The 97,782-nt window shown below is 70.3% G+C and carries 90 protein-coding genes and 1 pseudogene (1 of these 91 cut by a window edge); 37 read left to right on the forward strand and 54 right to left on the reverse strand.

Annotated elements, in window-relative coordinates; translation table 11 throughout:
* Both AB0I10_RS11495 and AB0I10_RS11500 read left to right on the forward strand, forming a co-directional pair.
* Nucleotides 1-180 carry the final stretch of a peroxiredoxin gene (locus tag AB0I10_RS11495; RefSeq protein WP_363152168.1) on the forward strand. It extends 375 nt beyond the left edge of the window, so 180 of the gene's 555 nt are visible here — the last part of the coding sequence; its start codon lies beyond the left edge, outside the window; the stop codon is at nt 178-180.
* A gap of 11 nt (nt 181-191) precedes the next feature.
* Nucleotides 192-725, forward strand: a complete 534-nt coding sequence (locus AB0I10_RS11500; RefSeq protein ID WP_363152169.1) for an alkyl hydroperoxide reductase — start codon at nt 192-194, stop codon at nt 723-725.
* A 173-nt stretch (nt 726-898) separates the two neighbouring features.
* Here the strand turns inward: AB0I10_RS11500 and AB0I10_RS11505 are convergent, their stop codons facing one another.
* The 4 genes from AB0I10_RS11505 to AB0I10_RS11520 form a co-directional block, all read right to left on the reverse strand.
* The gene (locus AB0I10_RS11505) at nt 899-2,383 is read right to left on the reverse strand and encodes an AI-2E family transporter (RefSeq protein WP_363152170.1); all 1,485 of its coding nucleotides are present in this window, start codon (nt 2,381-2,383) and stop codon (nt 899-901) included.
* A gap of 126 nt (nt 2,384-2,509) precedes the next feature.
* On the reverse strand, nt 2,510-3,208 hold the full coding sequence (locus AB0I10_RS11510; RefSeq protein ID WP_363152171.1) for a transglycosylase SLT domain-containing protein: 699 nt from the start codon (nt 3,206-3,208) through the stop codon (nt 2,510-2,512).
* A gap of 427 nt (nt 3,209-3,635) precedes the next feature.
* Complete coding sequence (locus AB0I10_RS11515; protein WP_363152172.1) at nt 3,636-4,958, reverse strand: PhoH family protein; 1,323 nt, start codon at nt 4,956-4,958, stop codon at nt 3,636-3,638.
* Between the two features lie 546 nt (nt 4,959-5,504).
* Nucleotides 5,505-6,302 (reverse strand): isoprenyl transferase, encoded by a 798-nt coding sequence (locus AB0I10_RS11520; RefSeq protein ID WP_363152173.1) that lies wholly within the window; start codon nt 6,300-6,302, stop codon nt 5,505-5,507.
* 124 nt (nt 6,303-6,426) lie between these two features.
* On the opposite strand from AB0I10_RS11520, the gene mgrA reads away from it, so the two are divergent.
* Complete coding sequence (mgrA, locus tag AB0I10_RS11525; RefSeq protein WP_363152174.1) at nt 6,427-7,464, forward strand: L-glyceraldehyde 3-phosphate reductase; 1,038 nt, start codon at nt 6,427-6,429, stop codon at nt 7,462-7,464.
* 227 nt (nt 7,465-7,691) lie between these two features.
* On the opposite strand, the gene AB0I10_RS11530 is transcribed toward mgrA, so the two are convergent.
* Nucleotides 7,692-8,429 (reverse strand): A24 family peptidase, encoded by a 738-nt coding sequence (locus AB0I10_RS11530; protein ID WP_363152175.1) that lies wholly within the window; start codon nt 8,427-8,429, stop codon nt 7,692-7,694.
* A 40-nt stretch (nt 8,430-8,469) separates the two neighbouring features.
* Here AB0I10_RS11530 and AB0I10_RS11535 point away from each other — a divergent pair, with 40 nt between their 5' ends.
* Entirely contained in the window at nt 8,470-8,832 is a 363-nt protein-coding gene (locus AB0I10_RS11535) for a DUF192 domain-containing protein (RefSeq protein WP_363152176.1), read from the forward strand.
* Nucleotides 8,833-9,219: 387 nt separating this feature from the next.
* Here the strand turns inward: AB0I10_RS11535 and AB0I10_RS11540 are convergent, their stop codons facing one another.
* On the reverse strand, nt 9,220-9,801 hold the full coding sequence (locus AB0I10_RS11540; RefSeq protein ID WP_363152177.1) for a TetR/AcrR family transcriptional regulator: 582 nt from the start codon (nt 9,799-9,801) through the stop codon (nt 9,220-9,222).
* Nucleotides 9,802-9,959: 158 nt separating this feature from the next.
* Here AB0I10_RS11540 and AB0I10_RS11545 point away from each other — a divergent pair, with 158 nt between their 5' ends.
* Together AB0I10_RS11545 and AB0I10_RS11550 are read left to right on the forward strand one after the other, a co-directional pair.
* Nucleotides 9,960-10,661 carry a triacylglycerol lipase gene (locus tag AB0I10_RS11545; RefSeq protein ID WP_363152178.1) on the forward strand — a complete coding sequence of 234 codons (702 nt, stop codon included), beginning with the start codon at nt 9,960-9,962 and terminating at the stop codon, nt 10,659-10,661.
* A gap of 110 nt (nt 10,662-10,771) precedes the next feature.
* Nucleotides 10,772-11,644 (forward strand): D-alanyl-D-alanine carboxypeptidase, encoded by an 873-nt coding sequence (locus tag AB0I10_RS11550; protein ID WP_363152179.1) that lies wholly within the window; start codon nt 10,772-10,774, stop codon nt 11,642-11,644.
* A gap of 91 nt (nt 11,645-11,735) precedes the next feature.
* Here the strand turns inward: AB0I10_RS11550 and AB0I10_RS11555 are convergent, their stop codons facing one another.
* The 13 genes from AB0I10_RS11555 to AB0I10_RS11615 form a co-directional block, all read right to left on the reverse strand.
* Nucleotides 11,736-12,380 (reverse strand): OmpA family protein, encoded by a 645-nt coding sequence (locus AB0I10_RS11555; protein ID WP_363152180.1) that lies wholly within the window; start codon nt 12,378-12,380, stop codon nt 11,736-11,738.
* Between the two features lie 8 nt (nt 12,381-12,388).
* Nucleotides 12,389-12,976 carry a hypothetical protein gene (locus AB0I10_RS11560; protein ID WP_363152181.1) on the reverse strand — a complete coding sequence of 196 codons (588 nt, stop codon included), beginning with the start codon at nt 12,974-12,976 and terminating at the stop codon, nt 12,389-12,391.
* A 58-nt stretch (nt 12,977-13,034) separates the two neighbouring features.
* Entirely contained in the window at nt 13,035-13,724 is a 690-nt protein-coding gene (locus AB0I10_RS11565) for a pilus assembly protein TadG-related protein (protein ID WP_363152182.1), read from the reverse strand.
* A 14-nt stretch (nt 13,725-13,738) separates the two neighbouring features.
* Nucleotides 13,739-13,921 (reverse strand): hypothetical protein, encoded by a 183-nt coding sequence (locus AB0I10_RS11570; RefSeq protein WP_169314265.1) that lies wholly within the window; start codon nt 13,919-13,921, stop codon nt 13,739-13,741.
* A 346-nt stretch (nt 13,922-14,267) separates the two neighbouring features.
* The gene (locus tag AB0I10_RS11575; RefSeq protein WP_363152183.1) at nt 14,268-14,684 is read right to left on the reverse strand and encodes a hypothetical protein; all 417 of its coding nucleotides are present in this window, start codon (nt 14,682-14,684) and stop codon (nt 14,268-14,270) included.
* A gap of 27 nt (nt 14,685-14,711) precedes the next feature.
* On the reverse strand, nt 14,712-15,605 hold the full coding sequence (locus AB0I10_RS11580; protein ID WP_363152184.1) for a DUF5936 domain-containing protein: 894 nt from the start codon (nt 15,603-15,605) through the stop codon (nt 14,712-14,714).
* A gap of 21 nt (nt 15,606-15,626) precedes the next feature.
* Nucleotides 15,627-16,616, reverse strand: coding sequence for a type II secretion system F family protein (locus AB0I10_RS11585; RefSeq protein ID WP_363152185.1), 990 nt, complete (start codon nt 16,614-16,616; stop codon nt 15,627-15,629).
* Nucleotides 16,613-17,953, reverse strand: coding sequence for a CpaF family protein (locus AB0I10_RS11590; RefSeq protein WP_363152186.1), 1,341 nt, complete (start codon nt 17,951-17,953; stop codon nt 16,613-16,615). The genes AB0I10_RS11585 and AB0I10_RS11590 overlap by 4 nt, the downstream gene beginning before the upstream one ends.
* Nucleotides 17,950-18,522 carry a TadE family protein gene (locus AB0I10_RS11595; protein ID WP_363152187.1) on the reverse strand — a complete coding sequence of 191 codons (573 nt, stop codon included), beginning with the start codon at nt 18,520-18,522 and terminating at the stop codon, nt 17,950-17,952. Before AB0I10_RS11595 ends, AB0I10_RS11590 begins: the two co-directional genes overlap by 4 nt.
* Nucleotides 18,522-18,926 (reverse strand): TadE family protein, encoded by a 405-nt coding sequence (locus AB0I10_RS11600; RefSeq protein ID WP_363152188.1) that lies wholly within the window; start codon nt 18,924-18,926, stop codon nt 18,522-18,524. The genes AB0I10_RS11595 and AB0I10_RS11600 overlap by 1 nt, the downstream gene beginning before the upstream one ends.
* Nucleotides 18,927-20,438 (reverse strand): AAA family ATPase, encoded by a 1,512-nt coding sequence (locus AB0I10_RS11605; RefSeq protein WP_363152189.1) that lies wholly within the window; start codon nt 20,436-20,438, stop codon nt 18,927-18,929.
* Between the two features lie 13 nt (nt 20,439-20,451).
* Nucleotides 20,452-21,168 carry a Flp pilus assembly protein CpaB gene (gene cpaB / locus AB0I10_RS11610; protein ID WP_363152190.1) on the reverse strand — a complete coding sequence of 239 codons (717 nt, stop codon included), beginning with the start codon at nt 21,166-21,168 and terminating at the stop codon, nt 20,452-20,454.
* A gap of 81 nt (nt 21,169-21,249) precedes the next feature.
* Entirely contained in the window at nt 21,250-22,575 is a 1,326-nt protein-coding gene (locus tag AB0I10_RS11615; RefSeq protein WP_363152191.1) for a hypothetical protein, read from the reverse strand.
* A 360-nt stretch (nt 22,576-22,935) separates the two neighbouring features.
* Between AB0I10_RS11615 and AB0I10_RS11620 the strand changes: the two genes are divergently transcribed.
* Entirely contained in the window at nt 22,936-23,937 is a 1,002-nt protein-coding gene (locus tag AB0I10_RS11620; protein ID WP_363152192.1) for a chitinase, read from the forward strand.
* Between the two features lie 137 nt (nt 23,938-24,074).
* Here the strand turns inward: AB0I10_RS11620 and AB0I10_RS11625 are convergent, their stop codons facing one another.
* A complete protein-coding gene (locus AB0I10_RS11625) occupies nt 24,075-24,998 on the reverse strand; it encodes a trypsin-like peptidase domain-containing protein (protein WP_363152193.1) in 924 nt (307 codons plus the stop codon).
* A 254-nt stretch (nt 24,999-25,252) separates the two neighbouring features.
* Between AB0I10_RS11625 and AB0I10_RS11630 the strand changes: the two genes are divergently transcribed.
* On the forward strand, nt 25,253-26,602 hold the full coding sequence (locus tag AB0I10_RS11630; RefSeq protein WP_363152194.1) for a M14 family metallopeptidase: 1,350 nt from the start codon (nt 25,253-25,255) through the stop codon (nt 26,600-26,602).
* A 94-nt stretch (nt 26,603-26,696) separates the two neighbouring features.
* Here AB0I10_RS11630 and AB0I10_RS11635 read toward each other — a convergent pair whose 3' ends face one another.
* The 4 genes from AB0I10_RS11635 to AB0I10_RS11650 form a co-directional block, all read right to left on the reverse strand.
* Nucleotides 26,697-28,217: a gluconate:H+ symporter gene (locus tag AB0I10_RS11635; RefSeq protein WP_363152195.1), complete on the reverse strand. Its 1,521-nt coding sequence runs from the start codon at nt 28,215-28,217 to the stop codon at nt 26,697-26,699.
* 136 nt (nt 28,218-28,353) lie between these two features.
* On the reverse strand, nt 28,354-28,764 hold the full coding sequence (locus tag AB0I10_RS11640; RefSeq protein WP_363152196.1) for a RidA family protein: 411 nt from the start codon (nt 28,762-28,764) through the stop codon (nt 28,354-28,356).
* An 8-nt stretch (nt 28,765-28,772) separates the two neighbouring features.
* Complete coding sequence (locus AB0I10_RS11645; RefSeq protein ID WP_363152197.1) at nt 28,773-29,552, reverse strand: IclR family transcriptional regulator; 780 nt, start codon at nt 29,550-29,552, stop codon at nt 28,773-28,775.
* On the reverse strand, nt 29,549-30,655 hold the full coding sequence (locus AB0I10_RS11650) for a sugar kinase (RefSeq protein ID WP_363152198.1): 1,107 nt from the start codon (nt 30,653-30,655) through the stop codon (nt 29,549-29,551). Before AB0I10_RS11650 ends, AB0I10_RS11645 begins: the two co-directional genes overlap by 4 nt.
* Before the next feature lie 207 nt (nt 30,656-30,862).
* Here AB0I10_RS11650 and AB0I10_RS11655 point away from each other — a divergent pair, with 207 nt between their 5' ends.
* Nucleotides 30,863-32,152, forward strand: coding sequence for an amino acid deaminase (locus AB0I10_RS11655; RefSeq protein WP_363152199.1), 1,290 nt, complete (start codon nt 30,863-30,865; stop codon nt 32,150-32,152).
* A 9-nt stretch (nt 32,153-32,161) separates the two neighbouring features.
* Entirely contained in the window at nt 32,162-33,790 is a 1,629-nt protein-coding gene (locus AB0I10_RS11660) for a D-aminoacylase (protein WP_363152200.1), read from the forward strand.
* On the opposite strand, the gene AB0I10_RS11665 is transcribed toward AB0I10_RS11660, so the two are convergent.
* The gene (locus tag AB0I10_RS11665; protein WP_363152202.1) at nt 33,791-36,376 is read right to left on the reverse strand and encodes a P-loop NTPase fold protein; all 2,586 of its coding nucleotides are present in this window, start codon (nt 36,374-36,376) and stop codon (nt 33,791-33,793) included.
* A gap of 308 nt (nt 36,377-36,684) precedes the next feature.
* On the opposite strand from AB0I10_RS11665, the gene AB0I10_RS11670 reads away from it, so the two are divergent.
* Together AB0I10_RS11670 and AB0I10_RS11675 are read left to right on the forward strand one after the other, a co-directional pair.
* Nucleotides 36,685-37,896 (forward strand): pyridoxal phosphate-dependent aminotransferase, encoded by a 1,212-nt coding sequence (locus AB0I10_RS11670; protein ID WP_363152203.1) that lies wholly within the window; start codon nt 36,685-36,687, stop codon nt 37,894-37,896.
* An 85-nt stretch (nt 37,897-37,981) separates the two neighbouring features.
* A complete protein-coding gene (locus tag AB0I10_RS11675; RefSeq protein WP_363152204.1) occupies nt 37,982-38,425 on the forward strand; it encodes a hypothetical protein in 444 nt (147 codons plus the stop codon).
* A 145-nt stretch (nt 38,426-38,570) separates the two neighbouring features.
* Here the strand turns inward: AB0I10_RS11675 and AB0I10_RS11680 are convergent, their stop codons facing one another.
* A complete protein-coding gene (locus AB0I10_RS11680; protein ID WP_363152205.1) occupies nt 38,571-40,388 on the reverse strand; it encodes a phosphoenolpyruvate carboxykinase (GTP) in 1,818 nt (605 codons plus the stop codon).
* Between the two features lie 240 nt (nt 40,389-40,628).
* On the opposite strand from AB0I10_RS11680, the gene AB0I10_RS11685 reads away from it, so the two are divergent.
* Both AB0I10_RS11685 and AB0I10_RS11690 read left to right on the forward strand, forming a co-directional pair.
* Entirely contained in the window at nt 40,629-41,345 is a 717-nt protein-coding gene (locus AB0I10_RS11685) for a hemolysin III family protein (protein WP_363152206.1), read from the forward strand.
* Nucleotides 41,346-41,718: 373 nt separating this feature from the next.
* Nucleotides 41,719-42,345 carry a TetR family transcriptional regulator gene (locus AB0I10_RS11690; RefSeq protein ID WP_363152207.1) on the forward strand — a complete coding sequence of 209 codons (627 nt, stop codon included), beginning with the start codon at nt 41,719-41,721 and terminating at the stop codon, nt 42,343-42,345.
* Between the two features lie 16 nt (nt 42,346-42,361).
* Here AB0I10_RS11690 and AB0I10_RS11695 read toward each other — a convergent pair whose 3' ends face one another.
* The 3 genes from AB0I10_RS11695 to AB0I10_RS11705 form a co-directional block, all read right to left on the reverse strand.
* Entirely contained in the window at nt 42,362-43,723 is a 1,362-nt protein-coding gene (locus AB0I10_RS11695; RefSeq protein ID WP_363152209.1) for an amidase, read from the reverse strand.
* Between the two features lie 73 nt (nt 43,724-43,796).
* Nucleotides 43,797-44,801: an NADP-dependent oxidoreductase gene (locus AB0I10_RS11700; RefSeq protein ID WP_363152210.1), complete on the reverse strand. Its 1,005-nt coding sequence runs from the start codon at nt 44,799-44,801 to the stop codon at nt 43,797-43,799.
* A gap of 134 nt (nt 44,802-44,935) precedes the next feature.
* Nucleotides 44,936-46,990 carry a thioredoxin domain-containing protein gene (locus AB0I10_RS11705; RefSeq protein ID WP_363152211.1) on the reverse strand — a complete coding sequence of 685 codons (2,055 nt, stop codon included), beginning with the start codon at nt 46,988-46,990 and terminating at the stop codon, nt 44,936-44,938.
* 147 nt (nt 46,991-47,137) lie between these two features.
* Here AB0I10_RS11705 and AB0I10_RS11710 point away from each other — a divergent pair, with 147 nt between their 5' ends.
* Nucleotides 47,138-50,419 carry a tetratricopeptide repeat protein gene (locus AB0I10_RS11710; RefSeq protein ID WP_363152212.1) on the forward strand — a complete coding sequence of 1,094 codons (3,282 nt, stop codon included), beginning with the start codon at nt 47,138-47,140 and terminating at the stop codon, nt 50,417-50,419.
* 515 nt (nt 50,420-50,934) lie between these two features.
* Here AB0I10_RS11710 and AB0I10_RS11715 read toward each other — a convergent pair.
* Nucleotides 50,935-51,177, reverse strand: a complete 243-nt coding sequence (locus AB0I10_RS11715) for a hypothetical protein (RefSeq protein ID WP_363152213.1) — start codon at nt 51,175-51,177, stop codon at nt 50,935-50,937.
* A 4-nt stretch (nt 51,178-51,181) separates the two neighbouring features.
* Nucleotides 51,182-52,054, reverse strand: a complete 873-nt coding sequence (mca, locus tag AB0I10_RS11720; RefSeq protein ID WP_363152214.1) for a mycothiol conjugate amidase Mca — start codon at nt 52,052-52,054, stop codon at nt 51,182-51,184.
* Between the two features lie 143 nt (nt 52,055-52,197).
* Here mca and AB0I10_RS11725 point away from each other — a divergent pair, with 143 nt between their 5' ends.
* A complete protein-coding gene (locus AB0I10_RS11725) occupies nt 52,198-52,608 on the forward strand; it encodes a DUF4307 domain-containing protein (RefSeq protein ID WP_363152215.1) in 411 nt (136 codons plus the stop codon).
* 286 nt (nt 52,609-52,894) lie between these two features.
* Nucleotides 52,895-53,392: a transcription elongation factor GreA gene (greA, locus tag AB0I10_RS11730; protein WP_363152216.1), complete on the forward strand. Its 498-nt coding sequence runs from the start codon at nt 52,895-52,897 to the stop codon at nt 53,390-53,392.
* 164 nt (nt 53,393-53,556) lie between these two features.
* On the opposite strand, the gene AB0I10_RS11735 is transcribed toward greA, so the two are convergent.
* The 3 genes from AB0I10_RS11735 to ilvA form a co-directional block, all read right to left on the reverse strand.
* Nucleotides 53,557-54,426 carry an ABC transporter permease gene (locus tag AB0I10_RS11735; protein ID WP_363152266.1) on the reverse strand — a complete coding sequence of 290 codons (870 nt, stop codon included), beginning with the start codon at nt 54,424-54,426 and terminating at the stop codon, nt 53,557-53,559.
* A 5-nt stretch (nt 54,427-54,431) separates the two neighbouring features.
* On the reverse strand, nt 54,432-55,457 hold the full coding sequence (locus AB0I10_RS11740; RefSeq protein WP_363152217.1) for an ATP-binding cassette domain-containing protein: 1,026 nt from the start codon (nt 55,455-55,457) through the stop codon (nt 54,432-54,434).
* Between the two features lie 256 nt (nt 55,458-55,713).
* The gene (gene ilvA / locus AB0I10_RS11745; protein ID WP_363152218.1) at nt 55,714-56,967 is read right to left on the reverse strand and encodes a threonine ammonia-lyase; all 1,254 of its coding nucleotides are present in this window, start codon (nt 56,965-56,967) and stop codon (nt 55,714-55,716) included.
* Between the two features lie 190 nt (nt 56,968-57,157).
* Between ilvA and AB0I10_RS11750 the strand changes: the two genes are divergently transcribed.
* Both AB0I10_RS11750 and AB0I10_RS11755 read left to right on the forward strand, forming a co-directional pair.
* The gene (locus AB0I10_RS11750; RefSeq protein WP_363152219.1) at nt 57,158-57,658 is read left to right on the forward strand and encodes a MarR family transcriptional regulator; all 501 of its coding nucleotides are present in this window, start codon (nt 57,158-57,160) and stop codon (nt 57,656-57,658) included.
* Between the two features lie 50 nt (nt 57,659-57,708).
* Nucleotides 57,709-57,976 (forward strand): annotated as a pseudogene (locus tag AB0I10_RS11755) (sigma factor-like helix-turn-helix DNA-binding protein); the annotation flags it as partial.
* 144 nt (nt 57,977-58,120) lie between these two features.
* Here AB0I10_RS11755 and AB0I10_RS11760 read toward each other — a convergent pair.
* Nucleotides 58,121-59,284 (reverse strand): cystathionine gamma-synthase, encoded by a 1,164-nt coding sequence (locus AB0I10_RS11760; protein WP_363152220.1) that lies wholly within the window; start codon nt 59,282-59,284, stop codon nt 58,121-58,123.
* A gap of 154 nt (nt 59,285-59,438) precedes the next feature.
* Between AB0I10_RS11760 and AB0I10_RS11765 the strand changes: the two genes are divergently transcribed.
* The 3 genes from AB0I10_RS11765 to AB0I10_RS11775 all read left to right on the forward strand — a co-directional run bounded on the left by AB0I10_RS11765 (nt 59,439) and on the right by AB0I10_RS11775 (nt 61,566).
* On the forward strand, nt 59,439-60,599 hold the full coding sequence (locus AB0I10_RS11765) for a hypothetical protein (protein WP_363152221.1): 1,161 nt from the start codon (nt 59,439-59,441) through the stop codon (nt 60,597-60,599).
* Between the two features lie 180 nt (nt 60,600-60,779).
* On the forward strand, nt 60,780-61,448 hold the full coding sequence (msrA, locus tag AB0I10_RS11770; protein ID WP_363152222.1) for a peptide-methionine (S)-S-oxide reductase MsrA: 669 nt from the start codon (nt 60,780-60,782) through the stop codon (nt 61,446-61,448).
* Nucleotides 61,441-61,566 carry a hypothetical protein gene (locus AB0I10_RS11775; protein ID WP_363152268.1) on the forward strand — a complete coding sequence of 42 codons (126 nt, stop codon included), beginning with the start codon at nt 61,441-61,443 and terminating at the stop codon, nt 61,564-61,566. The genes msrA and AB0I10_RS11775 overlap by 8 nt, the downstream gene beginning before the upstream one ends.
* Before the next feature lie 451 nt (nt 61,567-62,017).
* Here the strand turns inward: AB0I10_RS11775 and AB0I10_RS11780 are convergent, their stop codons facing one another.
* Nucleotides 62,018-62,314, reverse strand: a complete 297-nt coding sequence (locus AB0I10_RS11780) for a hypothetical protein (RefSeq protein WP_363152223.1) — start codon at nt 62,312-62,314, stop codon at nt 62,018-62,020.
* Between the two features lie 375 nt (nt 62,315-62,689).
* On the opposite strand from AB0I10_RS11780, the gene AB0I10_RS11785 reads away from it, so the two are divergent.
* A complete protein-coding gene (locus AB0I10_RS11785) occupies nt 62,690-63,787 on the forward strand; it encodes a hypothetical protein (RefSeq protein WP_363152224.1) in 1,098 nt (365 codons plus the stop codon).
* A 268-nt stretch (nt 63,788-64,055) separates the two neighbouring features.
* Nucleotides 64,056-65,273, forward strand: coding sequence for a macrolide-inactivating glycosyltransferase (gene mgt, locus AB0I10_RS11790; protein WP_363152225.1), 1,218 nt, complete (start codon nt 64,056-64,058; stop codon nt 65,271-65,273).
* Here mgt and AB0I10_RS11795 read toward each other — a convergent pair.
* The gene (locus AB0I10_RS11795) at nt 65,266-65,460 is read right to left on the reverse strand and encodes a DUF5958 family protein (protein WP_363152226.1); all 195 of its coding nucleotides are present in this window, start codon (nt 65,458-65,460) and stop codon (nt 65,266-65,268) included. The genes mgt and AB0I10_RS11795 overlap by 8 nt on opposite strands.
* 95 nt (nt 65,461-65,555) lie before the next feature.
* Here AB0I10_RS11795 and AB0I10_RS11800 point away from each other — a divergent pair, with 95 nt between their 5' ends.
* Entirely contained in the window at nt 65,556-66,623 is a 1,068-nt protein-coding gene (locus AB0I10_RS11800) for an LPXTG cell wall anchor domain-containing protein (RefSeq protein ID WP_363152227.1), read from the forward strand.
* A gap of 327 nt (nt 66,624-66,950) precedes the next feature.
* On the opposite strand, the gene AB0I10_RS11805 is transcribed toward AB0I10_RS11800, so the two are convergent.
* From AB0I10_RS11805 to AB0I10_RS11825, 5 genes are read right to left on the reverse strand one after another with little or no spacing between them, the layout of a single operon-like run.
* Nucleotides 66,951-67,199: a hypothetical protein gene (locus tag AB0I10_RS11805; RefSeq protein ID WP_363152228.1), complete on the reverse strand. Its 249-nt coding sequence runs from the start codon at nt 67,197-67,199 to the stop codon at nt 66,951-66,953.
* Nucleotides 67,196-67,441, reverse strand: a complete 246-nt coding sequence (locus AB0I10_RS11810) for a hypothetical protein (RefSeq protein WP_363152229.1) — start codon at nt 67,439-67,441, stop codon at nt 67,196-67,198. The genes AB0I10_RS11805 and AB0I10_RS11810 overlap by 4 nt, the downstream gene beginning before the upstream one ends.
* Complete coding sequence (locus AB0I10_RS11815; protein WP_363152230.1) at nt 67,438-67,641, reverse strand: hypothetical protein; 204 nt, start codon at nt 67,639-67,641, stop codon at nt 67,438-67,440. The genes AB0I10_RS11810 and AB0I10_RS11815 overlap by 4 nt, the downstream gene beginning before the upstream one ends.
* Nucleotides 67,641-67,841, reverse strand: coding sequence for a hypothetical protein (locus AB0I10_RS11820; protein WP_363152231.1), 201 nt, complete (start codon nt 67,839-67,841; stop codon nt 67,641-67,643). The genes AB0I10_RS11815 and AB0I10_RS11820 overlap by 1 nt, the downstream gene beginning before the upstream one ends.
* Nucleotides 67,841-68,158, reverse strand: a complete 318-nt coding sequence (locus tag AB0I10_RS11825; RefSeq protein ID WP_363152232.1) for a hypothetical protein — start codon at nt 68,156-68,158, stop codon at nt 67,841-67,843. Before AB0I10_RS11825 ends, AB0I10_RS11820 begins: the two co-directional genes overlap by 1 nt.
* A gap of 176 nt (nt 68,159-68,334) precedes the next feature.
* Between AB0I10_RS11825 and AB0I10_RS11830 the strand changes: the two genes are divergently transcribed.
* The 4 genes from AB0I10_RS11830 (at nt 68,335) to AB0I10_RS11845 (ending at nt 74,151) form a co-directional block, all read left to right on the forward strand.
* Complete coding sequence (locus AB0I10_RS11830; protein ID WP_363152233.1) at nt 68,335-69,078, forward strand: helix-turn-helix transcriptional regulator; 744 nt, start codon at nt 68,335-68,337, stop codon at nt 69,076-69,078.
* 3 nt (nt 69,079-69,081) lie between these two features.
* Nucleotides 69,082-69,552 carry an NUDIX domain-containing protein gene (locus tag AB0I10_RS11835; RefSeq protein WP_363152234.1) on the forward strand — a complete coding sequence of 157 codons (471 nt, stop codon included), beginning with the start codon at nt 69,082-69,084 and terminating at the stop codon, nt 69,550-69,552.
* A gap of 494 nt (nt 69,553-70,046) precedes the next feature.
* The gene (locus AB0I10_RS11840) at nt 70,047-73,589 is read left to right on the forward strand and encodes a glycosyltransferase (protein ID WP_363152235.1); all 3,543 of its coding nucleotides are present in this window, start codon (nt 70,047-70,049) and stop codon (nt 73,587-73,589) included.
* Nucleotides 73,590-73,611: 22 nt separating this feature from the next.
* Entirely contained in the window at nt 73,612-74,151 is a 540-nt protein-coding gene (locus tag AB0I10_RS11845) for a hypothetical protein (RefSeq protein WP_363152236.1), read from the forward strand.
* Nucleotides 74,152-74,223: 72 nt separating this feature from the next.
* On the opposite strand, the gene AB0I10_RS11850 is transcribed toward AB0I10_RS11845, so the two are convergent.
* The 3 genes from AB0I10_RS11850 to AB0I10_RS11860 form a co-directional block, all read right to left on the reverse strand.
* A complete protein-coding gene (locus tag AB0I10_RS11850; RefSeq protein ID WP_363152237.1) occupies nt 74,224-75,507 on the reverse strand; it encodes a DUF2786 domain-containing protein in 1,284 nt (427 codons plus the stop codon).
* A 151-nt stretch (nt 75,508-75,658) separates the two neighbouring features.
* The gene (locus tag AB0I10_RS11855; protein ID WP_363152238.1) at nt 75,659-76,951 is read right to left on the reverse strand and encodes an Ig-like domain-containing protein; all 1,293 of its coding nucleotides are present in this window, start codon (nt 76,949-76,951) and stop codon (nt 75,659-75,661) included.
* A gap of 280 nt (nt 76,952-77,231) precedes the next feature.
* On the reverse strand, nt 77,232-77,519 hold the full coding sequence (locus AB0I10_RS11860) for a hypothetical protein (RefSeq protein ID WP_363152239.1): 288 nt from the start codon (nt 77,517-77,519) through the stop codon (nt 77,232-77,234).
* 155 nt (nt 77,520-77,674) lie between these two features.
* Between AB0I10_RS11860 and AB0I10_RS11865 the strand changes: the two genes are divergently transcribed.
* Entirely contained in the window at nt 77,675-78,028 is a 354-nt protein-coding gene (locus AB0I10_RS11865) for a hypothetical protein (RefSeq protein WP_363152240.1), read from the forward strand.
* Between the two features lie 107 nt (nt 78,029-78,135).
* Here the strand turns inward: AB0I10_RS11865 and hutH are convergent, their stop codons facing one another.
* The 5 genes from hutH to AB0I10_RS11890 all read right to left on the reverse strand — a co-directional run bounded on the left by hutH (nt 78,136) and on the right by AB0I10_RS11890 (nt 84,348).
* A complete protein-coding gene (gene hutH / locus AB0I10_RS11870) occupies nt 78,136-79,680 on the reverse strand; it encodes a histidine ammonia-lyase (protein WP_363152241.1) in 1,545 nt (514 codons plus the stop codon).
* Nucleotides 79,681-79,768: 88 nt separating this feature from the next.
* Complete coding sequence (locus AB0I10_RS11875) at nt 79,769-80,860, reverse strand: GGDEF domain-containing protein (RefSeq protein WP_363152267.1); 1,092 nt, start codon at nt 80,858-80,860, stop codon at nt 79,769-79,771.
* A 221-nt stretch (nt 80,861-81,081) separates the two neighbouring features.
* A complete protein-coding gene (locus tag AB0I10_RS11880; RefSeq protein WP_363152242.1) occupies nt 81,082-81,870 on the reverse strand; it encodes an enoyl-CoA hydratase-related protein in 789 nt (262 codons plus the stop codon).
* A 124-nt stretch (nt 81,871-81,994) separates the two neighbouring features.
* On the reverse strand, nt 81,995-83,152 hold the full coding sequence (locus AB0I10_RS11885; RefSeq protein ID WP_363152243.1) for an adenylate/guanylate cyclase domain-containing protein: 1,158 nt from the start codon (nt 83,150-83,152) through the stop codon (nt 81,995-81,997).
* A gap of 257 nt (nt 83,153-83,409) precedes the next feature.
* The gene (locus AB0I10_RS11890) at nt 83,410-84,348 is read right to left on the reverse strand and encodes a biotin--[acetyl-CoA-carboxylase] ligase (RefSeq protein ID WP_363152244.1); all 939 of its coding nucleotides are present in this window, start codon (nt 84,346-84,348) and stop codon (nt 83,410-83,412) included.
* 130 nt (nt 84,349-84,478) lie between these two features.
* Between AB0I10_RS11890 and AB0I10_RS11895 the strand changes: the two genes are divergently transcribed.
* The 6 genes from AB0I10_RS11895 (at nt 84,479) to AB0I10_RS11920 (ending at nt 89,907) form a co-directional block, all read left to right on the forward strand.
* Nucleotides 84,479-86,062 carry an acyl-CoA carboxylase subunit beta gene (locus tag AB0I10_RS11895; protein ID WP_363152245.1) on the forward strand — a complete coding sequence of 528 codons (1,584 nt, stop codon included), beginning with the start codon at nt 84,479-84,481 and terminating at the stop codon, nt 86,060-86,062.
* 56 nt (nt 86,063-86,118) lie between these two features.
* The gene (locus tag AB0I10_RS11900) at nt 86,119-86,331 is read left to right on the forward strand and encodes an acyl-CoA carboxylase epsilon subunit (RefSeq protein WP_363152247.1); all 213 of its coding nucleotides are present in this window, start codon (nt 86,119-86,121) and stop codon (nt 86,329-86,331) included.
* A 254-nt stretch (nt 86,332-86,585) separates the two neighbouring features.
* Nucleotides 86,586-86,714, forward strand: coding sequence for a hypothetical protein (locus AB0I10_RS11905; RefSeq protein WP_363152248.1), 129 nt, complete (start codon nt 86,586-86,588; stop codon nt 86,712-86,714).
* Nucleotides 86,715-86,809: 95 nt separating this feature from the next.
* On the forward strand, nt 86,810-88,294 hold the full coding sequence (locus AB0I10_RS11910) for a penicillin-binding protein 2 (protein WP_363152249.1): 1,485 nt from the start codon (nt 86,810-86,812) through the stop codon (nt 88,292-88,294).
* Nucleotides 88,295-88,321: 27 nt separating this feature from the next.
* The gene (locus AB0I10_RS11915) at nt 88,322-88,933 is read left to right on the forward strand and encodes a nucleoside triphosphate pyrophosphatase (RefSeq protein WP_363152250.1); all 612 of its coding nucleotides are present in this window, start codon (nt 88,322-88,324) and stop codon (nt 88,931-88,933) included.
* 155 nt (nt 88,934-89,088) lie between these two features.
* On the forward strand, nt 89,089-89,907 hold the full coding sequence (locus AB0I10_RS11920) for an MOSC N-terminal beta barrel domain-containing protein (RefSeq protein ID WP_363152251.1): 819 nt from the start codon (nt 89,089-89,091) through the stop codon (nt 89,905-89,907).
* 48 nt (nt 89,908-89,955) lie between these two features.
* Here the strand turns inward: AB0I10_RS11920 and AB0I10_RS11925 are convergent, their stop codons facing one another.
* The 4 genes from AB0I10_RS11925 to AB0I10_RS11940 form a co-directional block, all read right to left on the reverse strand.
* Nucleotides 89,956-92,052 (reverse strand): PQQ-binding-like beta-propeller repeat protein, encoded by a 2,097-nt coding sequence (locus AB0I10_RS11925; RefSeq protein ID WP_363152252.1) that lies wholly within the window; start codon nt 92,050-92,052, stop codon nt 89,956-89,958.
* 94 nt (nt 92,053-92,146) lie between these two features.
* Nucleotides 92,147-94,375: a PQQ-binding-like beta-propeller repeat protein gene (locus tag AB0I10_RS11930; protein ID WP_363152253.1), complete on the reverse strand. Its 2,229-nt coding sequence runs from the start codon at nt 94,373-94,375 to the stop codon at nt 92,147-92,149.
* A 7-nt stretch (nt 94,376-94,382) separates the two neighbouring features.
* Nucleotides 94,383-95,279 (reverse strand): serine/threonine protein kinase, encoded by an 897-nt coding sequence (locus AB0I10_RS11935; protein ID WP_363152254.1) that lies wholly within the window; start codon nt 95,277-95,279, stop codon nt 94,383-94,385.
* 118 nt (nt 95,280-95,397) lie between these two features.
* Nucleotides 95,398-95,892, reverse strand: coding sequence for a hypothetical protein (locus AB0I10_RS11940; RefSeq protein WP_363152255.1), 495 nt, complete (start codon nt 95,890-95,892; stop codon nt 95,398-95,400).
* Between the two features lie 472 nt (nt 95,893-96,364).
* On the opposite strand from AB0I10_RS11940, the gene AB0I10_RS11945 reads away from it, so the two are divergent.
* A partial coding sequence (locus AB0I10_RS11945; RefSeq protein ID WP_363152257.1) for a biotin carboxylase N-terminal domain-containing protein occupies nt 96,365-97,782 on the forward strand: 1,418 nt, incomplete at its 3' end.

Below are 97,782 nucleotides of genomic sequence, written 5' to 3' on the forward strand. Positions count from 1 at the left end.
TTCATCGTCGACCAGAACAACGAGATCCAGTTCACCATGGTGACCGCCGGCTCCGTCGGCCGTAACCCCAAGGAGGTCCTGCGGGTTCTGGACGCCCTGCAGACCGACGAGCTGTGCCCCTGCAACTGGTCCAAGGGCGACGAGACCCTCGACCCGGTCTCGCTCCTCTCGGGCGAGTGAGCTGATCCGACATGGCTCTCAATGAACTGAAGTCCGCCGTCCCGGACTACGCCAAGGACCTGAAGCTGAACCTCGGTTCGGTCATCGGCAACAGCGAGCTGCCGCAGCAGCAGCTGTGGGGCACCGTCCTGGCCTGCGCGATCGCCTCGCGTTCGCCGAAGGTGCTGCGCGAGCTGGAGCCGGAGGCCAAGGCCAACCTCTCCGCCGAGGCGTACACCGCCGCCAAGTCCGCCGCCGCCATCATGGCGATGAACAACGTGTTCTACCGGACCCGGCACCTGCTGTCGGACCCGGAGTACGGCACCCTGCGCGCCGGTCTGCGGATGAACGTCATCGGCAACCCGGGTGTGGACAAGGTCGACTTCGAGCTGTGGTCGCTGGCCGTCTCGGCCATCAACGGCTGCGGTATGTGCCTGGACTCGCACGAGCAGGTGCTCCGCAAGGCCGGTGTGGACCGCGAGACGATCCAGGAGGCCATCAAGATCGCGGCCGTCCTGCAGGCCGTCGGCGCCACTCTCGACGCCGAGGCCGCGCTCGCCGAGTAGTCGAACAGCCGCGTCATCGAGCAGCCGGGCCATCGGCAGCTCAGCAGCACACGCAGAACCCCGCAGACGCTTCGTCTGCGGGGTTCTGTGCGTTCTGTGCGTTCTGCGCGTTCTGCGCGTTCTGCGCGTGAGGGAGTCAGGGAGGCGGCGCGGGCAGCACGGGCCCTACTCCCCTATTCCTCAGGTCGTTCGGTCCGCTTCCGGGGCCGCGTCGGCGCCACCCCGATCGCCGTGGCGCCGCGCGGCTCCGGTGCCATCCGCAGCGCCTGCTCCCTGGAGTACGAGCGCAGATAGCCGACGACGGTGTTGGTGACGGCCACCAGCGGGACCGCGACGACCGCACCGCCGATGCCCGCGATCAGCCCGCCCGCGGCGACCGACAGGATCACTGCGAGCGGGTGGACGCGGACCGCGCGGCCCAGGATGAACGGCTGCAGGATGTGGCCCTCGATCTGCTGCACGGCCAGCACGATCGCCAGCACCATCAGGGCCGTGAAGACGCCCTGGGTGACCAGCGAGACCACACACGCCAGTGCGCCCGAGACCACCGCGCCCACCAGCGGGATGAAGGCGAACAGGAAGATGAAGACGGCCAGCGGGACGGCCAGCGGCACGTCGAGGAACCAGAGCCCGATGCCGATGAAGATGGCGTCGATCAGGGCGACGATGACCGTGCCGCGCACATAGGCGGTCAGCGTCCGCCAGGCCCGCGGCCCGGCGCCCGCCACACCCTCGCGGGCCGCGCCCGGCACCAGCTTGAGCACCCAGGTCCAGATGCGGCGGCCGTCGTAGAGCAGGAACAGCGTGGTGAACATCGCCAGCAGGATGCCGGTGAGCACCTCAAGGATGACGGTGACGCCCTCCAGGCCGGCCGAGGTGATCGCCTCGGTGTTGGCGCCGATCGCGTCCTGCAGGTTCTTGGCGATGTGGTTGATCTGACTCTCGGTCACATGGAACGGGCTCTTCAGCAGCCAGCCCTTGAGCTCGGTGATGCCCTCCTGGATACGGCTGGAGACCGAGTCGATGTTGTCCTGGACCTGCCACACCACAAACCAGCCGACCAGGCCCATGATGACGAACCCGCCGATGAAGGTCAGCGCGGTCGCCAGCCCGCGCGCCAGCCCGCGATTGCGCAGCCATGCCACGGTGGGCTGCAGCAGCGCGGTGATCAGCATCGCCGCGATGAAGGCGAGCACCACCAGCTCGATGGTGGTGATGACCCGCGCCAGCACCCACAGCGTCCCGGCCAGCACCAGCAGCCGCCAGCCGACCTCGGCGGCGACCCGTACGCCCCACGGCACCGCGTCGACGGGGTCCGGGCGGGCCGCGACGGCCGGCGCGTACGCCGGCGGCGCGGGCACCGAATCCGGCGGGCGGGGGACCTCGTCCTCCGTACCCGCGCGCGGCACGCCGTCCACGGCGTCCGGAACCTGCTTCCGGGTGAGGGTGGCTGCTCCGGCCGGACCATCGGCCGACGCCGCGCCGGACGCCGTCCGGGAGCCGTACGGCGCGCCCGAGGTCCCGGCACGCCTCAGCTCTTCCGGGTCTCCGGCCTCCCCCAACGCGGCTTCCGCACGGCGGCGCTGATCCTCCAGCCGCTGCGAGAGCCGCGTCAGACCGGCGCCAACGCCACCGACCCACTGCGGCAATCTGGACATTTCTCTTCCTCTTCCCCTCCCGCACACCGCAACTGACGACACGACGTTACCTGTGCCGGATATGCGAAACCCCCGACCCTGGCGCGGTCGGGGGTTTCGGAAAATCCGCGGTGCTGGCCGCTGGACCTAGTACCAGTTGTTGGCCTGCCAGAACGACCAAGCGCCACACGGGCTGCCGTAGCGCTCGTTCATGTAGTTCAGGCCCCACTTGATCTGCGTGGCCGGGTTGGTCTGCCAGTCGGAGCCGGCCGAGGCCATCTTGGAGCCGGGCAGCGCCTGGACGAGTCCGTACGCGCCGGAGGACGCGTTGGTGGCCCGGTAATTCCAGCTCGACTCGTGGTCCACTATGTTGCTGAAGCACTGGAACTGGTCGCCCGCCACCATCTGGCGGGCCATGGCCTGCGTCTCGGCGATGGTGTAGGAGCCCTTGACCTCGAAGTCGTCGGCGTCGCGCTCGGCGGAGCGGGACGCGGCCAGCGCCTTCTCCTCGCGCGCCTCGGCGTCCTTCTTCGCCTTCGCCTCGTCCGCCGCGTCCTTCTTGTCCTGCGCGGTCTGTGCGGCGGCCTTGCGTGCCGACTCCTGCGCGGACTTGAGGGCCGCGGCGTCGGCGGCGGTCGACTGCTCGTCCGCCTGCTGCGTCAGGGACGCCGTCTGCACCTGGGCCTGCTGGCCCGCGGGGATGTCAGCGATCGTCGCGCCGGCGGCTGCGGCCTCGGTGCTGTCGCCCGATACCTGGCTGCCCGATGCGACGCCGACAACGGCGCCGACGGTGGTGACCGCGGTGGCGGAGGCCACGGCGAATCCCCGGACCGAAATCCGGCTCACACGTTTTCCTTCCAGCATCGCCCGCATAGGTGACCTCGCGGACGCAATCGTGCCCCTGGCGCTGGTCTCCCCTTGTTCCGGGCCCTGTTGAGCGGTAGGGACCGGCTGGTCACGGGAGGCACTGGCCCGGTACGTCCCCCTCGGGGGTCCGCGTGGTGCTCGGGCGGCATACGGCGACTCGCTATGAAGTTCGGGTGTTCCAACGCCCCCGGATGTTGTCCGGGAGCACCCCTAAGGGTGTTGGTGCCGTATGCGGGGCCTGACAGGACCCAGACTCTGCCCGAACGAGAGGCCGGGAATCAATTCTCCGTTGCGTGTGAAAGCTCACACCTTGTTTGCGCCTCGGGATTTTCGGATATCCCCGCGCACACCAGCGCCGCCCAGCTAAGCTCCTTCGCTTTCCGGGCGGCGCGGGGTTCACAACGGGTCAGATCCTGCCGTCCTCCAGCATTTCGGTCACCAGCGCCGCGATCGGCGACCGCTCCGAGCGGTTGAGCGTGACATGCGCGAACAGCGGATGCCCCTTGAGCTTCTCGACGACCGCGACCACGCCGTCGTACCGCCCGACCCGGAGGTTGTCGCGCTGCGCGACGTCATGCGTCAGCACCACCCGGGAGTTGGCGCCAATACGGGACAGAACCGTCAAAAGGACGTTCCGTTCCAGCGACTGGGCCTCATCGACGATGACGAACGCGTCATGCAGCGACCGGCCGCGGATATGCGTGAGCGGCAGCACCTCCAGCATGCCGCGCTCCACCACCTCTTCGATGACGTCCTTGGTGGTCACCGCGGACAGGGTGTCGAAGACGGCCTGCGCCCAGGGGCTCATCTTCTCCGACTCGCTGCCCGGCAGATAGCCCAGCTCCTGCCCGCCGACGGCGTACAGCGGCCGGAAGACCATCACCTTGCGGTGCTGCTGACGCTCCAGCACCGCCTCCAGGCCCGCACACAGCGCCAGCGCCGACTTGCCCGTGCCGGCCCGGCCGCCCATCGAGACGATCCCGACGTCGGGGTCCAGCAGCAGATCCAGCGCGATCCGCTGCTCCGCGCTGCGGCCGTGGATCCCGAACGCCTCCCGGTCGCCTCGCACCAGCCGGACCGCGCCCTCGGCGGTGACCCGGCCCAGCGCCTTGCCGCGCTCCGACTGGAGCACCAGTCCGGTATGTACCGGAAGTTCGGCGGCGTCCGGTACGTGCACGGTCTCGGCGGCGAACAGATCGTCCACCTCTTCCGGGGTGACGGTCAGCTCCGCCATCCCCGTCCAGCCGGAGTCGGTGATCGCCAGCTCGGCCCGGTACTCCTCGGCCAGCAAGCCGACCGAGGACGCCTTGATGCGCAGCGGCAGGTCCTTGGAGACGACCGTGACGTCATACCCCTCGGCCTGCAGATTGCGCGCCACCGCGAGAATCCGCGAGTCGTTGTCACCGAGCCGGAAGCCGGCCGGCAGGATCCCCGGGTCGGAGTGGTTCAGTTCGACCCTGAGTGTCCCGCCGAGCCCCCCGATGGGGATGGGCGCGTCCAGCCTCCCGTTCTGCACGCGGTACTCGTCCAGCAGGCGCAGCGCCTGCCGGGCGAAGTAGCCGAGCTCCGGATGATGCCGCTTGGCCTCCAGCTCCGTGACCACGACGACCGGCAGCACGACTTCGTGCTCGTCGAAACGGGCCATGGCGCCTGGATCCGCCAGCAGGACGCTGGTGTCAAGGACATAGGTGCGCCGGCCGTTCTCACGGCGCTTGTTGCTGTTCACCACGGGTGGACGAACCCCCTCTGATGAGGTCGGGGTGCGACGGCGTCGCGGGGCGGTGTTCTCCCGGGGACCGTGACATCCGCGGCTTCCGCCGCCGGTCCCGGGACCCCCGGCCATAGAGAGACCGGACCGGGTTCTGGCCACGATGCGCGGGCCGAACGCCGGCCCTCCGCGTCCTCCGTGCGGTACGCACGGTCGTCCGTGATGTGCAAAGGGCCTCCCGGGCGGACGGCCCGATGCCGTCCGCTGAGATACGGCGCCCGATGTCTGATTCCGGACGCCGACCTGGAAGGGATATTCCCTCGAACCCCCGCACCCATGCCACGGCATATGACGCACGCCCGGTGAACCTTGGGTTACACGTGATCGCCACGGGCCGAACCGGCCAAAGGTGATGGTGCGTCAGGCCAAATAGCGCGGCCCCGTGGCCCCCGCCGCGTCAGCCGCCGTACCGCCGATGCCGCGCCGCGTAGTCACGGAGCGCTCGCAGACCGCCCTCACCCGGGGGACGACCCCCGGACCCCCGGCCCGGACACCCGCCCCGCCGCGTCAGCCGCCGTACCGCCGATGCCGCGCCGCATAGTCACGGAGCGCTCGCAGGAAGTCGACCTTGCGGAAGGCCGGCCAGAAGACCTCGCAGAAGTAGTACTCCGAGTGGGCGCTCTGCCAGAGCATGAAGCCCGAGAGCCGCTGCTCGCCGCTCGTACGGATCACCAGGTCGGGGTCGGGCTGGCCGCGCGTGTAGAGGTGCTCGGAGATGTGCTCGACGTCGACGATCTCGGCGAGCTCCTCGAAGGAGGTGCCGCGCTCGGCGTGCTCCAGCAGCAGCGAGCGCACCGCGTCCGCGATCTCCTGCCGGCCGCCGTAGCCGACGGCGACGTTCACCAGGATGCCGGTGTTGTCGACGGTGTCCTGCTCGGCTTCCTTCAGGACCTGCTGCGTGTGGGTGGGCAGCAGGTCGCGGTTGCCGACGTGGTGCACCCGCCAGCGGCCGTCGGCCGCCAGACCGCGCACGGTGTTCTCGATGATGCCCAGCAGCGGGGTCAGCTCGCCCTCGGGCCGGTCGAGGTTATCCGTCGACAGCAGCCAGAGCGTGACGACCTCGACGTCGGTCTCGCCGCACCAGCCCAGCAGCTCGGTGATCTTGTCCGCACCGGCCTGGTGGCCCTGCTCGGTCGTCCGCCCGTCGGCCCGCGCCCAACGCCGGTTGCCGTCCAGGATCACGCCGATGTGCTTGGGCACCTGGGTGTGATCCAGGCGGCCCTCCACCCGGCGCGCATACAGCCGGTAGGCCAGATTGCGCAGTGCGGGCGGATACGGGATGCGCACCCCGGAAGATCGCAGCATGTGTGGTCCAGCCCCTCCGTGCCTGATGGCGGTCAGCCCCGTCGCCTCAAGTCGGCAACTTTACTTCTCGGGTGTATCAACAGCCCAATCAGGAGTGTCACAGGTACGTGATAGGGAGATGAGCATGACTGGTACATCTGACTACCGCGCCGCGGATTCGCGCTATGACTCCATGGAGTACCGGCGCACCGGCCGCAGCGGTCTGAAACTCCCCGCCATCTCCCTGGGCCTGTGGCACAACTTCGGGGACGACCGCACCCTGGCCTCCCAGCGGGCCATTCTCCGCCGGGCCTTCGACCTGGGCGTCACCCACTTCGACCTGGCGAACAACTACGGTCCGCCGCCCGGGTCCGCCGAGCTGAACTTCGGAAAGATCTTCGCGCAGGACTTCCGCCCCTACCGCGACGAGATCATTCTCTCGACGAAGGCCGGATATCTGATGCACCCCGGCCCCTACGGCGAATGGGGTTCACGGAAATATCTGCTCTCGTCACTGAATGCGTCGCTGAAGCGGATGGGCGTCGATTACGTCGATATTTTCTACTCACACCGATTCGACCCGGACACCCCTCTCGAAGAGACGATGGGCGCGCTGGCGTCCGCCGTCCAGCAGGGCAAGGCGCTGTACGCCGGCGTCTCGTCCTACAACTCCGAGCAGACCCGCGAGGCGGCCCGCATCCTGCGCGGGATGGGCGTCCCGGCGCTGATCCACCAGCCCTCGTACTCGATGATCAACCGCTGGACCGAGGACGACGGGCTGCTGGACACCCTCGAAACGGAGGGCATGGGCTGCATCTCCTTCGCGCCGCTGGCGCAGGGGCTGCTGACCGACAGGTACCTGAAGGGCATTCCCGAGGGCTCGCGCGCCTCGCAGGGCAAGTCGCTGGACCCGAACCTGCTGTCGGACGAGGTGGTGCGCCGGCTCCGCGGCCTCAACGAGATCGCCGCCCGGCGCGGGCAGTCGCTGGCGCAGCTGGCCCTGGGCTGGGTCCTCCGCGACGAGCGGATGACCTCCGCCCTGATCGGCGCCAGCAGCGTCGCCCAGCTGGAGGCCAATATCGCGGCCCTCGACGCCCCCAAGATCACGGACACCGAGCTGACCGAGATCGACGAGTTCGCGAAGTCGACGGAGGGCGTGAACATCTGGGCCCGGCGGGGCTAGGGGTATCTCCGGGGGGACACCCCCTGGCTCCCCGGCCGCAGACGTCTCACCTGGCGGTACAAAAAACGGGCCGGTCCGTGGGGGGGATACGGACCGGCCCGAGGGGGGGTTTCCACCATAACCCCGTCGGAGGTGTGCTGCGTGCATCAGTCGGGAACACGGCGTGGCTCGGCCTCCGCTCCGGGAGCGTGCGGGCGGTCTTGTGGATCACGTCGGCCCAGGGCGGGTCAGGCCGCGGCGCCCAGGAGGAGCCCGCAGAACGCCCCAATGATCATGAATGGTCCGAGCGGCATGGCGGTGTTCCGGTCTTCTCGCCGTACCCGCCGGACGAGCAGCAGCCCGGCTCCGTACAGGGCGCCGATCAGCACCCCCGCCGCGCCGCCCGCGACGACCGTGCGCCAGCCGTACCACCCAAGGGCGACCCCGAGACCGACCGCCAGCTTGACGTCCCCCAGACCGATCCCCGCCGGGTTGACGACGAACAGCAGCAGGTAGAAGGCGCCGAGGACCAGGCCGCCCAGCAGCGCCCGGCGCCACGCTCCGGACTCCCCCGTAAGCCATCCGACGAGACCCAGTGCGCCCGCCGCCACGGCCGCGAGGGGCAGCGTCAGCTCGTCCGGGAGGCGCTTCACCCGCCAGTCGACGGCCACCAGCAGCACCGCGACCGGCGCCATCACCAGCCAGGCGGCGAGCTCCGGCCGCGCCCCGGTCGCCGCCGCCAGGGTCGCGCAGACCAGCGCGGTGGCCGTCGCCGCCGGCAGCGCGCGCGGGCCGTAGGCCCCGCAGTCCGGGCAGCGCCCGCGTCCCAGCCAGCCCCGCGCCACCCCAGTGATCGTGTGCCCTCCGGGACAGACGCTGCGCCACTCCTCCTCGGGCTCGACGGCCATCCGGTGGGCGGGCCGCGGTATGAGCAGCCCGGCCGCGGCCCCGTAGGCGGCGGCGAGAACGATCAGCATCAGTGACACGTGTCGACCCTAGAGCGAGGAAGCTGATAGAACGCTGCGCATGGCGCGTTGGGAGAACGGCCCGGGAATCCTGCACGGCGCGGATGTCGAGATTCCGGTGGAGATCGCGGCGTCATACCGGGCGCGCACCCGCGGCCTGCTGGGCCGCGACGGTATTGAGGGGGCGCTGCTGCTGACCCCGGCGAGCGGCGTACACACCTTCCGGATGCGGTTTGCCATCGATGTGGCCTATTTGAGCCGGAACTTCACCGTGCTCGCCGTACGCACCATGCGCCCGGGACGGATGGGACTCCCCCTCCTGCGCGCGCGGCACGTCGTGGAGGCGGAGGCGGGGGCGATGGCGCGCTGGGGCCTGCATCCGGGCTTGCGGGTCGCGGTGACTCCGGACGCCAACACGCCCTGAACGCACGCCTGTTGGCGGCAACGGGTGTTTCCCGCCGACGCGTTGGCGCGGCTCACTCCTCGCGGTGCACGTCGGTCGGTCTACGAGCGGCCCGGCTGCGCCGCCGGACGTCCGGGTGACTCATAGGCGAACGTCCAACGATCACGATCGGTGGGTTCATACCTCTTCCAGCAGACCGTGCACGTCCACCTCCAGCGCTCAGGCCCCCGCCCCGTGCCGGAGGTGTCCTTCCACAACACACGCGGATTGCATGAGGGGTTGGGGCATACGGGTGGCAGCGACATGGCGACAGCCTGGTGCGCCCGCCATCTCCGGGCGCCGCGACTCAGCGCTCGCCATCCCATCGAGTGATGAGGAGAAAGTGAGGAAATGCCGGGGGTGCCGCCCTCAGAACGCGGCGAGGGCGGCGTCCGCGACCGCTTCCAGCGCCGCCCGGTCCACCCCGGCCCGCGCGGAGACCCGCAGACCGCCGACGGACGTGATGACGAGGTGCGCGAGGGTGCGGGCGTCCTTGCCGACGGCGATATCGCCGTCCCGCTGCCCGGACTCGATCACCGCGCGGAGCGCCTCCAGCCGGATTCCGTAATCCCGTGCCAGCGCCGCCGCAACCGGCTCGTCATGGGCCGACACCTCGACGCAGGTGTTGACGACCAGGCAGCCCCGGCCGTCGGCATACTCCACGAACTCTTCGTCGATCACCCGCTGGAGCAGAGCGCGGACCTTCTGCCGCGCGGGCAGATCGCCCTCCAGCAGCTCGATCAACTCGGCGTTCTTGCACTCCATATAGCGGGCCAGCGCCCGCTCGAAGAGGTCGTGCTTGCTCTTGAAGGTGTTGTAGATACTGCTGCGGCCCAGGCCGGTGGCCTCGCACAGATCCTGGGTGGACGTCGCTTCATAGCCGGCGGCCCAGAACGCTTCCATCGCGGCGTCGACCGCCCGCCCCTCGTCGAACTTCCTGGGCCGAGCCATACCGGAACGCTAACACCTATTGGATCAATCGGTCCATTACGGCCGACCCGCCCGCCCCGGACACACACTCCACACTCACAGGCCTCAACCCCTTACCCCCGGTTACACCCAGCCGCTACGGTCACCCCATCCGCGCCACGATGACCAGGGGGACGCTCATGACACGTACGGCACGCCTGGCGCTCGCCGCCCTCGCCCTGGCCCTCGGCCCGGCCGTCGCCACCCCGGCCGCCGCGCGCGCCGCCGCCCCCCACACTCCGGTGATCTTCGTGCACGGCTACAACGCCGACCCCGGCGTCTGGGGCGGCCTGACCGACGACTTCAAAGCCGACGGCTACACCGACGCCGAGCTGTTCACCTGGTCCTACGACACCCACGCCTCGGTGAACGAGACGCTCTCCGGCCGGTTCGCGGCGTACGTCGACGAGGTGCGGCAGAAGACCGGGGCGCAGCGGGTCGACATCGTGGCCCACTCCTTCGGCAGCCTGCCGACCCGCTGGTACCTCAAGAACGGCGGCGGCACCGCGACCGTCGACCACTGGGTGTCGCTGGGCGGCCCCAACCACGGCACCCGGCTCGCCTGGGCATGCGCCGCCTGGGATCAGGCCTGCCGCGATATGACGCCCGGCTCCTACGTCCAGAACGGCCTGGCCGAGGGCGACGAGACGCCCGGCGAAGTCCGGTACGCGACCTTCTGGTCCGACTGCGATGAGTTCATCGATCCCGGCGACAGCGTCCCGCTCACCGGCGCCACGAACACCCCCGCCGGCTGCCTCAAGCACAACGACCTGCTCGGCGACGACGGCGTCTCTGCGGGGGTACGCAGGTTCCTCGTCTCCGGCCAGGAAAATATCCGCTGAACACACACATCCATCCGGCCGTCTCATGCGTCTCATGAGCAAGCGGCACACGCATGTGGCCGCAATGCAGGGGCGTTTGGAGTATTCATTTGAAAACCGGCATTACAGGTATGCGTCGTGCATCCGCGGTCGTCGTCACCGCGGGAGCCGTTCTGGCGGCCGGAGCGTTCGCCGCTCCGGCACAGGCCGCCACGGTCAAGGCGCCCACGATCGTCGCCAAGGGCGGCTTCGTGATGAACAACGGCACCGGGAAGACCCTCTTCACCAAGGCCGCGGACACCCGTCGTTCCACCGGCTCCACCACCAAGATCATGACGGCCCGGGTGGTGCTCGGCCAGAAGAACCTCAACCTGGATTCCAAGGTCACGGTCCAGAAGGCGTACAGCGACTACATCGTCGACAACGACTGGGCCTCGTCGGCCCGTCTGATCGTCGGCGACAAGGTCACGGTCCGTCAGCTTCTGTACGGGCTGATGCTGCCGTCGGGCTGCGACGCGGCGTACGCGCTGGCGGACAAGTTCGGCAGCGGGTCCACGCGGGACGCGCGGGTGAAGTCGTTCATCGGCCAGATGAACACCACCGCCAAGAGCCTCGGACTGAAGAACACGCACTTCGACTCGTTCGACGGCATAGGGCATGGCGCGAACTACTCGACACCGCGCGATCTGACCAAGCTCGCCAGCAGCGCGATGAAGTACTCCACGTTCCGTACGGTCGTGAAGACGAAGTCGACGAAGCAGAAGGTCACCACGAAGAGCGGTGGCTACCGCTACATGGAGTGGAACAACACCAACAACCTGCTCGGCAGCTACTCCGGCACCATCGGCGTCAAGACCGGCTCCGGCCCGGAGGCCAAGTACTGCCTGGTCTTCGCCGCCACCCGGGGCACCAAGACGGTCATCGGCACGGTCCTCACCTCCTCCTCGGTGGCCGACCGCACGGCCGACGCGAAGAAGCTGATGGACTACGGCTTCAAGCAGTAGCCCGGCCCGGCTCGGGCCAGACGTGGGGCCCGCTCGCGACATCCGGTCGCGGGCGGGCCCTTCGCCTTTCGCGGGATACGGCCGGCCGCTGTCATGACGCGCGCGGGAAGCTGACCTCGACCCGGCGGTTCTTCTTGCGGCCGGCTTCGCTGGAGTTGTCGGCGATCGGGTACTGCTCGCCGTATCCGCGGATCTCGAACGTGACCGATGAGCCCAGGTCCTTGGCCAGCTCCCGCTGGACGGCGTTGGCCCGGTCCTTGGACAGTACGAGCCCGTGCCCGGCCGAGCCGAGATTGTCGGTGAAGCCGAAGACCCGCAGGCTGCTCGCGTTCTGCTTCTTGATCTCCGCGGCGATGGTGCCGATACGCGACAGCGCGTCCGGAGAGAGCTTGGCGCTGTCCTTGTCGAAGAGCACCTCGGCCTGGAGCGCGAAGGTCACGTTGTCGTTGGTGTCCTGCCGCCGCTCGGAACCGTCGTCGGTCTCGACGATGGACTTGATGTTGAGCACCTTGGACGGGGCGAGCTTGGCGCCCTGCACCATCTTGAGGTCGGGGTCGTGCGCGTCGATACGGACCGGCGGAGTGGAGTCCTCGGTGAGACCGGGCGGGTCGGCCCGGGCCGTGGGGGCCGTCAGCGCCGCGGTCAGCAGCAGCGCGACGGCGACGGTGACGGCCGTACGGGACGCGCGGGTGGCGCGGGCCGCCCGGGGGGCATGGGTGATCTGGGTCGCGGTCATCAGCCGGCTCAATCCGTGATCTGCACGCTGGCCGGCGGCATGGTCGGCAGCTGGAAGTCGACCTCGGTCACCTTGGTCGGGGGCGCCGGGAACTGCGCGAAGATCGGGCTGCTGGCACCCGGCCGCAGTCCGCTCAGGCCGGTGGTGCACAGGCATTCGCCGTTGGTGTCGCGCAGCACCAAGTACCGCTTCTTACCGGCCTTGTCGACGAGTGTGGCCCCGGAGATGGAGGAACGGGACTGCATCTCCGTCTCATTGGAGCGCCAGTCGATGGCGTTGAAGACGCGGGTGCCACGGTTGGTCACGGTGCCGTTGACGGTGACGAAGCCGCCGGTATCACGGACGACGGAGTGCAGCGTGACGACGATCCCGTCCGGTCCCTTCATCTCGCCGATCACCTGCTCCGAGTCGGCTGCCGGGGTGCCGGGACCGCTCTCCTTCGGGACGGAGCTCCGGGTGGCCGTCGGCTTCTTGTCGTCCGTCGTCCGCGACCCGCCGTCGCCGCCACCACAGCCGGCCACGACGAGAGCCAGGCCGACAGCGCTCGCCATGGCGACCGCTCCCCTGGCGGCCTTCGTGGTGCGCCGAATGTTCATGGATGCGATTCCTTTGATCGTCGACTGCTCGGGTGGGGGGAGTGGGACGTGGGGCCGGTCAATGGGCGAGACGTACGGCGAACAGGTCGGATGCGTCGGGAAGATCGTGGACGTCGTCGGGGTCGAGCGTCCAGCGCTTGCCGTCGCAGGTGATCGCGACGGGCGCCGGCTTGTCGTCCTTGCCCTTGCCCCCCTTGCCGTCCTGCCCGGCCTTGCCCTCGCCCGCCGGGGCGGGATCGATGGTGCAGCGGGGCGCGACGACGGCCTTGGCCTCGGCCGATGCATGCTTGTTCTCGGTGCCCGGGATCACCGAGTCGCCGACGGTGTTACTGGTCTTGATCGTGACGGCGAACGATGTGGGCCAGGAGTCCGGGGTGCATGTCGTGACGGAGGCGTTGTTGCGCCCGGCGAACCAGTCCGCGTTGTCGCACGCCGCTTCGGAGGGCATGCCACGCCCGTTCAACAGGTCTTCCCAGCCCGTTCCGGCACCGCCCTCGCTTCCGTCACGTCCGTCGATTCCGTCGCCGATCGCGTCCAGGAAGCCCTTGCTCAGCAGATCGCGGTACTTCTGGCCGGCGGCGAGCGCGGCCGCGTCGGCCGCCGTCTGCGCGCCGTTGCGGGTCGCCGCCGCCTGCCCGACGGCGAAGAATGCGAACGCAAGAAAGAGCAGGCCCCCGACCGCCACGATGTAGAGCGGAAAGGCCTGCCCGGCGTCGCGCCGTCGGCGGCGCGGATTCGTGGCCGTCACAGCCGTGGCGGCAGCTAGATACCGACGACTTCGGAAATCTTGTCCGAGATGGCGTGCGCGATCTGGCTGCCGAAGTCCGTCGTCGACAGAACCAGGACGATCGCCACGACCACCGCGATGATGCCGAGGTATTCGATCGAGGTCTGTCCCCGGTCGTTCCCCAAAATCCGCCGCTTCGCCATCATCTTCCCCTTCATGGGCGGCCGTCCCGCTCTGGTCCGGCTGGTCTGCCCCCGTGACGTCCGCGCGCACATCTGCGCTCGTGACACGAGAAAAGTACGCCGGAACAGGGTTCCCGGAACAGGGATTCCGAACCCAATCCTCTTTCGGGAAAACGAATTGGAGGACCAACGGTACGTTTCGGCCACTCAACCGCACCCCGACCACCCCCCGTTCCCCCTCCGGGACCACCCGACACTCCGACACCTTGCGGACCGGCCGGTCCACTCGCACCGAGGCACGAGGGGAGCCGCCGGCCAACCACTGTGGCACAACTCGTTGCTCTTGCGAAGGCGTTGGCGAGAAGCGGGGGGCACAGCGTCCTCATCCGGCCGGGTACGGCGGCGCGGCGGCGCGGGCGTATGACAGGCCCGAGCAGTCGTTGCCGCCGGCCGGGTCGGGGGCGTGGACGACCCAGACTCCGAATGCCTCGAAGAGCAGTGGCAGCAAGCCCAGGACCAGGCATGCAAGGGCGATTCCGGAGGCCCGCGAGGCGTCCGGCGACCAGCCGCGGCGGACCGCGCCGCGGCGCAGTGCGACATACAGCAGGGGCGCCGCGAGACCGCAGGCCAGACCGGCCCATGCGGCGATGTGCATCCGCAAGGACGGGCCGAAATAGTGGCAGTCGTGGAAGGTGTCGGAGGCGAACGCGGTGCCGAGGAGGAGGCTGAGTCCGAAACCGAGGAGGACCAGGGCGGGAACGCCGAAGCCGGTCCAGCGGCTCCAGGAGAGCGAGGGCATGACTGCGGGATCGGGTGGTGCCATCGGTCAATCACCCATGAAGGAGCCGAAGTTGGTGCCCGAGCCCAGGAAGAACCCGGCGATCAGCAGGATCATCGTGGCCGGAACCATGAAGGTGGTGATCACCATCGTGGCCTTGGGGACCGCGCGGGCGGCGCGCCGGCGGGCGTTCTGGGCGTCGGTGCGGCGCATGTCGTTGGCGATCTGGATGAGGGTCTCGACGATCGGTGCGCCCAGCTCCTCGCCCTGCTGGAGGGCCGTTACGAACTGGGCGACCTGTTCGGAGTCGTTGCGTTTGCGCAGTTCCTCGAAGGCGACGCGGCGGCTGACGCCCATGTCCATCTGACGGAGGGTGATCCGGAGTTCGTCGGCCCACGGGCCCTCGTACTTCTCCGCCACCCGGTCCAGCGCCTGCCGGAAGCCAAGGCCCGCGCTGACGACGACGGCCAGCACGTCCAGGAAGTCCGGGAGGGTGCGTTCGATGGTGTCCTTGCGCTGGCGGATCGCTGCCCAGATGCCGACCTCGGTCCAGAAGAGGCCGAACAGCACCATGAGAACGCCGAGTACCGGCTGATCGCGCAGGAACATCACCAGTGCGCCGAAGAAGCCGAGGGCTCCGTAGACGGCGCGGCGGGCGGCGTAGCGGTCGACGGTCAGGCCGCCGGGGTTGCCGGCCAGGTCGATACGCCGGCGTACCCGGGCTACGCGCTTGTCGCCCATCAGCCGTAGTACGAGCGGCGCGTAGCGCATACCGGTGCGGTCCACCGCCGAGCCGACGGCCGTCGTACGCGTCGAGCCGACCTCCAGGGACAGCGCGAGGTCGGGCGGGAGTCTGGCCTCGCGGCGGTAGAGCGCGACACCGCAGAAGACGCCGACGACCGAGAGGGCGAAGGCGAGGCCCAGGAGGACCCCAATTCCCATTCCCATACCTGTACCTGACACCTAGACGTCGATTTTGGCGAGGCGGCGGATGAAGAAGAAGCCGAGCCCGTAGAGGACGAAGGCTACGACGACGGCGAGCTGGCCGAGGAAGGAGGAGGTCATCCGGTCGATGGCGCCCGGTGCGATCCGGTTCATCAGCAGCAGCGTGCCGATCCCGAGCAGCGGGACGACGTAGGCGGTGACGACGACCTGGGAGAGCTGGGTGCGGACCTCGCGTCGGGTCTCCTTGCGCTCCTCCAGGGTCTTGGTGAGATTGCGGAGGGAGCCGACGACGGTGCCACCGGCTCGGTTGGCGAGCACCAAGGTGGTGACCAGGACGACGAGTTCGCGGGAGGGGAGGCGTTCGGCGAGTTCGCCGAGGGCCTCGTCGATGGAGTGGCCGACGGCGAGCTTGTCGGAGACCTTGGCCAGTTCCTCGCCCGCCGGGGCCTCCAGTTCCTCGGCGGCCATGCCGAGGGCGGTACGCAGCGCCAGCCCGGCCTGGGTGGCGTTGGCGAGGATCCGGGAGAGTTCGGGGAGCTGGTTGATGAACTTCTCGATGCGCTTCTGGCGCTGCCAGTTGAGGAAGGCGAACGCGGCCCAGATGGTGACCAGTGCGGCGATCGGGCCGAAGAACGGGGCGAGAGTGGCCTGCGCGATCAGCCAGAGCGCGAGGACCGTGCCGAGCATGTAGACGAAGAACTCGCCGGGCGTGACGTCCAGGCCGGTGGCCGCCAGCCGCAGTTCGAGGCGGCGGCCGAAGCGGGTGCCGCGCAGCGTGCGGTCGACGGACGGGAAGCGGCGGCCCCGGCCCGTCGGCGGCAGCCCCCGCTCGTCGGCGAGCCGGTCGACGACGGCCTGCCGCTGGGCGCGCCCTGCCGCGTAGGTCCGTACGCCGATGACCGCGAGCACCCCGCACAGCAGGGTGGCGCCGATGGCGAGGAGGGGAAGGGCGTTCCCGGTTGCCGTGGTCGGCCCCCCGGCGGCGGTGGTCAGGGCCCAGCCGGTCATGAGGTGGCCTTCCGGGTGGCGAGTAGGTCGTCGGTGGCCGCGACGCCGAAGGCGGGCGGGGTGGGTTCGCTCGCCATGAAGAGGCGTTCGGCGACCCGGCGCGGCAGCGGGAAGTAGCGGAACCGGCCGTGCACGATGCGGTCGGCGCCCATCGGCTCGGCGTCGAAGCGGCAGACCGTGGCGATCCGGTAGTCCTCGTGGCCGCGCGAGTCGAGGATCGCGATCTCGCTGATCCGCCGGGAGCCGTCGGCGTTCCGGCCCAGCTGGACGATGCAGTCGACGGCACTGTTGATCTGGTCCCGCAGCGCCTCGAACGGGATCTTGACGTCCGACATGGAGGCGAGGGTCTGCAGCCGCATCAGGGCGTCCTCGGCGCTGTTGGCGTGGACGGTGGCGAGCGAGCCGTCGTGGCCGGTGGACATCGCCTGGAGCATGTCGAGGGTCTCGCCGCCGCGCACCTCGCCGACGATGATGCGGTCGGGCCGCATGCGCAGCGAGTTGCGTACGAGGTCGCGGATGGTGATCCGGCCCTTGCCCTCCACATTGGGCGGCCGCGATTCCAGCCGGATGACATGCGTCTGCTGGAGCTGGAGTTCGGCGGCGTCCTCGACGGTGATGATGCGTTCGCCGTCGGGGATCAGGCCGGACAGGGCGTTGAGCAGGGTCGTCTTCCCGGCACCCGTCGCGCCGGAGACCACGACATTGAACTTGGCGCGCACCAGCCCCGCCAGCAGCATCAGCATCTGCTCGTCGAGCGTGCCCATGCCGATGAGTTCGGCGAGGGTGTAGGCGCGCGGGAAGCGGCGGATGGTGAGGGTGGCGCCGTTCAGGGCGAGCGGCGGGATGATGACGTTGACCCGCTCGCCGGACGGCAGCCGCGCGTCGACCATCGGGTTGGACTCGTCGACGCGCCGGTTGACGGTGGAGACGATGCGTTCGATGGTCTGCATCAGCTGCTCGTGCGAGGCGAAGCGGACGGGCACCAGCTCGACCCGGCCGCACCGCTCGACGTACACCTGGTCCGGGCCGTTGACCATGATCTCGGTGATCGAGGCGTCTTCGAGGAGCGGCTCCAGGACGCCCAGGCCGAGCGCCTCGTCCACCACCCGCCGGATGAGCTGGGAGCGCTCGGCGGTGGAGAGCACCGGGCCCTCGCGGCTGATGATGTGGCCCAGTACGCGCTCCAGGCGGGAGCGGCGTTCGTCGGCGGCCAGCGAGGACATCTCGGCGAGGTCGATCTCTTCGAGCAGCTTGGCGCGGTAGACGGCGACCAGGTGGTTGTCCTGGCGCGCCTCTCCGGCCGGCTCGGGTGCGACGATCCGGGCTTTCAGGCTCATCGCGGGGGTGCTCCTGGTGCTCCTTGTGGTTCTTGCGCCGGCACTCCGGGTGCTCCTGGTGCTCCTTGTGTTCCTTGCGCTGGCACTCCGGGAGCTCCTTCGTACGTCCGCGGGCCGCCGTCCAGGGCGTTCGCGGAGCGGGGCATGGTGGCGCTGCGGTGGGCGGAGCCGAAGTCGACGCCGGGGATGATGGACGGGATGCGGACGGTCGCGGTCGCACGGACCGAACCGCCCCCGCCGGCCACCGAGATCGTCGCGTCGTCCCCGATCCAGCCGCTCATCGCGGCCCGGCCGGCGGCCTGCGGATCGACCGCGCGGTCGGCCTCGTCCATCGAGGCGGTACGGGCCGCGGCGCGCGCTCCCGTACCGGCCTGCTGGACGGCGTACGCGCCCAGGCCCAGCTGGATCACGCCCAGGGCGACGACGAGCAGGATCGGCAGAAAGCCGAGGAATTCGATGGACGCCTGGCCCCGGTCCCGACCGCGGCCGCGCAGGCGGGCAAGCACACCGGAACCCGGCCCGCGGCCCGCCGGGCTGCCGTGTCGTTCGCTGGTCGTCGGCACCGTCATCACCCGCTGTCCTCCTCCGCGGCGCCGGCCGTGCCGGTGACCGTCCAAGGGAAGTCGCCCGCGCCGGGGAAGAGCACCGGGACCTTGAGCCGGACCGTGGCCTTCCACAGTCCGGCCTCGGTGTGGCAGGCGGTCGAGGCGCCGCCGCGCCAGGAGTCGGGCAGATCGTCCTCGGCGGCGGAGCGGCAGGCGCCGGTGCCGCCGCCCTGCGTCGCGGTGGCGGCCCGCGCCCCCCGGTCCGCGGAGTTGGCGGCGAGCGAATACGTGTAGCCGACCAGCACGAACTGCCAGACCAGGATGAGGACCAGTGCGATCAGCGGGAGCAGCCCGAGGAATTCCACGGAGACCTGGCCCCGGTCGTCACCGCCCAGTGGCCGCCGCGTTGCTGGATGGGTGAGTCCCATCTAGCGCTCCTCGTACGGGCCGGCCGGATCGAACGGCCCCGGGCTCTTGGCCGCCGCCGCGGAACCGCGCCGGGAGCCGAACCGCGGACCGGCCCCGGCGACGCTGCCGGACCCGGATGCCGGCCCGGAGACCGGCCCCGATGCCGCCCCTGACCCCGACCCGGAAACCGCCCCGGAACCGGGAGCCGCCCCCACCGTTATCGCCTTGCGCTTACGCCCCGTCAGCGACGGACGCGCCCGGTGGCCGCCCCGTCCCTGGCGCGCGGCCGGCGACTCGACCAGGCCCAGCTCCCCGGCCAGCGCCCACAGTGCCTGCTTGACCGTCGACCGGGTGTCGAGGTCCTGCATCCTGCCCGCGTCGACACACGGCTGAAGCTCCTTGAAGGCGGCCGGGACGGTCGTCCTGGCCACCTGGGTGCCGGTGGCCTTCGCGACCAGCGGCGGCTGGATCTCGGTGTTGCGGGTAAGGCGGTTGACGACCGTCGTGGTGTCCGCCGCCTTACGGATCTGGAGCCGGTCCCACAGCCGTACCTGCCGTTTTGCGGCGCGTACGGACACCACGTCCGGAGTGGTCACCAGCAGTGCCACATCGGCGAGTTCGACGGCCGCGGCGTTCGCGGACTGCATCTGGGAGCCGCAGTCGACGATCACCACTTCATAGCGGGAGCGGAGCGCGGTGACGATCTGGCGGGCGGCCCGGTCGTCGACCTCCTCGCCGCGCTCGCCCTCCTCCGGGCCCAACAGCAGGCCGAGACCGGTGTGGTGGTCGTGCACCGCGTCCTGGAGAACCCGTGCGGAGATGTCCTGGATACCCGCCAGGTCGACGATGGAGCGGCGGAACTGGACGTCCAGATAGGAGGCGACATCGCCGGACTGGAGGTCCATGTCGACCAGCGCGACGCTACGGCCCGCGGCGCGCGAGGCCAGCGCCAGCTGGACGGCGGCGACCGTGGTGCCGACGCCGCCCTTCGCACCGGTCACGGTCACCAGCGTGCCCGTCGGCCCGGGGGGCGTATCCGGGCTGCCCCCTAGGTGCAGCCGTACGCCCGCCGACCACTGGGCGGCGGCCTGCACCCGGGCGGCCAGCTCGTCGTAGCCCAGCGGCAGGCCGACGATGCCGCGGGCCCCCGCGTCCATCGCCGCGGAGAACAGCGCCGGGCCCGCGTCGGTGGTGATCAGGACGACGCCGACGGCCGGGAAGCGCAGGGCCACCTCGCGGATCAGCTCCAGCGCCGGGACCGGCCCGATCCGTTCGTGGACGAGGACGACCTCGGGGAGCCCTTCCACGGCGGACGGAGGGCCGCCGGCGGGGCTCGTGGGCGGCGCGGCGGCTCCCGGTCCGGCTGCCTGCCCGGTGGCTCCTTGTGCGGTGGCCGCCGCCAGGGTGTTGAGCAGCGCGGTGGAGTCGGCGACGGCGGCGGCGGGCTCGGCGTCCGGCAACTGGCTGAGCAGCGCGGACACGGCGCGCGCGGCGTCGGGGTCGCCGACCGCCGGGAGGATACGGATGGTCACCTGTGTCTCCAGGTCACTTGTCGCCGTCGAGGGTGTAAGTGCGCTCGCCGGGCGGGATGGCGGCCTCGCTGCCGGGGGCGAGCAGGGCAAGCCGTACATGGGAGGCGAAGGACTCGGCGTACGCGACCCGTTGGGCGTCCCGGGTGTCCAGCGCGAAGGTGATCGGAACGGCCTCGCCGCCCTGGCGGTTGGCGGTGGTGTCGCCGGGGTCCTTGGCCTCCAGCGGCGTCAGCTTGCCGACGTCGATGACCTGGGCGCCGGCGACGATGACCTTGGAGACCGGCCGGTCTTCCGGGCGCTTGCCCTCGAACGTGGCGTAGATGTTCACCCGGGCACCGGGGTTGATCTTGCCGGCCACACCCGTGGCGGCGTCGATCATGATGGCGATCTCCTGCTGCCCGGCCTTCAGCGCCGGCCGCTCGACGATCATGTCGTCCTGGAGCAGCGACCCCCTCTTCAGCGGGGTCACCGCTATCTTGCCGCTGACCTTGTCCAGGTCGGTCACGGCGGTGGGCGGCAGCCACCGCTCCGGCATGCTCACCTTTTCGAACTGCCCAGGATTCAGCGCTTTATAGGCCGCGACATCCGCCTTCAACCGATACGCCGTCTTCTCCGGCCCGACCTTGGACTCGACGTTCTTGATCACCGACAGCACGCCGACGAACGCGCCGACCGCACAGAGAACCGACAGGAGTAGCAGGATCACTCCGCGGCGCTGGCGAGAGTTCATAGGGGAGGGACCTCGATCGGGACGGGGAGCGGAGGGCGGTCGGGAGGAGGGTGGACGGGAGGTTGTCGGGGACGGTCGTTCTCAGCGCACGCGAGCCACCGTCCGCGGGTCGACGGAGACTTCGGCGGCACCGTGGACACCCTGTCCACCGGGAACACCGGCAGCACCGGGGCCGTCCGGCCCTCCGTAGACACCTGGGCCGCCAGGCGCATACGGCTGCCCCGCCCCCGCCACGTACGGGCCGCCCGACATATCGGGGCCTCGTACGTCCAGCCGCCCCGCCCCGCCGCGCGCACCCCGCCCGCCCGGAACGCCCGACGGCGCCACCGGGGACAGTCCACGCTGCCGCAGCGCCTCGGGGGGCGCATCGGGCACGGGGGACGACGGCGCCGGAGCGGGAGACGACGCCGGAGCGGGCGGCGTCAGGGAAGCGGCTGCCGTCCCAGAAGACGCAGAAGTCGCAGAAGACGTAGAAGACGTAGAGGTCGCAGCGGTCGTACGGGAAGTATCCGCCGCCCCCTGGCCCTCAAGGGCCGCCGGGCCGCCGGCCCCCCGTCGCCCCTGGCCGCTCGCCGCCCCGTCCCTCGCCACCGGAGCCGCGCAGAACGCGCACCGGTCGCCGATGAGTTCCAGGCCGCACCAGCGGCAGTCCTCGCGCCGTACGGACGACACGAGTTGGTAGAGCACCGACAGGTCCGGGATGGCCGCCGCGAACTCGATCAGCTTCTGGGTGCCCCACCACCGGGCGGACTCGGCGGGCAGTCGCTCCTCGCACACCCCCTGTGTCCGCCAGGCCGGGGCCAGCACACCGCGCACCCACTCCCCGGCGAGCTGCCCGCGGGCGACGGCGAGCCGGGTGGCGAACCCGGGTGCCGGCAGCCCGGCTTCGGAGCTGTGCCGGTCCACGTGCAGCAGCTGCGGCTCGGGGGTGGCGAGCACCGCGAAATGCGTGCCCGGCAGCCAGGACTTCATATGGGAACGCAGATCCACCTCGACCCGGTCCAGGCCGCTGACACTGCCCAGCAGCGCGCCCGCGTGGACGTAATGAGCCAGCAGCCGCGCCGCACAGGCCAGCACCCCCGGGCTGAAGTCGCACAGCGACAACTGCCGCAGCTGGCGGGCGACCACGGCCACCCCCAGCGGCGGCAGGTCCAGCGGCAGGATGGCGATCCGGCCGCTCTCCAGCAACCCGCGCAGGATGTGCAGCCGGCGGATGTGCTCCGGCGGGCAGGCGGAGGAGTACAGGACGACGAGATGGCCGTGGTGCTCCAGTACGGCGCCGGTCTCCGTCAGGGCGTCGTCCAACGACTGGAGATGCGGGGCCTGGAGGACGACGGCGGCCGGGGTCTGCCGGTCGGCGGCCGGCAGCGCGAGGTCAGGGCTGGTGACTGCAATCGCGGTCGGCACGTCGCTCCCCCACTTCCTCCGGCCGCCGGAGGTCCCGGGACCGCGGATCGGCACAGCTCTGCGCCAACGGCGCCGTACGTTCAGCACTTTATCCACGAGATACGCCCCAAGAGAACACGTTCTGGGCTACTCGTCATGACCGTCTCCCCCCTGGGATTTGGCATATACACGTCGGGGAAATGGCACATACCGCCCAGGCGAATGACTCGCGAACAACAGCTTCCGGCAAGGCCCTTGACAGGATTAATGGTCTGGACCACCTTGTACCGCAAGCACAGGGGCCCCTGAGCGCGCACCCGCATCACTCCCCCAACTACCCCCCACCCGGAGGCAGTCGTGGTTCGCGCAGGATCAGGAAAAGTGAAGAGCAGGCTGCTGGCAGGGCTGGCCGCCGCGGCGCTGACGTCGGCCGGCATCGTCGCCGCGGGTACCGCCAGCGCGTCCGAGGAACGCCCGGCCACTCCGGCCGCGAAAACCGCCGCGGTCCCCAAGCACGCGGTCACCGGTTATTGGCAGAACTTCAACAACGGCGCCACGGTGCAGAAGCTGAAGGATGTCGACGACGCGTACGACATCATCGCGGTGTCCTTCGCCGACGCGACCGGCGAGCCCGGCGCCGTCACCTTCAACCTCGACCCGGCCGTCGGGTACGGCTCCGCCGACGATTTCAAGGCCGACATCAAGGCCAAGCAGGCGGCGGGCAAGTCGGTGATCATCTCCGTCGGCGGCGAGAAGGGCGCGGTGTCCGTGAGCGACGACGCCTCCGCCAAGAACTTCGCCGACTCCATCAACAAGCTGATGGACGAATACGGCTTCGACGGTGTCGACATCGACCTCGAAAATGGCCTCAACTCGACCTACATGACGCAGGCGCTCAAGGCCATCCACGCCGCACACAGCGACGTCGTGGTGACCATGGCCCCGCAGACCATCGACATGCAGTCACCGCAGAACGAGTACTTCAAGACGGCCCTCGGCATCAAGGACTTCCTGACCGTCGTCAACATGCAGTACTACAACAGCGGTTCCATGAACGGCTGTGACGGCAAGGTCTACGCATCGGGCTCGGTCGACTTCCTGACCTCGCTCGCCTGTATCCAGCTGGAGGGCGGCCTCGACCCGTCCCAGGTCGGCATCGGCGTACCGGCGTCCTCCAAGGCCGCCGGCAGCGGCTATGTCGCCCCGTCCGTCGTCAACGCCGCCCTGGACTGCCTCACCCAGGGCAGCAACTGCGGCTCCTTCAAGCCGTCCAAGACCTACCCGGGCCTGCGCGGCGTGATGACCTGGTCCACGAACTGGGACGCCTCGAACGGCAATGAATTCGCGAGCCAGGTGGGCGCGCACGTCCACGGCCTCCCGTAAAGCCCCCGCTCCCCCGGCCCCAGGCGCCACCCCCCACCGCCAGGTCCCGTGCACGGCATGCACGGGACCTGGCGTCCTTGCGTGTTCCTTACGCTTCCCTGCGTGTTTCTTACGCTTTCTTTCCTGCCTACGCGCCCTTACGGCTTGGGCAGCTCACAGCCCTCGGCGCTCAGGTCCAGCTTGTTGCCGACACCGAAGCACTTCGGTATCCCGTACGTCTGCTGCGCGTAGTTGATGCCCTTGCGCACGGTGACCTTGCCGTTCTCGTCCACCTCGCACGGGTTGTTGACGGTGCACTCCTCACCGCTCTCATTGCCCGTGTTGTTGATGGCCGCGACCTTGCCGGTGGCGGTGTCGACCACCGGCGAACCGGACGTCCCGCCGATGGTCTTGCACTCCGGGGTGTAACGGACCGAGTCCTTCCAGGTCCAGTCACCCTCCTTGAGGTTGTGCACAAACCCGTCGATGTTGCAGGAGTAGATCTTCTTCCAGTAGCCGGACACCACGCTGATACCCGCACCCTGGGTGGGGTGCTCGGTGGCCAGCTCCAGCGGCTTGATCTTGTACTTCTGCTCGATCTCGGCGTACGTGGAGCCGGTCTCGTACAGCGACACATCGGTGTCGGTCATCGTGGCGTACGCGATCTTGGTGGCCTTGATCGTGCCCAGCTCACCGGCCGACGCGTCGAGCACGGTGAAGCTGCGGCTGGACGGCTGGTCGACGATGACCTCGCCCGCGCCGGGCATGCCGTCTTCCAGACAGTGGCCGTTGGACATCACCAGGGCCGGGTCGTTCTCCTGCGACGTGGGCATCTTGACGATCGAGCCCGAGCAGTTGCTCAACGCGACGGTCCCCGCGAAGTCCACCGCCTTGACCTTGGACTTCGCCTTGGACTTGGACTTGGCCGTGATCACAGGCGCCTTCGCCTGCTTCTGTGCCTGCTCCTGCGCCTGTGCCGCCTTGCCGGGATGAGGTGTCGCACCGGCCGGTCCGGCGGTGCCCACCAGGGCCGCGGCGCCCAGAACGGCCGTGGCCAGGGCGCCGACGAGAGGTCGATTCATGTGGGGGGGGTCCTCTCAGCATCTGTCACCGAAGGTCCTTCATGTCCCTTCGGATTTGTCGTGCGCATTGTTAGCGCAGGAGCGCCGCCAGGCAATGAATTTCCGGGAATCGATGGCAAGTTGCCGGATTCCGGGGCCATCGACGGCCAACTTGTCCGCACCCCGGCATCTTTGGCCACCAAGCATCTTGACCCGCCCATGCCAACACCCAAAACTGGCGCCGTCGCTTCCTCTCACCCCCCACAGGAGACCGCATGCGACCACGAATACGCGGCGGACGCACGACCGTCCTCGCCGCACTCCTCTCCCTCGCGCTCGCCGCACCCCTCACCGCGCAAGCGCAGGGCTCCCCGCCGGCCGAGCCCACGGCCCCCGGCGCCTCCCTCGCCACCGAACGGCCGCACCAGTACGAGGTGACCGGCGCCGCGACCAGCGCCGCACGCACGGCACTCGCCGCGACCGGCGTCAGCATCGACGAAGTACACAAGCGCGCCGTCGTCGTCACCGCGGACCGCGCCCAGGCCGCCGCCGTACGCCAACTCGGCTACACGCTACGGAAGTTGCCTGATCCCCCGGGCTCCGCCAAGGGCTCGCCGTCCTCCCGCGTCAAGGACTTCCCCGAGGGCTACACGGGCTACCACAACTACGACGAGGCGACGAAGGAGATCGACGGCCTCGTAGCCAAGTACCCGGACATCCTCAGCAAGCAGGTCATCGGCAAGTCCCACGAGGGCCGCGACATCCTCGGCCTCAAACTCAGCAAGAACGTCACCAAGGACGAGAACGAACCCGAGGTCCTCTTCACCCACCACCAGCACGCCCGGGAACATCTCACCGTCGAGATGGCCCTCTACCTCCTCAACGAGTTCACCTCGAAGTACGGCAGCGACGACCGCGTCACCAAGATGCTGGACTCCCGCGAGATCTGGATCCTCCCGGACCTGAACCCGGACGGCGGGGAGTACGACATCGCCTCCGGGGACTTCGCCATGTGGCGCAAGAACCGTCAGCCCAACGCCGGATCCAACGAGGTCGGCACCGACCTCAACCGCAACTGGGACTTCAAGTGGGGCTGCTGCGGCGGCTCTTCCGACGACCCCGCCGACGAGACCTACCGCGGCGCGTCCGCCGAATCAGGCCCCGAGGTGAAGGTCGTCTCGGACTTCGTCCGCAGCCGGAACGTCGGTGGCAAGCAGCAGATCAAGACCGCCATCGACTTCCACACCTACAGCGAACTGGTCCTCTGGCCCTTCGGCTACACGGAGGCCGACACCGGCGAAGGCATGACCCAGGACGACCACGACGCCTTCGCCACCATCGGCAAGGACATGGCCGCCAGCAACAACTACACGCCCGAGCAGTCCAGCGACCTCTACGTCACCGACGGCTCGATCGACGACTGGCTGTGGGGCGACCAGAAGATCTTCGCCTATACCTTCGAGATGTTCCCGTCATCGGCCGGCGAGGGCGGCTTCTATCCCCGGGACTCGGTGATCTCGAAGGAGACGTCGCGCAACCGGGACTCGGTGCTGAAGCTGCTGGAGATCAGCGACTGCGTCTACCGCTCGATCGGCAAGGAACAGGAGTACTGCAAGGAGAGTTGAGCGCGTGAAGTGAGTCCGCGCAGTGTGCGCGTGAACTGAGCACGTGGAGGCGCCCGGTCCGTCGGCGATGGACCGGGCGCCTTTGCGTCTGCCGCTAGACGGCCAGACTCACCAGCGCCGCCACCGCGAATCCCGCGACCGAAAGCACCGACTCCAAAACCGTCCAGGACTTCAGCGTGTCCGTCTCAGAGATACCGAAATAGCGACTGACCATCCAGAACCCCCCGTCATTCACATGCGACGCGAAGATCGACCCCGCCGAGATCGCCATGATGATCAGGGCCAGATGAGCCTGCGACATCCCCTGCCCCTCGACCAACGGGAGCACGATGCCCGCCGTCGTCACGATGGCGACCGTCGCCGAGCCCTGGGCCACCCGTAGGACGAGGGACAGGAGATAGGCGAGGACGATGACCGGGAGGCCGACGTTGTGGAAGGTGTCGGAGAGGGCGTCGGCCACGCCGCTGCCCTTGAGGACGGCGCCGAAGATGCCTCCCGCGCCGACCACCAGGAGGATGTTGCCCACCGGCTTGAGGGACGCGGTGGAGACGGTTTCCAGGGACCTGCGGGACCAGCCCCTGCGGATGCCCAGCAGGTAGTAGGAGAGCAGCAGCGCGATCGTCAGCGCCACAAAGGGGTTGCCGAAGAACTCGACCACCGAGCGGAGGGTGGAGGGTTCCAGGGCGACGGATGAGAAGGTCGCCAGGAGGATGAGGGCCAGCGGGGTGCCGATGATGGTGAGGACGGTGCCGAGGGCGACCGGCTTCTCGTGCGGGGTGACGCCTTCCCCCAAGCTCTCGGCTTCGCTTGAGCAGGGGGTGCCCCCATCCCGCTGTTCGGCGGCGACGGCCGCCTTGGCCTCCTCGGCGGCCTCGACCATGTCCTGCGGGACCTCGACGAAGATGCGCTTGCCGATCCAGGCGCCGTAACCCCAGGCGGCCAGTACGGCGGGGATCCCGCAGACGATGCCCATGAGGATGACCCAGCCGAGGTCGACCTTGAAGAGGCCGGCGGCGGCGACGGGCCCGGGATGCGGGGGCAGGAAGGCGTGAGTCATGGAGAGACCCGCGAGCAGCGGCATGCAGTAGAGGAGGATGGATTTTCCACTGCGCTTGGCTGCCGCGTAGACGATCGGTGCGAGGACGAAGATGCCGACGTCGAAGAAGACCGGGATGCCGAAGATCAGGCCGGTCAGGCCCATGGCGAGCGGCGCGCGCTTCTCTCCGAAGAGGCCCAGCAGGCGGCCGCTCAACACCTCGGCGCCGCCGGAGACTTCGAGGATCGCTCCCAGCATGGTGCCCAGGCCGATGATGATGGCGACATGGCCGAGGATGCCGCCCATACCGGTCTCGATGAGGGACGTCGCGGTGGACTTCTGGACGGTGCCGAAGAGTTCGGTGACCGAGAGGCCGGCGGCCAGGCCGACGGCGATGGAGACGCCGAGCAGCGCCACGAAGGGTTGCAGCCGGACCTTGATGATCAGGATCAGGAGCAGGGCGATGCCGAGGGCGGCGACCGTCAGGAGGCCCGCGGTGCCGGGTATCAGGGCGAGCAGGCCGCCGGTGTGCGGCGCTGGTGGTGGCGGTGGGGCGGGGGCCGCGGCAGCGAGGAACATAGGGGGACTCCGTGGGCAGGCAGAGGTTTCGTCCAGGCAGGGGGGACCGCGGCACGGCGCCCCGTCGGTACGGGGCGCCGTGCCGTGCGGCATGTGGTGCAGGGTCAAGTGCGGTAACGGCAAGGGGGTGGGTGCCTCAGCTCAGGACCGCGAGGGCGTCGATCTCGATGAGCAGCCCCTTGGGCAGCCCGACGTAGACCGTGGTGCGGGCGGAGGGTGCCTCCTTGAGGCCCTCGGCCTCGAAGTAGGCGTTGTAGATCGCGTTCATCTCGGCGAAGTGGTCGACGTCGGTGAGGTAGACGCGCATCATCATCACGTCGTCCCAGGTCGCGCCGCCCTCTTCGAGGATGGCCTTGACGTTGGCGAAGGTCTGGAGGGTCTGCTCGCGCAGCGTGGGACCGGCCGGGGTGGGGGCCTGGCCCTCGACGGCGGGGAGGAAGCCGACCTGGCCGGCGACCTGAAGGATGTTGCCCTTCTTGACGCCGTGCGAGAACTTCGCGGGCGGGGTGGTGTGGGTGGCCGGGGTGAGGGCGATCTTCTCGCTCATGGGTTCCTTCAGGTTTCCTTCGTAGGGCCAGCCGGTGACTGGGGGCTTGCGGTGCCGGAGTACTCCCGGCTGATGGCGTCGGCGGTGCGGCGTACCAGGGGGAGCAGCTTGAGGAGTTCATCGGCGGTGACGACGACGTTCGGCGCGGAGACCGACATGGCGGCGACCAGGCGTCCGTCCGCGCCGCGGATGGGGGCACCGACGCAGTTGATGGACTCCTCGTGGCCACCGAGGTCGGTGGCCCAGCCCTGTGCGCGGACCTTGGCCAGTTCGGCCAGGAAGGCCGTGGCGTTGGGCGTCGAACGGGGCGTGTAGAGGGGGTAGTCGAGCTTTTCCGCGAGGGCGCGGCGCTCGGCCTCGGGCAGGTCGGCGAGCAGCAGTTTGGCGACCGCGGCGACGGTTATCGCGACGGGTTTGCCGATCCGGGAGTACATCCGGACCGGGTAGCGGCTCTCGACCTTGTCGATGTAGAGGACCTCGTTCTCCTCGTAGACCGCGAGGTGGACGGTGTGTCCGCATTTCTCGTTGAGCTCGACGAGGTGGGGGTGGGCGATCTCGCGGACGTCGAGGTTTTCGACGGCTTGCTGGGCGAGCGCGAAGAGCCGGGCGCCGAGGCGGTAGCGCTGGTCGGCCTGGCGGTAGACGATGCCGTGCTCGTGGAGCGTGCGCAGCAGGCGCAGGGCGGTGGATTTGTGTACGCCGAGCCGGACCGAGACCTGTTCGAGGTTGGCCGGGCCTTCCGCGAGCAGCGGAAGGATGCTCAGTGCGCGATCGACTGTTTGGCTCATGATGTACGGACCTCCACCCGTGCGGCGTTGTGCACCCCGTCGCTCGTCGTCCAGCCGGGGCCGAGTCGCAGTGTGCCCCAGTCGGCGGGGTCGAGCGCGGCGAGACGGTCGGCGAGGGGGCGGGAGGGGGGCGTGCCGAGGTCTCCGGGGACGGTGAGGGAGGCGGCGGCCATGAGGTGTCCGTGCCGGATGCGGGCGAAGACGGGCAGGTCGCGAAGGGTGGCGGAGAGGAATCCGGCGGCGAAGGCGTCGCCGGCGCCGACCTCGGCGACGACGTCGACGGTGAGGGCGGGGGCGAAGGTGACGGTGTCGATTCCGGTGCCGGTGCCGTCGGCCTGGCGGTCGTAGACGGTGGCGCCCTCGGGCCCGTGCTTGACGACGAGGGTCGCGGGCTCGGGGAGAGCGTCGCGAATGGCGTCGGGACCGTGCAGGTGCCAGGCGGCGTCGGCCTCGTCCTCGCCGACGAACACCAGGTCGCAGCCGCGCGCGAGGTCGAGGAGGGTCTCGGGGCCGTGGGCGGGGTCGCGCCAGAGGTCGACGCGGTGGTTGACGTCGAAGGAGACGAGGGGGCGACCGGGACTCCGCGCGGCGAGCGCCCGCATCAGGCCGAGGCAGTCCTCGGACAGCGCCGCCGTGATCCCCGACAGATGCAGCAGACGGCCGGAGCGGATCGCGCCCAGGTCCATGGTGGTCACGGCCATCGCGGAGGCGGCGGATCCGGCCCGGTAGTACGCGACTTCGTGGGCGTCGGTGGCGCGGTCGCCGGCGGTGCGGAAGTAGATGCCGGTGGGGCGGGAGGTGTCACGTCGTACGGCGCGGGTGTCGACGCCGTACGCGGTGATCGCCTGGACAAGATGGTCGCCGAACCCGTCGGCGCCGACCCGGCTGATCCACTTCGCGGAGTGCCCGGCGGCGGCGAGCAGGCACGCCACATTGGACTCCGCGCCGCCGATGCCGCGGTCGAAGGACGGTACGTCGGCGAGTCGCCCGGGCAGGCCGGGAAGGAAGGTGACCATGGACTCGCCGAGGCAGACGACATCGACGTCCGGGGCGGCGCTGCCGTCCGGGCCGGTGGTGTCGCTGACGTTCGAGGACCTGGTCACGATCGGTTGCGCTCCTTCGCTGCGGGGCTCTGCGGGATTCCGCGGGGCCGGCCCGGGTCGCGTTCCGGCCGTTTCGCGCCGTGTTTCTTACATGAGCGGGCGATGATTCCCACCATTGACCGTGCGATGGCTCGGATGTTAGACAGCAGCAAGCGATATGCGCAATGAGTGTTGCAAGTAATGCAACAAGATCTTTGAGGAGGCCCCATGGCCGGCGAGCGGCTCGCGCAGGGACTCAAGGGACTCGCGGACGAACGGGTCGATCACCGCTTCAAGGCGCTTCCCCCGGACGCCGAGGGCCTTACCGTCGGCGAGCTGGCGGCCCAGCGCCGCAACCTCTTCCACGGCGGCTTCACCACCCCCGTCCTGGCCCTCTCCGCCGAATCGGTCGAGCACAACCTGGCCGTCATGGAGACCTACGCGACCCGGCACGGTCTGGCCTTCGCCCCGCACGGCAAGACCTGCATGGCACCGCAGCTCTTCGCCCGCCAGCTGGAGCACGGCGCATGGGGCATCACCGCCGCCGTCCCCCACCAGGTCCGTGTCTACCGCGCCTACGGCATCCAGCGGATCTTCCTCGCCAACGAGGTGGTGGACCCGGCCGCGCTGCGCTGGCTCGCCCGCGAGCTGGACGCCGACCCGGACTTCCATCTCATCTGTTACGTCGACTCGCTGCGCGGCATCGAGCTGATGGACACGGCGCTGCGCGAGGCCGGCGCCACCCGTCCCGTGGACGTCGTCGTCGAACTCGGCGCCGGTGAGGGCGCGCGCACCGGCGTCCGTACCGGGACCGAATGCCTGGAACTCGCCGATGCCATCGCGGGCGTGGACACCCTCCGGCTGGTCGGCATCGCCGGCTACGAGGGCGAGGTCCCGGACCCCACACCCGAGCGGGTCGCCGCCTGGCTGCGCCGGCTGGTGGCGCTGACCGTGGAGTTCGACAAGGCCGGCCGGTTCGCCGACCTCGACCGGATCGTCATCAGCGCCGGCGGCAGCGCGTGGTTCGACACGGTCTCCGAGGTGTTCGCCGAGATCCCGGAGCTGTCCGCCCCGGCCCTCAAGCTGCTGCGCTCGGGCGCGTACGTATCGCACGACGACGGCCACTACCGCCGTATCACCCCCTTCAACCGCGTGCCGGAGGAGGGCGCCCTGGAGCCCGCCTTCCGCCTGTGGGCGCAGGTCGTCTCCCGTCCCACCCCCCAGCAGGCGTTCCTCAACGCGGGCAAGCGCGATGCGGCGTACGACCTCGATCTGCCGCAGGCCCAGGTCGTACGGTCCGGCCGGGACGGCACCGTACGGCCGGCGGACGGCATCACCGTCACCGGCCTGTCCGACCAGCACGCCTGGATCGCCACGGAGAGCGCGGGCGCCCTGGAGGTCGGCGACTGGGTCGGGCTGGGTCTCTCCCACCCCTGCACGTCCTTCGACAAGTGGCAGCTGATCCCGCTGGCCGAGGCGGACGGCACGGTCACCGACTTCGTCCGCACGTTCTTCTGAGGACCCGCCATGGACGTGGTCATCCGTGATGTACGTGTGATCGACGGCACCGGCGGCGCCTCCTACCGGGCCGATGTGGCCCTCGACAGGGGCCGGATCGCCGCCGTCGTGCGCGAGGGCGAGGGCCGGCGCCCCACCGCCCGCCGTGTGCTGGACGCCCGCGGTCTGGCCCTCTCCCCCGGCTTCATCGACATGCACGCCCACAGCGACCTCGCCCTGCTGAGCGACCCGTCGCACGAGGCCAAGGCCGCCCAGGGCGTCACCCTCGAAGTCATCGGCCAGGACGGCCTGTCGTACGCGCCGGTCGACGACCCCACCCTCGCCCAGGTCCGCGCCCAGATCACCGGCTGGAACGGAGGAGCGCCCGGGGACACTTCCATCGACTTCTCCTGGCGCACGGTCGGCGAGTACCTCGACCGCCTGGACCACGGCTTCGACGGGCAGGGCATCGCCGTCAACGCCGCCTATCTCATCCCCCAGGGCACGGTCCGTATGCTCGCGGTCGGCTACGAGGACCGCGCCGCCACCGGCGACGAACTCGCGCGGATGAGGCAGCTGGTCGCCGAGGGCATGGAACAGGGCGCGGTGGGCCTGTCCTCCGGCCTGACCTACACCCCCGGCATGTACGCCTCCAACGCCGAACTGACCGAACTGTGCCGGGTGGTGGCCCGGTACGACGGCTACTACTGCCCGCACCACCGCTCCTACGGGGCGGGCGCTCTCCAGGCGTACGAGGAGGTGGTGACCCTCACCCGCGAGGCCGGCTGCGCCCTCCATCTCGCCCACGCCACCATGAACTTCGGCGTCAACAAGGGCCGCGCGCCCGAGCTGCTCGCCCTCCTGGACAAGGCCCTCGACTCCGGCGCCGACATCTCCCTCGACACCTATCCGTACACCCCCGGCTGTACGACCCTGGTCGCGATGCTGCCGAGCTGGGCCGCGGAGGGCGGCCCCGAGGCGATCCTGGCCCGCCTCCAGGACGAGGAGAGTGCCGCCCGGATACGTCATGACCTGGAGGTCACCGGCTCCGACGGCTGCCACGGCGTGCCCATCGAGTGGGACACCATCGAGATCTCGGGCGTGAGCGACCCCGGACTCGCGGGCTGCGTCGGCAAGACCCTCGCCCGCAGCGCCGCCGAACGCGGCGAGGAGCCCTGGATCACCGCCCGCCGCCTCCTGGTCGACGACCGGCTCGGCTCGACGATCCTCCAGCACGTCGGCCACGAGGAGAACGTCCGGCAGATCATGCGGCACCGTGTGCACACCGGCGGCAGCGACGGCATCCTCCAGGGCGACAAGCCGCACCCGCGCGCCTACGGCACCTTCCCGCAGTATCTCGGCCGCTACGTAAGGGAGTTGGGCGTCCTTTCCCTGGAGGAGTGCGTCGCGCATCTGACATCCCGCCCCGCCGCCCGGCTGCGACTGCCCGACCGCGGCCTGATCCGCGAGGGCTACCGCGCCGACGTGGTGTTGTTCGACCCGGACACGGTCGCCGCGGGGTCGACGTTCGACGCTCCGCGCACCCTTCCGACCGGCATCCCGCATGTCCTCATCGACGGCCGCTTCGTGGTGGAGGACGGCCGGCGGACGGATGTGCTGGCGGGGCGGGCGGTGCGGCGGGCAGGCTGGACGCGCTAGTCAGCTGCGGCCGGGCCAGCGGGGCCGCTCCCGGAGCCCCCACGCGACCTCGTCGGCCCATTCCCGCACCACGACCGGGTCATCTGTCACACCGAGGGCACCCAGCTCCCGCGCGCGTTCCTCACGAGCGGGTGTGACCAAGGAGGTGAAGAACCCCAGCGGGCCGCGATAGCCCGCCTCGTCACGCAGCCGCTCGGCGAAGGCGAACCCGCCGTCGCCGTCCTCGTACTTGTCCGCGAACCGGGCGACCTCGGAAAGCACCAGATCCACTGGGTGCGCGGCCAGCCATTCGAGCGCATCTCGGTCGTTGTTGACCAGGTCGATGGCCGCGCCTTCCCCGCGCAGCTCCGTGACCAGCCCGAAGAGGCTGTCCCCAGGGCACTCGTCCACCCAGAGAACGGACAGCTCACGCACGGGCGGCGCCAGGGGCGGGGGCGACGAGCCGGCTTGCGGGGCAGCGGGAGCGGGGTAAGCGGCGGGACGGGCCTGCTCCTGCAGCGCGGCCACCACCAGATCGCGCAGCCTCTGCTCGTTGTTGGTGAGATGGGCCCCCAACTCGGCTGCCCTCTCCTCCCGTTCGGGGCTCTGCCTGATGGTGTAGAAGATCACCGGTCCGTCGTAGGCCCCGTCCCTCTTGAGCCGCGCCACCATGTCGAAGCCCGCGGTACGGTCCGAGCCCCGGCTGATGTCGGAGATCAGCAGGTCGGGCCGGCGGTCGCGGATGGCCCGGGCAGCGGCGCGACTGGTGGACTCGTGCCGCACCTGCGCGCCGAGGGTCTCCAGCACCTCCCGCACCACGGTCTTGCGGTCCGGCTGGTCGTCCACCCATAGGACGTCCAGCGGCGGACGGTACGGGGCCGGGGCCTGCGGGGGCTGCGCGTATGGCTGCGGCTGCCCGTACGGCTGCCCCTGCCCATACGGCTGCTGTTCCGGGTACGGCTGCGACTGCCCATACGGCGACTGCGTCACCTCGGCCGCCGGCCACGCGTACTGCGGCGGTGCGGCCTGACCCGGCGGCGGTGTCGGCGCCTGCTGCGGCGGAGCCCCCTGCGCCGGGTATCCCCACGGCGTCCCGTCCCCCCGCCACGCCAGCGGCGGGCCGAACCCCGACGCGGAACCGTCCGGGAACGGCAACGGCAGCCCTCGCCACAGCGGCTCCCACTCCCGGGACATCGGGGTCGGCTCGCCGCCGGAGCCCAGCGGCCCCTCGCGCAGTCGCAGGAGCAGCTGGGCCGCGTCCGGGAGGGCGGTCAACTCGTCGACGAGTGAGGTGAACGCCGGATTGACCACCAAGTTCGGGAATTCGTTGGGGAGTTGGCGCTCCAGCGCGGCCAGCGCCACATCACCGCCCGCGCCGAGCGGCTCCGGCGGCACCAGGTCGTACGGCGCGAGGAAGCCCCGTACCACCGCCAGCTCCTCGGGGGACGCGCCGCCCGCGGCCGACAGCAGCGTCCGCCGCACCTCGCGGTACGTCCGGAATTCGGTCACCACATCGCCGTCCACCGTGCCGGAAGGACCGGTCATCATCCGGTAGAAGTCGGGATAGAAGTACTGGAGCAGCAGCGTCCGGATCACCGCGCCGGGCCCGAAGTCGCGCCAGACGGGGTTCAGCGTGGCCTCCAGGACGAAGCCGTTCATCAGGCGCTTGATGCGCCGCGGATTGCGGCCCGAGCGCTCGGCCAGCAGGTCCACCAGCGCCTCGTCGAGCAGTGCCTCCACCCCCGCGGTCCGCGCGCACCAGCGGATGTAGTCCTTGACGCCCTGGCCGTCGGGGGCCGGAATCCGGTAGCTGGTCTGGAAGATCTTCTCCATGAAGGCGGAGCCGGCCGGCGACAGATCGCGCAGCAGCCCGTTCGGGCCCAGCGCCGACCGGTCGCAGCCGACGACGAACGCCAGCCCCGGCACGTCCAGATAGACCTTCACCGCCTCACAGACCGCCAGCACGGTCTCCTCCGAGCAGCGGTCGAGGTCGTCGATGAAGACCACCAGGAGCCGGCGTGGCCGGAACTCGGTGGTCTCGGACCACTCCTGTACGAGTTCGCCGATGGCGCCACGCATCTCGTTGCGGGCCTGGGAGTTGATGGACAGGCTCTTCCACAGTTCGTCGACCAGCCCGGCCACGCCCAGCGGTCCGGCGGCGACCGTCGTCAGGGCGCGGGCGAACCGGAGCAGCGCGCGCCGTTCGGAGACCCGCTGGAGGCCGCGTCGCAGCACCCGCCGGTCGAACCGCATCAGTACGGACTTGATCAGGCCTTCCAGCGCGTCGGCGCCGGTCGAGGTCCAGGCGTTGTACCAGACGGTGTGCACCTCGGGGGCCTGCGCCAGCTCCGCGTCGACGAGCCGCATCAGACTGCTCTTGCCCATGCCCCAGCCGGCGTCGACGGCGAGGGTGAACGGGGTGGACTGCCGGGAGGCGACCAGCAGCCCGGCGAGCTGGCAGGCGGCCCGGCCGGCGCCGAGCAGGTCCGCGCCCGGTTCGGCCACCGGCTCGTCGTTGAGCAGCGCGAACGGCGAGTACGGGGTTCGGGCGGCCCCGGCCCCGTCGGGAGAAGCCAAAGACGTCGGCTCGGTCGGAGAAGTCGCCATCCTGGCCCCCGTGTCAGGTCGTCGGCGTACTGAGGTCGTCCGCGTGGTGAAGTCGTCGGCGTGCTGAATCCGTGGTCGCATCCGGCCGCGATGTGGTCACCTGTGGCCACTCTCCATCGCAGGTGATCTTGGCGGCCCGGCCCGGAGCGTACCGCCGTGGCACCCCGGTCCGCCGGTTTCCCGCGAAATCAGCAGCGGGGCGGCCAGGGCGCGCACCGTCACCGTCCGTGAGGAAACACACACCAAAGGTTGATCAAGTGGGGAAAAACACCGGGCGTCCACGGTTACGCGGCCGTAAGGTGGCGGACATGCAGGTGATCCAGTCAACCAAGCTCGCCAACGTCTGCTACGAAATCCGTGGCCCGGTCCTTGAGGAGGCCATGCGGCTTGAGGCGGCGGGTCATCGCATCCTCAAGCTCAATACGGGCAACCCGGCGGCGTTCGGCTTCGAGTGCCCGCCCGAAATACTGGAGGACATCCTCCGGTCGGTCGGCACCGCCCACGGCTACGGCGACGCGAAGGGCCTGCTCTCCGCCCGCCGCGCGGTGATGCAGCACTACCAGACCAAGGGCATCGAGCTCTCCGTCGACGACATCTACCTGGGCAACGGCGTCTCCGAGCTGATCCAGATGTCGATGCAGGCACTGCTGGACGACGGCGACGAGGTCCTCGTGCCGGCCCCGGACTATCCGCTGTGGACGGCCTCGGTCTCGCTCTCCGGCGGCACGGCCGTGCACTACCGCTGCGACGAGCAGGCGGACTGGATGCCGGACCTCGCCGACATCGAGCGCAAGGTCACCGACCGCACCAAGGCCATCGTCGTCATCAACCCCAACAACCCCACGGGCGCCGTATACGACGACGAGCTGCTGCGCGGCATCGCGGAGATCGCCCGCCGGCACAATCTGATCGTCTGCGCCGACGAGATCTACGACAAGATCCTCTACGACGGCGTCACCCACACCCCGTTCGCCTCGCTCGCCCCGGACCTGCTGACGCTGACCTTCAACGGCCTGTCGAAGTCGTACCGGGTCGCCGGCTACCGCAGCGGCTGGCTCGCGGTCTGCGGCCCGAAGGCGCATGCCAGCTCGTACATCGAGGGCCTGACGATCCTCGCCAATATGCGGCTGTGCGCCAATATGCCGGCCCAGCACGCGGTCGCGACCGCGCTCGGCGGCCGTCAGTCGATCAACGATCTGGTGCTCCCCGGCGGCCGGCTGCTGGAGCAGCGCGATACGGCGCACGAGCTGCTCACGCAGATCCCGGGTGTCAGCTGCGTCAAGCCGAAGGGCGCGCTGTACGCCTTCCCGCGGCTCGACCCCAAGGTCTACAAGATCAAGGACGACCGGCAGATGGTGCTCGATCTGCTGCGCGCCGAGAAGATCATGATCGTGCACGGCACCGGCTTCAACTGGCCGGAGCCGGACCACTTCCGCCTGGTCACGCTCCCCAACAAGGACGATCTGACGGACGCCGTCACCCGTATCGGCTCCTTCCTCGACGGCTACGGACAGTACTGAACCGGACCCGGGTTTTATACGCCTCTCAACTTTAGACAGAGTCTAAGCTAGGATGGCCTCCTAGACGTTTTCAGGAGGCCGTCCCATGTACGAACCGATCCGCACCAAGTCGGTCCACACCATGGCCGCCGCCCCGGAGATCCCGCACCGCTCCCGCGAGGAGGAGCTGGACATCCGGCTCGCCGGACATCTGACCGCACTGCTCACCGTGACCGATGAGCTGCACGCCCTGGCGGTGCAGGCCGGCGACACCGCGGAAGGCGCCGCACTGGACGGTGCCGCGCTGGCGACCGCCGCCGATCACATCGCCGAGCAGGTCGCGCGGCTGACCGGCGGCCGCTATCCGCTGCGCGCCGAGCCCACCGGCGGCGACCCGTCCCGCATCCCGGCCCTGCAGCAGCGCGCCCACACCCTGGCCGGGAACGCCCTGGCGGTTGCCACTTCCCGTAACGACGCCGCGGCGACGGCCCTGACGTCGGAGCGCCTGGCGGCGCACCACACACCCCTTCCGGATCTCGCTACGGCCTGACCCGCCCGCTACGGCGTACCGGCGGCGGGGGAACCGGACGCGGGGCCCCACATCAAATGCGGGGCCCCGGACGGGAGTAGAGCGTGACGCCGCACCGTACTCGGGTGTGGCACCCGGCGGGAGCGGAGCGTCGCGGGCCTACGGACTAGCCGAGACGCTGGACCAGCGCGCGGTACTCGTCCCACAGCTCCTTCGGCGTGTGGTCACCGAAGGTGTTGAGGTGCTCGGGGATCAGCGCCGCCTCCTCGCGCCACACGTCCTTGTCGACGGTGAGCAGGAAGTCGAGGTCGGCGTCGTCGAGGCCGAGGCCCTCGGTGTCCAGCGCGGCCTTCGTGGGCAGCACCCCGATGGGGGTCTCGACGCCCTCGGCCTTGCCCTCCAGCCGCTCGACGATCCACTTGAGCACCCGGCTGTTCTCGCCGAAGCCCGGCCACACGAAGCGGCCCTTGTCGTCCTTGCGGAACCAGTTGACGTAGTAGATCTTCGGCAGCTTGGACTGGTCCTTGTCGGCACCGACCTTGACCCAGTGCGCCATGTAGTCGCCCATGTTGTAGCCGCAGAACGGCAGCATGGCGAACGGGTCGCGGCGCAGCTCGCCGACCTTGCCCTCGGCCGCGGCGGTCTTCTCGCTGGCGACGTTTGCGCCGAGGAAGACACCGTGCTGCCAGGTCAGCGACTCGGTCACCAGCGGTACGGCGCTGGCGCGGCGGCCACCGAAGAGGATCGCCGAGATCGGCACGCCCTTGGGGTCCTCCCACTCGGGCGCGATGATCGGGCACTGGCCGGCCGGGACGGTGAAGCGGGCGTTGGGGTGGGCCGCCGGGGTCCCGGACTCCGGCGTCCAGTCGTTGCCCTTCCAGTCCGTCAGATGGGCGGGCTTCTCCTCGGTCATGCCCTCCCACCAGACGTCGCCGTCGTCGGTGAGCGCGACATTGGTGAAGACGGAGTTGCCCCACATCGTCTTCATGGCGTTGGCGTTGGTGTGCTCGCCGGTGCCGGGCGCGACGCCGAAGAAGCCGGCCTCGGGGTTGATGGCGTGCAGGCGGCCGTCCTCACCGAAGCGCATCCAGGCGATGTCGTCGCCGATGGTCTCGACCGTCCAGCCGGAGATCGTGGGCTCCAGCATGGCCAGGTTGGTCTTGCCGCAGGCGGACGGGAAGGCGGCGGCCACGTACTTCGACTCACCCTGCGGCGGGGTGAGCTTGAGGATCAGCATGTGCTCGGCCAGCCAGCCCTCGTCGCGCGCCATCACCGACGCGATACGCAGCGCGTAGCACTTCTTGCCGAGCAGGGCGTTGCCGCCGTAGCCGGAACCGTAGGACCAGATCTCGCGGGCCTCGGGGAAGTGCGAGATGTACTTGGTGGAGTTGCACGGCCAGGGGACGTCCGCCTCGCCTTCGGCCAGGGGGGCGCCGAGGGTGTGCACCGCCTTGACGAAGAAGCCGTCCTCGCCGAGCTCGTCGAGCACCGGCTGGCCCATACGGGTCATGGTGCGCATCGAGACGGCGACGTAGGCGGAGTCGGTGATCTCCACACCGATGGCGGAGAGGTCGGAGCCGAGCGGGCCCATGCAGAACGGGACGACGTACATCGTCCGGCCGCGCATCGAGCCGCGGAAGACGCCCTTCTCGCCGGCGAAGACCTCCCGCATCTCGGCGGGCGCCTTCCAGTGGTTCGTCGGGCCGGCGTCCTCCTCCTTCTCGGAGCAGATGAAGGTGCGGTCCTCGACACGCGCCACGTCGGTGGGGTCGGACGCGGCGTAGTACGAGTTGGGGCGCTTGATCGGGTCGAGCTTCTTGAACGTGCCCTTGTAGACGAGCTCCTCGCACAGTCGCTCGTACTCCGCCTCCGAGCCGTCACACCAGACGACCCGGTCGGGCTGGGTGATCGCTGCGATCTCATCGACCCACGCGATGAGGTCCTGGTGACGGGTAAGGGTGGGAGCCGCGTTGTCGCGCGCCACGATCGCTCCTAGATGAGGGTATGGACGGATCCTTGCCCGATTCGCCGGGAAGATCCGCTTCTCTTGGATTCCTGCCCCTTGGGGGCTGCGACCCGGATGCTTCGTGACCGCTCATCCGGTGCCGACCGCACTCATTTGATCATCCGACCCCGATCGGTTTCTGTCCAGAGGGCACTTTGGTGACCGTCACCACTTCCGGACGAATCCGTAACTTACGGTGGCGTAGATAGCATTGCCGCCATGACTTCCGCGCCAGACGCCGCCGAGAGCGACCCCTCCCCTACAGATCCCGCGGCCGGCGCTGTCTCCGCGGGCTCCGCGGTGACGACGCCGCTCAAGCCGAAACTCCGCGGCTGGCTGCACGCCGGGATGTTCCCCGCCGTCCTCCTCTCCGGAGTCGTCCTCACCGCACTCGCCGACAGCCCCCGCGGGCGACTGGCCTGCGCCGTCTACACGCTCACCGCCTGCCTGCTCTTCGGAGTCAGCGCGCTCTACCACCGCGGCAATTGGGGCCCGCGGGCCGACGGGATCCTGCGCCGGCTCGACCACGCCAACATCTTCTTGATCATCGCGGGCACCTATACGCCGCTGACGATGCTGCTGATGCCCGGCTCCCGCGGCGAAATACTGCTCTGGGCCGTCTGGGTGGCCGCGCTGGCCGGCATCATCTTCCGCGTCTTCTGGGTCGGCGCACCACGCTGGCTCTACACCCCCTGCTATATCGCCATGGGCTGGGCAGCCGTCTTCTTCCTCCCTGACTTCCTGCGCACGGGCGGCATCGCCGTACTGGTGCTCGTCATCGTCGGCGGGCTGCTCTACAGCGCGGGCGGCGTGATCTACGGCATCAAGCGCCCCAACCCCTCACCCCGGTGGTTCGGCTTCCATGAGGTCTTCCACTCCTTCACACTGGCGGCCTTCGTGGTGCACTACGTCGGCATCTCGCTGGTGGCCTATTAGCACCCCCGAGACGGGCCGGCCCCGGACCGGCCCACCCGATCTCGCGCGCCACCGTGGCCGCGGCCGAGAGGCCGCGGCCACGTGCCATGTCAGGACCGCCAGCCCCGTGGGAACGATGGCGAGAACCAGCGCACGGCCGCCGATCAGGAAGCCGGCGACACACAGCACGGCGGCAAGCGCGGCGTACACATCACTCGCAGGTCGCATCCACACCACCCCTCTGAACATCACTGACAGTAATCATTCCCACGCCTCAGCGTGACACACGCCACCGACAGTCGCGGTTTCGCCGACGATCGACGCCGCTCGGCACCCCGGTCGACCGCCCCGAACTCGTCGCCTCTGGGACACCCGATGCCCGACAATGAGGCCCATGGCATTCGCACGTACGTCCGCCACCACGCCATCCGGGACCCCGAAGGCCGGGCTGCGGGAGCGGAAGAAGATCCAGACCCGGCAGGCGATCCGCCGGGCCGCGTACCGGCTCTTCGAAGAGCAGGGGTACGACGCGACCCCCGTCGACCAGATCGCCGAGGCCGCGGATGTCTCACCCAGCACGGTCTTCCGCTACTTCCCCACCAAGGAAGACATCGTGCTGACGGACGAGTACGACACCCTGTTGGAGGCCGGGATCCGCGCCCGTCCCGTTGACGAGCCGATGGTCGAGTCGATGCGGCAGGTCACCGTCGAGGCACTGCGCCAGATCGCCGCGGAGGACCGTACCGAACTCGTCCAGCGCACCCGGCTGATCCGCGAGGTGCCCGCCATCCGGGGCCGTACGGCGGAGAACACCGCCCGGGACGCCGCGATGCTCAGCGCCGTCCTGGCAGAGCGCACCGGCCGGCCGGTCGGCGATCTGGAGGTGCGCGTCATCGCCGCGGCGATCCTGGCGGCCCTTCAGGAAGCACTGCTGAGCTGGGTCGAGGACAGCCGGACGGCGGACCTGGAGGACCTGGTCAACCAGGCGATGGATGTGCTGGCGCGGGGGCTCACGCTCTGAGGGCGGAGGCGGCGGCTCAGCCGCCTCGCCCGGCCCGCCCGGCTTCGTGTGCCCCATTCGCCTCGTTCAGCACGCTCTCGACACCTGTCGCCCCGTGCAGCAGCTCTTCGTCCGCGCCGAAGCCGCCGACGAGTTGGAGCCCCAGCGGCAGTCCGTCGGCGGCGCGGCCGGCGGGCAGACTGACGGACGGCAGCCCGGCGTTGCTCCACGGCAGGCACATGATGGACTTTCCGGTGCTGGTGAGGCCCGCGGGCGCGGGACCGGTGGCCGACGGAGCGATCCACAGATCGATTCCGGCCACGGCCGCGTCCGCCGCAAGCCGTTCACGGAACGCGGCGCGGCGGATCCGGGCCGCTTCGTAGTCCGCGTCCCCGATCGTGTGGCCTTGCCGGATCGCCGCCGTCGTCTCCTCCCGATAGCGGTCGCCGAAGCGCGCGAACCATGTGGAGTGGGCGCGCGCCACCTCATAGCGATTCATCGTGAAGAGCTGCTCGACGATCTGCTCGAAGTCGGCCATGACAGGCACTTCGTGCACCATGTACCCGCCCTCCCGCAGCAGCGCCCACTGCTCCTTGAAGGCGCGCACGGCCTCGTCGCCGGCACGCTCCAGATACGGGCCGACCGGCACACCCAGCACCGGGCGCCGCGCTCCCGGCGCCTGGCCGGCCGCCCCGTCCCGCCATCCGTCACACAGCGCCGACGCGGCCAGCGTGACGCCGGCGACGTCCGTGGCATAGCACCCGACGGTGTCGAAACTGGCGGCGTTGGGGATCACCCCGTCGGCCGGGATCCGTCCGTGGCTCGGCTTGAAACCGACCACACCGCAGTACGCGGCGGGCCGGATCATCGAGCCGACCGTCTGTGTCCCGATGGCCAGCGGCACCATTCCCGCCGCGACCGCTGCCGCGGACCCGCTGCTCGAACCGCCGGGCGTATGGGCGAGGTTGTGCGGATTACGGGTCGGGCCCGGCGCCGTGACGGCGAACTCGGCCGTCACGGTCTTGCCTGCGACCAGGGCACCGGCGGCCCGCAACCGGTTGACGACGGTGGCCTGGGCGCCGCCGAGCACCTCGGGCGGCAGCGCGGACCCGGCCCGGGTGGGCAGTCCGTCGACATGCACGATGTCCTTGATCCCGACGAGAACGCCGTACAGGGCGGGCCGTTCGGCGGGGCTCCGCAGACTGGACGCGGACAGCTCGGACGCCGCATCCAGGAGCCGCGCGCGCCGCCCCGGCTCGGGTACGAAGGCCCATACCCGCGGATCGATGGCGTCGATACGGTCACAGGAACGGTTCACCGCATCGACGGGATCGTCCGAGCCGGCCCGCAGCGCCGCGGCTTCCCGGACAAGCGACCGGTACCCGAGCGAAGTCGTCACTCCGGCAGGCTACAACCGCCGGAAACGGGACGCGGGTGACCGGCCTCAGCCAGGCACAACTACAGCCGGCGGCTCACAACTCCACTACCACGGCGCCGAGATGGCGCCCCTCGGTCAGCTCGCGGAGCGCCCGCGGCGCCTGCTCGATGCCCTGGAGCCGGGCGTGCGGGAAGGTGAGTGTGCCGTCGCGCAGGCCCTGGCCGAACTGTGTGTACCACTCCGGGATCAGGTCCAGGTTGTCGTAGAGCGCGAGGCCGCGCAGGGTGATGCTGCGGGCGAGCAGCGACAGGGTGTCGATCTCCGTGGTGGACGGGCCGTCCTCGGAAAGCTGGCTGGACAGCGCGCCGATGAGGGCGAGCCGGGCGCCCCTGTTGGCGACGGCAATGGCGGCCTGGAGCTGCTCGCCGCCCACGTTGTCGAAGAGCGCGTCGATGCCCTCCGGGGCGGCCTTGCGCAGCTGCTCCTCTATGGGGCCCGCACCGCGGATCACCACCGCGTCATAGCCGAATTCCTTGATCAGCCGGTCGGCCTTGGCCTGCGATCCCGTACTGCCGATGACCCGGGTCGCGCCCCGCAGCCGGGCGATCTGGCCCGCCAGCGAGCCCACGCCGCCCGCCGCCCCGGTGACGAACACGGTGTCCCCGGGGCGCACTTCGGCGCCGCGCACCATGCCCATCCAGGCGGTGGGGCCCTGGGAGAGATAGCCGGCCGGGTCGGGCAGCACATCGGGGTCGAGACGGTGCACCTGCGCGGCGTCGAGCAGCGCGTACTCACGCCAGCCGAGGCGGTGTTGCACCAGGTCACCGGGGTTGAGGTCGGTCCCCGGGGCGGCCATCACCTCCCCGATGGCCGCCCCGTTCAGCGGCTCGCCGAGCTGGAAGGAGGGCATCGGCACAGCGGTGGTCTCGTCCATCAGCGTGCGCATCACGGCGGCGACGTTCATCAGGGTGTTGCGTACGAGCACCTCTCCGGGCCCCGGTTCCGGAACCGGCACCTCCACGATCTCGAAGAGGTCATCGGTGATCGGCCCCTGGGGGCGGGCGGCCAGGCGGACTTCGCGGTGCATGCGGTTCGTCATACCTTGAGGCTAAAACCTGACGCGTGTAGGTCATGGTCAATCCGGTCACTTGTCCCAGGACTTGGGGCGGGGCACCACGGGGCCCGGGGCCGGCTCCACGGGGCCCGGGGCCGGCTCCACGGGCCCCGTGGCGGTCACACCTCCGCCCGCAGTCGCTCCGCCAGCTCCTCCGGGTCCGTCGTAGGCCGCTCACAGGTGAAGTTGCGGCAGACGTACGCGGCGGGCCGGCCGTCGACCAGGGGCCGCTCCATGAGGAGCGGCAGCTCCTCGCTGTCGTCCGACCCCGGTGCGCCGAGCGCGACGACCGTCCCCGGGGCGGTTCCGAGCAGCGCGGCACGGTGCAGAGCGCGGGTGGCCGGGTCGTCCTGCGGGCCGACGACGGCGATCTCGCGCGGCCCGTCCAGCGCGGCCTCGGCGACGGCGAGCCCCCATCCGATGAAGCGCGGGACCCGGCCGCCGAGCGCCGTGACGATCCCCAGAGCGCGCTCCGCGGCATCCCGGTGGAGGCCGCTGCCGGTGAGTGCCGCATATGAGAGCAGGGCGCCGGCCGCCGCGGTCCATCCGGAGGGCGTGGCGTTGTCGGTCGGGTCCTGGGGGCGGCGGATCAGCGTCTCCGCGTCGGCGGCGGTGTCGTAGAGCGCTCCGTCCGCGGCGGTGAACTGGATCAGAACGGTGTCCAGGAAGAAGCCGGCGAACTCCACCCAGACGCCCTCCCCGGTGACCGAGGCCAGCGTCAGAAAGCCCTCGGCGACGTTGGCGTAGTCCTCCAGGACACCGGAATTGGCGCCGGGCGCGCCGTCACGGGACGTGCGGTGCAGCCGGGCCTGCCAGTCCATGTGGACGCGGACCAGAAGGTCGGCGGCGTCGGTGGCGGCCTGGATCAGGTCCGGGCGGTCGAAATAGGCGCCGGTCTCGGCGAGCGCGGCGATGGCCAGCCCGTTCCAGGAAGCGACGATCTTGTCGTCCCGCCCCGGGCGCGGCCGCTCCTCACGCGCCGCGATCAGCCGCCGCTTGACGGACACGACCCGCTCCGCATCGGCCAGGCCGCCGATATCCGGGAGCTGAAGGACCGACGCCCCCTCCTCGAAGGTCCCCTCCTCCGTGACGCCGAAGTACTGGGCGGCGAATTCCGCGTCCTTCTCGCCGAGCACCGTACGCAGCTGCTCCGGCGTCCATACGTAGTACGCCCCCTCGACGTGCTTCCCGGTGCCGTCGTCGCTGTCCGCGTCCAGCGCGGAGGCGAATCCGCCCTCGTCGGTGCGCAGTTCGCGGACCATGAAGTCGGCGGTCTCGACGGCGATACGGCGGGCCAGGTCGGAGCCGGTGGTCCGCCACAGGTGCGCGTAGGTGCGGCACAGCAGGGCGTTGTCGTAGAGCATCTTCTCGAAGTGCGGCACGGTCCAGTTCGCATCCACCGCATAGCGCGCGAAACCGCCGCCGAGCTGGTCGTAGATGCCGCCGCGGGCCATCGCCGCGCAGGTCGCCTGCACCATCTCCAGGGCCGCCCCAGAACCCGTCCGCGCATGATGGCGGAGCAGGAACTCCAGCACCATGGACGGCGGGAACTTGGGCGCGCCGCTGAATCCGCCGCGCACCGCGTCGAATTCGCGGGTCAGCGCCATCAGCGCGGTGTGCAGCTCCTCGGGGCGCGGCGGCCGCTGGTCCGCCGCGGTCAGCGACTCGGGCATCGAGCGCCCCGCCAGGTCGGCGACGATCCTGCCGGCCACTTCGCCGACCTCGTCGCGCCGGTCCGTCCAGGCGCTGCGGACGCCCTCCAGGACCTGCCCGAAGGACGGCATGCCGTGCCGGGGCTCGGGCGGGAAGTACGTGCCGAAGTAGAACGGCTCGGCGTCCGGGGTGAGGAAGACGGTCATCGGCCAGCCGCCCTGGCCGGTGGCGGCCTGTACGGCCTCCATGTAGACGGCGTCGACGTCCGGGCGCTCCTCGCGGTCGACCTTGACGGACACGAAGTGGTCGTTGAGCAGGGCGGCGGTGGCCGGGTCCTCGAAGCTCTCATGGGCCATGACATGGCACCAGTGGCACGAGCTGTAGCCGACGCTGAGCAGTACGGGCACGCCGCGCCGCCGCGCTTCCTCGAACGCGTCGGCGGACCACGGCCACCAGTCGACGGGGTTGTCGGCGTGCTGGAGCAGATACGGGGAAGTCTCATGAGCCAGGCGGTTCGGCATGGGTCCATCCTCTCCCAACGGGGCGTGGCGAGGCGGGAGCGGAGGGAGTTATCCACAGGCCTGCCGGAATTCACGCGGACGCGGAACACTGTGCGTACGGCGATGATCACCGCTGGAGACTGCTGGAACTGCTGGAGGGGGATGGGCATGGCGGGCTCACTGGCTGTGCTGCGCGACGGTCACCGGGCAGAAGCCGAGGGGCTGTTGGCGCGGGCCGTCGACGAGGAGGTGCGGCGCTCGGGCGGGCGGCTCGACCGGGAGACGCTGCTGACCAGAGCGCGGGCCGCGCTGGAGGAGCTGGCGGGCTCCGCGTCCGAGGAGTACGCCGCGTATGTCCAGGCGCTGGACGAGGCGGCGGCGGGGCATCGCCCGCTGACGGAGCGGTTGTCCCGCAGGGAGCTGGGCACCCCCGCGGTGGCCACGGCCGTGGCGGCGGTGGCGGCCTTCGGTACGGACCTCGCGTACGGCACGGGCGCGGGCGCGGCGCTGGGCGTGGGGGCCGCCGTGGTGGTGGCGGGCGCCGCGGCGACGGTCCTGAAGCTGACGGCGGGGCACTTGCCGGCGGCGCACCGGCAGGCGGGGATGCGGGGCCAGCCCGGCGGCCCGGAGCAGCTGCGGCTCCAGTGGCTGACCGCCCTGGAGGTGCGCGGCATCCGGCCGTTCCTGGACCAGCAGCGGATGCTGACGGCGGCGACCCGCGGAAGCAGCACGTCACCCGTAGGGGTCTCCCCCGCTCATGGGGGTCCCCCCGCTTCGACCACCGCCCGGGGGCCGCAGCTGCGCGGCACGGACCGTAGCGCGGCGGCCAAGCAGCGTTCCGTACTGGAGCATTCCTTCTCTCAACTCCCCCGTTCGGACGGTCCGTTCGCCGGGCGGCGGGCGGAGCTGACCCAGATCGCGCAGTGGGTGCACGCGGCCCGTGCGAGCATCGAGACCAAGCCGACGGTGGTGGTGCTGCACGGCGAGCCGGGCTCGGGGCGTACGGCGCTGGCGGTGCGCGCCACGCACGAGCTGCGCGATCAGTTCCGCGGCGTGTGTGTGGTGGATCTGCGCGGCGACACCCCCGGTGAGGTGCCGCTGCCGACCCGGGACGCGCTGCTGCATCTGCTCAACCGGCTCGGCGCACCCCGCGAGCAGCTGCTCTTCCGGGAGCGGCCGTCCCAGGAACAGCACGTCAAGCGGCTCACCGACCTGTATCACCAGCATCTGACGGGCCTCCCGGTGACGGTCCTGCTGGACGACGCCTCCGATCCGGAGCAGGTGCGGACGCTGGTGCCGGACCGCTCCGACAGCCTGGTGCTGGTCACCTCCCGTGAGCCGTTGGAGTTGCCCGGGGACCTCCAGGCGTGGGTGCATCACCTCCCAGTGGGGTCGCTGGACGCGGTGGGCACGGAGGAACTGCTGCGGGCGTCGGCCGCGGCGGACGGGTCGGCGGACGCCACGGGCCCGTACGACGCGCAGGCCATCGACGAGATCTCCGGGCTGTGCGGCGGACTACCCCTGGCGCTGCGGGTGGCGGGCTCCTCGCTCGGGTCGCGCTCCCCCGCCGCGCTGGCCACCGGCCTCGCGGGCTACGGCCCGGTGACGCCGGTGGAGCGTGCGCTGTGGCTGCGCTACTCCGACCAGCCGGAGCCGGCCCGCCAGTTGCTTCGGCGGCTGGCGCTGGTGGGCCGGGCGTCGCTGGGTGCGGCGGCCGCGGCGGCGCTGCTGGGCGTCGAGAACCAGGAGGCGGAGCGACAGCTGACGACGCTGGCCGAGGCCGGGCTGATCGAGCTTGTCCGCGGCGAGCGCTACCGGCTGCATGCCCTGGTGCACAGCTTCGCGCACGACCGGCTGGTGGACGAGGAGGAACCCGGCGAGCGCAGCGCGGCCCAGGAGCGGCTGATCCGCGGCTATGCGGAGCTGGCCGACTCGGTCATCCGCCTGGTCGACGGCCGCACGTCCACCCGCGCCGACCGCTTCGGCTCGCACGGCTTCACGTCCCTGGACGCGGCCCTGCAGTGGCTGGACGACGAGACCAGCTTCATCACGGCCGCGCTGCGGCACGCCGATCAGGACGTCGACCAGGCGACGGTCTCGCATCTGCTGGGCGCGCTGGCCGACTACTGCCTGCTGCGCGGTGACCTCTACCGGCTGGGCGAGCTGACCGAGCTGACCCGGGCCGCGGGTCAGGGACGGCTGGTCCGCTCGGTGCAGTGGCGTACCGGCGTCGCGGCCCGGCAGCTCGGCGAGCTGGACAAGGCGCGCACCACCCTGTCGTCGGTGGTCGATCTGTACTTCGAGGCGCAGCATCCGGCAGGCGCCGCCCGTGCCCTGCGCGATCTGGGCATCACGCTCCAGCAGCAGGGCAACCTCACCGAGGCCGCCGCGAAGCTGCGCGAGGCGCTCGACATGCAGTCCGGCCCTGACCTGCACGGTGACCGGGCCTGGACGCTGCACGCCCTGGCGGCGGTGGAGCGGGACCGGGCGGGGATAGCCGAGGCGCAGGAGCTGCTGCGCGAGGCGCTGGAGCTGCACGAGGAGAGCGAGAGCGTGCACGGGCAGGCGTGGGCGCACTTTCAGCTCGGCCAGGTGTACCTGCGGTTGGGCGATGTGCCGCGGGCGGAGGAGGCCCTGCACTCCGCGATGGAGCTCTACGGCCGGACACACGACGAGCGCGGCGAGGCCTGGGCGATGACGCAGCTGGCGCGCGCCCGGCTGGTGGGCGGCGACCCGGACCCCGCCGTGGACGGGCTGCGCCAGGCGCTGCTGCTGCACCACGAGCACGAGGACGCCCGTGGTGAGGCCTGGACGATGTACTACCTCGGCCAGGCGCTGGAGGAGCGTGGCGAGCGCGACGCGGCACTGCGGCAGCTGGAGCGGTCGCGGACGATGTTCAGCCGGATGCAGGACGGCTACGGCCTGGCGTGTGCCCGGCATCATTCGGGGCGGGTCACCCGCGATCTGCGGGCGGAGCAGACCGGCTCGCTGCGCAACAGCGGCTTCGCCCGGCAGCTGCTGCAGGACGCCCGCAAGGACTTCCAACGGATAGGGGTGCCGCACGGCGAGGCATGGTCGTGCCTGGAGCTGGTGATCATCGACGCCGGAAACGGCCGGGCGGCGCAGGCGCTGGAACTGGCCGACGAGGCGGCGCGGATATTCGCCGGCTACGGCGACCGGCGCGGCGAGGACTGGGCCCACTTCCTGCGCTGCACGCTGCTGCCGTTCGCGTCACCCGGCGGCTCGGTGGTCGGCACGGCCGTGGCCCAGGAGGAGCTGGCGCAGCTGGTCCGGGAGGGACATCCGTCACGCGATTCGAAGCTGGAGGACTGCGCGGAGACGTTCGCGCTGCTGCTGGACCGCGGCATGGAGCCGGAAACGGGGTGGCAGGCCTGGCGCCTCGGCATGGTGCCGAACCGCCATGCGCGCGAGGTCATGGGCGTCCGCTAGGCACTGCGTTTTGCCTGTGCCGTCTTGGTTACTCACCGTCGTCGGCCGTCCCGCCGTTGTGGCTGCGGTGAGCTGTTGCCGCTGCGCGGGGCTGTTCGGCCGCGGCGCCGGACCTCCGGACTCCGTCCTGCGGCCCGGCCCCTCCCGTGGGTGGGTGGTGGAAAGACGGCGGGGGCGTGCGCCGTCCTGAAAGCTTTCGCTGAACGGGTGCTCCGGACGGCGGGCAGCCGGGGGCAAAGGCACGGTCCCACTCACCGTCCCCTCCCCACCACAACGGGAGGGGACGGGCCGCAGGACGAAGTCCGGAGGCCCGTCACCGCACCCGACAGCCCCGCGCAGCGGCAACGCCCGCCGCAGGCGCAACGGCGCCGCACCCGGCAACGGATGGATCCCACACCGGCCCAGCCCGCCGCAGGCGACCCGCACCCGACAAAAGTCGGATCCCACGTCGACCCGGCCCGCCGCAGGCGACCCGCACCGGCCCAGGCCAAGCGCAGCGGACCGGCAGCGGACCGTCAGCCGGCCTGCGGTTTGCCTGCAGCGGAGGCGGGGGCGGTGGCCGCCTCCGCGTCCGGCTGCTCCTCGAAGTCCACCTTCTTCATGTGCCTGTTCATGGACTTCATCAGCAGCCACACGGCGCCGCCGATGACCGCGAAGACGATGAAGCCGAGGACGCCGGGGGTCACCTTGTTCTTGTCGAAGCTGTCGGCAAGGGTGACGAAGTGCGTCATGGCGAGGGTGCTGGTCGCGCTCATCATGGGGTCAATTGTTGCGGACGCCCGCGAAGAGGTCGTCCTCGGGGAGGGAAGTTTCCACCCGCGACTTCGCGAGCTCGTACTCCTCCGTCGGCCAGACCTCCCGCTGGATGTCCATCGGGACCCGGAACCACCCGCCGTCCGGGTCGATCTGGGTGGCGTGCGCGATCAGGGCCTTGTCGCGGATCTCGAAGAACTCGTCGCACGGGACGTACGTGGTCAGCGTGCGCTCACGCTGCTCGAACTGCTTCCAGCGCTCCAGCCACTCGCCGTACGGCGAATCCATGCCGCGCTCCAGCAGCGCTTCGTGCAGCGCGATCGTGCGCGGCTTGTTGAAGCCCTGGTTGTAGTAGAGCTTCTGGGGCTGCCAGGGCTCACCGGCCTCCGGGTACTTCTCCGGGTCGCCGGCCGCCTCGAAGGCCACCATCGTGATCTTGTGGGTCATGATGTGGTCCGGGTGCGGGTAGCCGCCGTTCTCGTCGTAGGTCGTGATGACCTGCGGCTTGAACTCCCGGATCAGCTTCACCAGAGGCTCGGCGGCCTCTTCCACGTCCTGCAGCGCGAAGCAGCCCTCCGGCAGCGGCGGCAGCGGGTCGCCCTCGGGCAGCCCGGAGTCGACAAAGCCCAGCCACTCCTGCTTGACGCCCAGGATGTCCCGGGCCTCGTCCATTTCCTTCTTCCGCACCTCGTGGATGTTCTCCTCGATGTACGGGTCGCCCTGGAGTTTGGGGTTGAGGATGGAACCTCGCTCGCCTCCTGTGCAGGTGGCGACCAGCACGTCCACCCCCTCGGACACGTACTTGGCCATGGTGGCCGCACCCTTGCTCGACTCGTCGTCGGGGTGGGCATGGACCGCCATCAATCGCAGCTGCTCAGTCAAGACTCGATCCTCAGTGAAAGGCTGGAGAAGATGCCTCCTATAGTGACCGAAGCGAGGGGGCGCTGTATTCCCGGTTTCCTGAGGGAGGGAACGCCAGGGATTCCCGTGTTCCAGGTCCCGTGGCCGTGCCAGGAGGAATGATCATGACCGCCGTGCGCGAAGGGCTCCCGGACGGACGCTACGGCCGCTCCGCGGATCAGCGCGCGGACCGCAAGCTCAAGATCATCGGTGTGGTGCTCGGCGTCGCACTGCTCGGTGTGATCGGCTGGGCGGGCACCTCGTATATCTCCGGGCAGGACCTCAGCGGACGCGTGATCACCTGGGACACGGTGTCCGACAGCGCCGTGAAGGTGCACCTGGAGGTCGTCAAGGGCAAGGACGACACGGGCGTGTGCACCCTCCGCTCACAGTCCGAGGACGGCGCCGAGGTGGGCCGTAAGGACGTGACCGTCGACCAGCGCGCGGAGCAGGTGGACACCGAGGTCACGGTGCGGACGACGAAGCGGGCGACCAACGCCACGCTGGTCGGCTGTACGGTGTCCGGCGGCGGCTGAGCCGACGGCGCCAGACACGGTGGCGCGCGCCCCCCGGCGCCCCGCACCCCGTGTCAGCGCCCCGGCACCCCGCGTAGGACATCCGGCATGCCCGGCGCACGGGGCCGCGTGAAGGGCCAGGGGACCGCCGCTGACCAGCGGCGATGCATTCCTGCGCGTTGCATGCGGATTTCCTCTTCCCCGTTTTGTGCCGGAATTGTTAGGCTCGTGGTTTCGCCCACCTGTGAAGGCGCAACCCTTCCTGGTAGGGCGTTTGATTTATCCCCAGTACCGACGAGGAGCACCTGTGACCCAGACCAGCGAGAACGTCACCTGGCTGACCCAGGAGGCGTATGACCAGCTCAAGGCCGAGCTGGAGTACCTGTCTGGTCCCGCACGCGCCGAGATCACCGAGAAGATCCAGGCGGCCCGCGAGGAAGGTGACCTGAAGGAGAACGCCGGGTACCACGCGGCCAAGGAAGAGCAGGGCAAGCAGGAGCTTCGTGTCCGCCAGCTCACTCAGCTGCTGCAGAGCGCGAAGGTCGGCGAGGCCCCTGCCGCCAACGGCGTCGTCGCCCCCGGCATGGTCGTCACCATCGCGTTCGACGGAGACCCGGACGACACCCTCTCGTTCCTGTTGGCCTCGCGCGAATACGCGAGCTCGGACATCGAGACCTACTCCCCGCAGTCCCCGCTGGGCACCGGCGTGAACGGCAAGAAGGTCGGCGCCGAGGCGGCGTACGAGCTGCCGAACGGCAAGACGGCGACGGTGAAGATCCTCGACGCCAAGCCGTACGTGGCCTGACCCGCGAGGCGTCCGGAAGACGCAGCGGAAAGCGGCCCGGAGCCTGACGCTCCGGGCCGCTTCGCTGTGTCGGATCCGCTGCCTCAGATCCGCCGTGTCAGATCCGCTGCGTCAGATCTGCAGCGCCAGTTCCGCAGTGTCACGTCCTCCGTGTCACCCCTCGCTCACGCCGTCGCCGACCGGTACTTGCGCACCGCCAGCGTCCGGAAGGCCGCGATGATCACGATGGACCAGATGATCGACGCCACCACCGGGTGCTCCATCGGCCAGGCGCCGGTCACCGACTTGGGAACCCCCGGGATGGTGTTGCCGAACAGTTCCCGGGCCGCGGCCACCGTCGCGCTGAACGGGTTCCACTCCGCGACATGCTGCAGAAACGCCGGCATGCCGTTGACCGGCACAAAGGCGTTGGAGATGAACGTCAGCGGGAAGAGCCAGATCAACCCGCCCGAGGTGGCCGCCTCCGGCGTGCGCACCGTGAGGCCGATCAGGGCGCCGATCCAGGAGAAGGCGTAACCGAGCAGGAGCAGCAGGCAGAAGCCGCTCAGCACCTCGGCGATGTTCGCGTGGGTGCGCCAGCCGATCAGCAGCGCCACGATGGCCAGCACCACCAGGGTCAGCGCGGTCTGCACCAGGTCGGCGAGGGTACGGCCGGTGAGCACCGCGCCCCGGGCCATCGGCAGCGACCGGAACCGGTCGATCAGGCCCTTGTGCATATCGTCCGCGATACCCGCGCCGGCGCCCGCCGTGGCGAAGGTGACGGTCTGCGCGAAGATGCCGGCCATCAGGAACTCGCGGTACGCCTGGGCATCGCCCACCGGGGCGCCGGGGATGGTGATGGAACCGCCGAAGACGTACGTGAACAGCACCACGAACATGATCGGCTGGATCAGCCCGAAGATCACCACTTCGGGGATGCGCACCATCCGGATCAGATTGCGCTTCGCGACGACCAAAGAGTCTCGTACGGACCGGCTGATGCCGCCGCGCGGCTGCGGGGTCCGGACCGGGGGGTCACCGGCCGCTTCGGTCACCGTGGTCACTTCACCGCCTCCTTCTGCCGGCCGCCGGCGGCGCCCCGGCCACTCGCACCGTTCGCGCCGCCCTCGCCGTTCTCGTCCTCGATCTCGGCGGCGTGGCCGGTCAGCGAGATGAACACATCGTCCAGCGTCGGGCGGCGCAGCCCGATGTCGTCGATCTCCACGCCGCGGGTGTCCAGCTCGCGGATGACCTCGGCGAGCAGCTTGGCGCCACCGGTCACCGGGACCGTCAGCTTGCGGGTGTGCGGGTCGATCGTGCCCTCGCCCTTGCCGAAGCCGCGCAGGACCTCCTCGGCGACGGAGATGTCCTCGGGGGCGTGCACCACGACCTCGACGCGCTCGCCGCCGGTCCGCGCCTTGAGCTGGTCGGAGGTGCCGCGGGCGATGACCTTGCCGTGGTCGACGACGCAGATGTCGTGCGCGAGGCGGTCGGCCTCTTCCAGATACTGCGTGGTGAGCAGCAGGGTCGTGCCGCCGGCGACCAGCTCGTGGATGACGTCCCAGAGCGCCTGGCGGTTGCGCGGGTCCAGGCCGGTGGTCGGCTCGTCCATGAACATCACGGGCGGGCTGACGACCAGCGCCGCCGCGAGGTCGAGGCGGCGGCGCATACCGCCGGAGTAGGTCTTGGCGGTGCGGTCGGCGGCGTCGGAGAGGCTGAAGCGCTCCAGCAGCTCACCCGCCCGGCGCTTCGCGTCCCGCCCGCTCATCTGGTAGAGCTGGCCGACCATCATCAGGTTCTCGCGGCCGGTCAAGTACTCGTCCACGGCGGCGAACTGGCCGGAGAGGCCGATCGAGCGGCGCACTTTGTCGGGGTGCGCGAGGACGTCGATACCGGCGACCACCGCCCTGCCGCGGTCCGGCTGGAGCAGGGTCGTCAGGACCCGTACGGCGGTGGTCTTGCCGGCACCGTTCGGGCCGAGCATTCCCAGGACGGTTCCTTCGGGAACGTCGAGATCGACACCGTCCAGTGCCCTCACATCCCCGAAGGTCTTCACCAGACCTTCGGCGTAAATGGCGCCTGGCATGTGGGTACTCCCATGACTTGGGTGAATTCCAGGTCGAATCTTACGTTTGGCGGCCTATACCCGCCCTATGGGCATTTGTCCAAAACGGAACGCCACAGCCAGCCCGGCAGCAGCCCGCAACCGGGAGAGTACTCCGGACGCGATACATCGCGATACTGATTTTCTCGGTTCCGGCGGGCCGAGGAAGAGTCCCGGCGGGCGGAGGAAGAGTCCCGGCGGGCGGAGGAAGAGCAAAGGCACACGAAGCCGAACCGGCTCACTCCGTGAAGAAGTACCCCGCCTCGCGCAGCGCCGCGCTCACCTCGGCGCAGTGCTCGGGACCCTTGGTCTCCAGGTGCAGCTCCACCTCCACCTCGGTCAGTCCGAGGCGCGGATCGGTGCGCACATGCCCGACGTCGAGGACGTTCGCGTCGACGACGGACAGCACGGCCAGCAGGTTCGCCAGCGCCCCCGGCCGGTCCGTCAGCCGCAGCCGCAGGGAGAGGTAGCGGCCCGCGGCGGCCATGCCGTGCCGCAGGATGCGCTGCATCAGCAACGGGTCGACGTTCCCACCGGACAGCACCGCGACCACCGGCCCCTCGAAGGACTTCGGGTCGGACAGCAGCGCCGCCACTGGGCTCGCCCCGGCCGGTTCCACCACCAGCTTCGCCCGCTCCAGGCACAGCAGCAGCGCGCTGGAGAGCTCGTCCTCGGAGACCGTGCGGACGTCGTCCACCAGCTTCTCGATGATCCCGAACGGCACATCGCCGGGCCGCCCCACCTTGATGCCGTCCGCCATCGTCGACAGACCGTCGATCGCCACCGGACGCCCGGCCGCCAACGAGGGCGGATAGCAGGCCGCGCCCGCCGCCTGCACCCCGATGACCTGCACATCCGGGCGCAGCGCCTTCACCGCCAGCGCGACGCCCGCCGCCAGCCCGCCGCCGCCGATCCCGACGGCGATGGTGCGCACCTCCGGGCACTGTTCGAGGATCTCCAGGCCGACCGTGCCCTGGCCAGCGATGATGTCGCGGTGGTCGAAGGGGTGGATGAAGACCGCGCCGGTCTCCCGCGCGTACTCCTCGGCGGCCGCCAGCGTCTCGTCCACGACCTGGCCGTGCAGCCGCACCTCGGCGCCGTACTCGCGGGTCGCGGAGACCTTCGGCAGCGGCGCACCGACCGGCATGAACACCGTCGAGTGCACGCCGAGCAGGGACGCCGCCAGCGCCACGCCCTGCGCGTGGTTGCCCGCGCTCGCCGCCACCACACCGGCCGCCCGCTCCTGAGGGGTGAGCCCGGCGATCCGTACGTAGGCGCCGCGGATCTTGAAGGAGCCGGTGCGCTGGAGGTTCTCGCACTTGAGGTGTACCGGCGCGCCGACCAGCCCGGACAGATAGCGGCTGCCCTCCAGGGCGGTGGTCCGGGCGACGGCGGAGAGCATCTTGTGCGCCTCGCGTACGTCGTCGACCGTGATCGCGGGGAGCGCGACGGCGGCCGGTTCGTGTGGCGCATGAGGCGTGTGGTCTGCCATGCCGCCAGTCTCGCAGTTCGTCCGCGTACGAGCCTTTCCGTCCCGACGTGCGGACACCCAGGCGAGTGGAGGCCCGGTCTCGGGTCCCTCACGGCGCGTTATCGGATTGCGCAGCGCCGGTACGGCCCGCGCCGGGTCCGCGTACTCTGTCCTCCAATCCGTACGCACCCCATGAAGCGAGCACCCGGCCATGCCCACCTCTTCGGACATGACGACCCACACCGACCCCGCTCTTCTCGACGCACTGCAGCACCAAGTGGCCGTCTTCGCCCGCCGCGCAGAACAGAGCCGGCTCGGCGGCGTCGGGCAGGCGCGCAACTCCATGGACCGCGCCGCATACCTGCTGCTCAACCGCCTGGACCAGGAAGGCCCGATGGGCGTCAAGGCCCTCGCCGCCGGTATGGGCATCGACTCCTCGACGGTCACCCGGCAGGTCGCCCCGCTGGTCGACTCCGGGCTGGTCAGTCGTGCCACGCACCCCGAGGACGGCCGGGCCGTGGTCCTTCAGCTGTCCGAGCGCGGCCACTCCCGCCTGGAAGAGGTGCGCGCCTCGCGCCGTGCGCTGATGGCCCTGGTGACGGAGGGCTGGTCCGAGGAGGAGCGGGACGCGTTCTGCGCCCTGCTGACGCGCTTCAACACATCGCTCGCCACGCTCACCGCGTCCCTGGGGCCGGCGGGCCCGACGTCCTGACGTCGGCCTTCCCTGCACCATGACTCCGCCGAGTCCCGCCTGTCACGCCCGTGGCAGGCGCGGCGGGCCGGCTGCTGCACGCCGCCACCCTGCTGACCGGCGAGCCGGACTCCCAACCCGCCCCGGCCGCCGAGGAGTTGCTCACCACCGCGCTGTCACGGACGTATGCCGTCCGGGACCGGCCGCGCCCGGTAGGAGCGCTTGGTCCTCGTGCTGCGGCTCTGCGAGGGCATGACCGAGAAGCAGACCGCGGCCCAACTCGGCCTGCCCACCGAGCGCGTGCACGCACGGTGCCTGCGCGCCATCGCCGAAATGCGCAGCCGCCCGGAGCCGGCGGCCCGCAACAGGGTGCCGCCAACTCCCCTCGGGCCGGCAACCCGTGAGCCTCCCCGACCGCAAGGAGACCCGCCGGCCCACACCACCCCTCCCGTGGAGGGGTGGTGGACCGTCCGGGCCGGGCCGTCAGCCCAGCGCCTGCGTGAGGTCGGCCAGCAGGTCGTCGGCGGACTCGATGCCGACCGACAGCCGAACGAGGTCGCCGGGGACCTCCAGCGCGGAACCGGCCGTCGAGGCGTGCGTCATCCGCCCCGGGTGCTCGATCAGCGACTCGACGCCGCCCAGCGACTCACCGAGGGTGAACAGCTGCGCCCGGTTGCAGACCTCCACGGCCGCCTGCTCGCCGCCCGCGACCTGGAACGACACCATGCCGCCGAAGGACCGCATCTGCTTGGCGGCGACCTCGTGGCCGGGGTGCTCGGCCAGTCCGGGCCAGTAGACGCGGGTCACCTTGTTGTGCGAGACCAGCAGCTCCGCGATGCGGGCCGCGTTGGCGCTGTGCCGGTCCATCCGTACGGCCAGCGTCTTGATGCCGCGCATCACCAGCCAGGCGTCGAACGGCCCGGCGACCGCGCCCATCGCGTTCTGGTGGTAGGCAAGCTCCTCCCCGAGCGCATCGTCGTTGACGACCAGGGCGCCGCCGACCACATCCGAATGCCCGCCCATGTACTTGGTCGTGGAGTAGACCACCACATCGGCGCCGAGGGCCAGCGGCTGCTGGAGGTAGGGGCTGGCGAAGGTGTTGTCGACGACGAGCCGGACGCCGGCGTCCCGGGCGATGCCGGCCAGCGCCGAGATGTCGCTGATGCCGAGCAGCGGGTTGCTGGGCGTCTCCACCCAGATCGCCTTCGTACGGGGCCGCAGCGCGGCGCGGACCGCCTGCGGGTCGGAGGTGTCGGCGACCGACCACTCCACGCCCCACCGCTCGACGACCTTCGAGAACAGCCGGAACGTGCCGCCGTAGGCGTCGTTCGGGATGATCACATGGTCGCCGGGGGCGAGCAGGGTACGCAGCAGGCAGTCCTCGGCCGCGAGGCCGGAGGCAAAGGCCAGGCCGCGCCGGCCGCCGTCCAGGGCGGCAAGGTTTTCTTCCAGGGCGGTACGGGTCGGGTTGGCGCTGCGGCTGTACTCATAGCCGCCGCGCAGCCCGCCGACACCGTCCTGCTTGTACGTGGAGACCTGGTAGATGGGCGGAACCACCGCACCAGTGGCCGGGTCGGCTTCCTGGCCCGCGTGGATCGCGAGGGTTTCGAAATGCTGGTGGTGGCGCTCGTCGCGCTGTTCGCTCATGCCTGCCGAGGGTAGCCGCCCCCGGCGTCTCCGGAACTTTCTGGTTCGCTGGATAGTGGATACATACGAGGGAACCACCGCACGACGGTTCCCTCGCCGCGCCACCGCCCGCCCACCACTACAGCCGCCCGGCCCTCCGACAGGGACACACCACATGGACGCTCTGCTGGTTCTCTTCGCCGCGATCACGATCGGCGGCTTCGTCTTCCTGCCCTGGATGCGGCGCCGACGGGCCGCCCAGCATGCCCAGCAGGGCCTGGTGGTGGCCTCCGACCCGATGGCCGGCTACGGCTTTGTGCCGCTCAACGAGCTCGACGTACGCCTGCCGGGCCCCGACCAGGAGCTCGACGACGCGCTGGCCGAGATGCGCCGTACGCATGACTGGCGCCCGGCGGCCGCGCTGCTGAAGTCCACCGGCGACAACTGGGAGCTGCGCTGGCAGCGGGTCCAGACGCTGGCCGGAGCCGCCGCGTTCGAGCTGGCCCAGGAGTCGGCGGAGCCGGAGCGGCCGGCGGCCCCGGCGCACGGCGACGGCGGGCACCGGTCCGGCGGCATCTGGCTGCGGACCTGGCGCAACGAGGCCCCCAAGGACCCCGGTGGCGCCCAGACCCATGCCCAGTTCCTCGTCGTCCAGGCCCTGCGCGACCCGGGCTCCCAGGACTTCCGCATGATCCTCGAAGAGGCCCGTACGGTCTGCCGGGAAGCGACACTGCTGGCCCCCGGCAGCCCCATCCCGTACATCACCGAGCTGGCCGTCGCCCGTGGCCTGGACGAGCGGAAGGCCGATTACGAAGCCCTCTGGTCCAAGGTCGTGCAACGCGCCCCGCACCACATGGGCGCGCACCTCGCTGCGCTCCCGTACTGGTCGGAGAAGTGGCACGGCTCCCGCCAGGAGGCCGAAGCGTTCGCCGAACGCGCGGCCGCCGACGCCTCCGCCAAGACCCTGCTGCCGGCCCTCCCCCTCTTCGCGGTCTACGAGCACCTCCCCGAGGCCAACATGGTCCGCAGCCTCTACCAGAGCGCGGTGGTGGAGCGCGCCATCGAGGGCGCCCACTTCGCGCTCCGCGAGGCCCCCGCCGACCACCCCATGGCGCCCCACGTCCGCCATCTCCTCGTCTGGTTCCTGGTCCGCGCGGAGCGCTACGCCGAGGCCATGGAGCAGCTCCGCCTGGTCGACGGCCACGTAGGCGCCGTCCCGTGGTCGTACGGCCGCAGCCCCGCCGCCGAGTACGCCGCGTACCGCGCCCTGGCCATCGCCGGCTGGGAACAGCTGGGCGGCACCTCAGCGGGCTTCCCGCCGGCTCCGGGCCACTAGGGCCGGTCCGATGGGTCAGGGTCGGAGAGACCCTGGCCAGCCAGAGCGAACACCGGGCCCCGGCCGTCGGAATGCCGGCCCGGACACCACCGAAGGCCCGCCGCCGGAATGCCACCCACTCCCCCGGCGTTCCCCGGACAACCCGCCCGCTTTCCCCGCTGCCCCTGGAGCTTGATCCCGATGCTGTTCTCCCGCTTCAAGTCCCATCTCCCCACCCCCGAGGAAGCACTGAAGGGCCGCCCCGAGCGGGACTTCACCGTCCCCGGCCGGCACACCGTCCTCGGCAACCCGCTGCTCGGCCCGTACCCCGAGGGCCTGGAGATCGCCGACTTCGGCCTGGGCTGCTTCTGGGGCGCCGAGCGGAAGTTCTGGCAGACGGACGGCGTCTGGACCACCCTCGTCGGCTACCAGGGCGGCCACACCCCGAACCCCACCTACGACGAGGTCTGCAGCGGCCACACCGGCCACACGGAGGCCGTCCGCGTCGTGCACGACCCCGCCGTCGTCCCGTACACCGCCCTCCTCAAGCTCTTCTGGGAGTCCCACGACCCCACCCAGGGCTTCCGCCAGGGCAACGACGTCGGCACCCAGTACCGCTCCGCCATCTACACCCACTCCCCCGCCCAGCAAGCGGCCGCCGAAGCCTCCCGCGACGCCTACCGCACCGTCCTCCAGAACTCCGGCTACGCCGACATCACCACCGAAATCCTTCCCGCCGACGCGACCCGCGCGTTCTATCCGGCCGAGGGATATCACCAGCAGTACCTCGACAAGAACCCGGCGGGGTATTGCGGGATCGGCGGGACGGGCGTTTCCTGCCCGATCGGCGTGGCCAACGCGGATGGCTGAGCTCTTCGACTGTGGTGTCTGCCCGCAGTTCGGCACATGGCCACAACTGAGCGACAGCGGGAAGAAGATGCTGCCGCTGACCGTGAAGAAGCCTGTGGCCAGCGGAAACGGCCAGTGACGTGAGCGATGCGTTACGGCGGATCGCCGACGCTGCGACTGATGTCACAGAAGGTGAGATGGCTGACGTGCTGGGCGCGCTCGGTGTCGTCTCGGAGCGTCGGCGATCTGTCGCGGCAGAGGCGCCCAGAACGCCTCTGCCGATGCAGGGAGGCCCCTCAAACGTCCACTCAGAGGTCGTGTGGGTCCGAGGGGCCTTCGGGCCGTCCTGGGGTCACCATGCCGGCACAGCTTCCTTGCGTTCGCAGAGGTAGATGTAGCTGCCGCTGGCTGTGGCGTTTGAGGTCGGGGCCGGTGCGGCGGAAGTCTGGCTGGGCTTCCCCGAGAAGCCCAGCCAGAGTCCGTTCAGCCCGACTGCGGATCGGGCGGACACCCGGCCCGCGCGCTGCCGCAGGTCAAGAATGGGCCCTGGCGCCGGGTCTGTGGCGTGGACACCGGGACCCTTCCCTTTGCTAGCCGCCTACGCTGTTGTCGCAGCCCATCGTCGAGCCCAGGTGGCTGGACTGTGCACCCGGGGAGCCTTCGCCGTTGAGCGCGTTGCCCAACAGGCCGTTGAGAATCCCGACCTCGCCGAGGACGTCGACGTTCAGGTCGTGCGACCGGCAGGAGCTGCCCTGCTTGACATTCAGGCCTCCATGGCCACCATGACCGCGTTGCTGACCCTCGTCGGCGTGGGCGGCGCCAGCGCCGAGGAGGCCGACGGTGCCGAGGGCTGCGACCACAACAGCAGCCTTGCGAAGCTTGCGCATTTCATCTCCGGTGAATTGAGCAGATGCGATCCGTGATTGATCGACTTCGTACAGTTATGAAAGGCTAATATGAAACATCGCGCAGCCACTCAATGACGCGCCGGTTCCCTGACCCTCGCGATCTGGCGCCGGCCGCGGAACTTCGCACCCTGAGCACGTCAGGGCATCGCCTGGCCGCAACAGGCGCAGGCGCTCACCCCAACGGCCTTACCTGAGGCGGTGAAAGAGCCAGCGGGGTGCGGCTGAAGCCCGAGATCTCGGAGATGCCGACCAGCTCGACAGGCCGGCCGCGGTGCGGCCTTGACGCTGACGCAGCGGCAACTTGGACGATGACCCCGTACGGCAGACACAGTCACCCCACCGGAGGCATTCGTCATGTTGCGCGGCAAGGGCATCCATTACGACACCGGCACTTTTCCCAACGGCGACACGTCGCGCCCCGTGTTCGACGTTCGGGACGTCGAACGGGACATGCGTGTCGTCGCAGAGGATCTGCACTGCACCGCTGTCCGTATCACCGGGGGCGATCCGGACCGTATCGAGACTACGGCGCGGTCCGCGGCGGAGGCGGGCCTGGAGGTCTGGTTCTCGCCCTTTCCCTGCGAGCTGTCGAACGCCGAGATGCTGCCGCTGTTCACCGACTGCGCCGAGCGGGCGGAGCGACTGCGGGGCGACGGCGCCGAGGTCGTCCTCGTCACTGGCTGCGAACTCAGCGTGTTCGCCCGCGGCTACCTGCCCGGGGACACACTGAACGAGCGCATTCCGGTCCTGGCAGGCCCCGGCCGCGAAGCCGCGCTCCAGGGCATCCCCGACAAGGTCAACGCCTTTCTGGGGGAAGTCGTCGACGCCGTGCGGCCCCTCTTCGGCGGCCGCGTGAGCTACGCCTCCTGCCCTCTGGACGGCGTGGACTGGGCCCCGTTCGACATCGTCGGCCTGGACGCCTTCCGTAGCCTGCGCAACGCGGCCACCTACCGCACCGACTTGCGCAACGAATGCGGCCACGGCAAGCCCGTCGCCATCATGGAGGCCGGCTGCTGCACCTACCGGGGAGCGGGAGAGCACGGCGGCGCCGGCTGGTACATGGCGAGGGAGGCCGACGGCGTCACCCTCAAACCCGGCCTGGTGCGCGACGAGGGCGAGCAGGTCCGCTACCTCGACGATCTCATGACCGTCTTCGAGGAGGAGGGCGTCGAGTCCGTCTTCTGGTTCAGCTTCGCCGGTTTCAGCACACCCCACCGGACATCCGGACCGGACGAGGACCTCGCCTCCTACGGCATCGTCAAAGTCCTGGACGAGCACAGCGGCTGTCCCGCCGACAACCGCGCCTACCCCGACATGCCCTGGGAACCGAAGCAAGCGTTCCACGCACTCGCCACCCGCTACAGGGTCGCGAACGCCGAGACCAGCAGCCCAGCCTGCGGAATGGAAACCCCAGGTCGCGGGCGAGCGGCTGGAGCATGCCGGACAACATGAATTCGCTCGTACCGAGCGCAAACGCGCCCGCGACGCCATGTGTCATTAGGCTGCACCTCGCTCTGGCTCCCTGAGCTGGGGAAACGCGGAAGCAAGCAGAGAGGCCCCCACCTTGGTCGGTGGGAGCCTCGCTGCGCGGGACTCTGAGCTGCCCGGTGGGCGTGGCTCCGGCCGGGGACTGAGCTCAGGGTCGTCACCCCAGGTAGGGGTGCTCCCCATCCTGGAAAACACATTGAACGAGACGTTTCGTCTCGCCTACTGTGGAGCCATGACGAACCCGGAGTACCGCAAACGTGCCCATATCGCCATGTTCTCCATCGCCGCCCATGGGCACGTGAACCCGAGCCTCGAAGTGATCCGCGAGCTCGTCGCCCGTGGGCACCGCGTCACGTACGCGATCCCGCACCTCTTCGAGGAGAAGGTTGCCGAGACCGGCGCCGAGCCCGTCCTGTACCGCACTACGCTGCCCTCGCCCGACGACGACCCGTCGGCGTGGGGGACCACGCTCCTCGACAACGTCGAGCCGTTCCTGGACGAAGCAATCCAGGCACTGCCGCAGCTCATCGAGGCGTATCAAGGGGACGAGCCGGACCTCGTACTGCACGACATCACCTCGTACCCGGCACGCGTCCTTGCTCACCGCTGGGGTGTGCCCGCGGTCTCCCTCTCGCCGAACCTCGTCGCGTGGGAGGGGTACGAGGAGGAGGTTGCCGAGCCGATGTGGGCAGAGCCCAAGGCGACCGAGCGCGGCAGGGCGTACTACGCGAAGTTCACCAACTGGCTTGCGGAGAACGGGATCACGCAGCACCCCGACCCGTTCGTCGGTCGCCCCGGCCGGTCGATCGTGCTCATCCCCAAGGCGCTGCAGCCGCATGCCGACCGGGTCGACGAGAACGTCCACTCGTTTGTCGGCGCCTGCCAGGGCGACCGAACGGCGCAGGGCGACTGGGAGCGGCCCGCGGACGCCGAGCGTGTGCTGCTCGTCTCGCTCGGCTCGTCCTTCACCAAGCAGCCCGGTTTCTACCGCGAGTGCGTCAAGGCGTTCGGCGACCTGCCGGGCTGGCACGTCGTGCTCCAGGTGGGTAAGCACGTCACCGCCGACGAGCTCGGGGAGGTCCCCGGGAACGTCGAAGTGCACCACTGGGTACCGCAGTTGGCGATCCTGCGGAAGGCCGATGCCTTCATCACGCACGCCGGCGCAGGAGGCAGCCAGGAGGGCCTGGCCACCGCCACTCCCATGGTGGCCGTCCCGCAAGCCGTCGACCAGTTCGGCAACGCGGACATGCTCCAGGGACTCGGCGTGGCCCGCCACCTACCGGTGGACCAGGTGGACGCCGCCACCCTCCGGGCGGCGGTGCTCGCGCTCGTCGCCGACCCGGAAGTGGGACGCCGCCTCACGGCCATCCAGCGGGAGATGGCCGCCGAGGGCGGCACCCGGCGAGCGGCCGACCTCATCGAGGCCGAATTGCCCGCCCAGATCATGTGACGGCTGGTCCCGCATCCGGGCGGGCAGCCAGCCGGTGCCACTCATTACCGCACCCGTCGGCGCGGTAACGCTCGCGCCGACGGGTATCGGCGACGGCAAGCAGCGCGACCGGCAGCCGAAACGCCCTGGGTGTCGCGAGCCGAGTGGTCAGCGGCGGCACTGTGATCTTCCTTCCATAACTGGCCATACGGCGCAACGGTTTGCCCCGCCAGTAGTCATCTATGCGCAAGCGCCTGACAGCTCAGGTGACAGCTCAGATGACATCTCAGGAAGGTCTCCTTGATGAAGTTCCGCCAAGCCCTGACGGCCGCCGCGGCGGCCGTCGTCATCACGCCCGCCGCCGTACTGGCCGCGCCCGCCGCCGCGTTCGCCACGGAAGCCCCGAGCCCGTCGGCACACACCAACGAGTCGCAGAAGACAGATAGTTCGGGGAACAGCGGCGAGTCGGCGCGGCCGGATGGGACGACGGGGTCGGACGAGTCGTCCGGGACCGGGGGCCCGACCACCGAGACCGATGGGGCCGCGAAGCCCGGTGCGGGGAACGACACCAAGCCCACGCCCGACGCCAAGCCCGGTGAGGAGACCGGCACCAAGCCCGGCCCCACGCCCGGCGGGTCCTCCTCCGAGGAGAGGCCCCCGGGCGAGGACTGCGCGAGCGCGCCGCAGCATCTGAAGATGGCGATCAAGGGGCTGCAGTCCGAGTTCGTCGCCGGTGCCGACTGGAGCCCGTCCTCCATAACGGTCACCAACACCTCCGACAAGGCCATGGAGAAGGTCCGGCCGCAGCCGTACATCTCCTCCCGCGAGATCGTCGACCGTCAGTACGAAGAGTTGGAGGCGCAGTTCCGCAATCCCGTGACGGGCAAGTGGCTGAGCTTCGAAGACGCCACGGTCGACAGCGTGTTCACCGGATTCCCCGTCGCCGCGCACCGCACCGTCACGCTGCCGCTGCGCGTCCGCGCGATCGATCCGGCCAAGCCCGGTTCTGGTTACGCGATCATAGAGGGGACGTTCCGCAACCAGGACGGCTCCTGCGGCATGTCCAACCACGAGCAGTACGACTTCAAGATCCTCCCGGCGCGCGGCAAGCCCGGCCGGCCCAGCACGCCGGGCAAGCCCAGTGAGAGCGCCGAGCCCGGCGGTGGCGCCACGGACGGCACCACGCCGCAGGGCGGCGTCAAGGAGACCTCGGGCGAGGGCCGTCTGGCCGCGACCGGCTCGTCCTCCGCGCTGCCGACGATCGCCCTGGTGGGCGGCGTGGCGATGGCCGTGGGAGCGGGCGCGATCATCAGCGTACGCCGCCGCAAGGCCGCCGCCGGCTCCGGCGGTGGCACGGGAGCCGCAGCGTAAGGACCTGTGCGCCGGGCCCCGGCGCCGGTGGCGTATCCAATGCACACGCCCCGGCTCTCTCGGAGGTGAGAGCCGGGTCCGTCATGGCTTGCGGTCCCGCCCGGTGCAGGAGATCACCGGGCGGGACCTGCTTCCCTCACCGCGATGCCGCGCGGCATCCATCAGGGAAGCGCCCCGGAAGGCTCCCCGCAGGACGGACCGGGCCGGCCGGGAGTGAGCCCGTCGGCTCAAGCGGAACACGTGCTGTCCCTGCTCTCGGTTTGTCCGGTCGGGGGAAGTCGTGCGGGCGGGACGGCCGGAGCCAGGCCACGGCGGCCCCGTCCTGTCCTACGTCGCGGGAGGAGCGCCGTCCGCCGCCGCGTTGGTCAGGTAGGCGGTGAACAACTGGAATCCCCTCATCTCAAAGCACCTGTCCCCGGTCAGCCCGGCATGCTTGAGGCACCACCCCTGCGCTTCGTCGGCGGACGCGGTATCGATGCAGCGTTCCCCGCAGTCCAGGCATTCACCGACGAACCGCAGCGACGCATCCGAATCAGCCGCCAGCGTCCACTCAGCAAACCGGTAACGCGCCCTCACGCCATCTCCTCCCCATGGTCCGGGGCGTCGCCACCCGCCGCCTGCACGGCGTCGATGCACTCGGCGAGACCACGCAGCACCTCCGCCAACTCCTCCTCGGACAGCTCATCCATCCACGCGGTACGGGTCTTGAGGTCCGCCCGCATCTGATCGAGCTGCCGGTACAACTCCCGATACCTGACGTGCCGACACCACGCCTCTTCGGCCCAGTCACGCAGCCGCGACCACACGCCCGCGCTCATGACCGCGCCGCTTTCAGAGCGCGGGCCAGCTTCGCGGCCGTGCGGATGCCGACGCAGCCGAGGTTGATCCGGATCCCTCCCTCGACGGTGTCGCTGAACGTCAGCTCCGGGAACATCATCTTCACGTCAGCCAGCGCGAGTTGAGACTCACGAAAAGCGTCCATTGCCGCCCGGCCGTCGGTGCACACCTCGGCCGCCATCAGCGCACCACCTTCGCGTGGGGGTGGCAGCCGATCTCGATGTTGCAGTCGATCACCTTCGACAGGTCTCCGACGGCGCGCGCCCCCGCACGCTGCCCTGCCAGAGCCAGACACACATCGCACCCGGCAACCGGCTCCGGCTCCGGCTCCGGCACCCGCACCGGATCCTTCAGCTGGACGGGGCGGCAACTGCGGGGCATCAACCCACCACCTCCACACCGTGAATCCAGCGCGGCCCCGCGTCGTACCCGTGCACCGCGAGCCACAGCGCCCGCCTCCGCCCGCGCTGCAACCGCCGTTCCTGCCGCTCCTCGGGCGTGAGGACATACGGGCGGATCAGGGCAACGTCCTCACCCCGCAGCAGCCCCAGCTGCCCGGCGGTCACGCGGGGAAGCGCGGGCGTCGGCGCGTCCTCACACCTCCCGGCGGGCAGTGCGCCGACGGACCGGTGACGCCCCCGCGCGGGCAGTAACAGCCGCAACAGCAGTTCGAAGATCCACGCGCTATGTTTGCGCATGCTGTCAACCTCCTTGGGGTTGATGGCCACGCCCCCGGACCGTCGCCACGGTCGCGGGGGTCCTTGCTATCTCGTGAGCATCGCTGGGTACCACGGGACGCCGGAACCACGGACAATGGACACTTGGGGACGTCCTACATGAGGCAGAACGTCCTCACCGGAGTCTGGGGAGCAGAGTGCAGAACGAGCGACTGCGGGCAGCTATGGCGGCAGGCGGCTGGACTCATGCAAGCCTGGCGGCGAAGGTTGACGTTGATCCCAAGTCGGTTGAACGATGGGTCAACCTGGGACGCACACCTCGCAGGGAAACTGCCATCCGAGCCGCTGAGACAATAGAGGAAGATGTGTTTGCTCTCTGGCCAAAGCTGAGGCAGGCACGCGCAGCAAGGGCAGTCAGCCCTGAACTGGTCGCGTTGTACAACCAGCGGGCAGAGCTGCCCGTTTCCGTCTTCGTTGATCTGTTCACTCAGGCACGGAAACGCATAGACGTACTCGTGTACGCGGCTGTATTCATGCATGAGGCATACCCGCGCTTGAATGACCTACTGCGCGAGCGGGCCGCCGAAGGATGCACCGTGCGGATTGCCGTAGGCGACGCAGAGAGCATCAACATTCAACAGCGAGGCCAGGAAGAGGAGTTCGGCCATGGAATCGAATCTCGCTGCCGACTGGCAATCATGCATTATCGGCCGCTCATCGGCACACCAGGTATCGAGCTGCGGACGCACGGGACGACCCTCTACAACAGCATCTACCGTGCTGACGATCAGATGCTGGTTAATGCCCACGTGTGGGGCGCGAATGCTTATGCTGCGCCCGTGTGGCACCTTCGGCACCACGACGACGGGGGGATGTTCGACGGCTACGCCGAAAGTTTCAATGCCGTATGGGCTACGGCAAAACCTGTGCAGGAGGGCTGAGCAGTGGCACGGACTGAATATTACGCCGACCCTAATGCACCGAAGCCAAACAGTTTGGTAGTCGCTGCATCGGCCGTCGTCACGGATGACGAGGGGCGCATTCTGCTACAGCGGCGGACTGATAATGACCTGTGGGCGCTCCCCGGCGGTGGAATGGACATGGCCGATTCCCTGCCGGGAACGGCCGTACGGGAAGTCAAGGAGGAGACAGGGCTAGACGTAGAGATCACGGGACTTGTCGGCACCTATACAGATCCACGCCACATCATCGCGTACAGCAATGGGGAGGTAAGGCGACAGTTCAATGTGTGCTTTGCCGCGCGGATCGTCGGTGGTGCGCTGGAGATCTCTGAGGAGTCCTCAGAGCTGCGATTCGTGGCCCCAAACGAGATCGACGGGCTTCCCATGCACCAAACGCAGCGGCTACGCATTCAGCACTTCCTGGAGCATCGCTCAACTCCATATCTGGGATAGCCACCAACCGCCGATGAGCCCCTACCTGGTGGCTGGCCGACTCCTACCTGACAGCCGGGGAGGTTGAGCAAGCAGCGACCGCCACCGGCCGAGCGCTGGACCTCTGCACCGGGGTGGCTTCGGTACGCCCACGGGAGCGGCTTGCTCCCGTCCTGCGACGGCTCGGCGAGCACCGGACCGTGCCCGCCGTCGCCGAGGCCTTGGAGAAGGCCCGCCCCTGACACATACTCGCCGGGGGCCCAACGGTCGTGGCGATCCAACGGAGGTACGCATCCGACCCGGCCACGAGGGGCACGGCCGAGACCTCGGGGTTCTTGTCCTGAGGGGCCGGACCCGGCGTTCGGGGCCCGGCGGCCCGGCGCGGTCGGCCTCGTGCCCAAGAGCAGTCGGTCCGGCCGGAGTTCGCCCTCGTCCGACCACGGAAAGCGCCCCCCGAAACGCGGCCAGGACAGCGGATCCGAGCATTAGAATCGTCCGCGAGGTGAGTGGAGCCCGTGGACATATCCAAGCTGCCCAACCCCTACGACTACCGCAATCCGGTCAGCGACGCCGCGCTCTTCGCCGGACGGATCGCCGAGCTCGACAGCGTCGCCTACGAGCTCGACCAGGCCGGGCTGGACCGGCCGTCGGTCTATATCGCGGTGCACGGCCAGCGGGCCGCCGGAAAGACCAGTCTGCTGAACCGTACGGAGGACCTGGCCCGGGAACGCGGCCTGCTGCCGGTCCGGGTGACGCTCGTCCCCAGTGATGCCACCCCTTCGGCGTTCTACCGCAAGGTCTACGAGGAGCTGGTCGCGGCCGTCACGGACGAGGGCGGCACGCTGGGCGGGCCCGGCGCGGTCACACCCGCGAAGATCCGGCGGGTGTTCTCCGGCGCCACCCCGGAGAACGACTTCCCGCTGGAGTTCCCCGAGGCACTGTCCCTGTCGGCCCCCGGTGGCCCGGTGTCCGAGGCCGCGCTCCGTGCCGATCTCCGCTATGTCGTACGGGTCCTCGGCCGGCCGATCGCGCTGCTCATCGACGAGGCCCAGCTGGTGGCCGGGCACGAGGAAGTGCTGTCCGTCCTCCGCGCGCTCGGGACCCGGCTCAACGGCTTCGTCTTCGTGCTGGCCGGCACGTCGAGCCTGCTCACCCGGATCACCGAGGTCTTCTCGCCGCTCCTCAGGCAGTTCAAAGAGATCAAGATCGAGCGTTTCGTCGAGTCGGAGGACGTCAGCAACTGCATGCTCCTGCCCCTGCGCGGGTTAGGGCTGGACGCCGACTGCTTCCCCGAGTTCAACGGAACGCAGTCGGAGCTCGTCCACCTCACCGACGGGAACCCGTACGAGATCCAGCTCTACTGCCACGAGATGTTCGCCCGGTGGCAGAAGGACGCGGCCATGGGAATGGCGCTGACCGCGGAGATGCTCGAAGACGTCCGGTCACGGATGGAGTCCGGACGGGACGTGCTCGACCGCAGGCTGATCCGGTCGGTGAAGAAACTGTCGCCGGAGCGGCTGCACGCCTTCAACGTCCTCAGCTCCGCGCTCGACCACGCGTCCGTGGACGAGGTCTGGTTCGCCTACAACGTGGTCGGACAGCCGTCGATCACCAGAGAGGTCCTCGATCAGTGCCGTGCGGAACTGATCGCGGACGGCGCCATAGACGAGTCGGAGGTCGTCCGGCTGTCGCAGGAGACGGAGCTGTTCGACGACATCTACGTCCGGCTGTGGACGATCAACAAGCTGGGACGGCAGCGGCATCACCAGCTCATGGGCCGTGGCGAGTTCCACAGTCTGCTCACCAGGCGGCTCGGCTGTCTGCTCAATGAGATCACGTCCAAGCCCGCCCGGGTGCTTCAGACCTGCTGCCCGAAAATGGGCGAAGCCAGCCTCAACACAGCGCTCTTCGCCCTGGAAAGCCTTGCGGACAAGGGGGCGGAGTCGGTGCCGTACGCCACCCAGTTCGTGCACGAGGCCATTCTCCGCACGGGCATCCCCGCCGCACTCGACATCACCACGGTCACCTGCGCCTACGGCGGCACCACCGGCATCCGCTGGCTCTACTCGGCGGACGCCGACGACTTCCGTCTCGAACACACGCCGGGCTTTCTCGCGGCGGCCCGCCGGATCGCCGCGCTCGGCGGGGAGCTGAAGGCCGAACGGACCCGGCTGCCCCTGAAGCCCTGGCCGCGGATCAGCGAGTGGCTGCGGCTGTCCACCGGGACGGTGCGCGCCACCATCGCGGAGAACCATCTCACCGCCTCCTACACCGCTTACGGCAATGACGACCTGAGCGGTACGCGGCAACATCTGGCCGCGGCCTACGACCTGGACCCGCGCTGGGAACCCGCCAACAACATCCTGTACGTGTCGCTGGCCGCCGGTGAGCCCGGCATCGCCCTTGAGTGGGTCGGCAGAGCCCTGGATCTGGCGCAGCACCCCAAGGACAAGGCGCTCAGCCGGTACAACGCGGCAATGGCGTATCTCCTTGAGGGCGACCGGGAGACGGCGGGCCACCAACTCGCCATGGCCGCCGGGGACCTTGCGCCGCTGCCGGTCGCCGACTGCGAGATCGACTATCTGCTGACCCCGCAGACAGCCGACGGCACGGCCACCCTCAGCCAGGAACGCGAGGTCGACCTCGCGGCCGCGATCGAGCGGGCCAGGACGATGGTGGGGGTGGAAGCAGCGGACCGGGCGGAAGCGGCGGACGGGGCAGAGGGGGCGGACAGGGCACAGGGGGCGGACACGGCGGTGGCCACCTCCGCACCGGCTCTCGCGCCGGCGCCCGAGGCCGGGACAGAGGCCGAGCCCGAGCCCGAGGCCACCGACGCACGCGAACCACGCCCGCTCACCGTCCTCGTGATCGCCACCGAGTGGTGGTCCGCACACGGCGGCCTCAGCACCTTCAACCGGGACCTGTGCCGGGCGCTCGCCGCCGCCGGGGCGCAGGTGTACTGCGTCGTACTCGCCGTCGGCGAGGGCGAGATCGCCGCCGCCAAGGCCGATGGCGTCACCCTGCTCTGCCCGCCGTTGACTCCCGGCGCCCCGGAATACGTGCAGTTGACCCGACGTCCGCAGCTGCCCGAGGGGACGGTCCCCGACCTTGTCATCGGGCACAGCCGGATCACCGGACCGGCCGCTGAACTGCAGGTTTCCGACTTCTTCCCGGATGCCAGGCGGCTGCACTTCATTCATATGGCGCCGGACGAAATCGAATGGCACAAGCTCGACAGGGAGAACGACGCCGCCCGGCGTGCCGAGGGCAGGACCGAGGACGAGCGCCGGCTCGGCGGGAGCGCGCACCGGGTGGTCGCGGTGGGACCCCGACTGCACAGCCGTTTCCTCAACGAGCTGTCCGGCGAGGGCATCGCGGCACCGTTGCGCATCGATCCGGGCTTCGACGTCGCCAATCCGACGCCCGGGGTCCCGCCCGCCGGCCGGCCGCTGAAAGTCCTGCTGGTCGGGCGTACGGAGGACGCCGAGCTCAAGGGCCTGGACCTCGCGGCCCGTGCGTGCGGGCGGGTCGCGACGTGGCGGGAGAAGGCCAAGGTCCCGGCCATCGGCCTGGTGGTCCGGGGCGCGCCGAAAGGCACCGGCACCGAACAGCGCAAGGAGCTGCGGTCCTGGGCCGCCAATCCCAAGCTGGACGTCGTGGTCCGCGAGTACTCGTCCGAGCAGGAACGGCTCACCGGGGACATGAGCCGGGCGAGCCTCGTCATCATGCCGTCGAGGAAGGAGGGCTTCGGTCTGGTCGGCGTCGAGGCCATCACGATGGGCGTTCCCACGCTGGTCAGCGAGGAGAGCGGGCTGGCGGAGTTTCTGCGCGAGAAGCTCGACGGCGAGACGGCTGCCCGTGTCATCGTCCCCATGTCGGGCGATGACGACGAGGACACCGAGACCTGGGCCCGTGCCATCGACCGGGTCATGGGCGATCTGCCCACCGCCTTCCGGCGCGCCGCGGAATTGCGCAATGCGCTGGCCGGCACGGCGACTTGGGCCGATGCCGCCGCCGTCCTCCTGGCCGAGGCGGCCGATGACCGAGGCGGCCGTTGACCGAGGCGTCATGATGAACGGCATGGTGAACGGCATGGCGAACATGGCGAACGACGAACCGGTGTCCGCGGTCGACCGGACGCGCGACCAGGTCCGTCAGCGCTGGGATGCCTGGCAGGCACCCGGCGGGGACAACGTCATCGTCTTCGCCGACGGCAGTCTGTCGCTGATGGACTACCCGCTCGACGGCTCGTCGTCCTCGTCGTCCTCGTCGTCCTCGTCGGAAATCCTGCGGGCGACCGCATGGACCGTCGAGGACTGGATCGACGTCGACACGGTGCTCGCCCAGCACGCATACGCCGGAAGCCGAGCCTTCGCGGGCGGAGCGGCAGCCCACGGCAGCATCGGCTGGGTGGCACTGACCAGGGACGATGACGACCGCACCCTGGAGTGGCTGGCGGTCTGCCCCTGGTCCGATCCGTTCGCCGAAGTCACCTTGGACGGGAGCACGCTGACCGCGGTCACCACCTCGGGCAGCGTCTGGAGATTCCCTCGCGACCGCCCGCAACGGGTTGCGATCGGCGGACCCGGGAGCGCCGGCACATCGGTCAACGCGCCCTGAGGGTGGCCGGGCTGAGCCGGAATGCCGTACTGCAGCGCGCCCCGGTCGGCCGCAGGCCGCGCTGCCGCCGGATCAGCCCTCCGGCAGCCGTGCCCGGTCCGCCGCCGCCTTCCCCTGGTGCCAGCCCTCCGCATCGTGTACGCCACGCAGCCGGACCGGGGCGGTGTCCGGGAAGAGCGCGCCGGTGGTCTCCTCCACGGCCAGATCGCGGGCGGCCAGGACCGGGAGCAGGTCGGGGGCCGCGTCGCCGGACTCGGCGGTGGCGGCGGCCGTAGCGGCGGCGGTGGCCGCGGTCAGGCGGTCCCGGATGCGGTCGGCGTAGGCGACGAGGAAGGTCTGGCGGAAGTCCCGGGTGCGGCGGGAGCGTCCGCGGGCGTGGTGGTCGTCGCCTGCGCGGTTCATCGCGGCGGTGGCCTGGAGGAGGAGTGAGGTGTAGAGCAACTCCGTTGCCTCCAGGTCGGGTTCGAAGCCGATGACGGTGGAGAAGCCGATGTCGGCCGCCCAGACGGCCTGGCAGCGGTTGGCCGCCGCGACGGCGTCGAGGAGCAGGGCCTTGGCCTGTTCGTACGGTCCCTCGATGCCGATACGGACCGCCGACGGGCCGCCGGCTGAGCCGTCCGGTGAGCCGCCCGCGCTTGCCGCGCTCTCCACGAGTGCCTCGTCGATGCTGTGCCGGGCCATCAGCTCCTGCGCCTTGGCGGACAGCGCCTCCGCCTCCTCGGCGAAGTCGGTCGCCTCGGCCTTGGCGAGCAGGCCACGGATGCGGCCGAGGGCGCGGGATGCCGCCGCGCCGCCTCCGTTCCGCGCGGGCGCCGGCGCCGGGGCCGGCAGCGGGGTGATGCGGGGCAGCCTGGCGATGGTGCGCAGCGCCGCCAGGACGTCGTACGCGGTCTCGAAACGGGAGGTGCGGCGGCGCCGGGCCAGGCCGTCGAGATAGCCGCGGTCGGACTCCCACCAGACGTCGGCGCCGAGCCGCCGCAGCTGGTCGGCCCAGCGCGGGTCCCGAGTGGGCCTGGCTGTCGACGGCCGGGCCGCCTCGGCCGCGATGGCGTCGACGACCAGCGCAACCAGCGTCGCGTCGGACGCCTCGCGCCGTACGATCCGCTCCAGGTCGGCGGGGTGCCAGCCGCCCGCCCAGCACTGCCGCACACCCGCCACCGCGGCCGCGACGACCGCCGCGCTCACCGCCTCCCAGCCGGCCGGGGCCGCGGCCAGCATCGAGGCGCCCGCCTCTATGGCGTCCTCGGCCGGCTCCCCGTCCGCCGCGTAGCGGACGCTGCCGAGCACGCCCCCCACCAGCTCATCGGCGGCCGACGACTGCTGCCCGCCCCGGCCTTTTCTTCCGCGCTCGCTCACCCGGTCACTGTACGGAGGGACTGCGCCGGTGCGTCATGGAGGCCGTTCCCTCCGTACGCACGCGACGACGCCCGGCGGGCCGTATTGCCGGCGCCGCCAGGCGTCTGTCACATCGGGTCGTCACGTCACGCAGGACGTGCAGCCGTCACGGTCAGCGCAGCGCGCTGCCGGCCACCCACTGCGACCAGGCCATGTTCCAGCCGTTCAGGCCGTTCTCCGGCTTGACGGTCTTGTCGTTGGAGTTGACCACGTCGACGACATCGCCGAGCTGCGAGTTGTCGAAGAACCACGCGCCGTCCGTGGAGGCGTCACCGGCGCCCTTGACGTCCTTCAGGCCGATGCAGCCGTGGCTGGTGTTGGCCTGGCCGAAGATGCCCTTGCCCCAGTAGTTGCCGTGGATGAAGGTGCCGGAGTTCGACAGGCGCATGGCGTGCGGCACATCGCGGATGTCGTACTCGCCCTTGCCGTTCTTCTTCGTGAAGCCGACCGTGGAGCCGTCCATGCGGGTCTGCTTGAACTTCTCCGAGATGACCATCTGGCCGTTGTAGGTCGGGTTCTCCTCACCACCGGCCGAGATCGGGATGGTCTTGATCGTCCTGCCGTCGCGGACCACGGTCATCTGGTGCGTCTTGACGTCGACGGTGCTGACCTGCGAGCGGCCGACGTTGAAGCTGACGGTCTTGTCCTGGATGCCCTTGACGCCCGGCGAAGCCTCGACGTCGTCAAGGTCGAGGTCCATGGTGACCTTGGAGTTCGCCGTCCAGTACTCCTGGGGGCGGAAGTCCAGCCGGGTGTTGTTGAACCAGTGGCCGACGACCTTCTGGTTGCTGCTCGACGCGACCTTGATCGCCGACTCGACGGACCGCTTGTTCGTCACCGGCTTGTCGAAGTTGATCGACACCGGCATGCCGACGCCGACGGTCGAGCCGTCCTCCGGCGTGAAGTTGCCGATGAAGCTGCTCACCGGGGAGACGGTGGTGAACGTGGAGTTCTCCACCGCCTTACGGCCCTTGGAGTCCACCGCATGCGCGGTGACCGTGTACTCCGTCGCGCGGGCCAGGGACTCATCGGGCGTCCAGGAGGTGCCGTCGGCGGACAGCGTGCCCTCGATGGTCTGCTTCGACGCGACGGTCTGCTTGGACGTGACGGCGGTCATGGTGACGTCGGTCAGCTTGCCGCCACTGACCGTGACCCTGGCGTCACGGTGGATACCCGCGTCTGGTGTGCCGTCCTCTGGCGCAATGGTGATCTTGGCTTCCGACGAGTCCTTCGCAGCCGCCTCATCCACCTGCTGCTGAGCCTGCTGGTGCTGTGCCGTCTGGTCTCCGGCGCTGTCGTCACTGCGGGTGGCGGCATTGCCCCCACCACACGCGGCGACGGTGAGTACGCCTCCGAGCAGCGCGGCGCTGGCTATGAGGCCCTTGCGGCGCTTGCTGTCCGTCATCAACACATCTCCATTGCTACCGATTGCGAGCATCCCCGAGTTCTTCGAGCGGACGCGGCCCTTCCGGCCGACGCCCGACGCAGCCGTTCAGGCCGACGTCTTATGAACCCATGTTCCGTTTTGCCCCTTCCATTCCTCTACAAAATGTGGGGAAGGACACCTATTACCCACATAACAGACCCCCGCACGACAGGACGCCGTACGGGGGTCGCGAACAGGGGCTGCGGGGGCCGGGCGCGGGTGCGGGATGCCGCCTCGGCCGGGTGCGGATGCGGGTCGGTCAAACCTCCTCTGCGGCGTCGTCGGCAAGATCCCACTCCGCCGCGTCCCACTCGACGTCCGGGTCGTAGTCGGTCATCTCCTCGCTGCTCCAGGAGGCCTGCGCGAGTTCGGTGCCCGGCACCGCGGCGACGAGGTCGAACGGGTCGACGAGGTATGCGAGCGCCTCCGCCGGGTCCTCCTTGACCGTCTCCACGGCCTGCCGCCGCTCTTCGTCGAGCAGGGACGGGTCGCCGCCGATGTGATCAAGGGCGGCGCCGGTCAGCTGGCCGGCGTCGGTGACCTCCATGACCAATTCGACATGAAGCCTTACAAAACGTGATGTCTCGCCATTGCTCATAGCACGGAGCTAAGCACCTACGGGTCCCGACTTCCCCGCGACCCGCTGCGGTCATTAACATCTGGTCAACGGCCAATTCGCCCAGCCCACAGGGGGATCGTTCGGTGACCGCACGACGACCGCTGCTGACCGCCACAGTCGCGGGATCGGTGTTGTTCGCCTTGTGGTTCGTACCGTCCGCGAACGCGTTCATGGCAGGCGACCGGCCGGACCGGCCGGGCAGCGGAACAGAAGGCTCCGGCGACCGGTCCGCCGCGGCCGGTGCCACAGATTCCGCTGGTTCCACTGGTTTCATCGATTCCACCGGCACCGGCACGGACACCGCCCCGCAGCGCCTCCTCGCCGACACCGGCAGCCCGGACGCCACGCCGTACGTGATCGGCGGCGCCGTCTGCCTCGCGCTCGGCGCCGGGCTGGTCGGCTACTCGGCCCGCCGGGCGCGCGACGAGACCGCCTGAGTCGGCCTCCGTCCCCGGCGACGGCGAACGGGCGCGGAACGGGCGCATCGCACCCGCCCCACGCCCGAACCGATCAGGCCGACTCCCCTATCGAACCGGTTCCCCCGCTATGCCAGCTCCCCGGTGACCGGCTCCACGGCCTCCACCAGCTTCCCGGCCCGTACGAACGCATACGCGCCCTCCAGGTCCGGCGCCAGGAAGCGGTCCTCGCCCGGCCCCTCTATGCCCGCGGCGCGTACCGCGTCGAGCACCGCGCGGGTGGCCGGAGCCGGCGTCAGTCCGTCGCGCATCTCGATCGCCCGTGTCGCCGCGTAGAGCTCGACGGCGATGATCCGTGTCAGGTTGTCGACCGCGGTACGCAGCTTGCGCGCCGCCGACCAGCCCATCGAGACATGGTCCTCCTGCATGGCGGAGGACGGGATGGAGTCCACCGACGCGGGCGCCGCCAGCCGCTTCATCTCGCTGACCAGCGCGGCCTGCGTGTACTGGGCGATCATCAGGCCCGAGTCGACGCCCGGGTCACCGGCCAGGAAGGCGGGCAGACCGTGCGAGCGGTTCTTGTCCAGGAGGCGGTCCGTCCGGCGCTCCGCGATGGAGCCGAGGTCGGCCGCGGCGACGGCGAGGAAGTCCAGGACGTAGGCGACCGGCGCGCCGTGGAAGTTGCCGTTGGACTCGACCCGGCCGTCCGGCAGGACGACGGGGTTGTCGACGGCGGCGGCCAGCTCGCGGTCGGCGACCAGGCGGGCGTGGTCGAGGGTGTCCCGCCCGGCGCCGGCGACCTGCGGGGCGCAGCGGATGGAGTAGGCGTCCTGGACCCGCGGCGCGTCGTCCTGGTGGTGGCCGGTGAAGCCCGAACCGGCCAGCACCTTCAGCATGTTGGCGGCCGAGGCGGCCTGGCCGGGGTGCGGGCGGATGGCGTGCAGCTCGGCCGCGAGGACCTTGTCCGTGCCGAGCAGCGCCTCCAGGGAGAGGGCGGCCGTGATGTCCGCGGAGGTGAACAGCCGGGCGAGGTCCGCGCAGGCCATCACCAGCATGCCGAGCATGCCGTCGGTGCCGTTGAGGAGCGCCAGCCCCTCCTTCTCGCGCAGCTCGACGGGCTCGATGCCGTGCTCGGCCAGCAGCTCGCCGGCCGGCCGTACGACACCGTCGGGGCCCTCGGCGTCCCCCTCGCCCATCAGCGTCAGCGCACAGTGCGAGAGCGGCGCCAGGTCGCCGGAGCAGCCGAGCGAGCCGTATTCGTGCACGACCGGGGTGATTCCGGCGTTGAGTATCGCGGCCATCGTCTCGACGACGAGCGGGCGGACGCCGGTGTGCCCGGAGGCGAGGGTCTTCAGGCGCAGGAACATCAGGGCGCGGACGACCTCGCGCTCGACCCGCGGGCCCATGCCGGCCGCGTGCGAGCGCACGATGTTGCGCTGGAGCTGGGCCCGCAGCTCGGGGCTGATGTGGCGTACGGCCAGGGCGCCGAAGCCCGTGGAGACGCCGTATACGGGGTCCGGCTTGGCGGCGAGCTCGTCGATGAAGGCGCGCGAGCGGGCGACGGCGGCGAGGGCCGCTTCGGACAGCTCGATCCGGGCCGCGCCGCGGGCCACCGCGATGACGTCCTGTGCGGTCGTGCCGGACGTCCCCAGCACCACAGTGTGCATATCCATATTCAGGCACCCTAGAGACTGAATCGCCGGATGTCACCACTGGATTTATGGATCACCCCTTACCAGGCTGCACGCACGGACCCCGCTCTCACCTCCGGAACCGCCGGCGCTCCGGCCCCGACGGCGGCTCGGGGGAGTCCGCGAGCCGTACGACCGGGTCCTCGTCCGGGCCGCCCTCGCGCCCGGCGACCACCGGCTCGCCCGCCCGCGCCGCCTTCGCCCGGTACTGGGCCGCGTCCGCGAGCCGGAAGAGCCGGCGGGCGGTATGCACCGGGCCGATCGGGTCACCGGTCGAGGCCACACCGACCGAGACGCCCTCACCGAGGTCCAACTCCCCTGCGCGGTCGCACAGTTCACCGGCCACCTTGACCACCGCGTCGGACGGCGGGCCGACCGCCAGCAGACAGAACTCATCGCCGCCGAGCCGGGCCGCGAGAGTGCCGGGCAGTATCGCGCCGCACAAGGACAGCACCGAACCGAACCGCTCCAGCAGCCGGTCCCCAACCGCGTGGCCACGCGAGTCGTTCACCCGCTTCAGCCCGTTGAGATCACACACCACCAGGCTGACCACCACACCGTCCCTGCGGTGCAGCTCCACCGCCTCGTCCAGTCGCATGTCCACGGCGCGGCGATTGGCGAGGCCGGTCAGCGGATCGGTGAAGGCCAGCCGGCGGGCCTCCGCGAGCCGCTCGGTCTGCGCGATCCCGGCGGCCGTCACGGCGGCCAGCACGGTCGCGAAATCGGCGTCCGCCCGGCCGAAGACCGGCTCGCCGACCCGCCGCGCGACATACAGCTCGCCCCACGCCCTGCCGTGCAGCACGATCGGCGCGACCAGGCAGCAGCCGCGGCCTCGGCGGCGCAGCGCGGCCACCCGCTGATGGTTGTAGAAGCCGTCCTCGCGCGGCCCGTCGGCGGCCTCCACCCAGGCGTTGGGCTCGCCGCCGCCGGCCCACTGCTCGTGCAGGAAGCCGACGATCTCCGGGAACTGGTGCACCGGATACATCTCGTCGTCCGGGAACTCCCGCTCGCCCTGGCCGAGTTCGCCGACATTGACCAGCACCCGCAGCTTCCCCAGCTCGCGCTCCCACTTCGAGATCGCCGCGAAGGAGCCCCCCAGGGCCTGGCGCGCTCCCTGCGCCGCGGCCTGTGCCGATTCACGCAGGGTGTGCGCGGCCGCCATCGCCTGCGCCAGCTCCACTACCGCCCGCAGCCTCGCATCGCCCTCGCCCGTCACCGGATCCTCACATTCCGTCACCGTGAGCACGCTCTGTACTACAGCGTAGAAATGTTTAACCCGATTCGCCCGTTTCCGTGCGGATTCCACGCCCGGGCGTCATCCTTGCGTCCGGGCGATACGGCCCTGCGGCCCCGCCGCGGGGCCCCGCCACGGGCGGCGCCGCCTCACTCCCCCGGCCAGTCCGGGTCCCGCTTCTCGTTGAACGCCGCGACGCCCTCCGCGCGGTCCCCGGAGAAGGCCACACTGCGCCAGGCGCCGTCCTCCAGCTCCAGGCCCGCCCGCAGGTCGAGGCCGTGCCCGAGCCGCATGGCGCGCTTGGCCGCACACAGCCCGACCGGCGAGTTACGGGCGATCCGGGCCGCCAGTGCCAGCGCCTCCGCCCGGTCCTCCCCGTCCGCCACCACCTGGTCCACCAGGCCCAGCTCCGCGGCCTCGGCGGCCGGCACCCGGCGCGCGGTGAACACCAGCTCCGCCGCCCTGGCCGCACCCACCCGGCGCGGCAGCAGCTGGGTGCCCCCGCCGCCGGGAATGACGCCGACCGACACCTCGGGCAGGCCGACCACCGCGGTGCCGTCCGCAACGATCAGATCGCAGGCCAGCGCCAGCTCGAAGCCGCCGCCCAGCGCGAAACCGTGCACCGCGGCGATGGTGGGCATCGGCAGCTCCAGTACGCCGGTGTACGCGGCGCGGCTGTGCGGGCGCTGGCGCATCAGATCCGCGTCCGTGAAGGAATTGCGCTCCTTGAGGTCGGCGCCCACGCAGAACGCCCGCTCATGGGTGGAGCTGAGCACCACCGCGCGCACCGACCGGTCCGCGGCCAACGCCGCGCACGCCTGCGCCAGGCTGTCGGCCATCGCCGTCGACACCGCGTTCATGGCCTTCGGCCGGTCCATGACGAGCTCCGCCACGAAGCCGTGCCGGTCCACGCCGACCCATTCACCGAACCGCTCCATACAGCCCTCCCGGTTAACGACCGTTGACCTGACGGAACGGGATCATTCCAGGTGTCCGGCCGTCGCGACAGGGAGGGTCTCGGGATGGCGAAGGCCGGCAGGCGATCGCCTCAGCTCCGGCGGCTCAGCTCCGGCGGCTCAGCAGCCACGGCTCGATCACACCGAGACCGCGCACCGGCCGCTGCCACATCGGCTGCAGCGCGAAGCGGTAGGAGGGCGCCGGGCCGCCGGTGCCCTCCTCGGCGGCCTTCTCCGCGGCCGCGGCGTCCGCCTCGGAGACCGGCGCCTCCCCGGTACGCCCGAGCTCCTCCGCGAACGCCTCGTCCACCAGCACCGTGTCCTTCGGCGCTATGGACGTCAGCCGGCTGGCGAGGTTGACGGTGGTGCCGAAGACATCGCCCATCCGGGTCGTGACCGTGCCGAACGCGATGCCGACGCGCAGCTCCGGCATCGTCTCGTCATTGGTCATCGTCTCGATCAGGCGCAGCCCGATCTCCGCCGCGATGCCGACGTCGTCGGCCGAGAAGAGAACTTCGTCGCCGAGGGTCTTGATCAGCCGGCCGCCGTGCGCGGCCACCAGGTCGGCGCAGGTGGTCTCGAACGCCTCCACCAGCTCGCCCAGTTCCTCCTCCTCCAGACGGCGGGTCAGCCGGGTGAAGCCCACGAGGTCCGCGAAGCCGACGGCGAGGCGGCGGTTGATCATCTCGGCGTCGTCCTGGGCCTGTACGACCCGGCCGGTCGCCGCGGCGAGCTGCCGCCGCCAGACGTAGATCAGGAACTCCTCCAGCTCGGGGAGCAGCAGCTCGACGAGCGGATAGGTGATCTCGGTACGTGTCAGGCCGGAGTCCTGAGGTTCGGTCAGGCCCTCCAGGAACGAGTCGATTTGCCAGTCGGCGAGACGGGCGGTGGTCTGGCCGGTGGAGCGGGCGACCTGTACGGCCATCGCCTCGCTCAGCAGCCCCGCCTCGACAAGGCCGGCGAGCCGGCGCAGCGCCAGTACGTCGGCCTCGGTGAGCGCCTTGACCTGGCCGATGTCGGCGAAGCCCATGGCGCGCCAGAAGCGGGCCGCGAGATCCATCGAGACGCCGGCGCTACGGGCCGCCTGGAACGGCGTATAGCGGCGGTCGGCGCCGAGGATGAGTTGTTCGAGGCGGATGGCGATGCTGCTGCCGTCGCCCTCTTCCGCAACCCCTGCGGGGTCGCCGGTGGTGGGGGCGTCGCCGGCGGCACCGTCGTCCGTGCCCGTGTCGCGCGAGGCAGCGCCCGAGTCGTCCGCGGTCACCGGCCGCTCCCTGTCCGATCCCTGCGCACTGCCCTTCCGATCACTGCTCGCCCAAGGCCCGCTCCCTGGCGGACCGGCCTCAACGATACGGCAGGTGTGCTCTGGCTCACTCTCACATGTCGGCTCTGACCACGGAAGAGGTCTTGACGTTCGCCCAGGCGCAGCGGGGGGCGCGTCGCGGGGCCGGACGGCCGACCCCGCTCCGGCGCCGCCCCTCATCCCTCTGCGAGCCAGAAGGGACACAGGACTTACTGGCCCTAGCCGGCCTCCCCCGTGCCCGCCGCCCGCAGGTGCACGATGTCGCCCGCCGCGATCGGCCGCTGGACGCCGTCGGCGGTCGCCAGGACGAGCCGGCCGTCGCCGTCGATGGCCACCGCCTCGCCGAGGATCTCCGTATCGCCGGGGAGTTCGGCGCGCACGGAGCGGCCCAGTGTGGCGCAGCCCGCCGCGTACGCATCCAGGAGGCTGCTCTCCGTGGGGTCGCCCTGGGCCTCCTGCCACTCGGCGTACCAGTGCTCAAGGGAGCGGAGGACGGCCCGGAGCAGGATGTCGCGGTCGGTGCTGCGCGCGCCGGCCAGCGTGAGCGAGCCCGCGGTGGGCACCGGCAGCTCGTCGTCGCGGAGCGTGACGTTGAGGCCGATGCCGATGACCACGCCCTCGCCGGCCCGCTCGGCGAGGATCCCGCCGGCCTTGCGCTCCGTCCCGCCCACCGTGACCAGCAGGTCGTTGGGCCACTTGAGGACGGTGTCGATGCCCGCTTCGCGGGAGAGCGCGGCGGCGGTGGCGACGCCGGTGAGCAGCGGCAGCCAGCCCCAGCGCGCCATCGGGACGCGGGGGGTGAGGTAGACGGAGAAGAACAGGCCGGAGCGGGGCGGCGCCGACCAGCGCCGGTCGAGGCGGCCGCGGCCCGCCGACTGCTCCTCGGCCACGAGGACGGCGCCTTCCGCCGCCGTCCCCTCGGCGGCCCGTTTCGCGAGGTCGGTGTTGGTGGAGCCGGTGGCGGTGACGATGTCGATGGCCGACCAGAGCGATCCGGGACGCAGCAGGCCGCGGCGCAGGGAGTGCTCGTTCAGCGGTGGACGGTCGAGATCGCTCCAGCGCCCGGATCCGGTGGCATCGGAGCCGCCGGCGCCGTCCGCGGGGCGGCTCGCGTCCGCCGATCTTTTGTCCCGGTTTTCTGGTGGTTGAGGCGTCATGGGGCCAGCCTAGGTGTGGTCAACGACGCAGTGCCGCACAGCAGTCCCGCCGATACGCTACGAAGCGGTAGCCAAGACGTACCACCCTCAGTACGAGCACCAGTCCAGGACGAGCAGGAGCCGCATCCCGATGTCCGAGCCAAACATCCACACCACCGCGGGCAAGCTTGCGGACCTGCAGCGGCGGGTCGATGAAGCCACCCACGCCGGTTCCTCCCGCGCGGTGGAAAAGCAGCACGCGAAGGGCAAGTTGACGGCGCGTGAGCGCATCGAGCTGCTGCTCGACGAGGGCTCCTTCGTCGAGCTGGACGAGTTCGCGCGGCACCGCTCGACCGACTTCGGCATGGAGAAGAACCGCCCGTACGGCGACGGTGTGGTCACCGGCTACGGCACGGTCGACGGCCGCCCGGTAGCCGTCTTCTCCCAGGACTTCACGGTCTTCGGCGGCGCGCTCGGCGGTGTGTTCGGCGAGAAGATCGTCAAGGTCATGGACTTCGCGCTGAAAAACGGCTGTCCGGTCATCGGCATCAACGACTCCGGCGGCGCGCGCATCCAGGAGGGCGTGGTCTCGCTGGGCATGTACGGCGAGATCTTCCGCCGCAACACCCATGCCTCCGGCGTGATCCCGCAGATCTCGCTGATCGTCGGGCCGTGCGCGGGCGGTGCGGTCTACTCCCCCGCCATCACCGACTTCACCGTCATGGTCGACCAGACCTCGCACATGTTCATCACCGGGCCCGACGTCATCAAGACCGTCACCGGCGAGGACGTCGGCTTCGAGGAGCTGGGCGGCGCCCGTACGCACAACACCACCTCGGGCGTGGCGCACCACATGGCGGGCGACGAGAAGGACGCCATCGACTACGTCAAGGCGCTGCTGTCCTACCTGCCGTCCAACAACCTCTCCGAGCCGCCGGCCTTCCCCGAGGAGGCCGATCTGGAGACGTCGGACCACGACCGCGAGCTGGACATCCTGATCCCGGACTCCGCGAACCAGCCGTATGACATGCACACCGCGATCGAGCATGTGCTGGACGACGGCGAGTTCCTGGAGACCCAGGCGCTGTTCGCGCCGAACATCATCACCGGCTACGGGCGGGTCGAGGGCCATTCGGTGGGCATCGTCGCCAACCAGCCGATGCAGTTCGCCGGCATCCTCGACATCAAGGCGTCCGAGAAGGCCGCGCGCTTCGTCCGCACCTGTGACGCGTACAACATCCCCGTCGTCACCTTCGTGGACGTCCCGGGCTTCCTGCCGGGCACGGACCAGGAGTACGACGGCATCATCCGGCGCGGCGCCAAGCTGATCTACGCCTACGCGGAGGCGACCGTCCCGCTGATCACGGTGATCACGCGGAAGGCGTTCGGCGGCGCGTACGACGTCATGGGCTCCAAGCACCTGGGCGCGGACCTCAACCTCGCCTGGCCGACCGCGCAGATCGCCGTCATGGGCGCCCAGGGCGCGGTCAACATCCTGCACCGCCGCACGCTCGCCGCGATCGACGACCCGGCCGCGCAGGACGCCAAGCGGCAGGAGCTGATCCAGGAGTACGAGGACACGCTGCTGAACCCGTACGTCGCGGCCGAGCGCGGCTACGTCGACGCGGTGATCATGCCGTCCGAGACCCGCCGCCATATCGTCCGCGGGCTGCGCACGCTGCGCAACAAGCGCGAGGCGCTGCCCCCGAAGAAGCACGGCAACATTCCGCTCTGAACCGCTGTATTCCAGCAGCATCCCCGCAGCATCCCCTCTGAGGAGGTCGTTCGCTCATGATCAAGGTCGTACGGGGCAATCCGACCCCGGAGGAGCTGGCCGCCGCACTGGCGGTGGTGCAGGCCCGGGCGGCGGCCGCCGCCGCCGTCGCGCCGGGCCGGGACGGGCACGACGGCAGCGAATGGTCGGATCCGGCATCCACGGTTCCGGCCCACCGGCTGCCGCACCCGGGCCCGCGCGCCTGGCGGACGAGCTTCTGGCCGCACTGACCGCATCCGGTCCCCCGCGCCGGTCGGTGCATAGTGCATTGACTAGTCATCCGCGCCGCGGGGGCCGGCTACACGGCATCACCGCGGCCCGCACGGGCCGGCGCCCGGAGGATCGGGAGGTAGTTAGGAGCCCCCCCCACGGAACCCCCCCCCGCCTGGGGGTGGTTTATTTTTTTTTTTCTTCCCCCCGGCCGCCCCGCCCCGTCACTCCGACTCCCCCGCCCCCGCCGCTGTGACGGGCGCAGGATCGAGGGATGCTGTGGTCCGACCCGCCCGATGAACCGCCCGAGGAGCTGCGCGATGTGCAGGCAAAGCTCCGCCGGATGGGCATTGTGCTGGCCACCGCCACGATGGTGCTGATGTTCCTGCTCGTGGTGAGATAACGCACCCAGAGCAACCCCACCCCCCGGAACCTCATCTTTCACTCTCGAAGAGCGCAATTCGGGCGCGGGCCTGCGCCCGCGGGGAGTGGGGTGCGATGAACAGGCCGCTGAGGCACATAGCCGTCTTCTGCGGGGTGCTGATACTCGCCCTGCTGCTCCGCGCGACCTGGGTCCAGTTCGTCCAGGGCGACGAACTCGCCAACGACCCCAACAACCGCCGCGTCAAAATCGAGGCGTTCTCCTACCCGCGCGGCAACATCATCGTCGGCGGCAAGCCGATCACCGGTTCCGTGGCGACCTCCGGCGACTTCAAGTACAAGCGGACGTACAAGGACGGGGCGATGTACGCGCCGGTGACCGGCTTCGCCTCGCAGGCCCAGGGCGTCACGTTCCTGGAGGGCATCTACAACAAGGTGCTCAGCGGCAAGGACGACCGGCTCGCCCTCAAGCGCGCCAAGGACATCCTGACCGGCGAGAAGCCGCGCGGCGCCGATGTGATCACCACCATCGACCCCAAGGCGCAGAAGGCCGCCTACAAGGGCCTGACCGATCTGAACGCCAAGGGCGCGGTCGTCGCCCTCGACCCGCGCAACGGCAAGGTCCTCGCGCTGGCCTCCACCCCCTCGTACGACCCGTCGGTGTTCGCCGGCATCTCCAACGGGGACAGCAAGAAGTTCAAGGCGCTGGACGACGACAAGAGCAAGCCGCTGAACAACCGGGCGCTGCGCGAAACCTATGCGCCCGGCTCCACCTTCAAGATCCTCACCGCCGCGGCCGCCCTGGAACACGGCGTGGTCAGCGACATCAACGCCTCCTCCGGCGCCCGTGCCCCCTACCGGCTGCCGCTGAGCAGCACCGAGATCGGCAACGACGTGGCCGGCGCGCCCTGCGACAAGGCCTCGCTGAAGACCGGCATGCAGTGGTCGTGCAACAACGTCTTCCTCGACACCGCGCTGAAGGTCGGCAAGGACAAGATGCGCGAGACCGCGGAGAAGTTCGGCTTCAACTCCGATGTCTACGACAAGGACTTCGGGGACCTGCTGGCCAGCAAGAGCCTCTACCCGGACAAGCTCGACAAGCCGCAGACCGCGCTGACCGGCATGGGCCAGGGCAGCCTCACCAGCACGCCGATGCAGATGGCGATGGTGACCGCCGGCCTCGCCAACAACGGCAAGCTGATGACGCCGCACATCGTCGACGAGGTGCGCGGCCCCGACCTGTCGACCATCGAGAAGCTTGAGCCCAAGGAGATGTCCCAGGCCGTCTCCGAGGACACCGCGAAGAAGGTGCAGGAGATGATGGAGTACACCGTCTCGGACGGCACCGCCTCGAAGGCCAAGATCGACGGCGTCACGGTCGGCGGCAAGACCGGCACCGCCCAGCACGGCGCGAACGTCAACGACGAGCGTCCCTACGCCTGGTTCGTCTCGTACGCCAAGCAGAGCGACGGCAGCTCCCCGGTCGCGGTCGCCGTCTTCGTCGACCCCAAGGACATGGACATCCCCCGCTCGGAGATCGCCGGCGGCAAGCTGGGCGGCCCGATCGCCAAGGCGGTCATGGAGGCGGTGCTGAACAAGTAGGCCGCCCGCCTCCGTACGATGGCGGGCATGACCGAAGAGCCCCGCCCCCGCCGTCTCGTCCTCGCCTCCCAGTCCCCCGCCCGTCTGGCACTGCTGCGCCAGGCCGGGCTGGCGCCGGAGGTCGTCATAAGCGGTGTCGACGAGGACGGGGTCACCGCCGGGACGCCGGGCGAACTGGCCCGCGTCCTGGCCGAGGCGAAGGCGGCCGCGGTCGCCGCCCGCCCGGAGTCCGCGAGCGCGCTCGTCGTCGGCTGCGACTCGGTCCTGGAGCTGGACGGCCGGGCGCTCGGCAAGCCCGCCGACGCGGAGGACGCCACCGCCCGCTGGAAGTCCATGCGCGGCCGCTCCGGCATCCTCCAGACCGGCCACTGCGTCATCGACACACGGGACGGCCGGCAGGTCTCCGCCACCGCCTCCACCACGGTCCGCTTCGGCGAGCCCAGCGACGCCGAGATCGCCGCATACGTCGAGAGCGGCGAGCCCCTCTTCGTCGCGGGCGCCTTCACCCTCGACGGCCGCTCCGCCCCCTTCATCGACGGCATCGACGGCGACCCCGGCAATGTCATCGGCCTGTCCCTGCCGCTGCTCCGCCGTCTTCTCGCCGACCTGGATGTGGCCATCACCGATCTGTGGACCTGAGCGCGGCCCTTCCGCCGCGGCGTCCTCGACTTCCCGGCGCCGGACTCCCGCTGCACCAACCGCTCCACCCGGTCGCGCACAGCCTGTGACGAAGAGCTCAACTGGCCGCTTTCCGTTGCGTGTTGCCCGGTAGCACCGCCCCCTACAGTGATCACATGCCTACAGTCGTCGATCTGATCAGTTATCCCGTCAAAGGGTGCGCCGGGATCCCGCTGGCTGCGGCCGAACTCACCTGGGCCGGCCTCCCGCACGACCGCAGCTTCATGGTGGTCAACGACCGGGGCGTGTACCGCACCCAGCGGAAAGACCCGCTCCTGGCGGTGATACGGCCCGAGGTCAGCTCCGACGGCACCCAGCTCACCTTGCACGCACCCGGAGCCGATCCCTTACCCGTAGCGGTGGACACCACATCGCTCCGGACGGACGTCGACCTGTTCGGCAATCCGTTCCTCGGCATCGACCAGGGCGGGACGGCGGCCGACTGGCTGTCCGAGGTGCTCGGCACGGACTGCCGGCTGGTGCGGGTACCGCCGGAGCACGACCGGGTGGCCGACGGCCTCATCCCGGGCACCTCCGGCTACGCCGACAGCAGCCCGCTGCACATCCTCTCCCTGGCCACTTTCGACGATCTCAACGAGCGCTACGCCGCGGCCGGCAAGCCCCCGCTGCCGATGAGCCGGTTCCGGCCGAACATCGTGGTGGACGGGTGGGACGAGCCGCACACGGAGGACCGGGTACGCCGCGCCGAGGTGGGCGGCACCGAGGTGGGGTTCGCCAAGCTCGCCATCCGCTGCGCCGTCACCATGGTCGACCAGGAGAAAGGCACCAAGGCCGGACCGGAACCGCTGCGTATGTTCGCCTCGTACCGGCGGGTGCCCGAGGGCGGCGTGGCGTTCGGCTCGAAGTTCTCCGTGGTACGGACCGGAAAGCTGGCGGTGGGCGATGAGTTCACCGTCACCGAATGGGAGAACTAGGACCTGTCCGGCGGGGACGAAGGGGGAGAAGCAGCTCGCTGCGGCAGCTCAGAACACCGGGAGCGCGTACAGCTCCTTGCCGTTCATGACGAACACCCGGTTGCCGTCGGCCACGAGCCACCGGCGATCGGCGCCGGGGAGCTTGTAGTGCCAGACGACATAGCCGCTCGCCAGATCCGATGCGGTGACCTGATTCCAGATCTCTTCGTCGATGTACCAGGCGCCCTGTCCCTGGACCAGCACCGGTGGGGCGAGGGCGGACGTCCCCCTGCTGTCCCAGATCTTGCTGCCGTCGCTGCACTTCATCTTTCTGGCCCAGATGCCGTGCGTGGCGTAGAGGGTGTCGTCGTCGTAGGCCGTCGCCGGGCCCCAGTCCTCGTGCTTGTGCCATGCGTCCTTCTCCTCGACCGTCCACAGCTCCTTGCCGTCGCTGATCCTGCGGGCGGTGAGCGTCTTGCCGTTGACGTACACCGTGGTGCCGTGAACGGCCGGCCGGACCTGCGCGTCCCACTGTTTCCGCAGATCCCACACCTGATGGCCGTCGGCGGTGTCGACGGCCACGACACTGCCGTCCTCGGTCGCCAGGACCAGTCGGCCGTGGGCGGTGACACCCGGTGGCGAGACCTTGCCGCGGAAGTCCCCGGCGAGCGGCGCCGTCCAGCGGATCTTCGCGTCGGAGCGGCCGACGGCGCGGAGTCGGCGGTCCTTCGTCAGGACGTAGACCGAGTCGTCGTCGGCGGCCAGCAGACAGTCCGCGTCGGCGTCGGCGGTCCACCGGGGCTCTCCGGTCGAGGCGATGAAGGTGCGCAGCGTCCCCTTGGCATCGACGGCCGCGATCAGGCGGTCGGAGAGGGAGAGGTAGCGGCCGGTCGCCTTGATGTCGCGGACGGCCCAACGGCGTTTCCCGTCCACGACGTTGTACGCCGCGATGCCGCCGCCCCACGCTCCGAAGACGATGACGTCCCGTACGGGCAGCGGCGCCGGTGAGTCGTCGGCGACCGCCTCGACCGGGCCCCACAGCTCCTTGGGCGACCCGCCGACGATGAAGTCGCCGTCGTTCGCGTTCAGTACATGCGCGTCGGGGGTCTTGGCTGCGGGCGGGAAGGCGAAGAGGTCGACCTTCTTCGTGGGCTGCTTCTGCGGACGCGGCCACCAGGCGACGGCCGCGCCGCCGCCTGCCGCGAGGACCACACCCCCCGCCGCCAGGCCGGTGAGCATCCGGCGCCGGGTCAATGCGCCCTCGGAACCGGGCGTGACCGGCCCGGTCAGCGTCGTCAGCTCATGGACGCCGCTCTCCCGCTCCTTGATCGCGTCGGCCACCTGGCCGCGCCGCCAGGCCCGTTCGGCGCTCTTGGGCGGCGCAGAGGCCGCGGCGATCTGGGCGGGCGTGGGCCGGGCGGCCGGGTCCTTGGCGAGGCAGGGGGCGATGAGCGGGCGGAGCGGTTCGGGGACGCCCGCCAGGTCGGGCTCGTCGTGGACGACCTTGTACTGGAGGGCGGCTATGTGCCCACCGTCGAACGCTCTGCGGCCGCTGGCCGCGTACACCAGGACCGCGCCGAGGGAGAAGACGTCGGCGGGGGCGGCGACGCGCCGGCCCAGCACCTGTTCGGGAGCGCCGTAGCCGGGGGTGACCGGGACCTGGCCGGTGGTGGTGAGGGTGAGGCCGTGCTCGGGGCGGGCGATACCGAAGTCGATGACGCGCGGGCCGTCCGACGTCAGGACGATGTTCGGGGGCTTGAGGTCGCGGTGGATCAGGCCCGTGGCGTGGATGTCCGCCAAGGTGCGCGCGATCGACGCGGCGATGGCGCGCACGGCCGGTTCGTCGAACGGGCCGTAGGCCTCGACCGCTTCGTCGAGGGTCGGGCCGGCCAGGAACTCGGTGGCGATCCACGGGCGGCCGCCCTCGGTCTGCGCGCCGAGGACGCCCGCCACGCCCTTGCTGGTCACGGCCTGCGCGGCCTGTGCCTCGCGTACGAAGCGCTGGGCGAGGTTCGCTTCGTGTGTGAGCTCGGGCCGGAGGACCTTGACCGCGGCGACGGTCCCGGCGCCGTCCTGGCCGATGTAGACCTTGCCCATGCCGCCTTCGCCCAGCACACCGAGCAGGCGGTACGGGCCGAGGCGGAGCGGGTCGCCGGTGCCGTTCATGGGTGGCGGCTTTCTGCGGAGGTCGCTGAGATCACTGACGGCACCGGGATCACCGACGGCACTGGAATCACTGAGGTCACTGGAGTCACTGAGGTCACTTGAGAGGGAAGCCGGCGAGGAAGTGGTCACCCGACGCAATGACCATCCTGCTGTGCTCATGGGCCGTGAAGCGGTACCCGTTGGCCTTGTACAGCTGGGCGGTCGTGTGCGACGCGAGGCCGACCGCCCGGAGGACACCATCGCTCTTGCTGTACGTGTACGCGTACTCGGAGCCGATGGCGGGGCGGGTCGTGAGGGCCGCCCGCGGGCCGTCGTCGCTCTTCTCCGCCCACCGCGGCTTTCCGCCACCGGCGTCGACCGCGACCAGGCCGAGGCCCTCCTCCACCGCGTACACCACACCGTCCTTGAGGGCCGGCGGTCCATACGTCTTCCCGGGGCGGGCGGAGCCCGAGTCCCACACCTGTCCGCCATCGCTCAGCCGCAGCGCGCGCAACCGGCCGATGCCCAGGTAGAGGTGCTTGTCGTCGGCCGTCAGCGGGTGCCGTGCGAGCTCCGGGGCGGAGCCGTCCAGCGGCTTGTCCCAGGCGACCGTGCCCGTACGGGTGTCACGGGCGACCAGCCGGACCGTGCCGTCGTTCATCTCCTGGAGGAGCACCAGACGGTTGCCGACGGCCTTGGCGGCGAGGAAGTGGTACCGGTCCGACTTCTTCGATCGGAACGGCAGGGGCTCGGTCCACCGCCGGCGGCCGGTGGCGATGTCCACGGCGGTCACGGCCCAGGGGATTTGGCGGTGATACATCTTGACCTTCCCCTGCGAGATCGCCAGGTAGAAGGTGTCGCCGTCAACGGCCAGCAACTGGCTGTCGATGCCGCCGTAGTTGGCGTCCGTCACCTCGGCCAGGTGCTTGCCGGCCTTGCCCGTGGCCAGGTCGACACGGGTGAGGAACCGCGAGACGGTCCTCGGGATCCCGCTGTCCCCGTCGTATTCCGCGACCTTCACGATCTGGTAGACGCGTTTGCCGTCCGAGGCGACCTGCCAGGTGTTGTCGGAGTCGGATCTCCACTTGATCGCGCCGGACTTCGGTTCGATGCCGTACACGACCGCACCGACCACCAGAACGGCCAGGTCACCGACCATCAAGGGGACTTCCGGCGACTCGCCCTCATCCACACCGCCCGCCTGGATCTGCCACGCCGAGTCCAGCTTTTTCTTCTTCAGCGCGCTGACACTCGGACCGGGCGTCGGCTTCTCATACAGCGACGCCGCCCCCGGCCCCGGCTCGCCCCGCCCGAGCCAGGCCCACACACCCGCCCCCGCCCCGGCCAGGCCGAGTACGGACCCCGCCCCCGCCATCAGCAGTCCGCGGCGGGACGGTCCCTGTGCCACGGGAACCGTGGGCGGCGGTGGCGGCTCGTCCGCCGGGGCCGGCAGCCGCTGCGGCACGATCTGCCAGACCTCGCTCGCCCGCGTCCCGATCTGCGCCAGCACCGCATCCGGCAGATGGTCCGCGAACTCGCCGCTCCCGTCGTGGAGTTGGGCCGACAGTTCCGCGGCCGTCGGGCGCTCGGCCGGCTCCTTGGACAGACAGCGGGCCAGGACCGGGACGAGGGCTTCGGGGGTGCCGGTGAGGTCCGGCTCGCTGTAGCGGACCCGGTAGAGCAGGTCAGCGGGCTGCCCGTTGCCGAAGGGGCCGTGGCCGGTGGCCGCGAAGAGCAGGACCCCGGCGAGCGCGAAGACATCGCCCGCCGGGGTGTGTTCCTGCCCGGTCGCCTGCTCCGGCGACATGAACGCCGGGGTGCCGACCGCGGCGCCGGTGTGGGTGAGCCGGTCGTCGCCGATGGCGCGGGCGATACCGAAGTCGATGACCTTCGGCCCGTACGCCGTGACCATGATGTTGGACGGTTTGAGGTCGCGGTGCACGACATCGGAGCGGTGCAGCTGGCCGAGCGCCCCGCACAGTGCCGCACCCAGGGCGCGTACCGCCGTCTCGGGGAGCGGACCGGCCAGCTCCACCGCCTCGTCGAGCGGCGGGCCGAGGACGTACTCGGTGGCCAGCCAGGGGGTTTCGGCGAGCGGGTCGGCGTCGACGACCTGCGCGCCGTACCGGCCGCCGATGACGCGGGCCGCATCGGACTCCAGGCGGAAGCGGGTACGGAACGCGGTGTCCGTGGCGATGCGGGCGTGCATCGTCTTGAGCGCGAGGGTGCGGCCGCCCGGAGAGCGGGCCAGGTAGACGGTGCCCATACCGCCGCTGCCGAGGCGGGCGAGCAGACGGTACGGGCCGAGGCCGGACGGGTCGTCGTGGGTGAGCGGGAAGGGCATGGGGGCGTCAGTCCTGGCTGGGGGCGGTCGGGGCCGGGATGTCGGCGGCGAGGATGCCGGCCGACTGGCGGGCGATGGCCGCGATCACCCGGCCGGGCAGCCAGCCGGGGCCGGGCACCGCGGCCGGCGCCGTCCCTCCGACCGGGCCGAACGCCTCCAGCAGTTCGGCCGGCCGCGGGCGGGCCGCCGGGTCCCGGGAGAGGCAGCCGGTGATGACGGCACGCAACGCGTCCGGGAGCTCTTCGCGTTCGGGGACGGTGTGGCCGGTGGCGGCATAGGCGAGGGTCGCGCCGAGCGCGTAGATGTCGCCCATCGGCTGCGGTGGTCCGCCGGCGGCCTGTTCCGGTGGCAGGCTGCCCGACTCCAGGCCCGGCAGGCCGGAGCGGTGGGTGCCGTCGGCGGCCGCGGCCCGTACCGCGCCGAAGCAGGTCAGACGGGGACCGTCGGCGGCGAGCAGCACGGCGGCGGGCGACACACCGGCATGTGTCAGGGCCTGGCCGTGGCCGATGACGAGGGTCTCCACGAGGGCCGCGCCGAGGGCCCGGACGGTGCGTTCGGGGAGCGGCCCGCCGTGTACGGCGAGGGCGTCGGGGAGCGGCAGCGCCGGCAGATACGGGCGGGCGTGCCACGGGTCCTCGCCGGGCCCGGCGAGCGCGGCGGCCGGGGAGGACCACGGGCCGAGCAGATAACGGGACGCGTCGGCCTCGGCCATGAAGCGCCCGGGGTCGGCGCCGGGCAGCGGGACACTGATCAGGACGGTGTGGTCGCCATCGGCGCTGCGTGCGATGAAGCGGCGCTCGGGTACGGGTACACGGGACGCCTCGCCGTCCAGGCCGGATATGACCGCGTACGGGCCGATACGACCCCGGACTCCCGTGCCTGACGCATTCCTGAGCGCATCCATGCGCAACGATCCCCCCGGGATCCCCCCAGCCGATGACACAGCGCCACAGCGCCATGAGCCTACTCAGGGGCGGATTCCGGCCGGACCGGGGGGACTTCAGGCCGCGCCGGGCGGCCGGTCAGGCCGAGCCGGCGGGCGCCGGGGGCGCGCCGTTCGGAGTGCCGTTCGGAGCGGCCCCGCTCTGCCCGTCACCCTCGGCCGCGCGGCCCGGCGCGTCATACGCCAGCAGCGTCAGCACGATCAGACCGAGTACGACCATCATCGCGAGGAACGCGACCCAGCCGACGAGACCGACGGCGAACGCGCCGAGCAGTCCGTGCACCACCGCGCAGCTGATCAGCACGATCCGGGCGAAACCTCGCGGGGTGCGGTCGCGCAGCCCGGTGCGCAGCATGACCAGGGCGCAGAAGAGCAGGTAGAGGCCGAAGAGTCCGCCGGCGACCCAGGTTCCGGTGGACATCGCGCGGGTTTGCAGCCCCGCCATGGACATCTGCTGCTTGTCCACGACGATGCTCAGGATCCAGTTGAGCAGGACGATCCCCATCGCTTCCAGGACCAGCACCACGGCCGCCACCAAGGCCACCGGTCTGCGCGCTGCGTTCACCCCGCCCACCCACTTCCGCCGTTACCGCGAGTACGAAGACATCGCGCACGCTACATGGGGGTCCCCCCTGCTCCTCAAGAGCTTGGGGGACAGTAATAGCCGGGGCAAGGGTCGTGAACGGGCGAGCTCCGGCCGGGTGACGGGGCAACGCGTCGGCAGACCCGTACGGCACCCGGAGTTTCCCTCACGACCGACGGACACGCGCGCAAAGTTTCCTTCGCCCATTCGTAGGGACTCCACAAAGAATTGACGATCCGCTGGACGTCGAATGCCCGAGACCTAGACCACACCCGGGCCCGACACGGAGCCCAGGAATCCGGGCCTACCCTGGGATACCAGGGGACTTCGGTCGCTCACCGGCACGTTCCGCACACTCCGTGTGGGCAAGGTCACCCCCGGGAACGGGTCGGCACGCGGTGTCGTCAGTCCCTAAACTCGCGCCGTTGATCTGTTGCGGCGAAGCGCCAAGGAAGGACCCATCGTGCGCAAGGTGCTCATCGCCAACCGTGGCGAAATCGCTGTCCGCGTTGCCCGGGCATGCCGGGACGCCGGAATCGGGAGCGTAGCCGTCTACGCCGAGCCCGACCGGGACGCCCTGCACGTCCGCGCGGCGGACGAGGCATACGCCCTGGGCGGTGACACACCTGCCACCAGCTACCTGGACATCGCCAAAGTTCTTGCGGCCGCCGCCGATTCCGGCGCGGACGCCATCCACCCCGGTTACGGCTTCCTCTCCGAGAACGCCGAATTCGCGCAGGCCGTCCTCGACGCGGGCCTGACCTGGATCGGCCCGCCGCCGCAGGCCATCCGCGACCTCGGTGACAAGGTGGCGGCCCGGCACATCGCCCAGCGTGCCGGCGCCCCGCTGGTCGCCGGCACGTCCGACCCGGTCTCCGGCTCGGACGAGGTCGTCGCCTTCGCCGAGCAGCACGGCCTGCCGATCGCCATCAAGGCGGCGTTCGGCGGCGGCGGCCGCGGCCTGAAGGTCGCCCGCACCCTCGAAGAGGTCCCGGAGCTGTACGACTCGGCGGTCCGCGAGGCCGTCGCCGCGTTCGGCCGCGGTGAGTGCTTCGTCGAGCGCTACCTCGACCGCCCGCGGCACGTCGAGACCCAGTGCCTGGCCGACAAGCACGGCAATGTCGTCGTCGTCTCCACCCGCGACTGCTCGCTCCAGCGCCGCCACCAGAAGCTGGTGGAAGAGGCCCCCGCGCCCTTCCTCTCCGAGGAACAGAACGCCGAGCTCTACCACGCCTCCAAGGCCATCCTGCGCGAGGCCGGCTACGAGGGCGCCGGCACCTGCGAGTTCCTGGTCGGCCAGGACGGCACCATCTCCTTCCTTGAGGTCAACACCCGACTCCAGGTGGAGCACCCGGTCACCGAAGAGGTCACCGGCATCGACCTGGTCCGCGAGATGTTCCGTATCGCGGACGGCGAAGAGCTCGGCTACGACGACCCGGCGGTGCGCGGCCACTCCTTCGAGTTCCGCATCAACGGCGAGGACCCGGGCCGCAACTTCCTGCCCGCCCCCGGCACGGTCACCAGGTTCGACGCGCCCTCCGGCCCCGGTGTCCGCCTGGACGCGGGCGTGGAGTCCGGCTCGGTCATCGGCCCGGCGTGGGACTCCCTCCTCGCCAAGCTGGTCGTCACCGGCGCCACCCGTGAGCAGGCGCTGCAGCGCGCGGCCCGTGCGCTGGACGAGTTCACCGTCGAGGGCATGGCCACCGCCATCCCCTTCCACCGCACCGTCGTCAGGGACCCGGCGTTCGCCCCCGAACTGACCGGCTCCGCGGACCCGTTCACGGTCCACACCCGCTGGATCGAGACCGAGTTCGTCAACGAGATCAAGCCGTTCGCCGCGCCCGGCGCGGACGAGGCCGAGGCGGACAGTCGCGAGACGGT

The sequence above is a fragment of the Streptomyces sp. NPDC050636 genome (assembly GCF_040654775.1).
Lineage (GTDB): Bacteria > Actinomycetota > Actinomycetes > Streptomycetales > Streptomycetaceae > Streptomyces.

Coding starts and splice junctions, on each gene's coding strand:
- AB0I10_RS11935 (WP_363152254.1), bottom strand. CDS start 95,279: ATGGATGCGCTCAGGAATGCGTCAGGCACGGGAGTCCGGGGTCGTATC.
- AB0I10_RS11520 (WP_363152173.1), bottom strand. CDS start 6,302: ATGCTGCGATCTTCCGGGGTGCGCATCCCGTATCCGCCCGCACTGCGC.
- AB0I10_RS11900 (WP_363152247.1), top strand. CDS start 86,119: ATGATCAAGGTCGTACGGGGCAATCCGACCCCGGAGGAGCTGGCCGCC.
- AB0I10_RS11535 (WP_363152176.1), top strand. CDS start 8,470: ATGGCGCGTTGGGAGAACGGCCCGGGAATCCTGCACGGCGCGGATGTC.
- AB0I10_RS11890 (WP_363152244.1), bottom strand. CDS start 84,348: ATGACGCCTCAACCACCAGAAAACCGGGACAAAAGATCGGCGGACGCG.
- AB0I10_RS11625 (WP_363152193.1), bottom strand. CDS start 24,998: ATGAATCGACCTCTCGTCGGCGCCCTGGCCACGGCCGTTCTGGGCGCC.
- AB0I10_RS11825 (WP_363152232.1), bottom strand. CDS start 68,158: ATGCGCAAACATAGCGCGTGGATCTTCGAACTGCTGTTGCGGCTGTTA.
- AB0I10_RS11815 (WP_363152230.1), bottom strand. CDS start 67,641: ATGGCGGCCGAGGTGTGCACCGACGGCCGGGCGGCAATGGACGCTTTT.
- AB0I10_RS11685 (WP_363152206.1), top strand. CDS start 40,629: ATGACTTCCGCGCCAGACGCCGCCGAGAGCGACCCCTCCCCTACAGAT.
- msrA (WP_363152222.1), top strand. CDS start 60,780: ATGCTGTTCTCCCGCTTCAAGTCCCATCTCCCCACCCCCGAGGAAGCA.
- AB0I10_RS11710 (WP_363152212.1), top strand. CDS start 47,138: ATGGCGGGCTCACTGGCTGTGCTGCGCGACGGTCACCGGGCAGAAGCC.
- AB0I10_RS11700 (WP_363152210.1), bottom strand. CDS start 44,801: ATGACGAACCGCATGCACCGCGAAGTCCGCCTGGCCGCCCGCCCCCAG.
- AB0I10_RS11500 (WP_363152169.1), top strand. CDS start 192: ATGGCTCTCAATGAACTGAAGTCCGCCGTCCCGGACTACGCCAAGGAC.
- AB0I10_RS11670 (WP_363152203.1), top strand. CDS start 36,685: ATGCAGGTGATCCAGTCAACCAAGCTCGCCAACGTCTGCTACGAAATC.
- AB0I10_RS11550 (WP_363152179.1), top strand. CDS start 10,772: ATGCGTCGTGCATCCGCGGTCGTCGTCACCGCGGGAGCCGTTCTGGCG.
- AB0I10_RS11930 (WP_363152253.1), bottom strand. CDS start 94,375: ATGCCCTTCCCGCTCACCCACGACGACCCGTCCGGCCTCGGCCCGTAC.
- AB0I10_RS11655 (WP_363152199.1), top strand. CDS start 30,863: ATGGCCGGCGAGCGGCTCGCGCAGGGACTCAAGGGACTCGCGGACGAA.
- AB0I10_RS11760 (WP_363152220.1), bottom strand. CDS start 59,284: ATGAGCGAACAGCGCGACGAGCGCCACCACCAGCATTTCGAAACCCTC.
- AB0I10_RS11795 (WP_363152226.1), bottom strand. CDS start 65,460: ATGGCCAGTTATGGAAGGAAGATCACAGTGCCGCCGCTGACCACTCGG.
- AB0I10_RS11750 (WP_363152219.1), top strand. CDS start 57,158: ATGCCCACCTCTTCGGACATGACGACCCACACCGACCCCGCTCTTCTC.
- AB0I10_RS11635 (WP_363152195.1), bottom strand. CDS start 28,217: ATGTTCCTCGCTGCCGCGGCCCCCGCCCCACCGCCACCACCAGCGCCG.
- AB0I10_RS11545 (WP_363152178.1), top strand. CDS start 9,960: ATGACACGTACGGCACGCCTGGCGCTCGCCGCCCTCGCCCTGGCCCTC.
- mgt (WP_363152225.1), top strand. CDS start 64,056: ATGACGAACCCGGAGTACCGCAAACGTGCCCATATCGCCATGTTCTCC.
- AB0I10_RS11785 (WP_363152224.1), top strand. CDS start 62,690: ATGTTGCGCGGCAAGGGCATCCATTACGACACCGGCACTTTTCCCAAC.
- AB0I10_RS11765 (WP_363152221.1), top strand. CDS start 59,439: ATGGACGCTCTGCTGGTTCTCTTCGCCGCGATCACGATCGGCGGCTTC.
- AB0I10_RS11600 (WP_363152188.1), bottom strand. CDS start 18,926: ATGGGACTCACCCATCCAGCAACGCGGCGGCCACTGGGCGGTGACGAC.
- AB0I10_RS11570 (WP_169314265.1), bottom strand. CDS start 13,921: ATGAAGGGGAAGATGATGGCGAAGCGGCGGATTTTGGGGAACGACCGG.
- AB0I10_RS11705 (WP_363152211.1), bottom strand. CDS start 46,990: ATGCCGAACCGCCTGGCTCATGAGACTTCCCCGTATCTGCTCCAGCAC.
- AB0I10_RS11905 (WP_363152248.1), top strand. CDS start 86,586: ATGCTGTGGTCCGACCCGCCCGATGAACCGCCCGAGGAGCTGCGCGAT.
- mgrA (WP_363152174.1), top strand. CDS start 6,427: ATGACTGGTACATCTGACTACCGCGCCGCGGATTCGCGCTATGACTCC.
- AB0I10_RS11505 (WP_363152170.1), bottom strand. CDS start 2,383: ATGTCCAGATTGCCGCAGTGGGTCGGTGGCGTTGGCGCCGGTCTGACG.
- AB0I10_RS11775 (WP_363152268.1), top strand. CDS start 61,441: ATGGCTGAGCTCTTCGACTGTGGTGTCTGCCCGCAGTTCGGCACATGG.
- AB0I10_RS11555 (WP_363152180.1), bottom strand. CDS start 12,380: ATGACCGCGACCCAGATCACCCATGCCCCCCGGGCGGCCCGCGCCACC.
- AB0I10_RS11880 (WP_363152242.1), bottom strand. CDS start 81,870: ATGGAGCGGTTCGGTGAATGGGTCGGCGTGGACCGGCACGGCTTCGTG.
- AB0I10_RS11860 (WP_363152239.1), bottom strand. CDS start 77,519: ATGGAGGTCACCGACGCCGGCCAGCTGACCGGCGCCGCCCTTGATCAC.
- AB0I10_RS11740 (WP_363152217.1), bottom strand. CDS start 55,457: ATGCCAGGCGCCATTTACGCCGAAGGTCTGGTGAAGACCTTCGGGGAT.
- AB0I10_RS11640 (WP_363152196.1), bottom strand. CDS start 28,764: ATGAGCGAGAAGATCGCCCTCACCCCGGCCACCCACACCACCCCGCCC.
- AB0I10_RS11895 (WP_363152245.1), top strand. CDS start 84,479: ATGTCCGAGCCAAACATCCACACCACCGCGGGCAAGCTTGCGGACCTG.
- AB0I10_RS11645 (WP_363152197.1), bottom strand. CDS start 29,552: ATGAGCCAAACAGTCGATCGCGCACTGAGCATCCTTCCGCTGCTCGCG.
- AB0I10_RS11915 (WP_363152250.1), top strand. CDS start 88,322: ATGACCGAAGAGCCCCGCCCCCGCCGTCTCGTCCTCGCCTCCCAGTCC.
- AB0I10_RS11800 (WP_363152227.1), top strand. CDS start 65,556: ATGAAGTTCCGCCAAGCCCTGACGGCCGCCGCGGCGGCCGTCGTCATC.
- AB0I10_RS11690 (WP_363152207.1), top strand. CDS start 41,719: ATGGCATTCGCACGTACGTCCGCCACCACGCCATCCGGGACCCCGAAG.
- AB0I10_RS11660 (WP_363152200.1), top strand. CDS start 32,162: ATGGACGTGGTCATCCGTGATGTACGTGTGATCGACGGCACCGGCGGC.
- AB0I10_RS11630 (WP_363152194.1), top strand. CDS start 25,253: ATGCGACCACGAATACGCGGCGGACGCACGACCGTCCTCGCCGCACTC.
- AB0I10_RS11540 (WP_363152177.1), bottom strand. CDS start 9,801: ATGGCTCGGCCCAGGAAGTTCGACGAGGGGCGGGCGGTCGACGCCGCG.
- AB0I10_RS11920 (WP_363152251.1), top strand. CDS start 89,089: ATGCCTACAGTCGTCGATCTGATCAGTTATCCCGTCAAAGGGTGCGCC.
- hutH (WP_363152241.1), bottom strand. CDS start 79,680: ATGGATATGCACACTGTGGTGCTGGGGACGTCCGGCACGACCGCACAG.
- AB0I10_RS11560 (WP_363152181.1), bottom strand. CDS start 12,976: ATGAACATTCGGCGCACCACGAAGGCCGCCAGGGGAGCGGTCGCCATG.
- AB0I10_RS11820 (WP_363152231.1), bottom strand. CDS start 67,841: ATGCCCCGCAGTTGCCGCCCCGTCCAGCTGAAGGATCCGGTGCGGGTG.
- AB0I10_RS11875 (WP_363152267.1), bottom strand. CDS start 80,860: ATGGCGGCCGCGCACACCCTGCGTGAATCGGCACAGGCCGCGGCGCAG.
- AB0I10_RS11575 (WP_363152183.1), bottom strand. CDS start 14,684: ATGCCCTCGCTCTCCTGGAGCCGCTGGACCGGCTTCGGCGTTCCCGCC.
- AB0I10_RS11725 (WP_363152215.1), top strand. CDS start 52,198: ATGACCGCCGTGCGCGAAGGGCTCCCGGACGGACGCTACGGCCGCTCC.
- AB0I10_RS11675 (WP_363152204.1), top strand. CDS start 37,982: ATGTACGAACCGATCCGCACCAAGTCGGTCCACACCATGGCCGCCGCC.
- AB0I10_RS11910 (WP_363152249.1), top strand. CDS start 86,810: ATGAACAGGCCGCTGAGGCACATAGCCGTCTTCTGCGGGGTGCTGATA.
- AB0I10_RS11580 (WP_363152184.1), bottom strand. CDS start 15,605: ATGGGAATTGGGGTCCTCCTGGGCCTCGCCTTCGCCCTCTCGGTCGTC.
- AB0I10_RS11810 (WP_363152229.1), bottom strand. CDS start 67,441: ATGAGCGCGGGCGTGTGGTCGCGGCTGCGTGACTGGGCCGAAGAGGCG.
- AB0I10_RS11715 (WP_363152213.1), bottom strand. CDS start 51,177: ATGATGAGCGCGACCAGCACCCTCGCCATGACGCACTTCGTCACCCTT.
- AB0I10_RS11590 (WP_363152186.1), bottom strand. CDS start 17,953: ATGAGCCTGAAAGCCCGGATCGTCGCACCCGAGCCGGCCGGAGAGGCG.
- AB0I10_RS11845 (WP_363152236.1), top strand. CDS start 73,612: ATGGTGAACGGCATGGCGAACATGGCGAACGACGAACCGGTGTCCGCG.
- cpaB (WP_363152190.1), bottom strand. CDS start 21,168: ATGAACTCTCGCCAGCGCCGCGGAGTGATCCTGCTACTCCTGTCGGTT.
- AB0I10_RS11780 (WP_363152223.1), bottom strand. CDS start 62,314: ATGCGCAAGCTTCGCAAGGCTGCTGTTGTGGTCGCAGCCCTCGGCACC.
- AB0I10_RS11595 (WP_363152187.1), bottom strand. CDS start 18,522: ATGACGGTGCCGACGACCAGCGAACGACACGGCAGCCCGGCGGGCCGC.
- AB0I10_RS11855 (WP_363152238.1), bottom strand. CDS start 76,951: ATGACGGACAGCAAGCGCCGCAAGGGCCTCATAGCCAGCGCCGCGCTG.
- ilvA (WP_363152218.1), bottom strand. CDS start 56,967: ATGGCAGACCACACGCCTCATGCGCCACACGAACCGGCCGCCGTCGCG.
- AB0I10_RS11925 (WP_363152252.1), bottom strand. CDS start 92,052: ATGAACGGCACCGGCGACCCGCTCCGCCTCGGCCCGTACCGCCTGCTC.
- AB0I10_RS11665 (WP_363152202.1), bottom strand. CDS start 36,376: ATGGCGACTTCTCCGACCGAGCCGACGTCTTTGGCTTCTCCCGACGGG.
- AB0I10_RS11585 (WP_363152185.1), bottom strand. CDS start 16,616: ATGACCGGCTGGGCCCTGACCACCGCCGCCGGGGGGCCGACCACGGCA.